Raw genomic sequence first — 86,911 nt, forward strand, 5'->3', positions numbered from 1 at the left:
AAACTCTCATTATAAACGGTCCAGTTTTAAGGGAGCAGAGCACTCTTTTCAAACTGACGCACCAGCTTGTACTGTCGATATTTCGCCCGAAGCTGACCAGTTGTAGTCCAATGAGCTACCTTCGCCGCCCTCAAAAGTGTGATGCGCAGTTTCGGGAATCGGTTCAACCTAGTGTTCAGTGCTGACACAATGCGCCATGCTTCGCTGAGTTCAAACTGTTGCAAGCGCGCGATCGCCTGGTTAGCGCGCCGCTCTTGCGTGTCTGCCCGATCGATAGCCCGAGTAAGCTCGTCGCTGTAGGCCGCTTCGATTTTCGAAAGCTTGTTTAAAAGCAGATCGACGGTTGCGTTCAGTGTGGCATTTTCTGCCTGGACGTCAGTTGATATGTCGCGTTCAGCACCTAGAGGTGACGTTCTGTCGGTCTCCAATTTCCTATTCGACATATTTCTCCTTCCCAAACCAACGAGCATGCTGGGCTAGCTTTAATAGCAAGCTGCCTGTGCCGTTGTTAGATAGATGATCAAGTTATATATTAGGGAAACCTAAAAAATGGCAAGATCATGAACGAGAGAATAATGGTCCCTACGTCAGAATCCATGCGCGATATTGCCAAGATGTCGGAAGTAGAACATTTCTCAGGCCAGAAATATTTGGACGCGAAACCGCGCTCAATCACCCGGCTTTTCTGGAAATTTATCTACATCTTCTCACGTCAGGAAAAGGACCGGCTTATTTCCGTTGACATGGAGAATGCTGCGCCCCAGATGACCTGCTCCCCTTGATGTCCGCGATTAGAAATTAGTTCTGTTCAGGTTTTGGTCGTTTGTGGACCGGGTTGCAAACTCATAAGGGGCAAGCCGCCACGGCTCGTATGCGGACAACTACGGTTGTAGTAGCTTCCCCATTCTTCGATGATTTGGCGAGCGTGTTGATCGCTGGTGAACAGATGTTCATTGTGACCTTTGACCTGCCCCCAGGTTTTATCCAGTTTTGAGTTCGCTCCAGCGGTTTTGGGTTGCTGTATTTGGGCGGTAGCGGCGGGTTGCGGTGCGGACCCATTTCGGCTGCGCAGTACCGCATCGCGTCGCGGGTCGATAGTCTGAGCGAACTTGGCAGGTGTCAGCCAGCCGAGAACAGAATGTGGTCGGTGCACGTGTGCCTATCGCTCGCTTCCGACCGCCACGCTTCCGTACTGTCAGCTTCTCCTCCCGATAGAATCGAAAGAGCCTTTTATGGTTCACAAGGTACGCTCGCACGGCCTCGAGGAAGTAGCCGCTTACTGGCGGGTAGCGCCCTTCGAGGGCAGCCACGGTGTAGCGCCTTCCTGTCCCCGTTCGGCCCCAACTAGCCTGCAGTGAAGCGGATATTCCCAGCGACTGGCGCTGGTGTCTGGAACGAGGTCGGAAGCTAACACGAGTGTTGACGAAACCTTAGCACCCACGCTTGGTCACAGTTTTGGACGCGCGCAGTTGAAATCGTGAGAAAAATCAGCAACCCCAGCTTAAAGGCAGCTAGTGATCAACGAACCCAAGTTAAGTGACAATTGACAACAGGTTATTTCTGTCAAAAGGCTAAATTACGTGACAGCTGATAGTATCGAGAAAAATGGCGCACCCGAAAGGATTCGAACCTCTGACCCCCAGATTCGTAGTCTGGTGCTCTATCCAGCTGAGCTACGGGTGCTTGCCTGTGTGCCGCTCGCTGCGGCGATGGGCGGTTGATAATCGGACGGATCGCTAAATGCAAGCGTCTTCTTAGAAAAAAATGTGGTTCTGTGAAGATTTCTTGTCAGGCCCCACATTTCCGGGCTTTTCGTTCAAAGTTGGCACAACGGTAGATTGCTTAAACACTTTCCTCTGCCCGTTGGGGGCTCCGGTCTCCGCGTTGCATCGGCAAATCGGGGATGCGAATCTCGAAATGTGCCCCAACTGGGCGGTCTTCTCGAAGCTCGATTGTCCCACCATGCGCGCGGATCAGTTCTTGCGCGATGGCAAGCCCAAGACCAGTGCCGTCACTGCGTGTCGATCCCTTGAAAGCCGTGAAAAGATTGTCGCGTGCTTTTTGTGGCAAACCGGGGCCGGTGTCCTCGACACCGATGATTGCCATCGTCCCGATTCTTCCGGCAGAAATCGTGAGTCGCTTGACGGTCGCGTCATCAATGCTCTGATCACGCTCCATGGCTTGCACAGAATTCCGGCAAAGATTGCTCAGCACGCGGAACAACTGCTCTGAATCGACATTGAGTTCGAAATCCTCCGGGACAAGATTCTCGAACTCAACGCTGCTTTCTGACCTGGGGCTCAGGGTTTCCTGAACGTCAGCGATAATTGTGTGCAGCAGAACGCGACGCGGGCGCGGTGGTGCTTCTTGCGAGCGACCATAGGCCATGACGCTTTCGGAATAGCTGATCGCGCGGCTGAGAGTGCGGATAAGTTTGGGTGCAAACCGCTGCACCATTGGGTCTTCGGTATCGGCAAGCCGGTCAGACATCAACTGCGCTGAGGCCAGAATATTGCGCATGTCGTGGTTGATTTTGGAGACGGCGAGGCCAAGATCGGCGAGATGTTTCTGTTCTTTGAGCGTTCTCTGAAGGTCGCTCTGAATATGCGATATCTGACGCTGGGCCACGCCGAATTCGTCCTTGCGGTTTTCTGGCACAAGGATCAGCGCGGGATTGTCAGGGGATGAGGCGAAATCGATCATGTTGCGATGCATGATACGCACCGGCCGCAACAGCATTTCGTGAATGATCAGGTAAATCAGGCTCGCCGCTATGACTGAAATGATGAGCGAGATAAAAGTCACGTTGCGCGCATAGACGAGCATAGCGTGTCGGAGGGGTGCATCCGAGGTCACGATTTCAATAATACGTCCCGGAGAACTGGATGGCGAAACCGAACCATAGATTCGTAGCGTTCTGTCTCCGCCGTTGAACAAGGTTCCGAATGCGTCCCATATGGCAGCTGCTTCGCTGATATTGTTGAGATCAATGACCTGGTCAATCTTGCCGGGTACTTCCGACATGGCGAGCAGACGCGAAGCACCGGCTTCACGCATGGCTATGGCTTTCGTACCGGTTGCCAGAAGTACCTTGTCCTGAATGTCACGCGGCACATCCATATCGCCGCCTGCGGCGAGAACCTCGCTGACCGCGCCCACCGTATCAAGTCTCGAACTCATCCAGCGCACGCGCATATTGGCAACAGACGGGACGAAGATCAGAACTTCGGTGATCAGCACGGCAAGTGCGGTCAAGAGCAATAGCTTGCTCGAAAGCCGGTTTCGCCAGGGTAAACGTGTGAACTGGGTTGACGAGAGCCGTTCCGTGGTCGCAGTTTGGGAGGCCGCTTCAGGGGAAGGCGTGCCCGTATCTGTGGTCTTTTCAACAACCGCCATAGCCTGTGCTTCCAACGCGAGGTGAACCGGCCTAATCGCCGCAGTGCCTCAACCTGTGTGCCATCGAAACGCAATACATAAAGGTAGCCTCCTATATATGGAGCCGATCGATAAATCCAACAGCCTTTGTTCAATCGGTTAAGAACGCACCCGCTCCCGGGATCTCTGCGAGCAGTATTACCGAAATTTAACTCGACGCCTTGAGATCGTGCGTGCAAAGTCTTGGTTGGAAAAATCCATGCATCCTGATGGGTTGCATGATTTGCGCAATGTGAAGGCAATCATCATTCTGATACTATTTGCTGGCATTTTCCGCGCCCGACAAATTGGTTTCGAAAACGAGGGCCGTCAGGTGACGGTAGGCCTTGCCGGAGAGCTGAATGAAATCCTGGAAGCAGATTGCCTTGTGCCTGCTCATAGCTGCGGCTGCCGTTGGCGGCTGGTATGCCTATAAGAACAAGAATGATGTGGTGAAGACCGCAGCAACGGGCGAGGAAGCGCCGAAAGGCGAAGGCGGGCGATCCGCACCACTCGTTGTTGTCGAGGCCGCCGGCGAAGAGACCATCAACAACCGTTTGACGGCTATCGGTTCGGCACGGGCTCTCAGCACCGTGTCGATAACCCCGTACTCCAGCGGTTACATGACGAAGCTTTACGTCAAGGCGGGCGATAGCGTGAAGGAAGGCGACTCGATTGCCGAACTTGACGCCGAGACGGAAAAGATCGCTGTCGCTAAGGCCGAGACGGCGTTGAAGGATGCGCAGACGACACGCCAGCGCATTGCAAAATTGCGAGCGACGAACACCGCAACTGAAGTTCAGGTGGTTGAGACTGAGCTGGCGGTCGCCAATGCGCAGCTTGCTTTGCAGGACGCGCAGCTCGCCTTGAGCCGTCGCACGGTTCGTGCGCCAATCTCCGGTATTGTTGGTATTCTTCCTGTCAATGTGGGTAACTACATTACCGCACAGACTTCCATCGGTCGTATCGATGACCGGTCGAAAGTGCTGATCGATATATGGGTGCCAGAACGCTTCGCACCGCAAATCAAGGTTGGCCAGCCGTTGACAGCGGAATCGACCGCTTTCCCGGGTGAGACCTATAGCGGCGAGATCAACGCGGTTGACAATATGCTGGATGAAGCCAGCCGTACGCTGCATGTTCGCGCAGAAGTGCCGAACACGCAGGATCGTCTGCGCGCGGGCATGTCGTTCTCCGTCACGGTTCTCTTTCCGGGTGATCGCTATCCTTCGGTCGACCCGCTGGCCATTCAATGGGGGGCTGACGGTTCCTATGTGTGGCGTGTTGAGGACGGTGTCGCCAAGAGAATTGTCGCGCGTATCGTTCAGCGCAATTCAACCAACATTCTCATCGATGGTCCGGTGAAGCAGGGCGACATGATCGTTACGCAAGGTGTTCAAACCGTGCGCGATGATGCGCCGGTACGTGTAAAGGACGAGCAGGGTACGGCACTGGCTGATCCTGTTTCGATAACACGTACTGCAGGATGAGGGTAAACGCGTGACCGGTCACAATTCCTCATCCAGTAGCGGCGGATCGACGGCGCTTTTCATCCGTCGTCCAGTTTTTGCTTTCGTTATCAACGTTCTGATTGTCGTCGCGGGTCTTGCTGCTTTCACAGGCGTCGATATTCGCGAACTGCCGGACGTTGACCGGCCTGTGGTGACAATCAGCACGGATTTCAGTGGTGCATCCGCTGAAACTATTGACCGTCAGTTGACACAGGTTCTCGAAAACGCTGTCGCGCGCGTTTCGGGCGTAAAATCTATTTCTTCAACATCGTCGTTTGAACGCAGCCGCGTCACGGTGGAGTTCAACGATGGTGTAGACCTCAACGTTGCCGCCGCCGACATGCGCGATGCGATTTCCCGTGTCGCCAATGACGTGCCGGAAGAAGCGGACCCGTCGCGCATCATCAAGGCCGATTCCAACGCTGATCCCGTGATGCGTCTGGCGGTTACGTCCGACACCATGTCTGTCGATGACATGACGGTGCTGGTCGAAGACCAGATACAGGATATCCTCTCCGCGGTTCCGGGCGTGGCTGACGTCCAGATCAACGGTGACCGCGACAAGATATTCCGCATCGATATCAATCAGGCGCGCCTTGCGAGCTATGGTCTGACCATTGCGGATATTTCTACGGCGCTTTCTTCCATGGGGCTGGACGCCCCTGCCGGTTCTTTGCGTAGCGCCGATCAGTCCATCGTTGTCCGTGCCACGGCCAATCTGGAAAAGCCTGAGGATTTCGAGAACGTCTACATCAACGGACGCACGCAGATCCGCGATGTTGCTACCGTCACGCTTGGGCCGGATATCGAAAGCTCGGCGGTCCGGTCCAACGGCAAGACGGCAATTGGTCTCGGCATCGTCCGTCAGGCACAGTCGAATACGCTCGATATCTCGGAGGGCATTCGGGCAGCGGTCGCCAATTTGCAGAAAACCTTGCCCGCGGGCGTGAATATCGCCGTTACCAGTGACGATGCGAATTTCATCAATGGCGCTATCCACGAGGTGGAAATCGCACTGATCGCGTCAGTGATCATCGTTGTGGCGATTATCTTCGTGTTCCTCTGGGATATACGCGCAACGCTCATCCCGGCCTTGTCCATGCCTGTCGCTTTGATCGGCACGATCGCCGCCATCTATCTGGCAGGATTCTCGGTCAATATTCTTACCCTTCTGGCTTTGGTGCTCGCCACAGGTCTCGTGGTCGATGACGCCATTGTTGTGTTGGAAAACGTTGTCCGGCGACGCAATCAGGGCATGGGGCCGCGTGCTGCGGCAGTCCTCGGCACGCAGGAAGTCTTCTTCGCCGTTATTGCCACGACGCTGACTTTGGCGGCAGTCTTCGTTCCAATTTCGTTTCTGCCGGGGCAGGCGGGTGGTCTGTTCCGTGAATTCGGCTTCGTGCTGGCAATTGCTGTTCTTCTGTCATCTGTTGTTGCGTTGACGCTTTGCCCCATGCTTGCCTCTCGCTTCCTCAAGGAAGGGAATGGCGAAGACGGCGGCCACGGTCCGCTTTTCCTGCGTCGTATTGGCGGCGGGCTTGCGACCTTCTATAAAAAGACGCTGCACATCTGTCTGTCGGCGCCATTCGTTGTTGTGCTGGTGGCAATGCTTTTCGCAGGCGCATCCTTTGTCGGCTACGGTCTGATCCGTCAGGAACTGACGCCCTCGGAAGATCGTGCCGTTGCACTGCTGCGTATCAATGGGCCGCAGGGCATCAGTGTGGAGTTCCTCCAGTCTCAGCTCGACAAGATTGAGGAGGCCGTCCAGCCTCTGCGCGATAGCGGTGAAATCATTACTACTTATGCCATCGCAGGTTCCGGCGGGTCGTCCAATAACGGCTTTGTTGTCCTGACGCTGGCACCGTGGAAGGAACGCGCGCGCAGCCAGCAGGAAATCATGGCTGACATTACCCAGCGCATCAAAGGCATAACGGCGGTGCGTATTTTTACCACCCAACCGAACAGCCTTGGTATTCGTGGTGCGGGCAACGGTTTGCAGTTTGCCATAGTCGGTAGCGATTATGCCAAGCTACAGCCTGCCGCGCAGGCGGTCGTTGCCGCGCTGGAAAAGGATCCACGGTTCGTGCAGCCGCGACTGTCCGTCGAGCCGACCCAGCCGCAGCTTTCCGTCGAGATCAATCGCGAACGAGCATCCGATCTTGGTATCGACATCACAGGGCTTGCGAATGCTGTGCAGTCGGTACTCGACGGTCGCAAGATCGGATCGGTTTATGTCGGAGATCGCAGTTTCGATGTGAAACTCGTTGCCACCACCAACCCGATCAACGATCCGACCGATCTTGAAAACATATTCATGAAGACGACGGACGGTCGTTATGTGCCGATGTCGTCTATTGCTACGGTCGTTGAGAAAGCGGTTCCGCCGCAGCTTGATCGCGAGACGCGCCAGCGCTCGGTGTCCATAACGACAAATCTGCGCGACGATTTCGCTTTGGGGGACGCCTATAAGGTCGCACAGGAAATCGCGGCACCTTTGCTGCCTCCGGGAAGCCATATCATTCCGCTGGCGGAAGCTTCGACGCTCAGCGAAACATCAAGCGGCCTGGCAATGGTGTTCGGTTTTGCCATCATCATCATTCTTCTGGTGCTGGCAGCGCAGTTTGAAAGCTTTGTCAGTGCGCTGATCGTGATGGCGACGGTTCCTCTCGGGCTTGGTTGTGCGGTTTTTGCGATGCTGCTCACAGGTACGAGCCTGAACGTCTACAGCCAGATCGGTCTCGTGCTTCTGGTCGGCATCATGGCCAAGAATGGTATCCTGATTGTCGAATTCGCAGATCAATTGCGTGACAAGGGCTTGAGCGTTCGAGAAGCAATCGAGGAAGCATCCAACATTCGTCTTCGCCCGGTCTGCATGACGATGATCTGCGCCGTGCTTGGCGGTGTGCCGCTGGTTTTGGCAAGTGGCGCTGGCGCAGAAGCCCGTGTGGCTCTGGGCTGGGTCATTGTGGGTGGTCTTGGATTAGCAACGATTGCTACGCTTTATGTAACGCCGGTCGCCTATCTGCTGCTGGGACGCTTTACGCAGCCCAAAGCCGAAGAGGAAGCACGGCTCGAAAGAGAGCTGAACTACGCCCTTAAAGGGAAGTCACAAAAGGGTGGCACCGCTGAACCGGCGGAATAAACAAAAAGAAACCGGCCTTTTGGGGCCGGTTTTTTGCTGTTTTGAACGGGATCACTTCTTCATGGCGTCGGTTATCTTGGCTGTCCACGCGCCTTCCGGTTTCTTGGTGATGACGGGGTCGGAGCCACCGCCCAGAAGCGTTTCCACGGTGCGGTCGGCAGCCGCCACATCAAGGGTGCCATCGGAGCCGTCAACCAGCTTGCCGATTTCCTTGACCATACGTTCCTGAACTTCCTTGGTCTGAGCACCGGAAGCATCGTTGTCGAGTATGATATCAGCTGCTTCTCCAGGGTTCTCGGATGCGTATTTCCAGCCCTTCATTGAGGCACGGACAAAACGGGCGAGCTTGTCGACCATTGCCGGATCATCTAGGCTCTTTTCCAGCACATAGAGACCGTCTTCCAGCGTGGCGACGCCTTGCTCTTCATATGGGAAGACCACAAGCTGATCGGCTGGAATGCCTGCATCAATCACCTGCCAATATTCATTATAGGTCATTGTAGAAATGCAGTCGGCCTGCTTCTGGATCAGCGGGTCGACGTTGAAGCCCTGCTTGAGCACGGTCACGCCATCCTTGCCGCCTTCGGTCGGAATTTTCAGATGGCTCATCCATGACAGGAACGGGTATTCATTGCCGCCGAACCAGACACCGAGCGTGCGACCCTTGAAGTCTTCCGGCTTGGTGATGTTAGTATCCTTGCGGCAGGTCAGCATCATGCCGGACTTCTTGAAGGGCTGGGCGATGTTGACGAGCGGGACGCCTTTTTCACGGGTCGCGAGCGCCGACGGCATCCAGTCAACCACAACATCCGCGCCACCACCGGCAATCACCTGCGGCGGAGCGACGTCCGGTCCGCCCGGCTTGATATCGACATCGAGATTTTCTTCCTCATAGAAGCCTTTGTCCTTGGCTACATAGTAACCGGCAAATTGCCCCTGCGTCACCCATTTGAGCTGCAAGGTCAGCTTGTCGGCTGCCATTGCCGAACTGCTCATAAGCGCGAGCGCCAGTCCGGCTGTTCCAAGGCATAAAGAAATTGCCTTTTTCATTTCAGTTCTCCTCTGGTTCTTTTTATTGCCGCGCATTTTGCCCGAAAACCGGTTCCCACTTTTCGGAATGCACTTTGGTCTGCCTTATTTTTGCAGATGCCAATTATTCAGGCTTATGCCCTCCTGTATGAAGGGTGCCAGAATGTCATTCTGCGCTCGATCAGCGCGATCAGCCCATAAGAGAGCGATCCCGCAAGAGCAGCTACAAAGATTTCAGCCCAAACCATATCCACATTCATGCGCCCGATTTCCGCAGAGATGCGGAACCCCATGCCGACAATCGGCGTGCCGAAAAACTCCGCCACGATCGCTCCGATAAGTGCGAGGGTGGAATTGATCTTGAGAGCGTTGAATATGAACGGCATGGCCGCTGGAAGACGCAGCTTGAACAATGTCTGCCAGTAGCTTGAGCCGTAGGTTTCCATCATGTCCCGTTCCATTGCCCCGGTACTGGCAAGGCCCGCAACCGTGTTCACCAGCATAGGGAAGAAGGTCATGATGATGACGACCGCTGCTTTCGATTGCCAGTCGAAGCCAAACCACATCACCATGATCGGTGCGACGCCCACGATTGGAAGTGCTGCAGCCAGATTGCCGAGCGGTAACAGCCCTTTACGCAGGAATGGAATCCGGTCGGCGATGATGGCGGTTATGAAACCGAGACCGCATCCCGCCACATAGCCGATGATGACGGCCTTCAGAAAGGTCTGTCGGAAATCCGCCCAGAGAATTGGTACGGACGCCGTTATGCGTGCCCAGATTGCTGATGGTGCTGGAAGGAGAACCTGAGGAATAGCGAAAAGCCGGACGGTTACTTCCCAGAGCAATAACATCGCGATGCCAAAGAGCGCTGGCACTGCGATATCCAGAAGCTTTTGGCCCAAAGGGTTACGGGTCTTGAGACTTGCGACCCAACCCACAACCAGCCATGAAACAGCTATTAGCGCTATGACGGATAGGATGCCTGTCATCATGTGGCTGCCCTTTCCGGCTTTACACCCATGCGTCGGTTCACAAGCTGTGCCGCGACGCCAATCAGCGCAACCAGCACCGCAGCCATCAGAGCAGCGGCAACGAGTGCTGCCCATATCTGCACGGTCTGGCCATAGTACGAGCCTGCAAGCAGCCGAGCACCAAGACCGGCAACTGCACCGGTTGGCAATTCACCGACAATAGCGCCAACGAGGCTGATCGCGACGGCGATCTGCATCGATGTGAACAGGAATGGCATGGCCGCAGGCCAGCGCAGTTTCCAGAACACCTGCGATCTTGATGCATTATAGGTGCGCATGAGGTCGAGATGCATCACATCAGGCGATCTCAGCCCCTTCACCATTCCCACTGCCACGGGAAAGAAAGAGAGATAGGTGGAGATGATAGCTTTGGGCAGCAAGCCCGATATGCCAATGGCATTCAGGACCACGATAATCATCGGCGCGATGGCGAGGATCGGGATCGTTTGTGAGGTGATGATCCATGGCATCAGGCTCTTGTCGAGTGTGCGGGAATGAACAATTCCTACAGCGAGAAGAACGCCCAGCGCCGACCCAAGCACAAAACCGAGCAGGGTGGACGATAGTGTGACCCATCCGTGATAGATCAGGCTGCGCTTGGAACTCGGTTTGACACCGAAGACGGTTTTCCAGATTTCTTCAGCTACCTGATGCGGTGCGGGCAGGACCGGTCGGTCCTGATGCATCGTATTGGCAACAAGCGTCGAGAAGGTGATTTCTGTCCCTGCGCGTGTCGCCTGATCACGCTCAAACGGGGCGTTGAGTACCGCCGCCAGGCCGTACCAAAGCGCAATAATGACGGCGAGTATAGTCGCCACGGGGATGAATCTGTCGTGCAGGAAGCCTTTCATGGACGATCTCCAGCACGATGCCGTTGAAAAGTGCCCTTATTCATGGATGTGTCCCAAACGCAAACCCTCACGGACGCGGTGGGCAATTTTCAGGAACGCTTCGGACTCCCTGATTTCAAGTGGTCTGTCCGGGCCAAGATCGCAATCGATGATTTCATGAATGCGGCCTGGGCGCGGGCTCATGACAACGATCTTGGTTGAGAGAAACACCGCTTCCGGGATCGAGTGTGTGACGAAAATCACTGTTTTGCGGGTTGCTGCCCAAAGCTTGAGAAGCTGTTCGTTGAGATGATCGCGCACGATTTCGTCCAGAGCGCCGAAGGGCTCGTCCATCAGCAGCATATCAGGATCGAATGATAATGCGCGGGCTATCGATGCGCGCTGTTGCATGCCGCCGGAAAGCTGCCAGGGATATTTTTTGTCAAAGCCTGAGAGATTGACGAGCGCGAGGTTCTTTTCGATCCGCTCGCGCCTTTCTGCCTTGGAGAACCCCATAATCTCCAGCGGCAGGCTGATATTGTCTTCGATGGTGCGCCACGGAAACAGAGCGGCCGCCTGAAATACGTAACCATAGGACCGGTCCAGACGGGCTTGCTCCGGTGTTTTGCCGTTGACCGTGACAGAACCTGATGTCGGTTGCTCCAGATCGGCCACGACGCGCATCAAGGTAGTCTTGCCGCATCCCGAAGGTCCGATGAAGGAAACGAACTCGCCGCGCTTGACGGCAAGATCAATATTGGACAGCGCATGGACAGGTCCGTCATTCGTCTCGAAGACGAGCGACAAGTCTTTGATGTCGATCACTGTCTGCGCATTTGCCTCGCCCCTCTCCGGGGCCATGCTGTCATTCAAGTTCATGCGCGGTTCCCGAAGCTGGACGATGGCCATGTCTCAGACCCCTATCGGCATATGTTCGGCGCTGCGTTCCACCTTGCGCGGCGCAACGATTTCCTTCCATTGTGACAGTGCCCGATTGACTGCACCGTTCGGCTCGCGCTCGACGAAGCGCCCGTCGCCTGGCTCTGCCGTGACGTGTCCCTTGTCGAAAGCGATACGTCCGCGTGAAAGCGTCGTCCTCGGCAGGCCCTTGAGCTCAAAACCTTCGAACACGTTGTAATCAATCGAGGAAAGCTGTGTTTTTGCAGAAACCTTCTTGGTTGCCTCCGGATCCCAGATGACAAGATCAGCGTCAGCACCCGGCAGCACTGCGCCTTTCTGCGGATAGATGTTCAAGATCTTGGCAATGTTTGTGGAGGTGACAGCAACAAATTCATTTGGCGTCAGGCGACCAGTGCGCACGCCGCGTGACCACAACACTGGCATACGTTCTTCCAGACCACCCGTTCCATTCGGAATCTTGGTGAAATTGCCGATGCCGTATCGCTTCTGTTCAGTAGTGAATGCGCAATGGTCGGTTGCAACGCATTGCAGGCTTCCAGCCGCAAGACCGGCCCAGAGACTATCCTGATTGACCTTGTCACGGAATGGCGGAGACATTACCCGGCGTGCCGCATAATCCCAATCCTTGTTATGATATTCGCTTTCGTCCAGCGTCAGATGCTGGATCAGCGGCTCGCCGAACACGCGCATACCCTTTTGCCGGGCGCGGCGGATCGCTTCATGGCTCTGTTCGCAGGAAACATGCACGACATAGAGCGGAACGCCTGCCTGATCGGCAATCATGATCGCGCGATTGGTTGCTTCACCCTCCACTTCCGGCGGACGCGAATAGGCATGGGCTTCCGGTCCGTCATTGTCTTCGGCCATCAGTTTAGCCTGCAGCTGCGCAACGATATCGCCGTTTTCAGCATGGACGAGCGGCATGGCGCCCAGTTCAGCACAACGCTGGAACGACGCGAACATCTCGTCATCATTCACCATCAACGCGCCCTTATAGGCCATGAAGTGTTTGAAGGTGTTGATGCCGCGCTTCACCACCTCGGCCATTTCGTTGAACGTGCGCTCGTTCCAGCCGGTAATCGCCATGTGGAACGAATAATCGGTGCGCGCCTTGCCAGCCTTCTGGAACCACTCCTGAAGCGCGTCGAGCAGGTTACCTTCGGAATCCGGCAGCACGAAATCGACCACCATCGTCGTCCCGCCAGAAAGGGCAGCCGCTGTTCCAGTATCGAAATCGTCGGAAGAATAGGTCCCCATGAAGGGCATTTGCAGATGGGTGTGCGGGTCGATGCCACCCGGCATGATATAACAGCCGGATGCATCTATGACTTCATCGCCGGAGAGATTGTCGCCGACAGCAACAATCTTTTCGCCTTCGATGAGAACATCGGCTTTAAAGGTGCGGTCAGCCGTGATGACGGTTCCGCCTTTGATGACCTTTGCCATTGTTCGTCGTTCCCCTTTTTGGTTTTGTTGCGAACAGTAGCAGTAGTGGATGGTTGTGAAATCAGCTTACAATTTCAGCAGTCTCCAATACCGCATGCAGAAGCACGTCGGTTCCCGCCGACGCCCATTCCTTCGAAATATCCTCGTCTTCATTGTGGCTGAGCCCGTCCACGCATGGGCACATGACCATGGCCGTTGGTGCGACGCGATTGACCCAGCAGGCATCGTGGCCTGCGCCGGAAACGATGTTGCGATGGCTGTAGCCAAGTCGCTCTGCCGCATTGCGGATCGCCACCACACAACCATCATCAAAGGTCACCGGGTCGAAATGTCCGGCCACCTCAATCTCGATGCCGATGTCCAGTTCTGCGGCAATCTTCGGCGCTTCCTTTTCAAACCGCGTTTTCATGTCATCCAGCACATCCTGGTTGGGCGAACGGAAATCCACAGTGAAAACGATCTGGCCCGGAAGCACATTGCGTGAATTGGGTGAAACGTCGATATGGCCGACACCGCCAACCGCATCCGGCTGGTGGGACATGGCGATTTCGTTGACGAGTTGCAGCATCTTGCCGAGGCCAAGGCTCGCATTCTTGCGCATCTTCATAGGCGTAGAGCCGGTATGCGCCTCCTTGCCGGTCAAGGTCACCTGCAGCCACCACAGCCCCTGACCGTGCGTGACAACACCGATATCCTTGTGCTCAACTTCAAGGATTGGTCCCTGTTCGATATGAAGCTCGAACATCGCATGGATTTTGCGCTGCCCGACCGGTTCATCGCCTTTCCAGCCGATGCGCTCCAGTTCGTCTCCGAATTTCTTGCCTTTGGCGTCGGTGCGCTGATAGGCCCAGTCCTGCTCGTGGACACCGGCAAAAACACCGGATGAGAGCATCGCTGGGGCAAATCGCGTGCCTTCCTCATTCGTCCAGTTGACGACGACGATTGGCCGCTTTGTCTTGATATTCATATCGTTGAGCGTGCGCATGACTTCGAGGCCGCCGAGCACGCCCAGCACGCCATCGAATTTACCACCCGTCGGCTGCGTGTCGAGATGGCTGCCCATATAGACCGGATCGGCGTCGGCATCTTCGCCGGGGCGGAGGAAGAACATGTTCCCCATCGTGTCCACGCCCATGGAAAGTCCGGATTTTTCGCACCAGCTCTGAAACAGTTTGCGGCCTTCGCCGTCCTCATCGGTCAAGGTCTGGCGGTTATTGCCACCGCGCACACCGGGGCCGATCTGGGCCATGTCCATCAGACTGTCCCAAAGACGATCGCCATTGACTCTAAGATTGCTGGTGAGCACCATGCGCTCTGCCTCCGCATTATGTATGTGCGTTTAAATTCGGGCCATTATACTTCTAGCCCGTATCCACCCGCCAATATATGTTCCCACGACCCGGCTCTTTGGCCACAATATTCTTGCCTTGCGGGCAAAAACTTGACTAGTTGGTCAAATTGCAGGCTAGAAGAGCGTTTGAATATGGTCAAGCGCTTTTGAAAAATTCTACACTGCTGAAAGGTGTCAAATGGCCACAGCTCCTTCAGACTCACGGACCGACACGGTTGAAAACGAGAAGATGTCGAACGACAAGTCGGAAGGCGCGACGCGCATTCAGGGTATAAATCGCAGGCTTATCCTCGATGCAGCGCTGGAGGTTTTTTCCGCTTATGGCTTTCGAGGTTCGACGGTCGACCAGATCGCCGAGAAGGCAGGCATGTCGAAGCCAAACCTGCTTTATTATTTCCCGCGCAAGCAGAATATTTATGTGACCGTGCTGGAAGATACGCTTGCCACCTGGCTGGAGCCTTTCGAACACATTAATCCGGACGGTGATCCGCTGGAAGAATTGCGGCGCTACATTGCTGTGAAGCTTGAAATGTCGGCGAAGAAACCGGAGGCTTCGCGCCTTTTCGCCAATGAGATACTGCATGGCGCTCCGGCGATTTCTGACTTTCTCAAAGGGCACCTGAAGCAGTTGGTCGATGAAAAAGCGGCAGTCATTCATCGATGGATTGCTGAAAAACGCTTGGCTCCGGTCGATCCTTATCATCTGATTTTCACCATATGGGCGGTAACGCAGCACTATTCGGATTTTTCCGTGCAGGTCGGGGCCGTTCTCGGCAGGCGGTCGGAGGAGGCCGGTTTTTATGATGAGACGGCCAAAGCTGTGAGTGCCATTATTCTTGACGGCATCCGCCCACGAAACGAAAATTCGTCATCATGAAAACGATTCTTATTGCAGCAGCCATTGTCCGTGATGAAGCGGGCCGTTTCCTCCTCGCGCGCAAGCGGGGCAGCGAGATTTTTTTCCAGCCAGGCGGCAAGATCGATGCAGGCGAGCAGCCTGAAACAGCCCTTATCCGCGAAATCGAGGAAGAGCTTGGCATTCGCATTGACGAGGACCAGTTAAGCTATGCTGCGAAAATGTCAGCGCCTGCAGCTAACGAGCTTGATGCAACGGTTGAAGCAGAGCTGTTTCACCTCACGCTGAAGGAAGGGCAGGTGCCTGCCGCTTCCAGCGAGATTGAAGAGCTGATCTGGCTCAAAGCTGGCGATCAAAGCCGCCCTGTTGCCCTGCTTTCACAGAGCATTCAGGCGCGGTTTTTGGATGCAGTTTAAGCGCTCTCGACGCGATTTCCTTCGCCATCGAAAAGATGCAGGTGCTGTGCTGGGAAGCTCACCTGAATGGAACCCTGCGCATGAAGCGCATCGCGATCCAGCGTGAAAATCTTGAACGGCAATCCATGCAGGCTGAGATGCAGGATAATGCCGAAGCCGGTTGGCTCGACCAGATCGACATCAGTCGTCAGGCCTGCTGAATTCTCGATATGCACATGCTCTGGACGAATGCCAAGCGTGGCGTTCGCGCCATCCTTGAGTTTTACGGGCTGCGGCAATGCGATGAGCGTGCCGTCCTTGAGTTTCAGACGCGGACCACCATCCTGTTCAAGATAGGTCACATCGAGGAAGTTCATGGCGGGTGAGCCGATGAAACCTGCCACGAAGAGATTGGCCGGGTGGTCATAAAGCTCCAGTGGAGAGCCGACCTGTTGCACCACGCCACCATGCATGGCGACAATACGGTCAGCCAGAGTCATGGCTTCGATCTGGTCATGCGTTACATAGATCGACGTGGCTTTCAGCTCGCCATGCAGCTTCTTGATTTCAGCACGCATCTGCTCGCGCAGCCGTGCGTCGAGGTTGGAAAGCGGCTCGTCAAAGAGGAAGGCCTTGGGCTGACGCACAATGGCGCGGCCCATGGCAACACGCTGACGTTGGCCGCCGGAAAGTGCTTTCGGACGACGCTCCAGCAAAGGATCAAGGCCGAGCTTGGCGGCGGTCGATTTGATGGCGCTTGCGATCTTTTCTTTCGGCGTTTTGCGCAGTCGCATGCTGTAGCTCATATTGTCGGCGACACTCATATGCGGATAGAGCGCATAGGACTGAAACACCATCGCAATATCGCGATCTTTGGGTGCCAGCTCATTGACGCGCTTGCCACTGATCTGCACCTGACCGGCAGTGATGTCTTCAAGGCCTGCAATCATGCGCAGCAATGTGGATTTGCCACAGCCTGACGGGCCGACCAGCACGATGAATTCGCCATCTTTGATCTCAAGGTCAACGCCGTGCAGAACAGCATGTTCGCCATAGCTTTTGCGGACTGACTGAATATCGATGGAAGCCATAGGGAAAAATCCTTTCAGCCTTTGACCGCGCCAGCCGTGAGGCCCTGCACGAGATATCGTTGAATGAGGAAGAAGAAGAGACAGGCCGGGATCAGCGCGAGCACGCCCGCTGCCATCATCTGTCCGAAATCGACCGAGAACTTTGAGACGAAGCTCAAAAGCCCGACCGGGAACGTGGCTGAATCATTGCCGGAAATCAGCATCAGCGCGAACAGAAGCTCGCTCCACGCTGCGGTGAAAACAAAGCCGAGCGTTGCAGCAATACCGGGCAGGGTCAGCGGCAGAATGATCTGGCGGAAAGCCATGAACTGCGTTGCGCCGTCGATCTTGGCGGCTTCTTCGAGATCCTTCGGAATGCCGTCGAAGAACGATTGCATCAGGAAGGTTGCAAAAGGCACATTGAATGCCGAATAGACGATGATGAGGCCGATCAGGCTGTTGGTGAGACCGAGCGGTGCCATGATCTTGTAGATCGGCGCGATCAGCATCACGAGCGGGAACATCTGCGTCAGCAGCATCAGCGCCACAATCCAGTATTTTGCACGGAAATTGAAACGTGACAGCGCATAGCCGGAGAGCGATGCCAGTAGCGTAACGATGATGGCGGTTGAGCCGGATACGATCAGGCTGTTGCGGAAGAACAGCGGAAATGAGCTGTTATTCAAAACATGGCTGAAGTGATCGAACGTCATGCGCGATGGCCAGAGCCGTACGCCTTCGCTGTAAAGCAGATCATTGGGCGTGACGGAAACCTTCACCAGCCAGAAGATCGGAAACAGCGCGAACAGGACGAACAGCAGAATGGCAATGCGATGCGCGCCGACAAGGAGGAGTTTACGGTTTGTCATGGCCTCAATCCTTGTTCAGCAGCGTCTGGCGCAACAGCACGATGAGCATTGAATAGACCATCAGCAGGACAAGCAGGACCATCGCAATTGCCGAGGCATAGCCGAAATCGAGCCGTTTGAAGGCCTGCGTGAAGATGTAGCTGGCGACGATCTGTGTCCGGTCGGCAGGGCCGCCACCGGTCATCACGACAATCAGATCGGCACTGTTGGCAATCCAGACGGTGCGCAGCAAAATGGTGATGGCCATGGTTGGCGCAAGATAGGGAAGTGTGATCGAGAGAAAACGCTGGACTGGGCCGGCGCCATCGATGGCTGCTGCTTCATAAAGGTCGCGCGGGATAGCCTGCAAAGCGGCCAGCATGGTGATGGCAAAGAACGGAATACCCCACCACACACCCGCGGTAATGATGCCCCACATCGCAAGATTGGGGTCGGAAAGGATATTGTCTGGCGCGCTTAGAAGGCCGATTGCATGCAGCCAGTGCGGTAGTGGGCCGATCACCGGATTAAAAAGCCACGCAAAGTTAAGACCTGTGAGGAAAGTCGGCACAGCCCATGGCAGGAAGATCAGCGCCTGTGCCAGCCCACGTCCGGCAAATGGTTTGTCGAGCAGCAGGGCAAGAATAAGCCCGAACACGAATTGCAGCAGCACCGAACAACCGGTCCACCAGAGTGTGTTTTTCAAGGAACGATAGAAAGCCTGATCGGTCGCAAGTTCGCGGAAATGATCAAGCCCCACATAGCCACCCGAAAACGGGTTAAGCAACTGAATGTCGCGAAAGGCATAGGAGACGCCGAGGACCAGCGGAACCAGCATGATAGCGCCGATGAGGATCAGTGCGGGGGCGCTGTAGAGATAAGGTTCGGAGGCGTGCGCAAGTCGCTGCAGAAAACTGCGGCGATCCTGTCTTGGCACGTCGTTGTGCACCGGGGCCTTTATGGAAGCGGTGTCGTTCATCATTTTTCCCTTCGCGGGGCTGCATCATTCGCTTTGCAGGCGCGGTCTTCCACGCCTGCAAGCTGTTCATGGTGCTATTGCTTTGAAAGGTGCTTCTGCTGTGCCTTGGTCAGATATTCTGCCCACTGGTCGGCCAGCTGATCCGGCGTGATGTCGCCGAGAAGCGCTTCCTGCGAGGTCTTGATGACGAGCGAATCCTTGAAGAAGGCAAACTCTTCCAGATAGGTCGGCATCACGGTTGGAACGACATTCTTGTCAGCCAGTTCATCGAACCAGCCCTTGAACTGCTCGCCGCTATAGAACGGATCGTTCTGAGCGGATTTGAGAACCGGCAAGGCACCGGTGCGCTTGTTCCATTCGATGTTGCCTTCCGGGCCTTCAAGCATCGAGATCAGCTTCCAGGAGAGGTCCTTGTTCTGGCTACCGCTCATCATCGACCAGCCGGCAAAACCGATGGTCGGGAAGGTTTTGCCATCCGGGCCCTTTGGCATGATGGTGACGCCGAAATCTTCCGGCTTCATGCGTTCGGCAATGGCGATCAGCGCATCTGGATCTTGGTTGAGGAAGGCGCAGGTGCCGCTATAGAAACCGGCGACGGTTTCGTTGAAGCCCCAGTTGACGCTGTCCTTCGGTGCAAGGCCGTTCTTGTAGAGATCGACCATCCAGGTGATGCCCTTTTTCCAGCCTTCGCTGTTCATGGTCGAGGTGCCGTCTTCGTTGAAGAACTTATTGTCACCGGCCATGGATGCGGCAAAAATCACCCAGCCATTGAGACCACCGGGGCCACCACGCATACAGAAGCCGGACTTGCCGGGAAGGGCTGCGATCTTTTTGGAGGCTTCGACAAATTCGTCCATCGTCTTTGGCGGCTCGGACACACCAGCCTCAGACAGCAGCTTCTTGTTGTAGAACATGGCGTTCAGATAGAAGCCGTAAGGCAGCGTATAGGCTGTGTTGTTGACACTGCGGCCAAGCTCAAGTGCGCGCTCGGTCAGGTCTGGCGTGGTTTCCCACTTTTCGAGATATGGCTCGAGGTTTTCCAGCATGCCATTGTTGGCATAGAGCGAAACCCAGGTGTCCGGCATTTCCATGACATCGGGAATTTCACCAGCCGAAACCATGGTTGCGAATTTCTGGAAGGATTCGCCCCATGGCAGCGAGATGATTTCGACCTTGGTACCCGGATTGGCTGCCTCAAACTTGGCAACGATGGATTCAAGCGTCTTGGTGCGTTCCGGGCTGGTGATGACTTCAACAAGCTTCAGAGTGGTATCGGCAAGCGCCGTACCGCTCAAAAGCATGGTTGCGAATGCGGCTGCTATTAGTTTTTTCATTGCAGTTCCCCTTATTGCTCCTCACTGGATTTTCGTTATTCGGTCGATGCTGCGAGCGCTCCTTCAATATCCCGCCACAGCGCTTCCGTTCCTTCCAGTCCGACATGCAGGCGCACGGAGCGCGGGTCGATGCCGAACGTATGTGCCGAATTTGGCTGTGCTTTCTGCTGCAGCACGACTTCGCCCGGCACGATCAGGCTTTCATGACCGCCCCAGCTCACGCCGAGCTTGAACAGATCGAGATGATTGCAGAATTCGCGAATGTTCACGCCTTCCCGGAAGATGACCGAGAACAGACCGGACGTACCCTTGAGACCCGCAGGCAGACGATTGGCAAGTGCCGGGTGGCAGACGGTTTCAACCACATCCAGTGCCTGAAGACGCTTTGCAATTTCCAGTGCCGAAGCCTCGTGCGCCTTCATGCGCGTCGGCAAAGTGCGCATGCCACGCACCAGAAGCCACGCATCAAACGGTGAAAGCTTGCCGCCGAGATATGGATAGGTTTCTGCGCGGATTGTATTGATCAGGGCTTTCGATCCGGTCACGACACCGGCCACGACATCGCTATGGCCACCGAGATATTTCGATGCCGAATGCACGACGAGATCAACGCCAAGCGACAGTGGGCGCTGGAAGATCGGGCTGGCCCAGCTGTTGTCGATGATGCTCAGCACGCCATGCTGCCTGGCAATCGCTGCCAGGGCACCGACATCATGGGCTTCCATGACCCAGCTCGTCGGGCTTTCCATGTAGAAGAGCTTTGCACCGGGCAGGGCTTTTGCAACCGCTTCCTCGTCGCGGCCATCGACGTAGTCTACCTGCACCTGCATACGCTTCATAATGGTGCCAAACAGGCGGAATGCATCCGGGTAGACATGACGTACCGCAACGATGCGATCACCGGGATTGACGAAGGCCAGCACACTTGAAGAGATGGCAGCCATGCCGCTGGCAAAGCCCAGCGCGTCTTCGCCGCCTTCAAGTTTTGCCAGCATTTCTTCAAATGCCCGCACGGTCGGGTTGAGGCCGCGTGTGTAGATCGGGCGAACCTTTTCGCCGCGATAAGAGGCGACCATGTCGTCATAGCTTGGGAAGGTGAAAAGCGAGGTCTGCACGATGGGTGGAACCACGGCGTCGTAGGCATTGCTTTCATCATGAGCAACCGTAAGCGCTGCGAAATCCAGCGGATCCATCCCGTCGGTCATTTGGACATTTCCTTGATGTCTTCCTCGACAATGTCGAGGATCTTGAGTGTTTCCTGCCGTGCGGCTTCAGGGTCCTGAGCCACGATGGCGTTAAAGAGCGTGCGGTGGAACGGAAAGGTCCGCCGCGCGAAGTCGATCCGCTCAAACGGATGATCCCAGAAGTGCAAGAAGGCTTCGCGCATCTGTTCGAGCAATTGTCTGAAAAGCGGATTATGGGTCGCGTCGTAAATGGCGAGATGAAACGCCAGATCTTCCGGGCCTGACGTGCCTTCCGCGATATGAACGCGCTCCATCTCATTGAGATTGCGTTCGATGATGACGAGGTCTTCCGCCGTGCGTTTGCGGGCGGCGACCATGCTGGCCTCGGCTTCGATGCCACGGCGCACTTCAAGCGATTGCAGCAATGCATCGCGCAATTGCGCGGGGTCGAATGAAAGCGGCATATGAATGGTTGCTGCCGAAATTGGCTTGAGCAGATAGGTGCCGCTGCCTTTGCGAGCTTCGATCACACCCAATGCCTGAAAATGACGGATTGCTTCGCGAATGGTGGAGCGCCCCACGGCCAGTGCAGCCATCAATTCACGTTCAGCCGGGAGGCGATCACCGGCCTGAAGATGCGCTGTCGCGATGTAGTTGGCGAGCGCGTCTGTTACCTGCCGGGCGCGATCCATCGGCGGTAGTGGTGCAATCTGCAGCAGCCTGCGATCTTTCATTCTGCCTCCATTTCACAGATTGGCCCAGAGATCAGCCCAGAGTCTCAACGCGCAATCAGGTCAGAGCCGGTTCCCTTATTGGTTCTTAAATTGGTCTGACATCATAGTAATATCGACAGGAATTCGAGACTGTCAAGCGCGGTTTATTTGCGAGTGAATAGACTGTTTGCATGCGCATGCTTTTCCGATTGCGCTTCGGCAAGCTTGCTCCTATCAATCGCTGGAAGAGGCGGCGCGTCCCAAAAAGTGTGAAGCGGTTTTTGGATAAGACGCGCTGAAAAAGGAGTGCGGCATGCTGCATGCCGCGATCGAGGAGATACCCATGCAATTGAAGGCATCCGAAAAGCGGACGCTTGGCCGAACTGGTTTGACTGTAACCGCGCTTGGTCTGGGAACCGCGCCTTTGGGCGGACTGTATGCGCCGGTTTCGCGTGCTGATGCGGACGCTTTGCTGGAAGCTGGTTGGGGCAGCGGTATCCGTTATTTCGACAGTGCGCCGATGTATGGCTATGGCCGATGCGAGCACCTTCTTGGCGATATGCTGCGTGAAAAACCCGAGCGCGCCGTCATTTCCACCAAAGTCGGGCGTCTGATGACCAATGAGCGTGCTGGTCGCACGCTGCCACCATCGCCGTCAAAGAATCCGCTCGATTCGGGCTGGCATAATGGCCTCAATTTCCGTGAGGTTTTCGATTACAGCTATGATGGCGTCATGCGCAGCTTCGATGACAGCCAACAGCGCCTCGGCTTTCCTGAAATCGATCTTCTGTATGTCCACGATATTGGCCGTGTGACCCATGCCGACAGGCACGAGTTTCACTGGAACGCGCTGACCAGGGGCGGTGGTTTCCGTGCGCTGACCGAGTTGCGCGCGGCAGGTAATATCAAGGGCTTTGGTCTTGGTGTGAACGAATGGCAGATCATTCGCGATGCGCTGGAAGAAGCTGATCTTGATTGCTCGCTTCTCGCTGGCCGTTATTCACTGCTCGATCAGGTTTCTGAAAAAGAGTTCCTGCCGCTGGCGCAAAAGCGTGGCATGGCGCTGGTGATTGCTGGTGTATTCAATTCAGGCATTCTGGCGGCACCGCGCGGCGGCGAACAGAAGTTCGACTATGCCGATGCACCTGCTGAAATCATTGTACGCACCAATCGCCTGCATGATATTTGCGATGAGTATCATGTGCCGCTTGCCGCTGCTGCCATGCAGTTTCCGTTAAGGCATGAGGCCGTTAGCTCCATTCTGATCGGTGTCCGTTCGCCGGAACAGATCAGGCAAAATGTGGTCTGGTTCGAGCAGTCTATCCCGGATGAATTCTGGCAGACCTTGCACTCTGACGGTCTTATTTCGTAATCATGACGTCCAAGATTCTCTGCGTCGGTGCCCTCACAATGGACACTATTTTCCGCCTCGACACGCTTCCCGAACAGGCAGGCAAATATCTGCCGCGCGAAGCGGTCGAGATTGCTGCTGGCATGGCCTCAAGCGCCGCTGCCGCGATTGCCCGACTTGGTGGTGATGTGGCGCTCTGGGCTTCCGCCGGGGTTGATCCGGTGGGCGACCGCGCCGTCGCAGAACTGGAAGCCGAAGGCATTGATTGTTCCTATATCCGACGGCTGGAAGGCGCACGCACGGCCTTCTCTTCAATCCTTGTCGATGCAAATGGCGAACGCATCATTGTGCCCTTTTATGATCGCAAGCTTGCAAGCCCGTCTGGTCTGGTGCCGCCGATTGTGGCGGGAGCCTATGCGGCTGTTATGACCGATGTGCGCTGGCCATGGGCTGCGGAGACGGCGCTGCGTGCGGCACGCGATGCAGGCATTCCGGCGATACTTGATGCCGATACCGCGCCTGTCGAATTGCTGGAAACGCTGCTACCGCTTGCAACCCATATCGTTGCATCAGAACCTGCTGCAATCAGCGTCACGGGCACGGCGGATCTGCACGAATGCGTCCGTATTCTTAGCAACCGTTATGATGTTTTCACATCTGTCACGGCTGGCGCAGATGGCTGCTATTGGACGGAAGGCGCTAATCAGCCTGTTTCCCATGTCGCTGGTTTCACCGTCGATGCTGTGGATACGCTGGCTGCGGGCGACGTCTTCCATGGCGCTTTCGCGCATGGTCTGGTGGAAGGGAAGCCGATGACCGACATCATCCGCTTTGCCAATGCCGCTGCAGCTATCAAATGCGCACGCTTCGGCGGACGTGCCGGTTCGCCAAGCAAAACAGAAGTTCTTTCCTTCATCGAAACCGGCGTTGTTCCAGTCCGATAAATTGAACGTCTCCTGTCGTCCCATCCCTCGTCCTTCGAGACGCTGTTTTCAACAGCTCCTCAGGATGAGGGAAGGAGAGGTCAGCGCTCGAATTCTGCTTTCTCCCACGTTCTCCCAAAATCATGCGATTGCGCACTGAACTCGAATTGACTCTTTACTAACATGTTAGTATGTGCAAGCTTAAGGTTCAAATTTGGGAGGAGCCAGTTTTGGCACACAATAATTCTGGTCAGGAGCGCTTTGGACTCTCTGCAGCGCTTACGACGCCATTCGATGTAGATGGCAAAATCGATGTCAGCCGTGCGCTGAAGCACGCACGCGCACGCCTCGACAGCGGCTGCTCAAGCGTAACCTTATTTGGCACCACTGGCGAAGGGTCATCAATTGCCGATGCTGAGCGCGTAGCACTTCTCGATGCCTTCATCGCGCAGGGCTTCCCGGCTGCGAACATCGTTGTCGGCGTCATGGAAAATTCGATTGCCGATGCGGTCCTGCAGTCGGCCGATGCGCTGCGTCGCGGCTGCAAGGCTATTCTTCTGGCGCCGCCTTCCTATTTCAAGAATCTCTCCGACGAAGGTCTGTTCAACTGGTTTTCAGCGGTGTTCAAAGGTCTGGGCAGTAATGCCCGCAGCATCATTCTCTACAATATTCCGTCGGTGACTGCAGTTGAACTGTCGGTCGATCTCATCGGTCGCCTGCGCGCAACTTTCGGTGACATCATCATCGGCGTGAAGGATTCGTCCGGTAACTGGGCCTATACGGAAAAGTTGCTTGCTGCGCATAAAGACATTGCGATCCTGATCGGCGATGAACGTGACCTTGCTGCCGGCGTACGTCTCGGCGGGCAGGGTGCGATTTCCGGCATGGCCAATCTGTTCCCGGATCGCCTGCTGGGCATGATCAACGACGGTCAGGACGATGCCGAACTGGTCGGCGCAGTACAGCAATTGCTGAACTATCCGGTAACGCCTGCGGTCAAGGCCATGGTGGCGCGTCATACGGGTGACAAGGAATGGCGTCGCGTACGTGCACCGCTGATTTCACTGAATGATGCGGATTTCGATGCAATCGGCAGTGTATTCGACCGTTTGCATATGGCAAAAGCAGCTTAAGGGCGGCATAAGCAAACGGGACCAAGAGGGGGCAGGCTTTGGCAGACGATCACAACGAACCAGTAAAATTGCGGGATAAGGCTTATCAGAGCTTCACCCAGCATTTGCTGGCGCGTGATTTTCATCCGGGCCAGTTCGTTTCGCAGCGCCAGCTCGTCACCATGACGGGCTTGCCACTGGGTGCGATCCGCGAACTGATCCCGCGCCTTGAGGCGGAAGGTCTTATCAAGACAGTGCCGCAGCGCGGGCTCCAGATCGCCCATATCGATCTTAATCTGATCCGTGAAGCGTTTCAGTTTCGCCTTTTCATCGAAAAGGAGTCGATTGCGATTTTCTGTCAGTCGGCTTCCGACGAGCTGTTGCGTTCGCTGCGTGCCGAGCATGAAGAGACGCTCAATCGCGCAATGAATGAGGGCGAAACACCAGAGCTCGAAGAGCGGGCGCAGAATATCGACTGGAGCCTGCACGACACAATTGTCGGCTCGCTCGATAATGAGATCATCTGGCGTGCTTACCAGACCAATACGATCAAGATGCGCCTGATCAATCAGGAGCGCTTCCGTATCACCGGGCGTGTTATCCCGGTCATGCAGGAGCATCTCGCTGTGCTTGCTGCAATCGAAACACGCGATCCGCAGACAGCCATGGATGCCATCGCCGTTCACATCAACAATGCACGGAAGCTGGCTTTGCAGATTTAACAACCAGGGCCGCGCAAGAGGAGTTGCCGGGCCGGAAGAATGATAGGGCCAAGAAGCCATAGGGGAGGAGCATGTAATGAATCTATTACGTCCAACACGTCGTCAGTTTCTGGCGGGAACAGCGGCCATCGCCGCCTCGGGTGTCACGGGCATCAGCCCATCTTTCGCGCAGTCGACCGTTGACTGGAAGAAATATGCTGGCACCACGCTTGAAGTAAATCTTATCAAGAGCCCGCGCGGCGAAATCCTTCAGAAATATCAGAAGGAATTCGAAGAGCTCACCGGCATCAAGGTCAATTCCGAGCAGATGCCGGAACAGCAGCAGCGCCAGAAAGCGGTGATCGAGCTGACGTCCGGTCGTCCAAGCTTCGACGTTATTCACATCAGCTATCACGTTCAGAAGCGTCAATTTGAAAAGGGTGGCTGGCTTGCCGACCTCAACCCGTTTCTGAAAGACCCGACGCTGACCGATGCATCACTCACAGAAGATGATTTTGCAAGCGCCGGTCTGACCTTCGCCAAGGATGCCAATGGCCGCTTCGGCGCGCTGCCTTTCTCGGTCGATTACTGGATCATCTACTGGAACAAGGAACTCTTTGCCGCCAAGGGCATCGAATTCCCGAAGACTTTTGAAGAATTGGTTGCCGCTGCAGAAGCGCTCACCGATCCATCAACCAGAACCTATGGTTTTGTCGCTCGCGGCATGAAGAATGCCAATGCGCCGGTCTATACCAGCCTCCTGCTCGGCTATGGCAAGCAGTCGGTTGACGCAGACGGTAATCTGCAGACGGATTCGGCTGAAGGGATTGAAGCCGCCAAGCTCTATCAGCGCCTGATGACCAAATCGGCACCTCCCGGTGTTGCAGGCTTTAACTGGGCTGAATGCCAGTCGAACTTCCTGCAGGGCCGTGTCGGCATGTGGCTCGACGGTATCGGCTTTGCGCCGCCGCTCGAAGATCCGAACAAGTCGCGTGTTGTCGGCAAGGTTGGCTATGGCGTCATGCCAGCAGGCCCGAATGCGCAGGCAGCACCAACCACCGGCGATGGTATCGGCGTGACCGAAGCTTCCAAGAACAAGGAAGCTGCATATCTGTATTGCCAGTGGGCCATTTCCAAGGAAATGGGCGCTCGCCTGTTGCAGTCGGGATCGGGTGTTCCGTTCCGCAAGTCGGTCATCGATGATGAAGCCGTGCGCAAGGGCGTTACCATGCCAGCGGGCTGGGTGGAAGCTCTGTCAAAATCCGCACCAATCAGCCAGCTCTGCCTGCCGGTCATCGTACCTGTCACCGAATTCCGCGACATTATCGGTGTCGGCCTCACCAATCTGTTGAATGGTGCGGATGCAGAAACTGAAATGAAACGCGCGACGGAAGAATTCCGTCCGGTCCTCGCACGGAGCGAAGGAAAATGACATCTGCCGCCCCGATAGGTGCAAAAACGGAAGCTGCTGCCAATGCAGCTTCCTCCACCAAGACTGGCAAGAGCCGCTTGCGGCCAAGTTACTGGCCATTTGTTCTTCCAGCCTTGATCACCGTCGGGGCGGTGATTGTCTTCCCATGGGTGTTTACGCTTTGGATGAGTGCAAACCAGTGGCAGCTCGGCGGGGAGCAGAGCTTTGTCGGCTTCGACAATTATCTGCGTCTTGCAGCCGATATGCGCTTCTGGGAATCCATGTGGCATACGCTTGTCTATACAGTTCTCTCGGTCGTGGCGCCGATGATTCTGGGCACGATTGCAGCGCTGGTCTTTGACAGCAAGCTGCCAATGCGCGGGCTGTTGCGCGGTATTTTCGTGATGCCGATGATGGCGACGCCGGTTGCCGTCGCCCTTGTCTGGACGATGATGTATCACCCGCAGCTCGGTGTGCTGAACTATCTTCTCTCGCTGATCGGCATTGCGCCGCAGGAGTGGATATTTAATCAGAGCACGGTTATCCCGTCGCTGGTGCTGGTTGAAACCTGGCAGTGGACGCCGCTGGTCATGCTGATTGTGCTCGGCGGCTTGGCCTCCATGCCGCGCGATCCGTTTGAAAGTGCGGAAATCGATGGTGCCAATGGCTGGCAGAAGTTCCGCTATATCACGCTTCCGATGATCCTGCCCTTTATCATGGTGGCCGTCATCATCCGCTCGATCGATGCGCTGAAAAGCTTCGACATTATCTATGCGATGACGCAGGGCGGTCCCGGAACGGCATCGGAAACCATCAATATCTATCTCTATAACGTGGCGTTTTCCTATTATGACATTGGCTATGGATCGGCGATTGCCGTGGTGTTCTTCATTGTCATTATCGCCATGTCGATGATCCTTCTGGCCCTGCGCCAGCGAACCAAATGGAACTCGTGAGGACCAACCATGGCACGCAAGTCAATTCTTTCAAAGCTTGGCACGGCACTCATGGTTTTCATCATCGTGTCGCCTGCAATCTTCTTCTTCGTCTGGATGCTGTCGCTTTCCTTGAAATATGAAATCGACAACGGCGCCTATCCACCGATCCTGATCCCCGACCGCATCGCGTGGTCGAACTATAGCGGAATTTTCGAGACCAACGATTTTCTGCTCTATTTCTGGAACAGTATTCTCGTGACCGGAACAGCGACTTTGCTGGCATTGCTGGTCGGGGTTCCGGCAGGCTACGGCATTGCACGACTGCGCGCCAACAAGTCGGCAATCGTCATCATGATTGCGCGTATGACGCCGGGTCTGTCCTACCTGATCCCGCTGTTTCTGCTGTTTCAGACGCTCGGACTGCTCGGCACCCTCTGGCCGCAGATCATCATCCATCTGGTTGTGACTGTTCCAATCGTGATCTGGATCATGATCGGCTACTTCGAGACAACGCCGTTGGAGCTTGAAGAAGCCGCCATTATCGATGGCGCATCCTCGTGGCAGGTGTTCATGAAGGTGGCACTTCCAATCGCCAAGCCGGGCGTTGTGGTGTCGCTCATCCTTGCGGTGATCTTCTCGTGGAACAATTTCGTTTTCGGCATCGTGCTTGCAAGCCGCGAGACACGCACCCTGCCGGTCGCAGTTTACAACATGCTGTCCTTTGAACAGGTCAGCTGGGGTCCGCTTGCCGCCGCAGCCCTTGTGGTCACATTGCCGGTCCTGTTGCTAACCGTTTTCGCACAGCGCCAGATCGTTGCAGGTCTGACAGCAGGCGCCGTCAAATAAGAGTTGAGGTTCAAGATGGCATCTGTATCCATCCGAAATGCAATCAAGAAATATGGCAATGTCGGCGTGTTGCACGGCGTGTCCGTGGATATTCAGGACGGCGAATTTGTCGTGTTGGTCGGCCCGTCGGGCTGCGGAAAATCCACGCTTCTGCGCATGATCGCAGGGCTTGAGGAAATCAGTGACGGCGAAATCGCCATTGGTCCGCGTGTGGTCAATGACCTACGCGCTAAAGAGCGCGATATTGCCATGGTGTTCCAGAATTATGCGCTCTATCCGCATATGACGGTGGCCGACAATATGGGCTTCGCGCTCATGCTGAAAAATGCACCGAAGGAAGAACGCGACAGCCGCGTTAATCGTGCAGCAGAAATCCTCGGCCTCAACAAGCTGCTCGACCGCTTTCCACGCCAGCTTTCCGGCGGTCAGCGCCAGCGTGTGGCCATGGGCCGTGCGATTGTTCGCGATCCGCAGGTGTTTCTGTTTGACGAACCGCTCTCCAATCTCGACGCTAAATTGCGCGTGCAGATGCGCGGTGAGATCAAGGGACTGCATCAGCGCCTAAAGACCACCACGATTTACGTGACCCACGATCAGATCGAAGCCATGACCATGGCTGATAAGATCGTCGTCATGCGCGATGGCCTCGTGGAACAGATCGGCGCGCCGCTCGATCTTTATGACCGTCCGGCCAACATGTTTGTGGCTGGCTTCATCGGTTCACCATCGATGAACTTCGTCAATGGCAAGATCGAAGAAGGTTCGTTTGTGGCCGACGGCGGCTTCCGTATGCCGCTTCCGGAAGGCGATTATGCAAGTCTTTCGGGCAAGGCTGTTTATGGTGTGCGCCCTGAGCATATGAAGATCGCAGAGCAGGGCGTTCCAGTCACGGTCGAAATCGTTGAACCCACCGGCTCGGAAATCATGGTCATGGGCAAGCTCGGTGATCAGCCGATTACCTGCCTGTTCCGCGAGCGCCTGACCGTGCGTCCGGGCGATGTGCTGACCATTGCGATTGATCCGGCAACAAGCCATGTGTTCGAGCCGAAAAAAGGCAAACGCGTCAGCCGCTAACATCAAAACGCCGAGCTTTTGCCCGGCGTCTTTGTTTTATTCCGCGGCCTCTTTCACGGCCATCGGATTGTTTGGATGCGTGGTCCAATTGGCATATTGTGCCGGGATCGGTGCCTTGGTGCGCGGATCGAAATCGCCGATCTGCTCCATGGTGATGCAATCCTCGACCGGGCAGACATTGACGCAGAGATTGCAGCCAACGCATTCCTCATCGATCACCTCAAAGTGGCGCGCACCATTCACCAGACTGGTGATTGCCTGATGCGAGGTATCTTCGCAGGCAATATGGCAACGGCCGCACTTGATGCAGGAATCCTGATCGATCCGTGCCTTGGTGACATAATTGAGGTTGAGATACTGCCAGTCGCTGACATGCCCCACAGCCATGCCGCGGAAATCGTCCAGCGTCTGATAGCCTTTACTATCCATCCAGTCGGAAAGACCGTCGATCATTTCTTCAACGACCTTGAAGCCATAGGTCATAGCAGCGGTACAGACCTGAACCGTGCCGCAGCCGAGCGCGATAAATTCCGCAGCATCGCGCCATGTGGTAATCCCGCCAATGCCTGAAATCGGCAGGCCATAGGTTTCAGGATCGCGCGCAATTTCCGCCACCATGTTGAGCGCAATCGGCTTGACCGCTGGTCCGCAATAGCCGCCATGGCTGCCGCGACCGTCAATGGATGGCACCGGCGACATGCTGTCCAAATCAACCGAAACAATCGAATTGATCGTGTTGATCAGCGATACCGCATCGGTGCCGTTTTCTTTCGCGCCACGCGCTGGCTTGCGAATATCGGTGATGTTCGGCGTCAGCTTGGTGATCACCGGCATACGGCTATATTGCTTGCACCATTTCACGACCATCCCGACATATTCCGGCACCTGACCGACAGCCGCACCCATGCCGCGTTCGCTCATGCCGTGCGGACAGCCAAAGTTCAGCTCGATGCCGTCGGCACCGGTTTCTTCCACCAGGGGCAGGATTGCTTTCCACGCTTCTTCTTCGCATGGCACCATGATCGAAGCGATCAATGCGCGGTCGGGCCAGCGCATTTTCACTTCTTTCATTTCGCGCAGGTTCACTTCCAGTGGCCGGTCGGTGATCAGCTCGATATTGTTGAGACCCAGCAGGCGCCGGTCAGCACCATGGATAGCGCCATAGCGCGGACCATTGACGTTTACGACCGGCGGGCCTTCAGCCCCCAGCGTTTTCCAGACCACGCCACCCCAGCCAGCCTTGAAAGCCCGTTCGACATTGTAAGCTTTGTCCGTCGGTGGGGCCGAAGCCAGCCAGAACGGGTTTGGAGACTTGATGCCGAGGAAGTTCGTTGAAAGATCAGCCATTTTTACTCTCCTCAGCCCTGTTCCTGGCCCAATGGCACACTGCGGTCACGCGAAGCAGACGGGGAGGGCGCATGAAGTGCGCCGCCCGACAACACCGCATCGGCAAAACCTTCAATCGCTTCGGGACGTTTTGTCAGCGTCGCATGGATGGATTCTGCTGCAACCTTGCCGTCTTCCACCGATGCAACGGTCAGATCCTGACCACCTGCAACGCAGTCGCCTCCTGCCCATATGCCCTCAACGGATGTGCGACGATCTTCATCGACGCTGATGCGCCCTTTGGAAAGTCCGATGCCAGACCCGGCAATTGGCTCTGGTTCAAACTTCTGGCCGATAGCCTTGAACACCTGATCGGCTTCAAGAATGAGATATTCGCCGGTGCCGGAAAGTTTGCCGCTATCGGCATTGGTATATTCAAAGACCACGGCATTGACCGTGCCGTCTTCGTTCCGCTCAAGGGCATGCGGTTGCAACCAGTGACGGATCACCACGCCATGAATCTGTGCCAGTTCCTGCTCATAGGCGCTGGCATTCATGCTTTCCTGACCGCGACGATAAACGATTGTCACGTTTTCAGCGCCAAGCTTCTTGGTCTGGATCGCAACGTCTACCGCCGTCATGCCGCCGCCGATCACTACCACATTGCGGCCAACGGGGAGGGATGAGAGGTCTTTTGCCTGACGCAGATTGGCGATGTAATCCACCGCATCGATCACGTTGGGCGCATCTTCGCCGACAAGCGCCAGATCGTTGACGCCTGGCATGCCCATGCCGAGGAAAACTGCATCATAGCCAGCCTTCAGCGTTTCAATGGTGATGTCCTGACCGAGCGTCTGGTTATATTCGATATTGATCGCGCCGATTTTCAGCACGAATTCCAGTTCGCGCTGGGCGAAATTATTGACCGTCTTATAGGCGGCAATACCATATTCATTAAGACCGCCGCCCTTGGGTCGCGCTTCAAAAATCGTCACCTGATGCCCATACATCGCAAGGCGATGTGCTGCGGAGATACCTGCCGGGCCCGCGCCAACGATTGCGATGTGCTTGCCAGTATCGGGTGCGCGCTTGAATGGATGATTGCCGGTTTCCATCAGAACATCTGTGGCATAGCGCTGCAATTCACCGATCTTGACCGGTTTGCCTTCGGAGGTTTCGCGAACACACACTTCTTCGCAGAGCGTTTCTGTCGGGCAAACGCGGGCGCACATGCCGCCCAGAATATTTTCTGAGAGAATGGTCTTGGCTGCACCGATGGCATTGCCGGTGTTAATCTGGCGAATGAAACGCGGAATATCGATGCTGGTAGGACATGCATTCATGCAAGGTGCGTCATAGCAATAATAGCAGCGGTCGGATTCAACGAGGGCTTCATGCTTGTTCAGCGGCGGATGCAGATCATCAAAAACATGCGCATAGTCGGCCTTCTCAAGCCGCGAGCCGTGAATATCAGGCCCGTTCGTATGTCCCGGATTATCGACTGCATCAATAGGCGAATTGTCTGCTGATCTCATCGATCGCATCTCCCATTTTTGCTTGTTCAGGCGCGGGTTCCCTTTGCGCACCTTAAACGTTGTTCCGGGCTGCGATCTTTGCCGTCGCGTGATGCCCGTTAATGACAGGATGACAGATTTTTACGGAAGGTCAAATTTTTTATCATCTGGTCAATTTATGAGAGTTAGGCACTAGAAATAGAGAAAGGCCCGGCTTTGGAAGCGCGGGCCTTTGACAGTTGATCAGAGTGTGAAATCAAAGCGGATCGGACTTGAGGCCGTCCGGTGTCGCTTCCGAGGCAGGGAAAGTTTGGGATTCTTTGGGTAGTGCCGGGCGCGAGCTTAGCACCAGAGCACAGCCACTGATGATGACAGCAGCGCCGACAAACTGGATCAAGGAAAGCTGTTCTTTGAGGAACACCGCACCGACGAGAACCGCGATGACAGTCACGACGAATTCAACGCTGATGGCTTTGGTCGGGCCGACATTTCCAACCAGTTTGAAGTAAAGCACATAGGTAAGCGCACTCATCACACATGCCGAGATCAGCAGATATACAAAATCAATCATCCCCGGCATGGCTGGCACAGGAACGGCCAAGATCAGTGGCAAACTTAATATGCCGCCAAACACGAATGCGCCGATGGTGGTTTCCCATGAGCCGGTGGTAGAAAGACGACGGCTTGCATAGTTGCTGCCGAATGCTGCCGAGAAGCAGGAGAAAAGCACAGCAATACAGCCCATGATAAATTCAGGCGTAACCGCAACAGCCGGGAAGCCGACCAGAAGCACAATGCCGGTTACGCCGAGGAGCAGGCCGATGAGGCCGCGCGCCGTGATGCGTTCGAGACCCCAGAGCTGGCTGATAACCATCGAGAAAAGCGGAATGGATGCGACGCAGATCGCGGCCATAGCGGTGCCAATCAGCGGCGTTCCGTAGGAAAGGCCAATAAGCTGGCCCGCAACGGTGGTTGCACCAACCACGGCGAAGGGTTTCCAGCCCGCCTGAAAATCAAGATTGCGTCCGGAGAGTTTCGCGATTGCAAAAAGTGTTCCGGCGGCAATGAAAGAGCGGAAGGCAACCGCACCGGCCCAGCCAAAGGCTTCGACCACGCGCAGCACCACAAGGAACGAAAGTCCCCATGCTACGGCAAGGAAAATATAGGTCGCGACGTCTCTGGGTTTCATGCCAGCGGGCTTTCAAGAAGTATTGCGAATTATCGAATACCGGATTGTTAAGGAACACCGTTGCAGCTTTATAAGAGTGAAGCTGGATCAGGTCGTTTTTGCGGCGGCGTTCGACGCCGCTTCTGCGATATTGGCAAAGAAGCGGTCTGCGATTTTTCGTGCGACTGAGCCGAGCAATTTCGTGCCGATCTGTGCCACCTTGCCACCGGCATCGCCACGTATGGCGTAGGATAAAATCGTGTCGGTACCGTCTTCGTCCAGACGCACATCGGTCGCACCGTGAGCAAACCCTGCTATGGAGCCTTCCCCGTGGCCGGAAATCGTATAGGAGACAGGCGGTTTCATATTCGACAATTCCAGAATGCCGTGAAAGCGGACTTTCAGGATTCCGAAACTCACTTTGAGGGCGGCACGTATCTCTGTTTCCGAAATGCGCTCGATATCTTCGCAACCGGGAATGCAGGATTTCAGCGTTTCAATGTCGTTCAACGCATCCCAGACTGCTTGGCGTGGTGCCGCAATCCGCTCTTCTCCGGTCAGGTCCATGCTTCACTCCGAGGTGGATCACCCTAAATTGATCAATATGGTGTATATGACACTCTGTCCAAATTGGAAGTTCGGTAATTTATTTGCCGCAAATCCTCTCTAAAACGCTTAATGTCCGCAATTAAATCGATTTGATTCGGGAGTAGCATCATGGCAAGAGACGCGACGAAGCTTGAAGCAACGGTCGCAAAGCTTAAAAAGCACTGGGCAGATTCGGCCCCGCACGATATGCGCGCGGCGTTCAAATCAGACCCGGGCCGGTTCGAGCGGTATTCGCTATCCCTGGATGACCTTCTGTTCGACTGGTCAAAATGCCGGGTCAATGACGAGACGATCGGGCTCCTCAAGGAACTCGCTATTGCTGCCGATGTCGAAGGTCGTCGTGCGGCGATGTTTGCGGGTGAGCACATCAACAACACGGAGGACCGTGCCGTTCTCCATGTCGCGCTGCGCGACACGTCCTCGAAGGAAGTGCTTGTTGACGGACACAATGTGCTGCCGGATGTAAAGGAAGTGCTCGACCGTATGGCGGCATTTGCGGATGGCATTCGGTCGGGCGCGATCAAGGGAGCGACCGGAAAGAAGATCACCGATATCGTCAATATTGGCATTGGCGGGTCCGACCTCGGACCGGTCATGGCAACTCTGGCTCTTTCCCCATATCATGATGGCCCGCGTGCGCATTTCGTCTCCAATATCGACGGCGCTCATATTGCGGATACGCTTGGCATTCTCGATCCTGCGACGACGCTTGTCATCATCGCTTCCAAGACGTTCACGACCATCGAAACAATGACCAACGCGCAGACCGCGCGTAAATGGGTAGCAGATGCACTTGGAGAAGCGGCTGTGGGCGCCCATTTCGCTGCTGTCTCAACCGCATTGGACAAGGTTGCCGCCTTCGGCATTGCTGAAGACCGGGTCTTTGGTTTCTGGGACTGGGTCGGTGGACGTTATTCCGTATGGTCGGCCATCGGCCTGCCTGTGATGATTGCGATTGGACCGGAGGATTTCCGCAAGTTTCTGGCAGGTGCGCATTCAATGGATGTGCATTTCCGAGATGCGCCGCTGGAAAAGAACTTAGCCGTCTGGCTGGGTCTCATCGGTTACTGGCATCGTGCGATCTGTGGTTATGGCAGCCGTGCGATCATTCCATACGACCAGCGTCTCGCCCGTCTTCCAGCCTATCTGCAGCAGCTGGACATGGAGTCGAATGGCAAGAGCGTCACGGTCGATGGCAAGCCGGTTTCCGGTCCGACAGGCCCGGTTGTTTGGGGTGAACCTGGCACGAACGGCCAGCACGCTTTCTTCCAGCTTCTGCATCAGGGCACCGACACCATTCCGCTCGAGTTCATCGTTGCAGCAAAGGGCCATGAAAAGCACCTCGACCATCAACATGAAATGTTGCTGGCGAATTGCCTTGCACAGTCCGAGGCCTTGATGAAGGGGCGTACCCTTGATGAAGCGCGAGCGCAGTTGAAGGCGAAGAACCTGCCAGAGAGCGAAGTTGAACGCATTGCTCCGCATCGCGTTTTCTCAGGCAATCGCCCTTCGTTGACGCTGGTTCATGACAAGCTTGATCCGTTTGCTCTCGGACGTCTGGTAGCGCTGTATGAACACCGCGTGTTCGTCGAAGCACAGATTTTCGGCATCAATGCTTTCGATCAATGGGGCGTGGAGCTTGGCAAGGAACTTGCCACCGAACTTCTGCCGGTGGTTTCGGGTGAGGAGAGCAGCGACGGTCGCGACGCTTCCACACAAGGGCTTGTCGCGCATCTGCATGCGCGAAGGAAAGCTTGACGGTATTCTCTGCACAGCTAGAAATAAAGGAGAGCCGGGTTTGTAACCCGGCTCTCTTCATGAGAAATAAATGGGAAATGAAATGAAAACCGAGATCGTAAAATTTGCCGGCGATGTACCGGGAAATGCCATCGAGTTGCGCGTGCTGCGCTTTGCAGGCAAGGACAGCGATGCGCCTTCCGCCTATTTGCAATCTTCGCTTCACGGTGCGGAACTTCCGGGGCAGGCGGCTCTTCATTTCCTGGTTCCGATGTTGAAGAAGGCCGCCGATGAAGGGCGCATTCTTGGTAATATTACCGTTGTTCCGCAAGCCAATCCGATCGGCTCCAATCAGTGGCAGGCACATCAGCATCTCGGTCGTTTCGAGACGTTTTCGCTGACCAATTTCAATCGCGCTTTCCCGCTACTGCCGGATTTTGACACCTCTGAACTGCCGGAGCCGGATGCGCCGATCTCACTGGCTCAGCGCCTGAAGGCGACGCTTTTGAAGCTGGCCCTGCCGAACGACATCGTGCTCGACTTGCATTGCGACGACGAGAGCGAGAATTACGTTTATATCGCGGAGGAATTCGCCGAAGACATGAAGGATCTGGCCATCGCGCTCAATTCGACGGCAATCCTCGCATGGGACACGACGGCCGACGCAGCTTTTGAAGAAGCCTGTGCGCATCCGGTTCTGCAATTGCCGGCGGACAAGCGCAACATGAAGCGCCGGGCTGTTACAACGGTTGAATTCCGTGGCTTGAGCGATGTTTATGCCGATATGGGCAAAGGCGATGCCGAAGGTCTGTATAAATTCCTCGTGCATCGGGGCGTTGTTCGCGACGACAATGTGAAGCTAGAGACGGAATATAAGGGTCTTGTCACGCCGCTCTCACATGTTGAAATGTTGCGCGCGCCGGAAGGCGGTATGGTGCTCTTTCATGTAGCGCCGGGCGATGAAGTAAAGGCGGGAACGAAGCTGGTTACAGTGGTTACGAAGCCGGGTGAACCAGAGGGCGATATCACGCTGACCGCACCGCAGGATGGACGTATTCTGACGCGTCGCTCGCTGCGCTATGTGCGTCGTGGGGATGATCTTCTCAAGCTGCTTGGAGCACAGCCTTCAACCGTCAAGAAGCGTGCCGGTGCGCTGGAAGCATGAGCGACAAGCTTTCCGCAGAGCGTATGAAATCAATCCGTGCCGTCCTGTTCGACAAGGACGGCACCCTGATCGATTTCGACCGCACCTGGTTTTCAATCTCGTGGCAACTGGCGCAGCGTGCAGCAAAAGGCGACGAGGTGCGGGCTCGCGCGTTGCTCGATGCGGGAGGTTATGACTGGCTGACCGAGCGTTTCCGGGCCAATTCGGTCATCGCGGCAGGTACAGTCGAAGATATCGTTTCACTTTGGCATCCAGACGTCGCATCCGAGCAGGTGCGCAAACTGGTCGAAGAATATGACGCTTACTGCGTCACCGAAGGTGCGCGTTCGGCGGTTGCGATCGAAGCCGTTCGCGAAACGCTGGAAACGCTGCGGGAGATGGGGCTTCGCCTTGGTATCGCCACCAACGATTCCGAGGCTGGTGCCCACGCTACCGCCAAAGCTCTGGGTATCCACGGGCTCTTCGAAGTCGTGATTGGCTACAACACGGCGGCGCGCCCAAAACCTTATCCCGACCCGCTGCTCTATTTTGCAGAAAAGCTGGGATTGGCACCCCACGAGATCGCCATGGTCGGCGACAATCTGCATGATCTGGAAACAGCCCATGCTGCCGGGGCAGGGCTTGCGGTCGGTGTTCTATCGGGCAACTCTCCTCGTGAGGCGCTGGAGCCTCATGCCGATGTGGTGCTGGATAGCGTTGCTGGATTGCCTGAATTATTGAAGTGATGAGTGCTGGCTTCCATTCAATTCGTTGAATGGAAGCATCATGACAATTCATCCTCAATGCTCTTGCGGTGGGATCGGTGTGGAGTAGCATGACGGAACGTTCAACGTTCCCGAGCTATGTCCATGATCCTGATCGGCCAGTATGATTCCCCTTTTGTGCGGCGTGTCGCTATCGCCATGCGGCTTTACGGCCTGCCATTCGAGCATGAACCATGGTCGACATTCGGTGACCGGGACAGGATTGCGGAGTTCAATCCGCTGAGCCGCGTGCCGACGCTTGTCCTCGACGATGGCGACGTCGTGATCGAAAGCGCGGCGATACTCGATTATCTCGATGAGATCGCGGTCGGCAAGCCTCCGTTGGTGGCGCAAAAAGGTATCGAGCGCCGTCAGGCTTTGAAGATATGTGCGCTTTCTACCGGTCTTGCCGATAAGGCCGTGAGCCTTCTCTATGAAGGTTTGCTGCGAAGCGAAAAATCAAGCGTTTGGGTGGAACGCTGCGAGACACAGATCGCGCGGGTGCTGGATGTTCTGGAAAGTGATCTTGCGGAACGGAAATCATCATACTGGTTTGGAGATGATATCGGACATACCGATATCGCGGCGGCTTGTGCGCTTCGCTTTCTGCGCGAGGCGCATCCAAGCCTCTTTGATGAGCAGAAACATCCGGCATTGGCTGGTCTGGCAGCTCGATGCGAAGCGCTGGCACCTTTCCAGGAGATCGTTCAGCCTCTGGTGCCGCCCTCAGCATGATTCAGTCTGAAACAAATACGGCCGGATGAAATGTCCGGCCGTATTTGTTTGTAAACTTCAACGTTCTCAGTCGCGAAGTTCGCGACGCAAAATCTTACCGACATTGCTCTTTGGCAGGCTTTCGCGGAACTCGACTTCGCGCGGACGCTTGTAGTTGGTGAGACGTTCGGCACAATAGGCTTTGACTTCGTCTTCGGTCAGGTTGAGGTCGCTACGGACAACGAACAATTTGACGACTTCGCCCGAATGTTCGTTCGGTATGCCAACGGCAGCCGTTTCCACGATGCCGGGGTGACCGGCGGCAACTTCTTCAATTTCGTTTGGATAGACATTGAAGCCGGAAACCAGGATCATGTCCTTCTTGCGGTCGACGATCTTGGTGTAACCGCGTTCGTCCATGAAGCCCATGTCGCCCGTGCGGAAGAAACCATCCGGCATGATCGCGCGTTTGGTTTCATCGGGACGTTCCCAATAGCCCGACATCACCTGTGGTCCGCGCACGCAGATTTCCCCGACCTCTCCGAGTGCCAGGTCATTTCCGTCATCGTCACGGATTGCCACATCAGTCGATGGCATGGGCAGGCCGATAGTGCCGGAGAACTCGGTCGCATCAAGCGCGTTGGCGCAGGCGACGGGCGAGGTCTCCGAAAGGCCATACCCTTCAGTGACGTGGCAACCAGTCATTTTCTGCCAGCGTTCGGCAACAGGACGTTGCACAGCCATTCCGCCGCCGAGAGTGAGAATAAGAGGTTTGAAATCCAGCGTCTGGAAATCAGGGTTGTTCATGAGGCCGTTGAACAAGGTGTTGAGGCCCGGGAAGATATGGAACGGGTATTTCTTCAGCTCTTTGACGAAGCCGGAAATATCGCGTGGATTGGGAATGAGGATATTTCGTGCACCAAGCTTAATGCCGATCATCGCATTCACCGTGAGCGCGAAAATATGGTAAAGCGGCAGGGCGCATACGAAATTCAGGGCCTTGGGCTTGCCTTTGTTGCGGAAAGCAACCTCCATCCAGACATGCATCTGCTCCACATTCGCAAGAATATTGCTATGGGTGAGCATGGCGCCTTTCGAGACGCCCGTCGTACCGCCTGTATATTGCAGGAAAGCAAGGTCAGAACCTTGAACCGGAATGGGGTTGAAGGATTGGGCACGGCCTTGAGCCAATGCATCCTTGAAACGGATATGGCCCGGGATGTTCCACACAGGGACCATTTTCTTCACGCGGCGCACGACGAAATTGATGATGTGGCCCTTGAAGCCATGCATGTCGCCCATTGAAGCGACAATGATATTGGGAACATTGACGGAGTTAAGGGTCTTCTCCACCGTCGACGCGAAGTTCTCCAGAACAATCAATGCTTTGGCGCCGGAGTCGTTCAGCTGGTGTTCCAGCTCGCGCGGCGTATAAAGCGGATTGACGTTCACCACCACGAAACCGGCGCGGAGAATAGCCGTAAACGCAATTGGATAATGCAGGATGTTTGGCATCATCACTGCGACGCGATCACCTTTGACGAGGCCACGCGATTGGAGAAATGCTGCGAGGGCGCGAGAGTATTCGTCCAGCTTCTTGAAAGAGAGATCCTTACCCATGCAGGTAAAGGCGGGATTGTCGGGGAACTGCCGACAGGACGCCAGAATCATATCGCCAATAGACGAGGTATTGCTCAGATCGATTTCGTGCGGAACGCCGACCGGATACGATTTGAGCCAGATTTTTTCCTGCTTCAACGCGCCTTTCTTGGCTGTATCTGCTGCGACGGATTCAACTACGGATGCACTTTGCCCAGTCGTTTTTTTCGCCATGTCTTCTCCCCGGATTGCTCCGTCCTAAGTTGGGCAGCCTGTGCGCCCGCCGTCTCCCAAGCTGCCCGCCCGGACAGCCTCCTCACCATAAATGTGGTCGAGTTTTACTCTCTTCGCAAGAGTTACATTGACGTAAGCGTAAATTATAAAGGAGTCGAGCGTCTTCCCCAATTTTTAAGTTCAGCAATCACAATAGGTTGAAAGAAACCACGGGAGAAAATAGCAGGTCCAATGGGTGGGGCATATCGCAATTATGTGTAATCTTGCGTCTGATGAGCTTCGAATTCCTGATTTCGCAGAGATCGAATGAGTATCGAGATTGCCTTGCCGCCATAGGTGACGAGATCGTAGTTTCGGTCGCCGCGCAACCATTCATTGAGGAGCCCGCTCAACATGGAAAGCAGGATCAGTGCTGCCGTATCAGCAGTCCATTCCTTTGAAAGCTCCCCGCGTCTTGCCGCCACGTCGAGCAATCCTGCGAGCAATGAGAGGACATTAGATCGCGCTTCCCTGAGTCTGTCTTCCAGTGGGGCCATCTCGCCGACGAATTCGCATCGCTGGTTGATGATAATGAAAATGTTCTGCTGGCGTACATCGTTCGAAAAAAGATGCAGCGCCTGGATAATCGATTGTTCCAGAACATGCATTGGATTGGGGTGATTAACGGCCGCTGCCTGCAACATGATTTCTTCTTGCGGGAAGCGGACATTACCTATGATTGTGCGCGCGATTTCAAGCTTGTCGTGGAAGTGGAAATAAATCGCACCACGCGTTACTCCGGCATGACATGCGATTTCCATCAGTGTAGATTGGTTGACACCACGTTCGAGGAAAACCTGCTCGGCGGCCACCAGAATGGCTTCCCGGGTCTCGGCTGCCTCGGCTTTCGTTCTTCGCATGACTTCTCTCAGGTAGATGCAGGCTAGTGGCCCAGTTTGCCACTGAATCTGGATAACTCATTCGTGATCTGTAATATTAGGTGATTGACTATAACACGGTAGTCCGTATTTACAAACACTCGTGTATGTTAAATTGGCAGCACCGCGCGACAGCAAGGGCACTCCCATCATGACTTTGAACCGTTCCATTCGGCTTTTTGCGGCAGGGGCCGCATTTCTTGTCTTTGCGGGGCAACCCGTTCTGGCGCAGGCACCCGGGGGGGCTACACCGCCTCCGCCACAGGTATCCGTTACGGTGGTCAAGCCGCATGATGTACCTGTTACCTATGAATATGCGGCGCGTATCAGCGCCTATCGCGATGTTCAGGTCCGAGCGCGCGTGGGCGGAATATTGCTTCACCGCAATTTCATCGAAGGTACGGAAGTCAAAGCGGGCGACGTGTTGTTCGAAATAGACCCTGCACCGTATGAGGCCGAGCTTGAAAAGGCTCAGGCTCAGGTAGCGCAGGCCGAAGCGCAGTATCAGCAATCCATTCGGGATGCCGAGCGCGCAGAACAACTCGTCCAGCAGAAGGTGCAGAGCACGGCAGTTCGTGATTCCGCTTTTGCGACGCGCGACCTGAACAAGGCGGCGGTTGCTGCAGCCAAGGCACAGCTTCGCACCGCAGAACTCAATCTGAGCTATACCAAGGTCACCGCGCCCATCAGCGGCATTACCAGTCAGGAACAGGTCAATGAGGGCAGCCTCATCGGTACTGATGCATCCTCCAGTCTTCTGACTTCGATTACCCAGCTCGATCCGGTGTACGTGAATTTCTCCTTCACCGATACGGAAGCTGCCGAAATCGACCGTTTGCGCGCAGAACGCGGTGCAACGGGTGAAGATGCCGATCGCCTCAAGATCAAGGTCCTGTTTGGTGACGGACAGGCTTATGATCATGAAGGTACGATCGACTTCACCTCATCGTCGCTCGATACGGAAACAGGCACTCTTGGCGCCCGTGCAGTCGTTGAGAACCCTAATCGCCGCCTGATCCCTGGTCAGTTCGTCCGTGCGGTGATCCTCGGTATTCAGGTCAAGGATGCAATCACGATCCCGAAGGCCGCATTGCTCCAGGGTCCGCAAACGCAGTTTGTGTACGTGGTCAACAAGGACAATGTTGTCGAAGTGCGACCGATCACGGTGTCGCGTGAACTGAGTGACGCGTGGCTTGTTTCCGAAGGTCTCAATGCAGGCGAACGGGTTATAAGCGAAGGTCTCGTCAAGGCAGCCCCGGGTAAGCCCGTGAATCCGGTCGACGCAGCTACTGAAGCAAGCAATCAGACATCGCCTGACAAGGCGGGTGCTGAAGCTGGCAAAGAACAGGCGGCAGACAAGCAATGAATAGATTTTTCGTCGACCGCCCCGTTTTCGCGGCGGTCATTTCCATTGTGCTCGTGCTGGCTGGCCTGATCTGCATCCGGATCCTGCCGATTGCGCAGTACCCCGAACTGACGCCGCCACAGGTGGTCGTCAGTGCAACCTATCCCGGCGCAAGTGCCGAAACGGTGGCGCAGACTGTTGCTGCGCCATTGGAACAGCAGATCAATGGCGTCGAGAACATGCTCTATATGCAGTCCTCGAGCCTTGGTAGCGGTACGATGCAGTTGACCGTGACCTTCGCTCTGGGCACCGACCCCGATCAGGCCACCATCAACGTCAACAACCGCGTACAGCGTGCAACCTCGTCGCTTCCGCAGGAGGTTCAGCGTCTCGGCGTCACGGTGGACAAGCGTTCCACCACGATTCTGGGCATGGTCGCCATGTTCTCCGACAGCGATCGTTATGACCGCACCTACGTCGGTAACTACGCGCTGCTGAACGTGGTCGACGATCTCAAGCGTCTGTCGGGCGTGGGCGACGTGCAGCTGCTCGGCAATATTGACTATTCGATGCGTATCTGGCTGCGTCCAGACAAGCTGGCGCAGTATAATCTGACCCCTAGCGATGTCTCGACGGCTATCCAGGAACAGAACGCACAGTTCGCAGCCGGTCGTTTCGGCGATCAGCCCGATCCGCAGGCCGGGCCGTTCACCTATACGGCGACCACGCAGGGGCGTCTGCCGGATGCCGCTGCATTCGAGAACATTATCCTTCGTTCCAGCTCTAACGCCGCAACGCTGCGTCTGAAGGACGTTGCGCGCGTCGAGCTAGGCACGGAAAGTTATCTCGTCGACAGTAATCTTAATGGTACGTCTGCAGTTCCGATTGCAATCTATCTGCAGCCGGGCGCGAATGCGCTCAACACGATGGAACTCATTCAGAACCGTATGAACGAGTTGAAGGCGAGCTTCCCGGCGGGTATCGATTACTCGATCCCGTTCGATACGACGAAGTTCATCAAGGTCTCCATCGAGGAAGTGATACACACCTTCATCGAGGCGATCATTCTCGTCGTGCTGGTGGTGTTCATCTTCCTGCAGAACTGGCGCGCGACGCTCATTCCAATCATCGCAGTGCCGATCTCGATCATTGGCACTTTTGCGGGCATGTATGTGCTCGGCTTCTCCATCAACCTCCTGACGCTGTTCGGTCTGGTGCTGGCAATCGGTATCGTGGTCGACGACGCTATCGTGGTTCTGGAAAACGTCGAACGTATCATGACGACCGATAAACTGTCGCCGCGCAAGGCCGCCATCAAGGCCATGGGTGAAGTGACGGGGCCGGTTGTTGCGATTGTTCTCGTGCTTTGCGCCGTGTTCATTCCGGTTGCCTTCATGGGCGGTCTTGTCGGTGAAATGTACAAGCAGTTCGCCGTCACTATCGCGATTTCGGTGACGTTGTCTGGTCTTGTGGCATTGACACTGACACCGGCGCTCTGCGCGTTGATCCTCAAGCCGGGTCATCACGAGCCGATGCTGCCGTTCCGCATCTTCAACCGCTTCTTCGAGCGGGTGACGGACGGTTATTCTCGTGGCGTTCGCTTCTTTTTGAAGCGCGCTGCAATCGGTCTGATCATTTTTGCAGGCCTTCTTGGTGCTACATACTATCTTTTTGAACGGGTTCCGGGATCGCTGTTACCTGACGAAGATCAGGGCTACCTGTTCAGCGTTGCTGTCCTGCCTCCTGCGGCCTCGTTGGAGCGCACAACGGCGGTTCTTGATCAGGCGAGCGCGAATATCCGGAAAAGCCCGGCTGTGGAAAGCGTCTTCGCGGTATCCGGCTTCGATCTTCTGTCGGGCGGTCTGAAAACCAGTGCGGGCACGATGTTCATCATGCTCAAGGACTGGAAGGAACGCACGACACCTGAAACCGATGCCCGCAATCTTCCCGGTGCCATCATGGCCATGAATTCGGGCATCAAGGACGGGCTTGTGCTGGCATTCAACCCGCCTCCGATCATGGGCCTCAGCACGACCGGTGGCTTTGAACTCTATGTTCAGGATCGTACCGGCGGTGGTGTCGAATCGCTGACGCGTGCAACCAAACTCATCACCGAGGCTGCAGCCAAGCGACCGGAACTGCAGGGCGTGCGCACGACGTTCGATCCGAACGTTCCGCAATACGACATCCAGCTTGATCGCGAAAAGGCGAAGGCTATGGGTGTGCCGATCAACTCTGTATTCACTGCAATGCAGGCAACGTTCGGTAGTCTCTATGTCAACGACTTTACGCTGTTTGGCCGCAACTATCAGGTCAACCTGCAGTCGGAGGCTGAGTTCCGTCGTGATCCAAGCGATCTCAAGCATGTCTTCGTGCGGGCCAATTCCGGCAGCATGATCCCGCTTGATGCTCTTGTGACTGTCAAACGTATTGTTGGCCCGGATCAGCTTGAACGCTTCAACGCCTTCAATGCAGCGAAGATCACCGGTAATCCGGCACCAGGTTTCACCTCTGGCGATTCCATCAAGGCAATGCAGGAAGTGGCTGCGGAGGTTCTTCCGCAGGGCTACCAGATTGCATGGACGGGCTCGGCCTATCAGGAAGTAACCACAAGCGGCACAGGCACGCAGGCGATGATCTTCGGTCTCGTCATGGTGTTCCTGATCCTTGCGGCGCAATACGAGCGCTGGAGCCTGCCGCTCGCCGTCATTACCGCAGTGCCGTTTGCTATCTTCGGTGCGCTGTTGGCGACCGATCTGCGTGGGTTGACCAATGACGTGTATTTCCAGATTGGTCTGGTGACACTCATAGGTCTGGCGGCGAAGAACGCAATTCTGATCGTGGAATTCGCGGTACTCGAGCGAGAGACAGGCAAGTCCGCGATAGAGGCGGCAGCGTCGGCGGCCCGCTTGCGCTTCCGCCCGATTGTGATGACCTCGCTGGCCTTCATTCTCGGTGTTGTGCCGCTTGCGATCAGTACGGGTGCCGGTTCGGCAAGCCGTCACTCGATCGGTACGGGCGTTATCGGCGGTATGTTGGCTGCAACGTTCATCGCAACGTTCTTCATTCCGATGTTCTATAGTCTGATAGCGCGCAAGCCGCCGAAGCGGCCAGAGGATGAAGATGTGAATGAAACGACTGGCCCGAATGGGCAGACAGATATCTAGTCCGTTTCGAACTTCAAACAAAAGCCCCGCCGATAGGCGGGGCTTTTTTACATCAGTTAATGCTCATGCTTATCAGGCTGTACTCGCATTTCGTTGCGACATATCCCTCGAACCAAAGGGTGTGCGTGTTCTAAAACAGCGATGCGATACTCTGAACGATTGCCCAGCCCAGAAAAGTCGCTGGTACGCTAAGCGCTGCAAGCATGATACCGAGAAACACATAGGCGGCCTCATTGGGCGAGCGCTTTGTTTGTTCCGGAGTCTTGTGCCATTGGGCAGGAACGCCATCGAACATTGTATAAATCCTCCTTCTCCCTCAACTTGATTATTGATGAGAGGGTGATTTGTTCAAGTCAAAATAAATGCATGTATTTATTGATCTTATTCTGCTATAAGCGGCGCAATTCGCGGTGCAAGTTGTATAGTTATCACGCTTCTGACGCGATTTTGTTGAGCTATATATTTGATATGAAATATTTTTACTTTTTTACTGTAAGTATCGTTATATCGGAAATTTCAAGAATATCTGAAAATTCGTTTAGTGACGGCCCTTCTCTGCGTCAAAATGGCACGCAAAGGGCATCTCAGTTTTATCGATTCCATCCGTCTTGAGTTAGGCTCAATAAAAGCTGTTGGGGAAATAGCGCAGATAAAGCTCCGTTAGCGTGCCTTTCTGCTGCAAGGCCTGAAGAGCATTGTTGAAGGCACTGGCAAGGGGAGCGTTCTTCTGTGCGACCGCAATGCTGAGACCGGAGCCAAGATATTGCGGTGCGAGGTAAGCGCCGGCTGTAAAGCTGCAGCAAGTATGGCCTTCAGGACTATTCAACCACATTGAAAGTGACATGCCGTCGTGGAACACAGTGCTGACCTTGCCACTCTTGAGATCAGCGAGCATAAGAGATGCATCAGGGTAAGATTTGGCGATCGCCTGAGGAAAATAGCTTTTTAGCAGTTGCTCGTGGGCCGATCCCGCAATAACGCCAACGCTTTTACCTTTTGTGGCCGTAATTGCATCGTCATTAAATGCGCCTGCGTTGGTCGTCGCAAATCGCGCAGGCAATCGCATATAGGACCGCGAGAAAGCAAATTGACCACGATTCTCATCGGTTGGTTTCCATCCGGCTATGATGGCTTCTGCTTGTCCGCTAAGCAGTCGCTCCTCAAGCTCATTCCACGGCACAGCTTCAATCTGACAGACGTCGTCAACACCCAATTGACGACAAAGGGCTTTGGCTAGGTCGACATTGTAGCCGGAAAGCTGTCCCTGATCGCCAAGCATGTTGAACGGGGGGAAATCAACAGTTGTGAGGAACCTTAACCGATTGAGTGCCTGCAAGGACGGTAACGGCAGGCGTTCTTTCTGGTTGATGAAAGATGGAGCCTCTGGCTGTGCGTCTGAGGCCCAGGCACCATGGGCGCCACACGTGAATGCCAACGCGACGAGCAGTCTTGGAAGGTAGCGTTTCATGACCCGCTTTTGCCTTTTTCTCTATAATTTCGCGTTAACTGAGTTATCGAGTGACGAGCAATATTCAACGAAGGTTCAATAAAAATAAAGGTTGCAATTCCTTTTCAGTATATTACCTTCCGATTGCAAATTTTACCAGAATAAATACCTAATGAAGTAAATGGTAAAATAGTAAAGAATTGAATTATTAAAGCATAAAATAAGTAAATATAGGTATTCAGTAGTGCGGGGGTGCTATGAGTAATGGATCGATTGCGTTCGATCTGGAGATATGCAGTGCCATATCAGCCAGATTGGAACAATGTGGCGTGTCTAGAGATGCGTTGTTGGGGGCGTATAGTACGGCTACTCACCATGGAACATCTTTTTGTGTGGAATTGATTCAGCGAGGAGATGTTGCGGAATCGGCCATTTATGCAGCTATCGCTGATCTTCTGGGATTGGAATTCACAAAGGAGGCTTTACCGTCGCGCATTTTCGTATCGGGGGAGGAAAAGCCATCGGCTTTCATCGATGTCGGACAGGTTATGGTGCTCGGCGCAGACGGAAGTAGTTATCTCTACATTGCTCCGTCCGAAAATCGTATCCGAAAACTTCGAGATCATATTCTTGCGACACCGCAATTGAAGAGCCGAATTCGGATCTGTACGCCGACACTTTTGAAACAGATCATGCGGCAACGACATCAGAAGGATCTGATTGCGCGGGCTCATGAAATGACGCCGCAGTCGTTTTCAGCAGCGCGCGTTCTGGATACGCCACAGGCATTTATCATTGCCATGGCAATCTATGCGTTCTTTGCCTGCGTGTTTAACTGGCCGACGATGACGCTTCTGGTGCTTCATGTGGCGTTGTCGGTATTCTTCTTCGGATGCGTGATGATCCGTTTGTTCGCGGCTGTTTCGGGACGCCGGTTGAAGTTTCTCGAAATCAGGAAATGCAATCCGCGTGACTTACCGAACTATTCAGTCCTGGTCCCGTTATATCGGGAGCAGGAAGTGATCGGTCAGCTTATTACGAGCTTGAAACGGCTGAATTGGCCCGCCAGCAAACTCGATATCAAGCTTGTTTGCGAGAAGGATGATTTCGATACAGTATCGGCAATACGCCGTGAACGGCTGCCGTTGAATTTCGAATTGGTTCTCGTGCCGTCTGGCGGACCCAAGACGAAGCCGAAGGCGCTGAATTATGCATTGCAATTTGCGCGAGGCGAGATTGTAGCGGTCTTCGATGCTGAAGACCGTCCACACCCTGACCAGCTGCTGGAAGCATGGCAGACTTTTCAGGCTGAAGGCGACAAGCTGGCCTGTGTGCAGGCACCGCTGATTATCGGGAACTTCCGCCACAACCTGCTGACACGAATGTTCGCATTTGAATATGCAGCGCTTTTCCGCGGTTTGTTGCCGTGGCTCGCTTCGCGGGGTCTTGTCATTCCTCTCGGAGGTACTTCCAATCATTTTCGGCGATCTTGTCTGGAAGAAGTTGGCGGCTGGGATGCCTACAATGTCACGGAGGATGCCGATCTCGGGGTGAGGCTCGCCCGGTTCGGTTATCACATCGGCGTCATCACGCGCGGAACGATTGAGGACGCACCCGTAAACTATGATATCTGGCGTAAACAGCGAACACGCTGGCTCAAGGGCTGGATGCAGACATGGCTCGTTCATGGACGCCAGCCGCACAACACATGGCGTGAACTTGGCTGGTTCCGTTTTTCCGTCAATCAGATCTACACGCTAGGTATAATCAGTTCAGCGCTTCTGCATCCGCTCATGTTGGCCATGTTCGCGATCTTGCTGATCAGCATGTTATTCGGGCCTTTGACAACCCATGGCGTCTGGCTGTTGGGGATTGATGTAACGAATATTCTGCTGGCCTATCTTAGCTTCTATCTTCTGGGTGCAAGAACAATGGAACCAACGGAGCTGGGAGGATATGCCTATCTGTTCTCAATCCCGGTATACTGGGTGTTGATTTCAATCTCAGCGTGGCGCGCCTTATGGCAGCTGATGCGTGTGCCTCATCTGTGGGAAAAGACGCCGCACCAGCCAAGCCTGTTCTACATTTCCGCAGATGACGAGGTGAGGAATGTAGAGCCGCGTCCGATGATCGATTGATCCTCGGCTCCAATTGCCTGAAGGTCTCTTCCTTCATAGGGCAGCGTCAAAAGGATGCGCCGGATTGCAGCCAATCTGGCGCGTCGCTTGTCATTCGACCGAATGATCGTCCAGGGTGCGTAACCTGTATCGGTCCGTTCAAGCATGGTGTGTAGCGCGTCGGAGTAATCATTCCAGCGGGAGATTCCCGCCACATCCATCGGCGAGAACTTCCAGTTCTTGAGCGGACTATGGCGACGTTCATGAAAGCGCTTGAGCTGCATTTCCTGACCGATATCCAGCCAGAATTTGAAGAGATGAATACCGTCCGTAACGATCATGCGCTCGAAATCGGGTGTTTCAGTCAGGAAGGTTTCAAGCTGCGCCGGGGTACAAAAACCCATCACCCGTTCCACACCAGCCCGGTTGTACCATGATCGGTCAAACGTAACGAACTCGCCGGCAGTTGGAAAATGCGCGACATAACGCTGGAAATACCATTGACCTTGTTCGGTTTCGGTGGGCTTCGGCAAAGCAACGTTCCGCGCAGTTCTGGGGTTCATGAACTCACGGATAGTAAAGATTGTCCCGCCTTTACCAGCCGCGTCGCGGCCTTCGAAAACACTGATAACACGACCGCCAGTATCCTGAAGCCAGTATTGAAGTTTGACGAGTTCGATCTGAAGCCGCTCCAGCGTTTCTTCATATTCGTCCGACTTCATCTTGGATGGGTAGGGATATCCACCTGACTGCAGCGCATTATCATCGATCCATTTCGGTAGTTTCGGATCATTTATGTCAAACGAACGCGCTACACCGTCAATTTTCAGCTTGATTGGCTTGTCGGTCGGCTTCGCTTCGTCTTTTTTGTCTTTCTTTTTGTTAGCTGTCTTCGAACTGTCACCCACGGCAATTCCCTTTCGTTTATATCAAAGCATGATATGGGCTGTTTGGAAGCCACGTAAAGGACGTTCGAGCATTTCCGGATAAAGTCTATGCCCCAACCGCAGAAGGAAGCAGCATGAGCGAGGCAGGCAACCGCACCGATCCAGAACCACAGGCGGAGAAGTCGATTTTCGAACCGCTTCTTCGGGTCAAGGGTGTCTTGATTGCCAGCATGGTTCTCGCGGTCTGCGTGCTGGCTCTTGATCTCCCCTTCTGGTTTCGAGCTGGCCTCCTGGCCGTTGTTGTACTCGGCGCTGTGTGGCTCGCAAGCGAAGTTGCGAGCAGCGAGCCAGACGAAGAGCCGGTGAAGACAGCGGCACCCAACGAAATGGCGGGAGTGTCCGGCGAGCGTCTGGCCGATCTTCTGACCGATCCGATGGTCGTCTTCGATCATAGCGGAACTGTTCTATTCAACAATTCTGCGGCTCTGGAGGCGTTCCAGTCGCTGGAAACCGGCACAGCGCTCTACTTGCGGTTTCGAGCGCCGGAAATGCATGCTCTCATTCAGGGCGTGATTGCAGACGGCGAAGCGCGTAGTATTGAATATTTTGAGCGCGTCCCGATTGATCGCTGGTTCAAGGCGATGGTCAAGGCCTTGCCGGGTAAGGATGGCAGGCCTGAACTTTTCGTCCTGCTGTTCCGCGATCAGAGCGAAACGCGTCGCATTGATCGTATGCGTTCAGACTTCATTGCGAATGCAAGTCACGAACTGCGCACGCCGCTCGCCTCGCTTCGCGGGTTCATCGAGACGTTGCAGGGACCAGCTCGAAACGACGCAGCTGCGCGCGACCGCTTTCTGGATATCATGCAGAAACAGGCCGAACGCATGTCGCGCCTGATCGACGATCTTTTGTCCTTGTCTCGTCTTGAAATGCGGGCACATCTGGCGGTCAATGAATGTGTGGACATGACATCCATCCTCAATCATGTTGCCGACACACTGACGCCCTTGGCAGCCGGTCTCGATATCAGTATCGAGCGTCAACTGCCGGATCATCCCGTTACAGTCACTGGCGCGCGTGACGAGCTTATCCAGGTATTTCAGAACCTCGTCGAAAATGCCTGCAAATACGGGCAGGCAGGCAAGCGCGTCATCGTAAAACTGGACGAAGACAATAGCGGCAGTTCTGCTGAGGTGGTGGCATCAGTTCAGGATTTTGGTCCGGGCATTGCAGCGGAGCATTTGCCGCGCCTGACGGAACGTTTCTATCGGATTGACGTCGAAACAAGCCGGGCTCAAAAGGGTACGGGCCTTGGGCTTGCCATCGTCAAACATATCCTTGCACGCCATCGCGGTCGTCTGGTTGTTCGCTCGCAATTGGGCGAAGGATCAACTTTCACGGTGCGGATGCCGAAACGTACTGTGTAGGCTTTCTAACCAAACTTGCGCAGCACCCGCCATTTCAACGGGCGCAGCTTTTTGTAAAGCAAGGTTGAACGTATCCATTCCAGTGAACGGGCAAGAATGAGTGAGGTGCGTCCCCGAAGAGTGGCGGGGCGAATATAGTCGCGCAGGGGTATTGTCCGGTCGCACAAGCCGATTTTCCACCCCTCGTCGCCAAAGCCAAGATCGAAGCAGGCGTAGCCATCTGCTTTCAGCCTGTGCAAAAGGCGTAGAATTATCACTTTGCCGGGTGAAAATTTGCTCCATGTTCCGGCCTCGAAGGTTGTGATCATCGCACAGTAATGGTCATTGCGAACGACGCTCCACATGGTGGCCAATATTGTTTCCCCAACGGCAAGTGCTGAAAGATGCAGGCCATTGTGTTGAGCTAGCTGCTCGGTTGCTTCTTCGAAGAAGCGGCGCTTTTCAGGATGCGCATCGAAGCCAGGGACCATGGTTTCTTCAAAACGGCGCTGTTTCTGGCGTAGCATGACCTGCAGAACAGATCGTCGTTCCGCTTGGGTTTGCGCTATAAAGAACCGACATCCTTCCATCTTCTGAAGCGTGCGATCACGCTTCTTGATATTGCTGATACTCTGTATGGATCGCTCTATCTCATCCATCGGGCGCATCAGAGAAATCGCATGTGTCGATGCGTTAGAAAGCTTGTTTGCCAGTTGCCACAGTGGATTTGCGAAGCCTTCCACTCGCTCCGGCATTTTGCAGAATGCAATCACATCATGCGAGGGAACCGCTGCGACAACAGCTTCGAGAACGCGTGCGGTAGTGTCAGGAGAAAGTTTCGCTGCAGCTGGAAACACGATAGGCACGTTGTAGTCGCTCACACCGTCATCGATAAATCCCAGCACACGGGATCCGTAAATACGTGTGATTGAGAGCGGCAGAAAAAGAAGCGGGGTGCCGTCGTGCTGGCGAACCTCGGTCAAACATAGCTGTGTGCCGGGTCTGCGCCCGTAAGTTGCGTCCCATGCTCTTACGAAAGATTTGGTCTGGAACACAAAAAATGCGCTGCCGGTTTTGTCATCGGCATCTGGCCAGTCGCTGGATAGCTGTTCCGCGCTGCTATAGACCCGAATGTCAAAATCTTTGGTCAGCATAAATGTCTTTCAGGATTTCCTAAATTAGGAAACCTCAATTATTTGAGTACGCCGAATCTCATTTTATAGTTGAAGTGTTTAGTGGATTTGAAACCAAAGGAAACTATGAAATGCTGGCTTGATTGGTTCTGCCAATAGATTGCTAGGCGCGTGCTTTCTCCCAAATAGGTCAACGATGTCTGTTTCGATTATCATCAAAACTTTGAACGAAGAAAAGCGCATCGCCGAGGCTGTAGAGAGCGCTCTGAAGGCTTTGCCTGGCGGAAAAGTGGAAGTAATCGTAGCAGATAGCGGGTCCACGGATCGCACAATAGAGATAGCACAGTCTTATCCGATCAAGATTGTGCAGATCGAGCCTCCCGCGCGGGCCAGCTGCGGTCTCGGTCCACAACTGGGCTTTCAGTATTCGACGCAGCCCTATATCTGCCTGATCGATGGCGACATGACAATCGAGCCAGATTTTCTGCCGGCAGCTCTTGATTATCTCGACAAGCACCCGGATGTCGGTGGCGTGACCGGCCATGTCGTGGACCAGATTCTGGAAAGTCTGGAGTTCCAGCGTCGTGCGAAGCGGCATTCGCCGGAAGCGCGAACAGGTGACATCGACCGTATGAATGGCGGTGGACTTTACAGGCGCAGCGCGATCGAGCAGGCGGGATATTTTTCCGATCGCAATCTTCATGGCCATGAAGAGTTTGATGCGGGTGTTCGGCTGCGTAGTAAAGGCTGGAAACTCTATCGTCTGGATCGCCCTTTTGTGCAGCATTTTGGCTATACCATGAATGCCTATAAGCTTCTGGTTCGCCGGTGGAAAAGCAAATATCTGCGTGGAACCGGCGAGGTTTTGCGTGCTGCAATGGGGCAGGCACACCAGAAGAATTTGTTCCGTGAACTGCCGGAATTACGGCTTTGGGGCGCGGTTTATCTATGGTGGCTGGTGATCTTGGCGGCTCTCGTTTTCGTGCCGGGATGGCCGCTGGCAATTCTGGCGGCAGCCGTGATTGCGGCGATCCCGTTCGCGGCAATGTCCATTCGTTCGCGTAGTATCGAGCTTGGCGTCTACGCGGTGGTAGCATGGATATTTCATGCAGCTGCACTACCGCTTGGCTTTTTTCAGCCGCGCCGCAAACCAACCGACTGGATCGAAAGTAAGGTTATAAGGGAGCCTTGATGAAAATCCTGCGACTGGCCATATCCGTTTCACTTATAGGCCTCGCGATGTCCAACGCTGGTGCTGAGGAATGGCTTCCGGTCACAGAAAACAATCTCGAAATTTCCGATGGAAGCCCGCTCGATTTTTCGGGGTTTCTGACAAACATCCCCATTGAAGAGAAAAATCGTTTGATCGCAAATGCCGCCGGGCGTTTCGCAAAAGCCGACGAGCCTGACCAAACGATGCGGCTGCAGTGTGCCGCGATTGCCTGGGGGCCACCCTCATCTGGCGTGGTAGATCATGCCTTCATTGATCGATATGTGCGACAGCTTCGCCTGCACGGCTACAATATAGCTCGACTTCATTTTGTTGATGCCGACTTGATGCTTGGACAGGAGCGCGATTTCGATTTTCGTCCGGAAGCTCTCGACCGGATGCGTTACCTGATGGCGGCGCTCAAACGCGAAGGCATTTACTGGATCATCGACGGGCTTACCTCCGAAAGCGGCGCTTTGGGCGGGAAGGACACTGATCGTTGGGGACTTGAAGGCAATCTGAAACGCCGAACCTATGTGGACGATGCAGCATTTGATCACTGGCTGCGCTTCCAGAAAGAAGTCTACGCCACGATCAATCCTTATACAGGCCTCACACCTCTAGAAGACCCCGCACTCGCCCTCACCATTCCGTTCAATGAAAATGGTATCGAATTCACAAGCTTTGTGCACGAGCATGACGACGGGACCACATTTTGGCCCGGCTATCGTCCCGCGTTCAATGCATTTCTGAAAAAGCGCTATGCGAATACCGCTGCCTTGTCACGAGCATGGGGTGGTTTGGCATCCGATGAAAATCTGGAACAACAAGCCATCCAATTGCCTGAAAGCCGTAGCGGCGGCGGTAGACGGCTTCGGGATTTTCAGGCTTTCCTCGTTGAAAGTGAACGTTTAATGGCACAACGGATGGAACAGGGCCTACGCGGTCTTGGCTATCGCGGTCTTGTCGCCCCCTATAACAACTGGTTCACCGTCCAGACGGCTCTTTCAAGACAGAGCCAGAAAGCGTTGGTTGCCAATACCTATCATGACTGGATCGGAACCCTCAGCCCAGGAACGGAAATCAAGCATACGAGTTCGATTGCCGACGCTGCTTCCTATGTCAGCGAAATCGCTGTCGGGCGCTGGCTCGGGCGGCCTTTTCTTGTGACCGAGTACGAGCATCTGTTCTGGAACCGCTATCGATATGAAGCGGGTTTGGTGTTTCCGGCCTATGCCGCATTGCAGGGCTGGGACGGTATCTGTCGCCATGGGCAGGGGCCGCTAACGCTTGCATTTGATGAGGCAGCACCATTCCGCCAACGTATCGTTCCATACACTTTTGCCGTCGATCCTGTCGCGCGTGCGGGCGAAACGCTGGCGTCACTCCTGTTTCGTCGAGGCGACATCGAAACTGCCGATTTCAATCTACCGTTCATGATGCAGGGTGAGGCAAGCCTTGGTGAATCGCTTGAGTTTCGAGAATCGGCGCGACTGAAACCGCTGGCACTTGTTGGCGGGATCGGTCTTGCCACGAAAGAACTGGCCTGGCCGCAAGGCCTACAAAAAAAAGTCGCGGTCGATTATCGAAATGTATCACTCGATAACGTGTTGCAGCGTCTGAAAACGGCGGGTCTCCTTGCAGATGACAACGCGACCAATCCCTCGCAAGGCCTGTTTGAAAGCGCCACTGGTCAAATCCGGCTCGACCGTAACAAGCTGCGGATGCAGGTTGTTACGCTTAAGACCGAGGCCATTGCCTTTGCTGAACTGAAAGACCGCCTGACTTTGCGTGATCTATCCCTCGGCAATGCCGAGGAGAGGGGCTTGTTTGCTGTTTCGGCTATTGATGAGAAGCCATTGAAGGACAGTGAAAAGCTGCTGATAATTTTCGCCAGTGATGCCCGTAATACCGACATGCGCTTCCGCGACAAGGCGGAGAAAATCATAGAGGATTGGGGACGGTTGCCAGTCACTCTGCTGCGTAACCGGGTGGATGTGACACTGGCAGGAAATACTGTTTCATGGACACTCTCGCCAGTCGGTCTTGATGGGAAGATTCATGACAAGATAGCTGTCGGGTCTGGCCCCATTGCCTTCCGGCTGGACAATGGAGCTGGCAAAGCAGGGCCGACGACGTTCTTCTTGCTGGAACGGAAGCTTGCAGCTCAATAGAAATCCGTCGACAGCCTGCTCCAGCTTTCGCCAGCGAGCCCGCCAATAAAGATATCATTACGCTGAACGGCGTTCAGCATATCCGCGTTTGCTGTGGCTACACAAACGTTGGCTTTCAGACGAAAGAACATGATCGACTGTTGTGAGAGCGCATTGAGATAACGCGGATCGACCCGGCCTTGCGCTGCGACATGCCCTTCATCCTGCAGATGGAGCAGCATCGCATCGACGGCATGTTTTTCCATTCCGGCCTTGGCGAGGATGTTCAGAACTTCTGCAATGCCATTGGAGCGGACGTAGTAACAAAAAAAGCCGCTCGGACTGCCGGTGCGGTCGTTGATCGCACAAAAACGCAAGGTACCGGCAGCCTGATTGTCGGACGCCATCAGGAACAGCCAGTTGATGTCGCTTTCTGTCCAGGCTGGATGTGCCAAATAGCTTTGCAGGTAACCTGGAACAAGAGATATGGCTTCGTCTTGCGCAATTTCCTTCACATTCGCCCGGGGCTTGGCAGCTCTCATGATCGCAGGAATCGGAAAAAGCGGGTTGAGCATTCTGCCTACTGAGCTTGTTGCCCATCCGCCGAGGATTGGACGCCGTTCTGCAACGTAACTGGCCACATAGCTGGCAGCCCGGAATATGCGTGTCCATCCGAGTCCATGTGTGCCGAGTGTAATCCCCCCAATTGCTTCGGAATGTTTGAGGCTTACTGGCGCAGCACTGTCGGTGAAGTTGAGTATCTTTTCACTTGGACGCAAAGTGAGTGTCAATTCGGCGGCGCCGCGTGGCGACATTTCCGGTTTCATCATGAAAGCGCAAAGCAATCGCCCCATGATCGATTGACCATTGACCCTATAGGGAATGGGCAGAACCGAGATCGCGCTATCGATCTCACCGTGCTCGTCCTCATGGACCACGCTGCCAATTGCAGGGTCGTAGTAGGGGCTTTCAAAAAAGAACTTCTGAAAATACTGATCGAAAGTCTTGTTGCATGACTTTGAGTGTGGACGAAAAACTCGCTGGAACAGCGTGCGGACGGCAGGAATATCATCAATATGCATCGCGCGAACACGTCGCGACTTGATGTCATTTGCTGGTGTAGAGATGCGCGTCATCTAAGCCCCCGCCTGCTTGAAACCGCCTTTTTTCTCTTCTGCGTCACGACTCCGGCGAACGAGGTAGATAACGCATCCCCACGATGCCAACACAATACTGATTTCGATTACGTAAATAGCTGCGAAAGTTCCTGTGATTGGCGCATACCAGGTGGCCAGTGCCAGAAGCGGTGCACCAAGAATGTTGCCTGTGTTCAGGACCGCCGTGCGATAGCTGTGCTGGCTGGCTGCACCCAGAAGATCCACCGCTATCGACCATAGAGCAACAAACACCGTGATCCAGCAAAGCGTGCGGCAGAAGGAAACCAGCGTGTCGTATTCGCTGCCGAAGAGATAGGGCAGATAGGGCGCAATGATAAAGACGGCCAGCGATGTGAATATGCCGATTGCAATCGCGGCGCCGAGCAGGCGCATTGTAATCGGTAGCGCATGATGGATGCCGTTTGCGCTGGCGCGGGCCAGATGCGGGTAGACGAGACGGTTCATCGCCTCGACGGTCAATGTGCTGCTGTCGATGATGCGACGAGTGACGCCGTAGCTGCCAACAATGCTGGGAGTTACCAATGTTCCGAGAAGCAGAAGGTCGGCATTCTGGCGGACCGCCTTGAAGATGAACTGTGATGCGAACATCACTCCGAGCCGCAGTTCATCGCGCACGATTGTGTATTGCGGAAGACCGAGTCTGCGCAGGAACAAGGCATAAACCACGGCGACCAGCACATGAACCCCGAACTGCCAATAAGCCCATCCGACAACAGTGGATACGCCAAACACAAGGCAGGCGATTGTCGCGCCAATGGTGCGGGCAATGGCAAATCCGACGACGGAGAGATTGGCCGATACGAAGTCAGTATGCGCAATGTAAATTTGCTCGACCAGCAGGATAAGGCGCACCAACACAATATTGGTGACAAGTAGCAGAAAAAGCCCAAACAGGTTGTTTGTAAATTCTGGAGAGCCACTCAGCCAGAACGGCAATATCACCATTCCGGCGGCGACGAGGACAACGCCTGTAACTGCGATCAAAATGAGATTGTGGCCAAGCATTGCCGGATAGATCGCTCGATCCTGCGCCACGCGACGTACGAGGCATTCCGCTCCGCCCAGGCCGCAAATGAAGGTGGCGATGCTGGTAACGGCCATCACCGTCACGAACAAACCGAACTCGTGAGAGCCAAGATAGCGTGCCAGAATAGCGAATGTAAAAAGCTGTGCGATGTTTGCCGCAAAAAGGCTGCCGCTAGAAGCTGCGTAGGACAGTAATGTCGACCAATGGCGTTTCAAATTTTCATACCGAGTTTTCGGGCCGCTATGGCTCAGCGTGCTTCTGGAGGATCAAAGGCGCGCTTGGAACTTCAAGATAAGGTTATGACAGCGAAGAGGCTTCTTTTTCGTAAAGCTTCTGATGATGAGGCATATGCACTGTTTTCTCTTAGTCCCGAAGAACATGAGGTGCCAAGCATGTCGACCGAAATTTATCACAAACTGCAGGACTAAATGACCGTCATTTGCATTTTGGTGACACTCGTGCAGATGATTGCCTTTCATTAACCGAATTTTTTAATCTTTAAGTCTAAGGAAAATAGTAGCGCCATGTTTGCGCTATTGAGTGAACCTTAGGGACGACTAATGTACACCTTGCGCGACCTCGCTTCGAAAGCACGGGTAACAGAGACTGCCAGTGAAAATCTGGCATCCGTCGATGACCGGCTGCGTGCAGTCAGACGCGAGACGTATGTTGTCCGTGAAGAAGAAAAGGTTACTGAAACCATTGCGCCTGCAAACAAGGGACTGATGCTGCCGGAACTCGACCTGTTCGAGGCGCTCGCCTGGATGCGTGCCCGGTGGATTTTGATCGCAGCGCTCGCAATAATAGGTGGTTTGGCGGGTCTCGCCTACGGCATGACGGCAAAGCCTCGTTATACAGCCTATACGGATTTGCTGGTTCCGCCGTCTGGACTCCAGTTGTTGCCCAACGATGTTTATGCCCAGAGCCTGCAGGCTGACAGCCAGATTCTCGACATCGAAAGCAAAATGCGCATCTTGACTTCCGGCAACGTACTCCGGCGGGTCGTGACGGACTTGAAGCTGAATGAGGATGAGGAGTTTGTGCCTCCTCCGCCAGCGTTCGATGTTAGGGCTATGCTTGGCCTCAGCAAACCGGCGGGTCCGAAAGATGATACACTGACTGCTGTACGTGCACTGTCGCAGCGGATCAACGTTACGCGTCCTGAACGATCCTATCTGGTTACGATTGCGGTCTGGACGGAAAATCCCGAAAAATCGGTAAAGGTCGCAGATTCTCTGGCGAACGCCTTCCAGGAGGAAGTTGCGCAAGCAGATGCTGATGGCGCAGGACGTGCTGCCGCTGCCCTATCCGAACGTCTGTCCTCTCTGCAGAAGGCGGCAACTGAGGCGGAAGAAAAAGTCTCGGCGTTTCGCCGGGCGCACGGCCTGCAAACATCAGGTGGCGAACTCGTCAGCACCCAGTCGATGACGCAGATCAATTCTAAATTGGTCGATGCCAAAGCGCGCGTTGCCGATGCAAGCACCCGCTATCAGGAGCTGACAAAGGATACCGGCAGCGCCGTTAGTCCGGCAAGCACCTTGCAATCGCCCACGATGACGAACCTGCGTGGACAATATGCATCGCTGAAACAGCGCTACGATGCTCTCGCCATGACCTACGGTCCGCGATATCCGGAACTGATGAATACGGAACGCCAGCTTGCCGGTCTGGAACAGCAGCTGGCGCAGGAACGGGCGCGTATCCTGCAATCGGCCAAGGTTGACCTCGATCAGGCAAATGCCGTTGTAGCGGCTCTCAACGCACAGGCAGCTTCAGCACGTTCGGCTGTTGCGCTCGACAATGACGCGCAAGTCCAGCTGTCGGACCTCGAACGCGACATGGCCGCCAAGGTCTCTATCTACAACACGTTCCTGACCCGCTCATCGGAGACGAGCCAGCGCCAGCAACTCGATGCGACCAATATCCGGATCATTTCGACTGCCATTCCTCCGATTGGTCGCAGCTGGCCACCCAAGACCGTCGTGCTTGGGGCTGGGGGTGGCATTGCCGGGATGGGCCTTGGTGTGGTTCTCGCGCTCAGTTTGGGCTATCTTGGTGCATGGCGTCGAAACCGTGAGGGTCTGGTCTGACTTGGCTGAACTATCGGTTCATTACCGTGAGGAGATACAACCGCGAGTCTCGTCAGCTATCGGGGCCGCTCTCTTTCTCTGCATGTTCTTATTCATCTGGATAGGCACCAATCCCTATCCGGATCTTGGTGCCGTGACCGGCGTCACAGCCAAAGCTGCAGATTCCAGCTCGCTCAACCAGCTGGTCACCTTGTTTCTGACGGGCAGCTTTCTGGTTTGCGCGCTGAGCAGCTCCATGCGCAGTGCCATTCTGCAACCGCGCGTTCTGATTGGCCTGGTTTTCTTCTGGCTCTTTATGACGGCCCTTTTGTCGGCTCACCCGATGATCGCCAGCAAGAAAGTGGTCTTGTCTATCCTGACCGCGTTGAATGCGAGCATCTTTCTCATGTTGCCGCAATCCGAACGCCAGATGGCACGGTTGCTGGCAGCCGGTTCATTGATAACACTGGCGTTTGCCTATTTCGGCGTAATCTTTATGCCGCAACGGGCTATTCATCAGGGTACTGAAGTTATTGAACCTATGCTGGCCGGTGCATGGCGCGGCCACTATCCACACAAGAATGCCGCCGCCGCCTCTCTGGTGCTGATGAGCTTTTTCGGCCTCTATATCTGGAAAACCGGCTTGCCGAAGACGGGTATGCTTATCGTCGCCCTTTGCGTGTTCTTTGTTCTTAACACGGGCGGCAAGACATCGACGGCCATGTTGCCGTTTATCGTCGTGATGTCGCTGGTGTTTGTGCGACTGAAATGGACACGTGTTTTCATTGCTATCGGCGGGATCGCTGCTTTCAATATTATTGCTGTCGGGGCGGCCGTTTTCGATCCCTTGCGCGAGCTTGTCCAAAGCCTGGGCGTTGACGCCAGCTTTACAAATCGATCTGACATCTGGAAACTCGCATTCGCCGCAATCTCGGCAAAGCCGATTTTCGGCTACGGTCTGGACTCATTCTGGAAAACGCCGGAAATGGTCTATGCAGGTGGCGGTGGCGCAAGCTGGGCCGTTGCAGCCTTCAATGCACATAATTCTTTTCTGGATATGATGATCAATGCTGGGATTATTGGTTTAATTCTGACGCTTATCTGGATAATGGTCTTACCGCTTCGGTATATTAAGGAAGCGGAAAGCACAGATAACGACCCTATATTAACGCTCCTCTATATTCGCCTTTGGCTTTACGGATTATATATGTCTTGTATGGAGAGCACGTTCTTTCAGAACGGTGGGGCGGTGTGGTTCTGCATTATGGTTGCTGTCTTCGGATTGCGCTTGCAGGCAAAGGCAAAGCTCGTCTGAAACAGCTTTTGGGGGCTGGGGCAATGATGGAAATGGATAGTCTCGACAAGGCGCGCAGCCGTCTGGAATGGTATGCTATACGGCTGAACGACAGCATCAGCCGTCGGTTTCCATTGCGCCCATTCTGCCTGCCGAAGAATGAACGGATCATCACTTTCACATTTGACGATGTGCCTGATACGGCTGAAAGCGCCGGGGCTGCCATTCTCGACAAGCATGGGGTTCATGGCACTTTCTATATTGCAGGCAACCTGGTTGGTACGAAAGAAGCCAAAAGGAACCTGATCACACAGGAAGGCTGCCGGAAACTGGTCGAGCGCGGGCATGAATTGGGTTGCCATACCTATGATCATCTCAAGGTTCCTTATGTCGGGGCGCAGAACATAGTGGCCGATTTAGATCGCAACACCGCCTATCTCGATGTGTTCGAGCCTGATCGTGTCGAGGCGCGCAATTTCGCTTATCCCTACTGCGCATCTTCCATGATGTCGCGGCGGCTCTTTGCTGATCGTTTCTCTACGTGCCGCGGAGGTGGCAACCGCATCAATCGCGGCATGATCGACCTTGCCTTTCTGCAGGCGGTGGAGATCAGGCAGCCTGACGATGACGCTGCGCGCCAGACTCGCTGGATCGACGATCTGAATGCAAATCCCGGCTGGCTTGTCTTCTATACGCATGATGTCAGCGATACGCCGACCGAGTTCGGGTGCAAGCCTGAAACCTTTGAGCGCCTCGTATCTCATGCGGTGAAAAGCGGGGCGGCTGTTCTTTCTGTCCGCGAAGCATTGGCGCGCCTTGGTGCTCAACGAGGTGCTGCTTGACGCATTTAAATGATAAAGAACATCGCCTGTTGGCGATCAACAATTACTTTTATCGGCGCGGTGGCGCCGAAACTGTTTTTCTCGACCACATCAAACTATTTTCTGAAATCGGCTGGCAAACGGCACCTTTTGCCATGCAGCATCCGGATAATTTCCCATCCGACTGGTCTTCCTATTTCGTCTCGGAAATTGAGTATGGCCGGGAAAGCAGCCCGCTCACAAAGTTCGTGCAAGCGGGCAAGATCATCTATTCATGGGAAGCGCGCGACCGGATCAAGGCGCTGATCGAACGTTTTCGTCCGAATGTCGCGCATGCACATAATATCTATCATCATTTGTCACCGTCGATTTTCCCGGTTCTGAAGGACGCGGGTATCCCGACGGTCATGACAGCCCACGACCTGAAGCTGGCCTGTCCGGCCTATAAAATGCTGTCACACAACCAGATTTGCGAGCGCTGCAAGGGCGGGCGCATTTATAATGTGGCGCTTCATAAATGCATCAAGGATTCCACGGCGCTGAGCGGGCTGGTTTTCGTTGAAACAGCCATTCATCGCATGCTTGGTCTTTACCGCAATACGCTTGACCGCATCGTTGTGCCGAGCCGCTTCTATATTGCCAAGCTTGCCGAATGGGGCTGGCCTGAAGAAAAGCTGGTCTATATTCCCAACTTCGCCCATACGGACGATCTGAAACCTTACGCAGATGAGAGCGATTACTTCGCCTATGTCGGAAGACTGGCGCCGGAAAAGGGGATCGGTACCCTCATTCGTGCAGCGGCGATTGCGAGGCAGAAACTTGTTATTGCAGGCACCGGGCCTGAAGAACAATCACTGAAAGCGATTGCCACTGAGGCGGGCGGCGATGTCACATTCGCAGGCTATGTCTCGGGTGAACGACTGCATAGGCTGATCGGAGAAGCAAAGGCGCTCGTTCTTCCGTCTGAATGGTATGAAAATGCCCCGATCAGTATTCTGGAAGCCTATGCGCTTGGGGTGCCGGTGATTGGCGCAGACATTGGTGGAATTCCCGAAATGATCATCGAAGGTGAGACCGGAATGGTTTCCCGTGCAGGCGATATAGATGATCTCGCCCGGGTTCTTGGCGAGTTTGCGGGATTATCTCCGCAGGCGCGGCGCAAGATGGGGAATGTAGGCCGGGTCTGGGCCGGTAATGAATTCTCGCCACAGGCATACAGAAACCGCACGCTGGAACTTTATGCCGAGTTAGGGGCGCTTTGATGGTCCGAAACGACAAACGACCTCGCGTCATGATGCTGGGTCTACGCGGTGTTCCAAACGTACAAGGCGGAGTGGAAAAACATGTCGAGGAGCTCGCCCGGCTCTATGTGACAAAGGACTGGGATGTCGAGGTCATCGGACGTCGCCCATACCTTGAAAAGAAACAGCCTTATGTATGGGAGGGTGTGCGGGTAACGCCGATCTGGGCACCGACTTCCATGAAATTCGAGGCGATTGTCCATACGGTTCTGGGCGTGCTGCGGGCAGGGTTCAAACGTCCGGATGTTCTGCACATTCACGCAATCGGTCCGGCTCTGGCTGTTCCGCTGGCGCGTCTGCTGGGGTTGCGCACGGTCGTGACGCACCACGGATTTGACTATAATCGTCAGAAGTGGGGGCGTCTTGCGCGCACGATGCTGAAGCTTGGCGAATGGTGCGGGATGCGTTTTGCAAATGCACGTATCGCTGTGTCCAACGACATCGCGCAAACCATGCAACAGCATTTCCATGTGCCGATCACATTTATCCCGAACGGCGTCACGCTGCGTCCTGCCTGCCGAGACAAGACGTGGTTGGAGAAGCACGGCCTGTTACCGGAGCGGTATATCGCTCTTGTGGCACGGATTGTTCCAGAGAAACGTCAACTCGATCTCATCGAGGCTTTTGCAAAACTTTCCGATTCTTCTTTGAAACTGGCTCTGATCGGTTCGGCGGAATATACCGCTGAATATGCCGGAGCCGTCCGCGCAAGGGCTGATGCTGTGCCAGGTGTCGTGCTGACGGGCGCACTTCAGGGAGAAGAGCTGTCAGCCTTGTTCAGTCAGGCGGCATTGTTCGTTCTGCCATCCAGCCACGAGGGCATGCCGATCGCTCTGCTGGAGGCGATGGGGTATGGCTTGAACGTACTCGCAAGCGATATTACTGCCAATGTCGAAGTGGGGCTTTCAGAGGAGAGTTACTTTCCGCTTGGCAATGTCGATGCATTGAAGGATGCGCTGCGGCAGAAGATCGATAGCCCGTTGACCAGCAAGCAGTCGCAAGAAATGATCGACTGGATCGCGCGGGATTACAGCTGGAGCGGGATCGCTGACCGCACGCTGGAAGTTTACAAGTCCACTTTGAAATAGAACGCGCCCCGAAAATTGTGGGGTGGCTTTCGGGACAAGGCGTGTGTGGACCAAAATAAAGGCCCCGGAAGCTTTCGCTTCGGGGCCCGATAATCTCATTCTCGTATTCGTCTTAACGAGCCCGACGGCGTTCCGCAGTCGGCTGGAAAGCCAGACGCGAATGATAGCTGCAATATGGGCTCGATTCACCGGATTCATGGCCGCAGAAATGAAAGTCTTCGTTCAGCGGGTCGCCAATCGGCCACTTGCAGGTACGTTCGCTCAGCTGCAGCAGTGAGAGACGGCGCGAAATAGGCACCACTACATCTGAAGCCGGCTTGACCACTCTTTCCGCAACGACGTCTACGGCGTAGTCCATCTGAAGTGCAGTAGCACCAACCGTCTTGGTGACCGTAGCCGTGCGCATCGTCGTCGTATGCACGCCGGTTGAATGTTGTGCTGCAGGACGTGGCGCTGCGGCAACCGTGTTGACCTTCTTGCTGCGTGGAGCAGCGGTCGTGGTTTTGCCACGGCCCGAAAGCTTCAAACGGTGCACTTTGCCGATCACTGCATTACGGCTCACGCCGCCAAGCTGTGCTGCGATCTGGCTTGCGCTCAAGCCTTCGCTCCACAGTTTCTTCAGTAGTTCGACGCGTTCGTCTGTCCAGTTCATCGCCCTGGGCTCCAATCATTTTCGTTATCCGGAATCCGCCAGTGTTCTCGGATTGCTCCAAGCGCAAACACCATATCTATCCGGGTGACTAGGTCCGCCGCACGAAATGTAGCTTTAATCTCTAAAAAGAAACTACAATATCCAACGACTCCATGACAAGGGATAGCCCTGTCAGGCAGATTCCATTTTTATGGTTTTCCCCAACTTGGGTGCCAAAGACGGTTTTTCTTTGATCCAGCGCCGAAATTTTGCACGCAATTGGTCCTGAACTGAAAACCCGGATTGTTTCAGGATGGAACATCGCGAACTTGCGAAGCGGATATGCCGTCTGGCAGCCTCAGCCGAGGAGAGGCCTTTCTCTATAGAGTGTGGATGCTCGCGTAAAGTCACCTTCGACCGGCGAATGTTACAAGAACGAGAAAATGCATGAACTCATGCCGAAAGATGGCCTGCAAACCTTGCTTGCTTTGATTGACATTTTTTTTGTGAACGCCAATATACGCGCGAGATAAATATGCCGCCCTGAGGGCGGTTTTTTATTTCTGCCGGAAGCTCAGGCGAGGAGCATGAGCTATCTGGGCCATTCCCTCATGTCTCATTATATTTTCGCGGCAGCTGGGATGGAATATTGGGCGCTTTTCGAAAGGTGGGAACCGTTTCGAGTGCCTGAGGACTGTTTATGGGAAACACAGCTTTGCCGGTGCGACCGTGCAAGCTGCAAAAAAGGCTTTGGAGGCCTGACGCTATGACCGACGCTACGACCGTGCAACCGCTTTACGACACCTATAATCGTGCGGCGCTGCGCTTCGAGCGAGGTGAGGGCATCTGGCTGATTACCGAAAGCGGCGAACGTTACCTCGACTTTGCTGCCGGCATTGCTGTGAACTCGCTTGGCCATTCGCATCCACATCTGGTGGAAACGCTGAAGACCCAGGCGGAAAAGCTGTGGCATCTGTCGAATGTCTACGAAATTCCGGCGCAGGAGACGCTAGGACGGCGTCTTGTCGAGAGCACTTTCGCCGACAAGGTCTTCTTCACCAACTCCGGCGCTGAAGCCCTTGAATGCGCGATCAAGACCGCGCGCCGTTATCAATATGTAAGCGGTCACCCGGAACGCTACCGCATTGTGACCTTTGAAGGCGCTTTCCATGGCCGCACACTGGCCACGATTGCCGCTGGCGGTCAGGCCAAGTATCTCGAAGGCTTTGGCCCGAAGGTCGACGGTTTTGATCAGGTTCCGTTCGGTGATGAAGCGGCATTGCGTGCCGCTATTACCGATGAGACCGCAGGGATCTTGCTTGAACCCGTGCAGGGCGAAGGCGGTTTGCGCGGTTTCCCTGAAGAATTCATGCGCATGCTGCGCCAGATCTGTGATGAAAAGGGTCTTCTGCTGATCCTCGACGAAGTGCAGACCGGCGTTGGCCGCACGGGCAAGCTGTTTGCGCATGAGTGGGCTGGTATCAAGCCGGACATCATGGCTGTGGCCAAGGGCATCGGCGGCGGTTTCCCGATGGGTGCTTGTCTCGCGACCGCAGAAGCGGCCAAGGGCATGACGGCTGGTGTTCACGGCACGACCTATGGCGGCAACCCGCTGGCCATGGCCGTCGGCAATGCCGTGCTCGATGTTGTTCTGGCTGACGGTTTCCTCGAAAATGTTCAGGCAACCGCTCTGGTCATGAAACAGGGGCTTGCTTCCATCGTTGACCGCTACCCAAGTGTTGTTTCCGAAATCCGTGGCCGCGGCCTGCTGATCGGCATCAAGTGCGTTGTGCCGAATACCAGTCTCATTCAGGCCCTTCGTGACGAGCATTTCCTGAGCGTCGGCGCTGGCGACAATGTCGTTCGTCTACTTCCGCCGCTGGTTACGACGCCGGAAGAAGCGCGTGAAGCGCTGAAGCGCATTGAAACGGCGGTCGAACGGCTCGCAACTGCAAATCCGATCAGCAAGACGGCGTGATATCATGGCTAGCGATAACGGGATCAAACACTTTATCGACCTCTCTGCTGTTCCGGCATCGGAACTTCGCGCTATCATGGAAGACGCCAAGGCGCGCAAGGCGCGCCTGAAGGCGGGAGAAATCGAACGACCGTTCGCAGGCAAGGTGCTTGCGATGATCTTCGAAAAGCCTTCCACGCGCACGCGTGTGTCGTTCGATGTCGGCATGCGCCAGCTTGGCGGCGAGACGATCATGCTGACCGGTTCGGAAATGCAGCTCGGGCGCAGTGAAACCATCGCCGATACGGCGAAAGTTCTGTCGCGCTATGTTGATGCGATCATGATCCGCACCACATCGCATGAACGCATGCTGGAACTTGCCGAATATGCAACTGTTCCGGTTATCAATGCACTGACGGACGATACGCACCCTTGTCAAATCATGGCTGACGTTCTTACATATGAGGAACATCGCGGCCCGATCAAAGGCAAGACTTTTGCCTGGATGGGGGACGGTAACAACGTCCTCCACTCGCTGGTTGAAGCTGCGGCGCGTTTTGATTTCAACGTCAATATCGCAACGCCGGAAGGCAGTGAACCCAAGTCGCAATATGTCGATTGGGCGAAAGCGAATGGCGCGAGCATCATGTCTACCATCGATCCGGAAAGAGCGGCGAACGGCGCAGATTGCATCGTGACCGATACGTGGGTTTCGATGGGGCAGGAAGATCATGCCCGCGGCCACAACGTTTTCATGCCCTATCAGGTCAATGCGCGACTGATGGCAAAAGCTGATCCGAAGGCGCTTTTCATGCACTGCCTGCCTGCACATCGCGGCGAGGAAGTGACGGATGAAGTGATCGATGGACCACAATCGGTCGTATTCGATGAAGCGGAAAACAGGCTCCATGCCCAGAAAGCCATTCTGGCCTGGTGTCTGCAAAGCCGCGATCTGGGAGCATAATTTGGCTGACAAGACCAGCAATGAGCATACCGAAGTCGAGAACATCCAGGTCAATCTGGGCGATTTCGACTTCGCAGGCGATGACGCCGTTGTGCCCTTTCAGGTGGAAGGACTCGACGTGCGTGGTCGCGCGGTTCAGCTTGGCGCGAGTATCGACGGCATTCTGAAACGCCATAACTATCCGGAAGAAGTGGCCCGCCTGCTGGCGGAAGCGACGGTGCTGACCGTATTGCTTGGCACGTCGCTCAAATTTGAAGGCAAGTTCATCTTCCAGACGCAGTCCGACGGTCCCGTCGACATGCTGGTGGTCGACTTCCGCACGCCGCGTTCGGTGCGCGCCTATGCACGTTTCGACGAGGAACGGTTAAAGGAGGCGGTTGCCGCCCACAAGACGAAGCCCGAGGAACTGCTTGGACGGGGCACACTCGCCTTCACGGTGGATCAGGGCGCTTATACTCAGCGCTATCAGGGCATTGTTGCGCTTGATGGTTCGACGCTGGAAGAAATCGCCACGACCTATTTCCGTCAGTCGGAACAGATTCCGACTGATCTGAAACTGAGCGTTGCCAAGCTTGTCGAACGCGGTGCCGATGGTAGGCCAGTGGAACAGTGGCGTGCTGGCGGGCTGATCATTCAGTTCCTGCCGGAATCCGAACTGCGCGCACGCATCCCCGACCTGCCAGGCGGTGATGAGGATGAAGCCGAAGTCGCCTTTCATCCCGAAGACGACGCATGGGACGAAGCCCGTTCGCTGGTTGGAACGATCGAAAGTTCAGAACTGACAGACCCGCAGGTCGGCTCGGAGCGGCTGCTTTATCGTCTGTTCCATGAACGCGGCGTGCGCGTGTTCGACTCTGTGCCTGTGCTGGACGAGTGTTCGTGCTCGCGGGGCAAAATTTCCGGTGTGCTGTCAGGTTTTACAGCCGAGGAAATTGCAGAGAGTGCGGACAACGGCAAGATTTCCGTGACCTGTGAGTTCTGCTCGAAACGCTATGAGTTCGATCCGGCGGAATTCGCGCCAAAGTCCTAGGTCCTGACCCTAGGCTTTATTACAGCTGAGAAAATGGCTTGTTACCACTGGTGGCGAGCCATTTTTTTATAACCAACCTAATTTAAAGTTCGCCTTTGTTCCGGAATATCCAGCGAGAAAGCGGGTATATCCACTTCAAACAAACTGCCGCCGTTGCCCTGCATCTGATAGCGCCCGACCATGACGCCCGATGTGGTGGTCAACGGGCAGCCCGATGAATATTGAAAAGAGTCGCCTGGTTCGAGTGTTGGTTGTTCGCCGACCACGCCCGGCCCGCGCACTTCCTCGACATACCCGTTCGCATCGGTAATCTGCCAGTAACGCGAACGAAGCTGTACGGTTTCCGTGGAGTTGTTGGCAATCGTTATACGATAGCCCCAGACATAACGGTTTTCTTCGGGCTCGGACTGGTCTTCCAAATAGAAAGGTTCGACCGAAACTTCGATCCCCCGCGTTACCGCTCTGTACATGCGCACCCGCCCTACATTCACATCGGCCTTGGCACCCTTGGGATCAGATGAAACCGGATCGCAAAGATGCTTTGCATTGAACGGTTTGCCGATTCTTTTCATGGGCACCGTTGTTCGCCCCACCTATCGCTAAAGTTGCGGGGGAGGTCAACAATTCGGCATGTCAAATGAACGGCATTTGCCGAAATGTTCCGGCAAATGCTCAGTTTTAGCCTTTGTTTGCAGCCTAAATGCCACAATATAGCTCTATGTGTTTGCTTAGCGTGCGGCCTTCAGCGCTTCTTCTACATCCTCGACGAGATCATCCGTATCTTCGAGGCCAACCGAGATACGCAGGAGACCGTCCGAGATAGCGAGTTCAGCTTTCGCCTCGTCGCTGAGGTTCTTGTGCGTCGTGGTTGCCGGGTGAGTAATCAGGCTTTTTGCGTCACCCAGATTGTTGGAGATGCTGAAAACCTGCAACGCGTTCTGGAACTTGAAGGCTGCTTCCTTGCCACCGTCAAGTTCCAAAGCAATGAGGGTCGAGCCGCCGGTCATCTGCTTGGCGATGATGTCGGCCTGCGGATGGTCTGCCCGTCCCGGATAGATCACGCGCTTCACGCCCGGCTTGTTTGCGAGGAAGTCGGCAACCGCAGTCGCCGATAGCGTCTGCTGGCGCACGCGAACGGCCAGTGTTTCAAGGCCTTTCAACATGATCCACGCGTTGAATGGGCTGAGCCCCGGACCGGTGTGACGGAAATAATCCTGCAGGGTGTTCTCAATCCATTCGCGGTCGGAGAGGACTACACCACCAAGGCAGCGTCCCTGACCGTCGATATGCTTGGTCGCAGAGTAAACGACGATATGCGCGCCCAGCTCCAGAGGCTTCTGGAAAAGTGGTGTGGCAAAAACGTTGTCGACGATCAGTTTGGCGCCCGCTTCATTGGCGACCTGTGCAACGGCAGCAATGTCGATGATTTCGAGCGTCGGATTAGACGGGCTTTCAAGGAACATGACCTTGGTGTTCGGGCGAACAGCTGCTTTCCAGTTTTCGATATCGGAGCCGTCGATAATCGAGATTTCGACGCCATATTTCGGCAAGATGGTCTCAACGATGTAGCGACAAGAGCCGAAAACGGCGCGGGCAGAAATCACGTGATCGCCCGCCTGCACCTGACACAGGATCGCAGCTGCGACCGCTGCCATGCCGGATGCGGTTGCACGGGCTTCTTCGGCGCCTTCCAGCGCGCACATGCGTTTTTCGAACATGTCGGTGGTCGGGTTGGCATAACGCGAATAGATGAAACCCGGATCCTCGCCCTTGAAGCGCGCTTCGGCGGCTTCGGCATTCGGATAGAGGAAACCCTGTGTCAGGAACATTGCTTCTGACATTTCGGCAAATCCGGAACGCAACGATCCGGCATGCACGAGCTCAGTTGCAGGGCGAAACTTGCGGGTATTCTCAGTCGTCATTTTTCCAACCTGTCGAAAGCTGGTCGGCCGGGGCAGGATAGTCGAGCCTCGGCGGCCAATAAAAAACCGGCCTTGCGAACACGCAAAAGGCCGGTAACGAACCGCGGCCTTTTTTAGCGAATTCTTTAACGTGGCTGCAAGCCGGCCGGCCAAATCACCACGGAACACATTTCCATTATGCCTGTTGAGTAGAGCCGTCAATGCCGAAACCGCCCCATTTCGGGAAAAGCGCATCCCGCATGCCGTGATAATGCTTGGATTCCTGCGGAAAACCCGGTTTCTAGCTGCTGGAAGGGTTGGCATTGACGCCGCGAGCGGTCAATGGTCTTTGTCAAGCAATGCTTAGAGCATGTCTCCCGAAAGTGGGAACCGGTTTCGGGATAAAGACATGCGTGAAAACAAGAGATTAAAGCATGTCGCTTGAACACGATAAAGCACGACGTGCTTTAGGCTACGGAGTATCGGGGTAATGATGCAGAAAGATGCTGGAATTCTGGCGGATGCGGATATTTCCGCGCTGTTTGAAAGCGGTTTGCTGGCGTCTCCACGCCCTCTTGATCCCGATCAGATACAGCCTGCAAGCCTCGATCTGAGGCTTGGCGCAAAGGCCTATCGTGTCCGCGCCTCCTTCATGCCGGGGCCAGGCACACCGGTCCTGGAAAAGCTGGAACGACTGAAACTGCACGAGATCGACCTGACTGCGGGAGCAGTTCTGGAAACGGGTTGCGTTTATATTGTGCCGCTCCTTGAAGGTTTGGCGCTTTCGCCAGACCTTTCGGCATCGGCAAATCCAAAAAGTTCAACGGGTCGCCTCGATATCTTTACCCGTGTCATTGCTGACGGGGCACAGGAATTCGACAAGGTGCCTGCGGGATATAATGGCCCGCTTTATCTGGAAGTCAGCCCACGCACATTTCCGATCGTCGTGCGCACGGGTTCGCGCCTGTCGCAGATACGCTTCCGCAAGGGGCGGGCCCAGCTTGATGAAGCTGAACTCGCTGCTCTGCATAATGCCGAAACACTGGTTGCAGCCGAGATGCCGAATATTTCCGGCGGCGGCATCGCCCTTTCGGTTGATCTTTCGGGTGGTCCTGATCGGCTGATCGGCTATCGCGGCAAGCACCATACGGCTGTGGTCGATGTGGACAAGCGTGCGGCGCACGACGTTCTCGACTTTTGGGAACCGATCTATGATCGCGGCGCGCGCGAACTCGTGCTCGACCCGGATGAATTCTATATTCTCGTCTCACGCGAGGCCGTGCATGTTCCCCCGCTTTATGCGGCGGAAATGACGCCGTTTGATCCGCTGGTTGGCGAATTCCGAGTTCACTATGCAGGCTTCTTCGATCCGGGTTTCGGGCACAGCGCTGCGGGTGGAACCGGCAGCCGCGCCGTTCTGGAAGTTCGCAGCCATGAGGTTCCATTCATTCTGGAGCACGGGCAGATCGTCGGGCGTCTGGTTTACGAACACATGCTGCACCGCCCATCTGCGCTTTACGGTGTCGACCTCGGCTCCAACTATCAGGCGCAGCAGTTGAAGCTTTCCAAGCATTTTCGTTGACTGTATTAGCCTCCTCCGAGCAGATATAGTTCTGGGTGGAGGAGACCGACCTAAGTGACAACTGGAATCGAACGGGATCAGGACGGGAAGCTTCAAGCGACAACGGGTGCCCCGCAGCGCAGGCTATCGGTCGGCATTGTTGCGCTACCGGGCTTTACGCTGAGTGCGCTCAGCCTTTTCCTCGATCCTTTTCGCCTAGCTGCCGATGATCGCGACAAGAGCCGTCAGATACGCTGCGCATGGAAAATCTGCACGCTATCAGGAGACCCTGTAACTTCCAGCTCCGGCATGGTGATCGAGCCGACGGCCCCCATGGGAGAACTAGACGATTGTGATTATGTTGCCGTTGTCGGCGGGTTGCTTGCACAGTATCGGCCAAGGCAGCAGGCACTGATCGATATCATCAAGCGTGCGGACCGGCGCGGCAAGACCGTAGTTGGTCTTTGTACTGCCGCCTTTCTGCTGGCGGAGGCCGATCTTCTGCCGGACCGCAATTGCTGCGTCAGCTGGTTCCATCGTGACGATTTTCTGGAGCTTTTCGACGGTTATACAGCCGATACGACCAGCCTGTTTCACCGCAGCGGAAGACATTTCACCTGTGCTGGCGGGCTTGGTACGGCGTCGCTGGCGCTTTCAATCATACAGAACGAGATTTCCGAGGAATTGGCGCGCAAGAGCGCATCCATCCTCATGATCCCTTATGAGCTTGTACGTTCCGAACAACCCGCTCTGAGTTTCAACGGTGTACGCTCGCCGATGATCCGCAAGGCGATCCGTATTTTTGAGGAAACGCTGGAAGACCCGGTGCCGATGATCGATGTCGCGCGACGATTGGGAATTTCTGTCCGCCAGATGGAGCGTGGTTTCAAACTTGCCCTTGAGCGAACGGCATTCGAGGTTCGCGAAGAACTTCGGGTTAAAAAGGCCAAGGAACTTTTATCCGAAACAGGTCTGTCCCTGCTGGAAGTGGCTGTTGCAAGCGGTTTCACCGATACGCGCAGCATGAACCGTTCATTTTCGCGGCAAAAACAGAAAGCTCCGCGAGATTACCGCAAACAGCGATAAACGAGTGTGGAACTTGCGAAGGCTGCACGGACAGCCTATTTCTTGCGCGATGAATCTGTCGCTTTGACCAATAACCACTCAGGAGATTTGCATGTCGGATGGTGTGAACCGTTTTCTTGGCGATACCCCCGCCCGTGTCCTGATCAAGCTGGTGCTGATCTCGCTGGTCGTCGGCGTGGTCATGAGCGCGTTTCACTGGACGCCTTATGATATTTTCTATGGCATTCGCGATTTCTTCCTGCGCCTGTGGAATATGGGCTTTTCGGCAATCTCAGGTTTTGTCGATTATCTGATCCTTGGGGCGGCTGTCGTCATTCCTGCCTTTATTTTGCTCCGTATCCTCAGCTACCGGAAATGAACTCAATTCGGTAATTGGATAGCTCAGACAGGCAATGCAGCAAAAACAAGGATTAACACTTAACCGGCGCGGCTTTCTGGTCCTCGCCGGTGGGGCGCTGGCGGTGTCGGTCGTGCCATTGAACATGGCGCTGGCTGCCGGAGACAATGATCCCACCCCGATTTTCAACGCTATTCGCAAGGCAAATGGTCTGCCTTTGATGGCGACCGATTCCAAGCTCGAGCAAGCCGCGCTTTATCAAGCAAGGCGTATGGCGAGTTACGGAAAGATCGGCCACAGCGTCGGTTGGGGCAATGGCTTCGTCGCGCGACTGCGCCAGGCGGGTATCCGCGGACCAGCCGCCGAAAACGTGGCCTCGGGACAGCGTGATACCCAAGCCGTCTTCGACGCATGGATGAAATCGCCGGGCCATCGCAAGAACATGCTCGATCCGACATTCGAGCATTATGGCCTTGCCTGGGCTACGCCTGAAAACAAACCCACTTACATATATTGGGCCATGATGTTGGGTCTTTAACATTGCTGTTTCTCCTGACAGTTCGCTGTCAGGAACTGCGACAATGCGGTGGCCGAATTATCTGTAGTTTCGATTGATTCCAGAGTAGATGATCTTCATCAGAGGGAATGCATTCGGGACAAACATAATGGATCAGTCGCTGCAACGTGTTGGTGGCGTAACAAGGCCGTTCGACGTAACGCACCGAATGGTGATGCTGATCGCCATTCCCATGACGCTTGCTGCAATCACGACGCCGCTTCTCGGACTTGTGGACATGGGCGTTGTCGGCCAGATGGGACAGGCCGAGCTGATCGGCGGTCTGGCAATCGGCGCGCTGGTATTTGACTTCCTGCTATCGATGTTCAACTTCCTCCGCTCCGGCACGACTGGACTTGTGGCGCAGGCCGTGGGTGCGGAAGATGCAGTGGAAGAACAGGCGATCTTCTGGCGCGCAATCATTATCGCGGTGGTAGCCGGCAGTCTGATGATCCTGTGCCTGCCGATCATCATCGCTGTCTCGTCCACTTTCATGCATCCAACTTCCGCCACGCAGGAAGCCATGGCAACCTATGTGTCGATCCGCATGTTGTCGGCACCGGTTGCGCTGATCAATTATTCGATCCTCGGGCTGGTTCTTGGCCGCGGACAGGGCCTTGTCGGTCTCGGTCTTCAAGTGCTGCTCAATGGCATCAATATAGTGCTCTGCATCATCCTCGGTCTCGAAATGGGCTGGGGCGTCACGGGGGTTGCCTGGGCGACAGTGACTGGTGAAACGGTTGCCGCTCTCGTCGGCATGTTCATCGTGCTGAGGCATTTCCGCAAGGATGCGTCCCTGCGTCCGAACCGGGCACGCATCTTTCAGAAGCAAGGAATTTTGCGCATGTTCGCGGTCAATCGCGACATCATGATCCGTTCGTTCCTGCTTCTGACTGCCTTCGCGTTTTTTACGCGGGCGGGGTCCGACCTTGGGACGGTCACGCTTGCGGCCAATGCCGTCTTGTTGAACTTCTTTCTCGTTGCCGGTTTCTTTCTGGACGGCATGGCGGCGGCTGCCGAACAGATTGTCGGCCGGTCGATCGGAGCGCGTTACAGCCCGGCCTTTGTGCGGGGTGCCAAGCTTACTTTCGTGTGGGGGCTGGTCATGGCGAGCATCATCGCCTTTTTCCTGCTGGTGTTCGGCGATGCGATCATCGGGCTTCTGTCCAAGGCGGAAGACGTTCATGCCGAGGCTCTGAAATATCTGCCATGGGCGGCGCTGACAGGCATTACGGGGCTGCTGGCCTTCCATATGGACGGGGTCTATATCGGCGCCACATGGTCGCGCGACATGCGCAACATGATGTTTCTGTCGCTCGCACTCTTTATGGTTGTTCTTTATGCGGCAAAGCCCGTGATGGGCAATCACGGGCTTTGGCTGGCTCTCAATCTGTTTCTGTCTATCCGCGGCGTTACGCTTCTGGCGATTCTTCCGCGACGCTATCGTACAGAATTCATCGCTTAATCATGCAGACAGTTCGCGCCGGGCCCAGTCTTTGGTGTCCCGGTCGCGCAGTGCAGCGATGTTGGTAACGCCCTCACGTTTTACAGCGGCGGATAGGCCACGCACGATTTCAGCAGGCAGGTTCGGGCCGCGATAGATCAAGCCCGTATAAAGCTGGACGAGGTCGGCACCTGCCTTGATCTTCGTCAGCGCTGTCTCGGCGCTATCCACGCCGCCGACACCGATCAGCGGCATGTCAGGACCGACGCGCTCGCGCATCCGGGCAAGGACGATGGTGGAACGGTCGAAAAGTGGGGCACCGGAAAGCCCACCTGTTTCATCACGATTTTCTGCGCTTTTCAGTCCGGCGCGTGAAAGTGTCGTATTGGATATGATGATGCCGTCCAGCTTCTGTTCGGTTGCCTCGGCGGCTATATCGTCCAGTTCTTCATTGGCCAGATCGGGCGCGATCTTGAGGAAAACCGGACGCTTCAGCGTGCACATCTTGCCTTCTTCGTTTCGGGCTTCCAGTACCCGGCTCAACAATTCACGCAGGCTGTCGCGAGCCTGAAGATTGCGCAGACCCGGAGTGTTGGGCGAAGAGATGTTGACCGTGAAATAACGTGCCAGCTGATAGAAGCGGCGAATACCGGCAACATAATCGGCGATGCGGTCTTCGGCATCCTTGTTGGCGCCGATATTGACGCCCACGATACCGCTCTTGCCTGCACGTTGCGACAGGCGCTTAAACGCCGCATCATGGCCTTCATTGTTGAAGCCAAGACGATTGATAACCGCTCTATCTTCAACGAGGCGGAAAATGCGCGGGCGTGGATTGCCGCTTTGGGGGCGCGGTGTGATGGTGCCGATTTCGGTGAAGCCGAAGCCCAGTTTCAGCAATGCATCCGGGACTTCGGCGTTCTTGTCATAACCCGCCGCCATGCCGAGCGGATTTGGAAACTGCAGGCCGGCAACCTTGACGGAAAGAGCCGGATCGTTTGGCGCGCCGCAGGTGACAAGACCTGTCTTCAGGCCAGCGATGGAAAGGCCGTGTGCCTGTTCCGCATCAAAGGCAAAGAGGGCACGTCGCCCGAGAGTTTCAAAAAGCCCGCTCATTAATCTTCCAGCTCCGGAAAAATGTGAAGACCATCATCGCCCAGTGGCAAGGGTTCAACCTTCAAAACAGCTGCAAGCGGCAGCTCGCCGTAAAGATGAGGAAACAGGGCTCCGCCGCGTGAAACTTCAAATTTCAATGCTGCTCCAAGCGCGGAAGCGTTCACACTGATCAGAAGCAAATCCTGTTGGCCCGCAAAATGCTTGGCTGCCGTTTCCCGCACCTGTGTTGCAGTAGAGAAATGGATATAGCCGTCGGCAATATCAACCGGAGCCCCGGTAAAACTACCAGCCTGTTCTGCTTGTGCCCAAAGGTCGCGCGGAGCGATCTTATAGATGATCTCATTGGTCATAGCTGCTCTCTAGACCGAAATTCTTCGGAAATCAAAGTCCCGCATGTTCGATTTTCGTCGTAAACGTCCCATATGATGGGGACATCTCAAAGAGAAGCTGAAGGGAATTGCATTATGTTGAACAGAAAGACACTGATGGTTCGTAATCTGGCTGCTGTTGCTCTTCTCGGTTCAGCGCTTGCTCCAAGTGTTGCATTTGCGCAGGAAAACGGGCGTTATCGGCTGGAAGGCACGGAAACCGGTTATGTCCGCCTGGATACACGAACCGGGGCGCTCTCGACCTGCACGGAGCAGCAGGGACAACTCGTCTGCAAGATGGCGACCGAAGATCGCGAAGCTTATGAGAACGACATTGCCGACTTGCAGGATCGTCTAGAGAAGCTTGAAGACAAGGTGTCCGCTCTTGAGGGGAAGGGCGGAAGTGCCGCTTCTGGCCTGCCGACCGAGCAGGAATTCGAGCAGTCCATGAGCTATATGGAACGCTTCATGCGTCGCTTCATGGATATTGCGAAAAGTTTCGACAGCGAGCCGGAAAGCTCGAACAAAGAAACTGCGCCGGGCGGTCGGACCTGACGATAAAGAAAAAAGGCGCCATGCGGCGCCTTTTCATTAGAGCATTTCCAGCAAAAGTACGAAGCGGTTTTGCGTAGGATAATGCGTAAAAACAAACAGATAGAGCGGAAGCGCGAACGAATGTGAATGCTTTCCGCTCTATTGAGCGAAACGCTTTGTCGCTTCGATCAGTTCATGGGTGATGCCGGGCTCTGTGACGGCGTGCCCTGCATCCTCGACGGTTCTGAGATCGGCTTCGGGCCACATCTTCTTCAACTGCCAGGCATTGATAAACGGCGTGCAGACATCATAGCGGCCATGCACGATCACACCAGGAATATGCCGGATGCGATCGACATTGCGCAGAAGCTGGTCATCGGAATCGAGGAAGCCGCGATTCTGGAAATAGTGGCATTCGATACGCGCAAAGGCGATCGCGTACTGATCTTCGCCAAAGGCGTCGACGCGGGCCGGATCAGGCAGAAGCGAGAGGACCGAGCCTTCCCAGCGCGCCCAGCGTCGTGCTGCTTCAAGCTGCACCTGGGGGTCGCGGTCGGTCAGGCGCTTGTAATAAGCGGCGATCATATCGCCGCGCTCGGCTTCCGGGATATGCTCCTGATAAGCCTCGAAATGGTCCGGAAATAGAATGCTTGCGCCGTTGGAATACATCCAGTCGACTTCAAAACGACGGATCATGAAGATGCCGCGCAGAACAAGCTCGGCCACGCGATCCGGATGGGATTGCGCATAGGCAAGGCCAAGGGTCGATCCCCAGGAGCCGCCGAAGACCTGCCACTTCTCGATGCCGAGATGCGCGCGAATATGTTCCATATCCGCCACAAGGTCCCATGTCGTGTTTTCACGCAGTTCCGCATGCGGGGTCGAACGGCCGCATCCGCGCTGGTCGAACAGGATGATGCGATAGCGCTCCGGGTCGTGCAGACGGCGCATGGTCGGTGTGATGCCGCCGCCGGGGCCGCCATGGATCATAATGACCGGCTTGCCGTCCGGGTTGCCGCATTGCTCGACATGGATTCGATGCAGCGGAGAAACCTGAAGCATCTCTTCCTTGAACGGTTGGATTTCTGGATAAAGCGTATTGCGCGTCATGAAATGCCTTTTTGGTTCCCTTCCATTAGGCTGGTCGGGCCGCTCTTATGTTATTTTCGACACCAGCCTAACATACAATGCGGCCAGATGGCGGCAATGCGTATTGTGAAAACGGGTTAGCAACGTGAATTTTGGTTGCCCAAGCCAAAAAACGGCATAAAACGGAGTGGTTGGCTGATTGGCCTGCACCGCGAGGGGAGGAGACCTGAAACAATGGCGCGCGAGGCACATGCATTTCATCATTGCTGACGATCACCCGCTTTTCCGGGGCGCACTCAGGCAGGTCCTTTCGGGACAGTCGCAGAGTGTTGAAATCATCGAAGTCGGCGATTTTGACGCCGTCAAGAAACTGGTCGGCGAACGAGAAGATATCGATCTTCTACTGTTGGATTTGACGATGCCGGGAGGAACCGGGCTTTCCGGTCTGGTGACGTTGAAGGCCTTGCAACCGGCGCTTCCGGTTATCATCGTCTCGGCGACTGACGATGCCGCCACAATCCGTCATGCTGTCGAGCTCGGCGCTTCCGGTTTCATCTCGAAATCCGCCAGCATGGAGACCATTGGCGAGGCCGTGCGTGCCGTTCTGGCTGGCGATATCTGGACACCTGCCGATATTGAGCTGGATCATCCGCACGACCCTGAAATTGAGGCTCTCATTGCGCGACTGCGCACATTGACACCGCAGCAGACACGTGTGTTGACCATGCTTGCCGAGGGTCTTCTGAACAAGCAGATTGCCTATGAGCTTGGCGTGTCGGAAGCCACGGTCAAGGCGCATGTTTCGGCGGTGCTGCAGAAACTTGGGGTCGACAGCCGCACGCAGGCGGTCATTCTTCTGTCACGCATCGGTAATGATGCCCTGAGCACGGATTGAATGACGGTCAACTACTGAGCGGCGTTCTGCGCTGACCTATTATCCTGCCTCGCATGATAAAAATGCGATAGAAGGGAACGCAATGCGGCGGGCCGAAGTGGCTTGTGCAAAACCGTGACGTTCTCGTCTTCAGCGCGCTGGCGGACTTCCTTGGAACGATCGGCTGTCAGCAGGACGGCGGGTATTTCCACCTGAAACGTCTCGCGCGCAAAGCCGATCATATCGAGGCCGTTTTCGTGTAGAAGATGATAATCTGCGACGATCACATCGGGCGGTGTGGAGTGGTCGGCACAATAGTTCTTCAACGCTGCTCCACTGCGCAACGTCGTTACATGGCATCCCCACCCGCGAAGCAGCGTTTCCATTCCGGACAGGATGCTGGCGTCATTATCGATGCAGAGAACATCGAGCCCGGTCAGTTCCAGCGCTTTCTGCAGGCCGCGGCGGCTCTTCACGTCATCGGCGGGCACTTTTTCCTGTGAAACAGGAATGCGCAGGGTGAACATGGTTCCCTTATCGGGCGTCGAAGTCAGGGACAGCGGCAGCGACAGCAGCCTTGCGATGCGGTCGACAATGGAAAGGCCGAGGCCAAGCCCTTCCGCTTCCCGCATCCCCTCATCCAGTCGCGTGAACTCCCGGAAGACAAGTTTCAGCTTTTGCGATGGAATGCCGATGCCGGTATCGAACACCTGCAACTCCACAAAGGAACCACGACGCCGAACGCCGAGCAGAATACCACCCTTGCGGCTATATTTGATCGAGTTGGAAACAAGGTTCTGGATCAGGCGGCGAAGCATATTGCGGTCCGTTTTGACAACGATGCTCGACGGCACAACGCGCAACTTCAGCCCTTTGGCGGCTGCAAGAGGCGTAAAATCGGTAGCAATCTGGCTCATCAGCTTGTCGAGGTGAAACACCGAGAGGTCAGGCTTGAGTGACCCGGTGTCCAGTCGGGAAATATCCAGCACCATACCCAGAATGGCTTCCACGGCCTCCAGCGAGGAATCGATATTACGTGCGAATTCGCTCGTTTCGGAGCGTCCGAGTTTTTCGGCAAGCGCCGTACTATACAATCGCGCTGCGTTGAGAGGTTGCAGAATGTCATGACCGGCTGCTGCCAGAAAGCGTGTCTTTCCCTGATTGGCCTCTTCTGCTGCCGTCTGGGCCTTGGCGAGCTGCTGGTTGACGCGGGTCAGTTCTGCCGTGCGATCCGCCACGCGCTGCTCCAGCATTTCCGCTGCCTTCTGGCGCGTGACGTCGGCTTCGACTGCTGCCGTGATATCGGTATATGTCGCGACAATTCCGCCATCCGGCATCGGGTTGGATTGAATTTCCAGCACCTTGCCCGTCGATTTCATGTCGATGCGCCATGGCTGGCGCACAGCTGCGAGCGAGCGGATGACCCCGTTCTGCGCGTTGAACGATATATCGCCGCGGCTGTGCAGCTGTTCCACGATTTCCGAAACGGGTATCCCGACCTGCATCACTTCATCTGGGAGATCGAAAAGCTTGCGGAACTGCCGGTTCCAGAAAGTCAGCCTCAGATCCTTGTCTAAAACGGTAATTCCCTGTTCCATCTGATCGAGGGCTGTTTGCAGCAGATTGCGGTTTTGCTGCAAGGCGGTCGAAGCATCGTCAAGGAGCTGTCGCGCGTCACGTCCTGATGCATCGCTCTTCTGCAAAAGCAGTGACAGTACAAGGCGCGCCGATGCCGAGCCGACGGCTGTGCCGAGCAGCTGCTCCGCATGACGGATGAGCGGTGTGTCGACAGTCATGCCCGGATCAAGCCGCCTCTGTTCCCTTCCTTCAAAGCGCAGAAAGGCGCGCTCGACACGTTCCGCACCGAGATAGCGCGCCATGGTGGCTTTCAGTTCGGCAACAGTGACGGTTGTGCGGAAGCGCTTGAGCGTCGGCGTGCCGATGAAATAACGCGGCAGGAAGATGCTTGCCTGAATGCGTTCGAGCGGTGTCGAGGTTCGTGAAAGGGAACCAAGGATGTAGAAGAGCGTATTGGCTGCAAGGCTCCACATCACGCCATTGGTCAGCGGGAGAGCGTTGGTTCCGAAAAGCGCTTCGGGACGTAGCGCCGTAAAGCCAAGGAAGCCGTCGCGCAGAATAGCAGCATTTTCCGGCGCCATCGTTGGCAGTAGCAGTGTGTAGGCCCAAACCAGAAATCCTGCTGACAGTCCCAGCATGGCACCGCGCCCATTCGCATTGCGCCAGAACAACCCGCCGATGAAAGCCGGAACAAACTGGGCAATTGCAGCAAAGGAAACGAAGCCGATCGAGGCAAGATGGATGTTGTTGGAGGTAAACCGATAATAGGCGAATGCGAATGCCAGAATGCCGATAATGGTGAGGCGGCGTGTGTTCAGAATGACTTTGGTCAGGTCGCGCTGTTCGGCGGCATGTTGCTTCGCGAGACGCCGGATGAAGAGCGGCAACACCAGATGGTTGGAGATCATGATCGAAAGCGCAACGCAGGCGACGATGACCATCGCCGTTGCCGCTGACAATCCGCCGAGAAAAGCCACCAGTGCGAGCCAATGAGCGCCTGCCGCCAGCGGCAAAGCCAGAACGTACAAATCTCCGCTGACATTGCCTCCGAGCGTCATCACGCCAATCAGCGCGATGGGAAAGACGAAGATATTGATGAGGACCAGATAAAGTGGGAAGAGCCAGGAGGCTGTTCGCAGTTCCTTTTCACTCCGGCTTTCCACCACGGTCACATGGAATTGTCGCGGCAGCATGATGATGGCGGCGGCACTAAGTGCGCTTTGTACGATCCATGTGCCGATGGATGTCTGATAGTGGAACGCTTCCAGCGCTTCTGGTGATTGGGATATCTGATTGATCAGCTGCGATGGGGCGCCGAACAGAAAGAAGGTGCAGGCAAAGCCAACGGTCAGGAAGGCGCAAAGCTTGATGACGGATTCCAGAGCCACAGCCAAAATAAGGCCGTTCTGATGTTCCGTGGCGTCGGTATGGCGGGTGCCGAAGAGGATCGCAAAGACAGCGAGCACAGCGGCAACGGGGAGGGAGATGTCACCGAATATGAATACCGACGGATCGACGGCTGATCCGTAATGCTCCATGACAAGACCGACACTGCCAGAAACGGCTTTGAGCTGCAGCGCGATATAGGGGATCGAGCCGACGGCTGCGATGCAGGTCGCAAGAGAGGCTACACCGAAGCTCTTGCCGTAGCGGGCAGCGAGAAAATCAGCAATTGACGTGATGTGCTCGGATTTCGCCAGTCGCACGATATGCCGCAGCAGCCGGTTGCCGAGCGTAAAGACGAGAATGGGGCCGATATAGATTCCAAGGAACTCAAGACCGCGCTGAGCCGATAAGCCGACAGAGCCGAAGAAGGTCCAAGAGGTGCAGTAAACGGCCAGACTGAGCGCATAGATGTAGGGGCGCGGAGCACTGTTCCAGCGCGACGTGCGCCGGTCGCCGATGCTGGCAACTGCAAAAAGCAGCAGCAAATATAGAAAGGCGGCGCCAATAATACCCCAGCCCTGCATAGTCGGCCTGTTCCCTCACTCCTCGATCATGATTTGACGCAAGCACTTTCGGTGCATTCGTGCAAGATTATTGATGAAAAACAGTGTGTTTTAGCGGTTTCATCTTTTCTTTGGTAATTTTCGCCTACACACTAGGAGTGTGATCCCGAAGAAGTGCACGTCATTTTTCAGGATAGCATTTGAAATGGCAGGGCGCTTTTCAGTTTCGCTTCTGAGATGGGCCCTGCCATCCACTGCCAGTTTATCTGGTGCCCAGGTTGATTTGGCGAACGCCACCGCGGCAGGACGGCCCCAACGGTCCGCGTTCGTGAGGGAGACAGGTAATGCTAAAGGAATTCAAGGAATTCGCCCTGAAGGGCAATATGGTCGATCTGGCCATCGGTGTCATTATTGGCGGGGCGTTCGGCGGCCTCGTCAATTCCATCGTCAACGATATCATCATGCCGATCATCGGTCTGATCACTGGCGGTATCGATTTTTCGAATATGTTCATACAGCTGGCAGGTGAACCCAGGGCCACACTGGCAGCTGCCCGTGAAGCCGGTGCGACTATTGCCTACGGCAATTTCGTCACGCTTCTCATCAACTTCCTGATCATCGCATGGGTATTGTTCCTTGTGGTGAAGGGAATGAACCGCATGAAGAAGAAGGAAGAGGCAAAGCCGGAACCGGAAGCACCGCGCGAGGAGGTCCTGCTGACCGAAATTCGCGATCTTCTGGCAAAGCAGAAAGCCTGATTGATTCAGAACTGGCGAACGAATGCGGGGCCTTGTGGCCCCGTTTTCTTTTGATCCATAAATACGCTTGATCGGACCATCACAAAAAGCCGCGTGATTTCGCTAACGGGCCTTGATAAGCACGAAATCAAAATCGAAGTTCAACGCGGGGAAATCATGACGCTCATAGCCAATCTTCGTCGGGAAGCAGCTCAATCACCCGAAAGCGGGATTGTGGCGGTCGCCAATCACGGACGCGGGCGCGAGGGGCTCATCCCGCTTTGGGTAGGCGAGGGAGATCTTTCGACGCCCGATTTCATCCGCGCCGCGGCCCAAAAAGGTATCTCTGAAGGCGAGACCTTCTATACCTGGCAGGCTGGCATCCCGGAACTGCGGGAGGCGCTGGCTCGCTATCACGCGCGTCATTTCCCGCTGCCCCTGAAACCGGAGAACTTTTATGTCACCGGCTCCGGTATGCACGCCATCGAAATGGCGCTGACAGCAACTGTTGGGGCGGGCGAAGAGGCGATTTATCTTTCCCCGGCCTGGCCAAATTTTGTTGGCGCAGCTGGTCTGGCGGGCGCTGTTCCGGTTCCGGTCGAGCTGGAATTCGGTGCCAATGGCTGGATGCTCGATCCAGAAAAGATCGCAGCCGCCATCACGCCGCGCACGAAAGCACTCTTCATCAATACGCCATCCAATCCCACCGGCTGGACAGCGGACCGTGAGACATTGCAATTCATTCTCGATCTTGCCCGCAAGCATGGTCTCTGGATCATCGCCGACGAGATTTATACCCATTTCTATTATGGTGGCGGTCGCGCTCCATCCTTCATGGATATTATGGAGCCGGATGATCGCATCATCTTCGTCAACTCGTTCTCCAAGAACTGGGCGATGACGGGCTGGCGTGTCGGCTGGATGACGGTGCACCCGTCACTGGGGCCGATCATTGAAAATCTGATCCAATATTCGAATTCGGGTGTTGCCCAATTCATGCAACGTGGTGCCGTTACGGCTCTCGATGAAGGCGATGCCTTTATTTCGATGCAGGTTGAACGGGCGCGTTCGACGCGCGATAGCCTGTGCGCAGCGCTGTTATCGACCGGCAAAGTTCGCCTGACGCCGCCTCAAGGGGCATTTTATCTTTTCTTCGGCGTGGATGGTGTCGGGGATTCCGTCAAGGCGGCCATCGATATGGTGGACAATGCCAATGTCGGTCTGGCACCTGGCAGCGCTTTTGGCCTCGGCGGCGAAGGTTTTTTCCGTCTCTGTTTCTGCCGCGATCCGGAACAGGTGGACGAAGCCGCACGGCGGCTCGTGCGCTGGATCGAAAAGCTCTGACAAATAAAGGCCGCTCGAAGCGGCCTTTTTATTGGGTGCGCCGAGCATGGCGCGTGGTGCGCAAGCATCGCTC

General features: G+C 55.1%; 73 protein-coding genes, 1 tRNA gene, 2 pseudogenes and 1 riboswitch. Of the genes and pseudogenes, 40 read left to right on the forward strand and 36 right to left on the reverse strand.

Annotated elements, in window-relative coordinates; translation table 11 throughout:
• Positions 1 to 26: 26 nt before the first annotated feature.
• Positions 27 to 443, reverse strand: a complete 417-nt coding sequence (locus CES86_RS14515) for a hypothetical protein (protein ID WP_094514758.1) — start codon at positions 441 to 443, stop codon at positions 27 to 29.
• A 132-nt stretch (positions 444 to 575) separates the two neighbouring features.
• Between CES86_RS14515 and CES86_RS14520 the strand changes: the two genes are divergently transcribed.
• Positions 576 to 782: a hypothetical protein gene (locus CES86_RS14520; protein ID WP_143851084.1), complete on the forward strand. Its 207-nt coding sequence runs from the start codon at positions 576 to 578 to the stop codon at positions 780 to 782.
• Between the two features lie 9 nt (positions 783 to 791).
• Here the strand turns inward: CES86_RS14520 and CES86_RS28290 are convergent.
• From CES86_RS28290 to CES86_RS14540, 4 genes and pseudogenes are all read right to left on the reverse strand, one after another.
• Positions 792 to 1,024, reverse strand: a pseudogene (locus CES86_RS28290) (integrase core domain-containing protein).
• Positions 981 to 1,147, reverse strand: a pseudogene (locus tag CES86_RS28295) (IS3 family transposase); the annotation flags it as partial. The pseudogenes CES86_RS28295 and CES86_RS28290, both read right to left, overlap by 44 nt.
• 459 nt (positions 1,148 to 1,606) lie before the next feature.
• Positions 1,607 to 1,683 (reverse strand) — tRNA-Arg (locus CES86_RS14535).
• Positions 1,684 to 1,842: 159 nt separating this feature from the next.
• The gene (locus CES86_RS14540; protein WP_029925795.1) at positions 1,843 to 3,396 is read right to left on the reverse strand and encodes a sensor histidine kinase; all 1,554 of its coding nucleotides are present in this window, start codon (positions 3,394 to 3,396) and stop codon (positions 1,843 to 1,845) included.
• Positions 3,397 to 3,776: 380 nt separating this feature from the next.
• On the opposite strand from CES86_RS14540, the gene CES86_RS14545 reads away from it, so the two are divergent.
• Together CES86_RS14545 and CES86_RS14550 are read left to right on the forward strand one after the other, a co-directional pair.
• Complete coding sequence (locus CES86_RS14545; protein ID WP_010658164.1) at positions 3,777 to 4,904, forward strand: efflux RND transporter periplasmic adaptor subunit; 1,128 nt, start codon at positions 3,777 to 3,779, stop codon at positions 4,902 to 4,904.
• 10 nt (positions 4,905 to 4,914) lie between these two features.
• The gene (locus tag CES86_RS14550) at positions 4,915 to 8,067 is read left to right on the forward strand and encodes an efflux RND transporter permease subunit (protein ID WP_010658165.1); all 3,153 of its coding nucleotides are present in this window, start codon (positions 4,915 to 4,917) and stop codon (positions 8,065 to 8,067) included.
• 51 nt (positions 8,068 to 8,118) lie between these two features.
• Here CES86_RS14550 and CES86_RS14555 read toward each other — a convergent pair whose 3' ends face one another.
• From CES86_RS14555 to CES86_RS14580, 6 genes are all read right to left on the reverse strand, one after another.
• Positions 8,119 to 9,117 (reverse strand): ABC transporter substrate-binding protein, encoded by a 999-nt coding sequence (locus tag CES86_RS14555; protein WP_010658166.1) that lies wholly within the window; start codon positions 9,115 to 9,117, stop codon positions 8,119 to 8,121.
• Positions 9,118 to 9,230: 113 nt separating this feature from the next.
• Positions 9,231 to 10,091, reverse strand: a complete 861-nt coding sequence (locus CES86_RS14560; RefSeq protein ID WP_010658167.1) for an ABC transporter permease — start codon at positions 10,089 to 10,091, stop codon at positions 9,231 to 9,233.
• Complete coding sequence (locus tag CES86_RS14565) at positions 10,088 to 10,981, reverse strand: ABC transporter permease (RefSeq protein WP_010658168.1); 894 nt, start codon at positions 10,979 to 10,981, stop codon at positions 10,088 to 10,090. Before CES86_RS14565 ends, CES86_RS14560 begins: the two co-directional genes overlap by 4 nt.
• 36 nt (positions 10,982 to 11,017) lie before the next feature.
• Positions 11,018 to 11,839, reverse strand: a complete 822-nt coding sequence (locus CES86_RS14570; protein ID WP_080574579.1) for an ABC transporter ATP-binding protein — start codon at positions 11,837 to 11,839, stop codon at positions 11,018 to 11,020.
• Between the two features lie 33 nt (positions 11,840 to 11,872).
• A complete protein-coding gene (gene hydA / locus CES86_RS14575; protein ID WP_094514763.1) occupies positions 11,873 to 13,327 on the reverse strand; it encodes a dihydropyrimidinase in 1,455 nt (484 codons plus the stop codon).
• Positions 13,328 to 13,388: 61 nt separating this feature from the next.
• On the reverse strand, positions 13,389 to 14,636 hold the full coding sequence (locus tag CES86_RS14580) for a Zn-dependent hydrolase (protein WP_010658171.1): 1,248 nt from the start codon (positions 14,634 to 14,636) through the stop codon (positions 13,389 to 13,391).
• A 220-nt stretch (positions 14,637 to 14,856) separates the two neighbouring features.
• Here CES86_RS14580 and rutR point away from each other — a divergent pair, with 220 nt between their 5' ends.
• Together rutR and CES86_RS14590 are read left to right on the forward strand one after the other, a co-directional pair.
• Positions 14,857 to 15,555: an HTH-type transcriptional regulator RutR gene (gene rutR / locus CES86_RS14585; protein WP_012090679.1), complete on the forward strand. Its 699-nt coding sequence runs from the start codon at positions 14,857 to 14,859 to the stop codon at positions 15,553 to 15,555.
• Positions 15,552 to 15,950, forward strand: coding sequence for an NUDIX hydrolase (locus CES86_RS14590; protein WP_094514765.1), 399 nt, complete (start codon positions 15,552 to 15,554; stop codon positions 15,948 to 15,950). The genes rutR and CES86_RS14590 overlap by 4 nt, the downstream gene beginning before the upstream one ends.
• Here the strand turns inward: CES86_RS14590 and CES86_RS14595 are convergent.
• From CES86_RS14595 to CES86_RS14620, 6 genes are all read right to left on the reverse strand, one after another.
• Positions 15,947 to 17,020: an ABC transporter ATP-binding protein gene (locus tag CES86_RS14595; RefSeq protein ID WP_094514766.1), complete on the reverse strand. Its 1,074-nt coding sequence runs from the start codon at positions 17,018 to 17,020 to the stop codon at positions 15,947 to 15,949. The two genes, CES86_RS14590 and CES86_RS14595, sit on opposite strands and share 4 nt — an antisense overlap.
• Positions 17,021 to 17,034: 14 nt before the next feature.
• Positions 17,035 to 17,868 carry a carbohydrate ABC transporter permease gene (locus tag CES86_RS14600; RefSeq protein WP_010658175.1) on the reverse strand — a complete coding sequence of 278 codons (834 nt, stop codon included), beginning with the start codon at positions 17,866 to 17,868 and terminating at the stop codon, positions 17,035 to 17,037.
• A gap of 4 nt (positions 17,869 to 17,872) precedes the next feature.
• A complete protein-coding gene (locus tag CES86_RS14605) occupies positions 17,873 to 18,826 on the reverse strand; it encodes a carbohydrate ABC transporter permease (RefSeq protein WP_094514768.1) in 954 nt (317 codons plus the stop codon).
• A gap of 74 nt (positions 18,827 to 18,900) precedes the next feature.
• Positions 18,901 to 20,160 carry an ABC transporter substrate-binding protein gene (locus tag CES86_RS14610; protein ID WP_010658177.1) on the reverse strand — a complete coding sequence of 420 codons (1,260 nt, stop codon included), beginning with the start codon at positions 20,158 to 20,160 and terminating at the stop codon, positions 18,901 to 18,903.
• A 35-nt stretch (positions 20,161 to 20,195) separates the two neighbouring features.
• Positions 20,196 to 21,365, reverse strand: a complete 1,170-nt coding sequence (locus tag CES86_RS14615) for a PLP-dependent transferase (RefSeq protein ID WP_010658178.1) — start codon at positions 21,363 to 21,365, stop codon at positions 20,196 to 20,198.
• Positions 21,362 to 22,078 (reverse strand): FadR/GntR family transcriptional regulator, encoded by a 717-nt coding sequence (locus CES86_RS14620; protein ID WP_010658179.1) that lies wholly within the window; start codon positions 22,076 to 22,078, stop codon positions 21,362 to 21,364. The genes CES86_RS14615 and CES86_RS14620 overlap by 4 nt, the downstream gene beginning before the upstream one ends.
• A 322-nt stretch (positions 22,079 to 22,400) precedes the next feature.
• On the opposite strand from CES86_RS14620, the gene CES86_RS14630 reads away from it, so the two are divergent.
• The 8 genes from CES86_RS14630 (at position 22,401) to CES86_RS14665 (ending at position 30,413) form a co-directional block, all read left to right on the forward strand.
• The gene (locus tag CES86_RS14630) at positions 22,401 to 23,429 is read left to right on the forward strand and encodes an aldo/keto reductase (RefSeq protein ID WP_094514769.1); all 1,029 of its coding nucleotides are present in this window, start codon (positions 22,401 to 22,403) and stop codon (positions 23,427 to 23,429) included.
• 2 nt (positions 23,430 to 23,431) lie between these two features.
• Positions 23,432 to 24,352, forward strand: coding sequence for a PfkB family carbohydrate kinase (locus CES86_RS14635; RefSeq protein ID WP_094514771.1), 921 nt, complete (start codon positions 23,432 to 23,434; stop codon positions 24,350 to 24,352).
• A gap of 209 nt (positions 24,353 to 24,561) precedes the next feature.
• A complete protein-coding gene (locus tag CES86_RS14640) occupies positions 24,562 to 25,464 on the forward strand; it encodes a dihydrodipicolinate synthase family protein (RefSeq protein WP_010658182.1) in 903 nt (300 codons plus the stop codon).
• A gap of 38 nt (positions 25,465 to 25,502) precedes the next feature.
• The gene (locus CES86_RS14645) at positions 25,503 to 26,165 is read left to right on the forward strand and encodes a GntR family transcriptional regulator (protein ID WP_029925772.1); all 663 of its coding nucleotides are present in this window, start codon (positions 25,503 to 25,505) and stop codon (positions 26,163 to 26,165) included.
• A 76-nt stretch (positions 26,166 to 26,241) separates the two neighbouring features.
• Positions 26,242 to 27,576 (forward strand): ABC transporter substrate-binding protein, encoded by a 1,335-nt coding sequence (locus tag CES86_RS14650; protein ID WP_012090687.1) that lies wholly within the window; start codon positions 26,242 to 26,244, stop codon positions 27,574 to 27,576.
• A complete protein-coding gene (locus tag CES86_RS14655; protein ID WP_010658185.1) occupies positions 27,573 to 28,511 on the forward strand; it encodes a carbohydrate ABC transporter permease in 939 nt (312 codons plus the stop codon). Before CES86_RS14650 ends, CES86_RS14655 begins: the two co-directional genes overlap by 4 nt.
• 9 nt (positions 28,512 to 28,520) lie before the next feature.
• On the forward strand, positions 28,521 to 29,339 hold the full coding sequence (locus CES86_RS14660; RefSeq protein WP_010658186.1) for a carbohydrate ABC transporter permease: 819 nt from the start codon (positions 28,521 to 28,523) through the stop codon (positions 29,337 to 29,339).
• Positions 29,340 to 29,354: 15 nt separating this feature from the next.
• Positions 29,355 to 30,413, forward strand: a complete 1,059-nt coding sequence (locus tag CES86_RS14665) for an ABC transporter ATP-binding protein (protein WP_010658187.1) — start codon at positions 29,355 to 29,357, stop codon at positions 30,411 to 30,413.
• Between the two features lie 36 nt (positions 30,414 to 30,449).
• On the opposite strand, the gene preA is transcribed toward CES86_RS14665, so the two are convergent.
• From preA to CES86_RS14685, 4 genes are all read right to left on the reverse strand, one after another.
• Complete coding sequence (gene preA / locus CES86_RS14670; protein WP_010658188.1) at positions 30,450 to 31,760, reverse strand: NAD-dependent dihydropyrimidine dehydrogenase subunit PreA; 1,311 nt, start codon at positions 31,758 to 31,760, stop codon at positions 30,450 to 30,452.
• 11 nt (positions 31,761 to 31,771) lie between these two features.
• Entirely contained in the window at positions 31,772 to 33,283 is a 1,512-nt protein-coding gene (locus tag CES86_RS14675; RefSeq protein WP_029375879.1) for an NAD(P)-dependent oxidoreductase, read from the reverse strand.
• Between the two features lie 226 nt (positions 33,284 to 33,509).
• Positions 33,510 to 34,442 carry a DMT family transporter gene (locus tag CES86_RS14680; protein WP_094514772.1) on the reverse strand — a complete coding sequence of 311 codons (933 nt, stop codon included), beginning with the start codon at positions 34,440 to 34,442 and terminating at the stop codon, positions 33,510 to 33,512.
• 87 nt (positions 34,443 to 34,529) lie between these two features.
• Positions 34,530 to 34,988 carry an SRPBCC family protein gene (locus CES86_RS14685; protein WP_010658191.1) on the reverse strand — a complete coding sequence of 153 codons (459 nt, stop codon included), beginning with the start codon at positions 34,986 to 34,988 and terminating at the stop codon, positions 34,530 to 34,532.
• A 150-nt stretch (positions 34,989 to 35,138) separates the two neighbouring features.
• Here CES86_RS14685 and pgi point away from each other — a divergent pair, with 150 nt between their 5' ends.
• The 4 genes from pgi to CES86_RS14705 all read left to right on the forward strand — a co-directional run bounded on the left by pgi (position 35,139) and on the right by CES86_RS14705 (position 39,410).
• A complete protein-coding gene (pgi, locus tag CES86_RS14690) occupies positions 35,139 to 36,788 on the forward strand; it encodes a glucose-6-phosphate isomerase (RefSeq protein WP_029925762.1) in 1,650 nt (549 codons plus the stop codon).
• Positions 36,789 to 36,870: 82 nt separating this feature from the next.
• Positions 36,871 to 37,932 carry a succinylglutamate desuccinylase/aspartoacylase family protein gene (locus CES86_RS14695; protein WP_010658193.1) on the forward strand — a complete coding sequence of 354 codons (1,062 nt, stop codon included), beginning with the start codon at positions 36,871 to 36,873 and terminating at the stop codon, positions 37,930 to 37,932.
• On the forward strand, positions 37,929 to 38,657 hold the full coding sequence (locus CES86_RS14700; RefSeq protein WP_010658194.1) for an HAD family hydrolase: 729 nt from the start codon (positions 37,929 to 37,931) through the stop codon (positions 38,655 to 38,657). The genes CES86_RS14695 and CES86_RS14700 overlap by 4 nt, the downstream gene beginning before the upstream one ends.
• A gap of 123 nt (positions 38,658 to 38,780) precedes the next feature.
• A complete protein-coding gene (locus CES86_RS14705; protein WP_029375880.1) occupies positions 38,781 to 39,410 on the forward strand; it encodes a glutathione S-transferase family protein in 630 nt (209 codons plus the stop codon).
• A gap of 66 nt (positions 39,411 to 39,476) precedes the next feature.
• Here the strand turns inward: CES86_RS14705 and CES86_RS14710 are convergent, their stop codons facing one another.
• Positions 39,477 to 41,222, reverse strand: a complete 1,746-nt coding sequence (locus CES86_RS14710) for a long-chain fatty acid--CoA ligase (protein WP_010658196.1) — start codon at positions 41,220 to 41,222, stop codon at positions 39,477 to 39,479.
• 251 nt (positions 41,223 to 41,473) lie between these two features.
• Positions 41,474 to 42,121 carry a TetR family transcriptional regulator gene (locus CES86_RS14715; RefSeq protein WP_010658197.1) on the reverse strand — a complete coding sequence of 216 codons (648 nt, stop codon included), beginning with the start codon at positions 42,119 to 42,121 and terminating at the stop codon, positions 41,474 to 41,476.
• Positions 42,122 to 42,290: 169 nt separating this feature from the next.
• On the opposite strand from CES86_RS14715, the gene CES86_RS14720 reads away from it, so the two are divergent.
• Both CES86_RS14720 and bepE read left to right on the forward strand, forming a co-directional pair.
• Positions 42,291 to 43,505, forward strand: coding sequence for an efflux RND transporter periplasmic adaptor subunit (locus CES86_RS14720; protein ID WP_010658198.1), 1,215 nt, complete (start codon positions 42,291 to 42,293; stop codon positions 43,503 to 43,505).
• On the forward strand, positions 43,502 to 46,651 hold the full coding sequence (gene bepE, locus CES86_RS14725; RefSeq protein ID WP_010658199.1) for a multidrug efflux RND transporter permease subunit BepE: 3,150 nt from the start codon (positions 43,502 to 43,504) through the stop codon (positions 46,649 to 46,651). The genes CES86_RS14720 and bepE overlap by 4 nt, the downstream gene beginning before the upstream one ends.
• Positions 46,652 to 46,781: 130 nt before the next feature.
• Here bepE and CES86_RS27520 read toward each other — a convergent pair whose 3' ends face one another.
• Positions 46,782 to 46,946, reverse strand: coding sequence for a hypothetical protein (locus tag CES86_RS27520; RefSeq protein WP_006466025.1), 165 nt, complete (start codon positions 46,944 to 46,946; stop codon positions 46,782 to 46,784).
• 324 nt (positions 46,947 to 47,270) lie between these two features.
• Complete coding sequence (locus CES86_RS14730) at positions 47,271 to 48,119, reverse strand: transporter substrate-binding domain-containing protein (protein WP_094514773.1); 849 nt, start codon at positions 48,117 to 48,119, stop codon at positions 47,271 to 47,273.
• A 236-nt stretch (positions 48,120 to 48,355) separates the two neighbouring features.
• Here CES86_RS14730 and CES86_RS14735 point away from each other — a divergent pair, with 236 nt between their 5' ends.
• Entirely contained in the window at positions 48,356 to 50,236 is a 1,881-nt protein-coding gene (locus tag CES86_RS14735) for a glycosyltransferase family 2 protein (protein WP_167387118.1), read from the forward strand.
• Here the strand turns inward: CES86_RS14735 and ppk2 are convergent.
• Positions 50,179 to 51,123: a polyphosphate kinase 2 gene (gene ppk2 / locus CES86_RS14740; protein WP_094514776.1), complete on the reverse strand. Its 945-nt coding sequence runs from the start codon at positions 51,121 to 51,123 to the stop codon at positions 50,179 to 50,181. The genes CES86_RS14735 and ppk2 overlap by 58 nt on opposite strands.
• A gap of 113 nt (positions 51,124 to 51,236) precedes the next feature.
• Here ppk2 and CES86_RS14745 point away from each other — a divergent pair, with 113 nt between their 5' ends.
• On the forward strand, positions 51,237 to 52,529 hold the full coding sequence (locus CES86_RS14745) for an ATP-binding protein (protein ID WP_040129932.1): 1,293 nt from the start codon (positions 51,237 to 51,239) through the stop codon (positions 52,527 to 52,529).
• 5 nt (positions 52,530 to 52,534) lie between these two features.
• Here the strand turns inward: CES86_RS14745 and CES86_RS14750 are convergent, their stop codons facing one another.
• Positions 52,535 to 53,662: a GNAT family N-acetyltransferase gene (locus tag CES86_RS14750; protein WP_094514777.1), complete on the reverse strand. Its 1,128-nt coding sequence runs from the start codon at positions 53,660 to 53,662 to the stop codon at positions 52,535 to 52,537.
• Positions 53,663 to 53,837: 175 nt separating this feature from the next.
• Between CES86_RS14750 and CES86_RS14755 the strand changes: the two genes are divergently transcribed.
• Both CES86_RS14755 and CES86_RS14760 read left to right on the forward strand, forming a co-directional pair.
• Positions 53,838 to 54,833, forward strand: coding sequence for a glycosyltransferase (locus tag CES86_RS14755; RefSeq protein ID WP_012090696.1), 996 nt, complete (start codon positions 53,838 to 53,840; stop codon positions 54,831 to 54,833).
• Entirely contained in the window at positions 54,833 to 57,025 is a 2,193-nt protein-coding gene (locus CES86_RS14760) for a glycoside hydrolase (RefSeq protein WP_094514778.1), read from the forward strand. The genes CES86_RS14755 and CES86_RS14760 overlap by 1 nt, the downstream gene beginning before the upstream one ends.
• On the opposite strand, the gene CES86_RS14765 is transcribed toward CES86_RS14760, so the two are convergent.
• The gene (locus CES86_RS14765) at positions 57,019 to 58,140 is read right to left on the reverse strand and encodes a hypothetical protein (protein ID WP_010658207.1); all 1,122 of its coding nucleotides are present in this window, start codon (positions 58,138 to 58,140) and stop codon (positions 57,019 to 57,021) included. The two genes, CES86_RS14760 and CES86_RS14765, sit on opposite strands and share 7 nt — an antisense overlap.
• Complete coding sequence (locus CES86_RS14770) at positions 58,141 to 59,424, reverse strand: lipopolysaccharide biosynthesis protein (protein WP_010658208.1); 1,284 nt, start codon at positions 59,422 to 59,424, stop codon at positions 58,141 to 58,143.
• Between the two features lie 345 nt (positions 59,425 to 59,769).
• Here CES86_RS14770 and CES86_RS14775 point away from each other — a divergent pair, with 345 nt between their 5' ends.
• Genes CES86_RS14775 through CES86_RS14795 form a run of 5 tightly spaced genes read left to right on the forward strand, consistent with a single transcriptional unit; the run spans position 59,770 to position 65,782 of the window.
• Complete coding sequence (locus CES86_RS14775; protein ID WP_010658209.1) at positions 59,770 to 61,299, forward strand: GumC family protein; 1,530 nt, start codon at positions 59,770 to 59,772, stop codon at positions 61,297 to 61,299.
• On the forward strand, positions 61,214 to 62,593 hold the full coding sequence (locus CES86_RS14780; protein WP_235819922.1) for an O-antigen ligase family protein: 1,380 nt from the start codon (positions 61,214 to 61,216) through the stop codon (positions 62,591 to 62,593). The genes CES86_RS14775 and CES86_RS14780 overlap by 86 nt, the downstream gene beginning before the upstream one ends.
• A 23-nt stretch (positions 62,594 to 62,616) precedes the next feature.
• A complete protein-coding gene (locus tag CES86_RS14785) occupies positions 62,617 to 63,414 on the forward strand; it encodes a polysaccharide deacetylase family protein (RefSeq protein WP_010658211.1) in 798 nt (265 codons plus the stop codon).
• Positions 63,411 to 64,655 (forward strand): glycosyltransferase family 4 protein, encoded by a 1,245-nt coding sequence (locus CES86_RS14790; protein ID WP_012090701.1) that lies wholly within the window; start codon positions 63,411 to 63,413, stop codon positions 64,653 to 64,655. The genes CES86_RS14785 and CES86_RS14790 overlap by 4 nt, the downstream gene beginning before the upstream one ends.
• Positions 64,655 to 65,782: a glycosyltransferase family 4 protein gene (locus CES86_RS14795; protein ID WP_012090702.1), complete on the forward strand. Its 1,128-nt coding sequence runs from the start codon at positions 64,655 to 64,657 to the stop codon at positions 65,780 to 65,782. Before CES86_RS14790 ends, CES86_RS14795 begins: the two co-directional genes overlap by 1 nt.
• A gap of 112 nt (positions 65,783 to 65,894) precedes the next feature.
• On the opposite strand, the gene CES86_RS14800 is transcribed toward CES86_RS14795, so the two are convergent.
• Positions 65,895 to 66,434: a GcrA family cell cycle regulator gene (locus CES86_RS14800; protein WP_010658214.1), complete on the reverse strand. Its 540-nt coding sequence runs from the start codon at positions 66,432 to 66,434 to the stop codon at positions 65,895 to 65,897.
• A gap of 745 nt (positions 66,435 to 67,179) precedes the next feature.
• Between CES86_RS14800 and CES86_RS14805 the strand changes: the two genes are divergently transcribed.
• From CES86_RS14805 to CES86_RS14815, 3 genes are read left to right on the forward strand one after another with little or no spacing between them, the layout of a single operon-like run.
• Entirely contained in the window at positions 67,180 to 68,391 is a 1,212-nt protein-coding gene (locus CES86_RS14805) for an aspartate aminotransferase family protein (protein ID WP_094514780.1), read from the forward strand.
• A 4-nt stretch (positions 68,392 to 68,395) separates the two neighbouring features.
• Positions 68,396 to 69,334, forward strand: coding sequence for an ornithine carbamoyltransferase (gene argF / locus CES86_RS14810; protein WP_010658216.1), 939 nt, complete (start codon positions 68,396 to 68,398; stop codon positions 69,332 to 69,334).
• A gap of 1 nt (position 69,335) precedes the next feature.
• Complete coding sequence (locus CES86_RS14815) at positions 69,336 to 70,364, forward strand: Hsp33 family molecular chaperone (protein WP_094514781.1); 1,029 nt, start codon at positions 69,336 to 69,338, stop codon at positions 70,362 to 70,364.
• Between the two features lie 77 nt (positions 70,365 to 70,441).
• Here CES86_RS14815 and apaG read toward each other — a convergent pair whose 3' ends face one another.
• Complete coding sequence (gene apaG / locus CES86_RS14820) at positions 70,442 to 70,834, reverse strand: Co2+/Mg2+ efflux protein ApaG (RefSeq protein WP_010658218.1); 393 nt, start codon at positions 70,832 to 70,834, stop codon at positions 70,442 to 70,444.
• Positions 70,835 to 71,092: 258 nt separating this feature from the next.
• A complete protein-coding gene (locus CES86_RS14825) occupies positions 71,093 to 72,286 on the reverse strand; it encodes an O-succinylhomoserine sulfhydrylase (protein WP_010658219.1) in 1,194 nt (397 codons plus the stop codon).
• Positions 72,287 to 72,377: 91 nt separating this feature from the next.
• Positions 72,378 to 72,457: riboswitch (SAM riboswitch) on the reverse strand.
• A gap of 298 nt (positions 72,458 to 72,755) precedes the next feature.
• Between CES86_RS14825 and CES86_RS14830 the strand changes: the two genes are divergently transcribed.
• The 5 genes from CES86_RS14830 to CES86_RS14850 all read left to right on the forward strand — a co-directional run bounded on the left by CES86_RS14830 (position 72,756) and on the right by CES86_RS14850 (position 77,270).
• Positions 72,756 to 73,847: a 2'-deoxycytidine 5'-triphosphate deaminase gene (locus tag CES86_RS14830; protein WP_094514782.1), complete on the forward strand. Its 1,092-nt coding sequence runs from the start codon at positions 72,756 to 72,758 to the stop codon at positions 73,845 to 73,847.
• A gap of 54 nt (positions 73,848 to 73,901) precedes the next feature.
• Entirely contained in the window at positions 73,902 to 74,912 is a 1,011-nt protein-coding gene (locus CES86_RS14835; RefSeq protein WP_094514783.1) for a GlxA family transcriptional regulator, read from the forward strand.
• A 91-nt stretch (positions 74,913 to 75,003) separates the two neighbouring features.
• Positions 75,004 to 75,270 carry a DUF6460 domain-containing protein gene (locus CES86_RS14840; protein ID WP_010658222.1) on the forward strand — a complete coding sequence of 89 codons (267 nt, stop codon included), beginning with the start codon at positions 75,004 to 75,006 and terminating at the stop codon, positions 75,268 to 75,270.
• 34 nt (positions 75,271 to 75,304) lie between these two features.
• The gene (locus tag CES86_RS14845; protein ID WP_010658223.1) at positions 75,305 to 75,787 is read left to right on the forward strand and encodes a CAP domain-containing protein; all 483 of its coding nucleotides are present in this window, start codon (positions 75,305 to 75,307) and stop codon (positions 75,785 to 75,787) included.
• Positions 75,788 to 75,914: 127 nt separating this feature from the next.
• Positions 75,915 to 77,270 (forward strand): MATE family efflux transporter, encoded by a 1,356-nt coding sequence (locus tag CES86_RS14850; RefSeq protein ID WP_010658224.1) that lies wholly within the window; start codon positions 75,915 to 75,917, stop codon positions 77,268 to 77,270.
• On the opposite strand, the gene CES86_RS14855 is transcribed toward CES86_RS14850, so the two are convergent.
• Together CES86_RS14855 and CES86_RS14860 are read right to left on the reverse strand one after the other, a co-directional pair.
• A complete protein-coding gene (locus CES86_RS14855) occupies positions 77,271 to 78,365 on the reverse strand; it encodes a quinone-dependent dihydroorotate dehydrogenase (protein ID WP_012090704.1) in 1,095 nt (364 codons plus the stop codon). It lies immediately after the preceding gene.
• Positions 78,365 to 78,715, reverse strand: coding sequence for a DUF952 domain-containing protein (locus tag CES86_RS14860; RefSeq protein WP_010658226.1), 351 nt, complete (start codon positions 78,713 to 78,715; stop codon positions 78,365 to 78,367). Before CES86_RS14860 ends, CES86_RS14855 begins: the two co-directional genes overlap by 1 nt.
• A 114-nt stretch (positions 78,716 to 78,829) precedes the next feature.
• Between CES86_RS14860 and CES86_RS14865 the strand changes: the two genes are divergently transcribed.
• The gene (locus CES86_RS14865; RefSeq protein ID WP_181834075.1) at positions 78,830 to 79,288 is read left to right on the forward strand and encodes a hypothetical protein; all 459 of its coding nucleotides are present in this window, start codon (positions 78,830 to 78,832) and stop codon (positions 79,286 to 79,288) included.
• Positions 79,289 to 79,426: 138 nt separating this feature from the next.
• Here CES86_RS14865 and pip read toward each other — a convergent pair whose 3' ends face one another.
• Positions 79,427 to 80,377, reverse strand: coding sequence for a prolyl aminopeptidase (gene pip, locus CES86_RS14870; protein ID WP_094514785.1), 951 nt, complete (start codon positions 80,375 to 80,377; stop codon positions 79,427 to 79,429).
• Between the two features lie 229 nt (positions 80,378 to 80,606).
• On the opposite strand from pip, the gene CES86_RS14875 reads away from it, so the two are divergent.
• Positions 80,607 to 81,251, forward strand: coding sequence for a response regulator transcription factor (locus CES86_RS14875; RefSeq protein ID WP_010658229.1), 645 nt, complete (start codon positions 80,607 to 80,609; stop codon positions 81,249 to 81,251).
• An 11-nt stretch (positions 81,252 to 81,262) separates the two neighbouring features.
• Here CES86_RS14875 and CES86_RS14880 read toward each other — a convergent pair whose 3' ends face one another.
• The gene (locus CES86_RS14880; RefSeq protein WP_010658230.1) at positions 81,263 to 84,778 is read right to left on the reverse strand and encodes a PAS domain-containing hybrid sensor histidine kinase/response regulator; all 3,516 of its coding nucleotides are present in this window, start codon (positions 84,776 to 84,778) and stop codon (positions 81,263 to 81,265) included.
• 323 nt (positions 84,779 to 85,101) lie between these two features.
• Here CES86_RS14880 and mscL point away from each other — a divergent pair, with 323 nt between their 5' ends.
• Together mscL and CES86_RS14890 are read left to right on the forward strand one after the other, a co-directional pair.
• Positions 85,102 to 85,515 (forward strand): large conductance mechanosensitive channel protein MscL, encoded by a 414-nt coding sequence (mscL, locus tag CES86_RS14885; protein ID WP_010658231.1) that lies wholly within the window; start codon positions 85,102 to 85,104, stop codon positions 85,513 to 85,515.
• A 156-nt stretch (positions 85,516 to 85,671) separates the two neighbouring features.
• Entirely contained in the window at positions 85,672 to 86,838 is a 1,167-nt protein-coding gene (locus CES86_RS14890; RefSeq protein WP_010658232.1) for a pyridoxal phosphate-dependent aminotransferase, read from the forward strand.
• Positions 86,839 to 86,911 lie beyond the last annotated feature (73 nt).

This window comes from Brucella lupini, from assembly GCF_002252535.1.
In the GTDB taxonomy this organism is placed as follows: Bacteria; Pseudomonadota; Alphaproteobacteria; order Rhizobiales; family Rhizobiaceae; genus Brucella; species Brucella anthropi.

Bases quoted from the DNA above. Each gene is read 5' to 3' on its own strand.
- CES86_RS14860 (WP_010658226.1), bottom strand. From the start codon at position 78,715: ATGACCAATGAGATCATCTATAAGATCGCTCCGCGCGACCTTTGGGCA.
- CES86_RS14630 (WP_094514769.1), top strand. From the start codon at position 22,401: ATGCAATTGAAGGCATCCGAAAAGCGGACGCTTGGCCGAACTGGTTTG.
- CES86_RS14570 (WP_080574579.1), bottom strand. From the start codon at position 11,839: ATGAACTTGAATGACAGCATGGCCCCGGAGAGGGGCGAGGCAAATGCG.
- mscL (WP_010658231.1), top strand. From the start codon at position 85,102: ATGCTAAAGGAATTCAAGGAATTCGCCCTGAAGGGCAATATGGTCGAT.
- CES86_RS14715 (WP_010658197.1), bottom strand. From the start codon at position 42,121: ATGCGAAGAACGAAAGCCGAGGCAGCCGAGACCCGGGAAGCCATTCTG.
- CES86_RS14865 (WP_181834075.1), top strand. From the start codon at position 78,830: ATGTTGAACAGAAAGACACTGATGGTTCGTAATCTGGCTGCTGTTGCT.
- CES86_RS14685 (WP_010658191.1), bottom strand. From the start codon at position 34,988: ATGGACCTGACCGGAGAAGAGCGGATTGCGGCACCACGCCAAGCAGTC.
- CES86_RS14890 (WP_010658232.1), top strand. From the start codon at position 85,672: ATGACGCTCATAGCCAATCTTCGTCGGGAAGCAGCTCAATCACCCGAA.
- CES86_RS14875 (WP_010658229.1), top strand. From the start codon at position 80,607: ATGCATTTCATCATTGCTGACGATCACCCGCTTTTCCGGGGCGCACTC.
- CES86_RS14775 (WP_010658209.1), top strand. From the start codon at position 59,770: ATGTACACCTTGCGCGACCTCGCTTCGAAAGCACGGGTAACAGAGACT.
- pip (WP_094514785.1), bottom strand. From the start codon at position 80,377: ATGACGCGCAATACGCTTTATCCAGAAATCCAACCGTTCAAGGAAGAG.
- CES86_RS14520 (WP_143851084.1), top strand. From the start codon at position 576: ATGGTCCCTACGTCAGAATCCATGCGCGATATTGCCAAGATGTCGGAA.
- CES86_RS14745 (WP_040129932.1), top strand. From the start codon at position 51,237: ATGAGCGAGGCAGGCAACCGCACCGATCCAGAACCACAGGCGGAGAAG.
- CES86_RS14760 (WP_094514778.1), top strand. From the start codon at position 54,833: ATGAAAATCCTGCGACTGGCCATATCCGTTTCACTTATAGGCCTCGCG.
- CES86_RS14830 (WP_094514782.1), top strand. From the start codon at position 72,756: ATGATGCAGAAAGATGCTGGAATTCTGGCGGATGCGGATATTTCCGCG.
- CES86_RS14845 (WP_010658223.1), top strand. From the start codon at position 75,305: ATGCAGCAAAAACAAGGATTAACACTTAACCGGCGCGGCTTTCTGGTC.
- CES86_RS14590 (WP_094514765.1), top strand. From the start codon at position 15,552: ATGAAAACGATTCTTATTGCAGCAGCCATTGTCCGTGATGAAGCGGGC.
- CES86_RS14660 (WP_010658186.1), top strand. From the start codon at position 28,521: ATGGCACGCAAGTCAATTCTTTCAAAGCTTGGCACGGCACTCATGGTT.
- CES86_RS14540 (WP_029925795.1), bottom strand. From the start codon at position 3,396: ATGGCGGTTGTTGAAAAGACCACAGATACGGGCACGCCTTCCCCTGAA.
- preA (WP_010658188.1), bottom strand. From the start codon at position 31,760: ATGGCTGATCTTTCAACGAACTTCCTCGGCATCAAGTCTCCAAACCCG.
- CES86_RS14580 (WP_010658171.1), bottom strand. From the start codon at position 14,636: ATGGTGCTCACCAGCAATCTTAGAGTCAATGGCGATCGTCTTTGGGAC.
- argF (WP_010658216.1), top strand. From the start codon at position 68,396: ATGGCTAGCGATAACGGGATCAAACACTTTATCGACCTCTCTGCTGTT.
- CES86_RS14675 (WP_029375879.1), bottom strand. From the start codon at position 33,283: ATGCGATCGATGAGATCAGCAGACAATTCGCCTATTGATGCAGTCGAT.
- CES86_RS14840 (WP_010658222.1), top strand. From the start codon at position 75,004: ATGTCGGATGGTGTGAACCGTTTTCTTGGCGATACCCCCGCCCGTGTC.
- CES86_RS14710 (WP_010658196.1), bottom strand. From the start codon at position 41,222: ATGGCGAAAAAAACGACTGGGCAAAGTGCATCCGTAGTTGAATCCGTC.
- CES86_RS14750 (WP_094514777.1), bottom strand. From the start codon at position 53,662: ATGCTGACCAAAGATTTTGACATTCGGGTCTATAGCAGCGCGGAACAG.
- CES86_RS14600 (WP_010658175.1), bottom strand. From the start codon at position 17,868: ATGACAAACCGTAAACTCCTCCTTGTCGGCGCGCATCGCATTGCCATT.
- CES86_RS14545 (WP_010658164.1), top strand. From the start codon at position 3,777: ATGAAATCCTGGAAGCAGATTGCCTTGTGCCTGCTCATAGCTGCGGCT.
- CES86_RS14565 (WP_010658168.1), bottom strand. From the start codon at position 10,981: ATGAAAGGCTTCCTGCACGACAGATTCATCCCCGTGGCGACTATACTC.
- CES86_RS14735 (WP_167387118.1), top strand. From the start codon at position 48,356: ATGAGTAATGGATCGATTGCGTTCGATCTGGAGATATGCAGTGCCATA.
- CES86_RS14795 (WP_012090702.1), top strand. From the start codon at position 64,655: ATGGTCCGAAACGACAAACGACCTCGCGTCATGATGCTGGGTCTACGC.
- CES86_RS14730 (WP_094514773.1), bottom strand. From the start codon at position 48,119: ATGAAACGCTACCTTCCAAGACTGCTCGTCGCGTTGGCATTCACGTGT.
- CES86_RS14705 (WP_029375880.1), top strand. From the start codon at position 38,781: ATGATCCTGATCGGCCAGTATGATTCCCCTTTTGTGCGGCGTGTCGCT.
- apaG (WP_010658218.1), bottom strand. From the start codon at position 70,834: ATGTACAGAGCGGTAACGCGGGGGATCGAAGTTTCGGTCGAACCTTTC.
- CES86_RS14665 (WP_010658187.1), top strand. From the start codon at position 29,355: ATGGCATCTGTATCCATCCGAAATGCAATCAAGAAATATGGCAATGTC.
- CES86_RS27520 (WP_006466025.1), bottom strand. From the start codon at position 46,946: ATGTTCGATGGCGTTCCTGCCCAATGGCACAAGACTCCGGAACAAACA.
- CES86_RS14655 (WP_010658185.1), top strand. From the start codon at position 27,573: ATGACATCTGCCGCCCCGATAGGTGCAAAAACGGAAGCTGCTGCCAAT.
- CES86_RS14800 (WP_010658214.1), bottom strand. From the start codon at position 66,434: ATGAACTGGACAGACGAACGCGTCGAACTACTGAAGAAACTGTGGAGC.
- CES86_RS14615 (WP_010658178.1), bottom strand. From the start codon at position 21,365: ATGACCGACGGGATGGATCCGCTGGATTTCGCAGCGCTTACGGTTGCT.
- CES86_RS14620 (WP_010658179.1), bottom strand. From the start codon at position 22,078: ATGAAAGATCGCAGGCTGCTGCAGATTGCACCACTACCGCCGATGGAT.
- CES86_RS14880 (WP_010658230.1), bottom strand. From the start codon at position 84,778: ATGCAGGGCTGGGGTATTATTGGCGCCGCCTTTCTATATTTGCTGCTG.
- CES86_RS14680 (WP_094514772.1), bottom strand. From the start codon at position 34,442: ATGAAACCCAGAGACGTCGCGACCTATATTTTCCTTGCCGTAGCATGG.
- CES86_RS14650 (WP_012090687.1), top strand. From the start codon at position 26,242: ATGAATCTATTACGTCCAACACGTCGTCAGTTTCTGGCGGGAACAGCG.
- hydA (WP_094514763.1), bottom strand. From the start codon at position 13,327: ATGGCAAAGGTCATCAAAGGCGGAACCGTCATCACGGCTGACCGCACC.
- CES86_RS14695 (WP_010658193.1), top strand. From the start codon at position 36,871: ATGAAAACCGAGATCGTAAAATTTGCCGGCGATGTACCGGGAAATGCC.
- CES86_RS14825 (WP_010658219.1), bottom strand. From the start codon at position 72,286: ATGACGACTGAGAATACCCGCAAGTTTCGCCCTGCAACTGAGCTCGTG.
- CES86_RS14850 (WP_010658224.1), top strand. From the start codon at position 75,915: ATGGATCAGTCGCTGCAACGTGTTGGTGGCGTAACAAGGCCGTTCGAC.
- pgi (WP_029925762.1), top strand. From the start codon at position 35,139: ATGGCAAGAGACGCGACGAAGCTTGAAGCAACGGTCGCAAAGCTTAAA.
- bepE (WP_010658199.1), top strand. From the start codon at position 43,502: ATGAATAGATTTTTCGTCGACCGCCCCGTTTTCGCGGCGGTCATTTCC.
- CES86_RS14605 (WP_094514768.1), bottom strand. From the start codon at position 18,826: ATGAACGACACCGCTTCCATAAAGGCCCCGGTGCACAACGACGTGCCA.
- CES86_RS14515 (WP_094514758.1), bottom strand. From the start codon at position 443: ATGTCGAATAGGAAATTGGAGACCGACAGAACGTCACCTCTAGGTGCT.
- CES86_RS14560 (WP_010658167.1), bottom strand. From the start codon at position 10,091: ATGATGACAGGCATCCTATCCGTCATAGCGCTAATAGCTGTTTCATGG.
- CES86_RS14595 (WP_094514766.1), bottom strand. From the start codon at position 17,020: ATGGCTTCCATCGATATTCAGTCAGTCCGCAAAAGCTATGGCGAACAT.
- CES86_RS14555 (WP_010658166.1), bottom strand. From the start codon at position 9,117: ATGAAAAAGGCAATTTCTTTATGCCTTGGAACAGCCGGACTGGCGCTC.
- CES86_RS14720 (WP_010658198.1), top strand. From the start codon at position 42,291: ATGACTTTGAACCGTTCCATTCGGCTTTTTGCGGCAGGGGCCGCATTT.
- rutR (WP_012090679.1), top strand. From the start codon at position 14,857: ATGGCCACAGCTCCTTCAGACTCACGGACCGACACGGTTGAAAACGAG.
- CES86_RS14700 (WP_010658194.1), top strand. From the start codon at position 37,929: ATGAGCGACAAGCTTTCCGCAGAGCGTATGAAATCAATCCGTGCCGTC.
- CES86_RS14765 (WP_010658207.1), bottom strand. From the start codon at position 58,140: ATGACGCGCATCTCTACACCAGCAAATGACATCAAGTCGCGACGTGTT.
- CES86_RS14785 (WP_010658211.1), top strand. From the start codon at position 62,617: ATGATGGAAATGGATAGTCTCGACAAGGCGCGCAGCCGTCTGGAATGG.
- CES86_RS14805 (WP_094514780.1), top strand. From the start codon at position 67,180: ATGACCGACGCTACGACCGTGCAACCGCTTTACGACACCTATAATCGT.
- CES86_RS14755 (WP_012090696.1), top strand. From the start codon at position 53,838: ATGTCTGTTTCGATTATCATCAAAACTTTGAACGAAGAAAAGCGCATC.
- CES86_RS14855 (WP_012090704.1), bottom strand. From the start codon at position 78,365: ATGAGCGGGCTTTTTGAAACTCTCGGGCGACGTGCCCTCTTTGCCTTT.
- CES86_RS14635 (WP_094514771.1), top strand. From the start codon at position 23,432: ATGACGTCCAAGATTCTCTGCGTCGGTGCCCTCACAATGGACACTATT.
- CES86_RS14610 (WP_010658177.1), bottom strand. From the start codon at position 20,160: ATGAAAAAACTAATAGCAGCCGCATTCGCAACCATGCTTTTGAGCGGT.